The sequence below is a fragment of the Paenibacillus stellifer genome (assembly GCF_000758685.1).
Classification (GTDB): domain Bacteria; phylum Bacillota; class Bacilli; order Paenibacillales; family Paenibacillaceae; genus Paenibacillus_AQ; species Paenibacillus_AQ stellifer.
Genome location: NZ_CP009286.1, coordinates 92,501 through 204,409, shown reverse-complemented (window position 1 = coordinate 204,409; position 111,909 = coordinate 92,501). Strand labels below are relative to the sequence as shown.

The window sequence follows — 111,909 nt, the reverse complement described above, 5'->3', positions numbered from 1 at the left end:
GAGTATCGGCGTCGCAGTCATAATGGATCGATGAAATCGCCTGCGTGTTGCCCGAGGTTCCGCCTTTATGCCACAGTTCGCCGCGCGAACGGCTCCAGAACCACGTCTCTCCGCTCTCGAGCGAGAGCTTCAGCGACTCCCGGTTCATGTAGGCCATCATCAGCACTTCTTGCGTCTTGTCGTCCTGTACAATCGCCGGCAGCAGACCGGCTTCGTTCCAGTTTAATTGTTCGATAATCTGTGCTGCATCGTTTTGAATTTGGCTCATCGAATTTCCACACCCTTTTGTTTTAAGTCGGCCTTCAAATCGCCGATCGCAATTTCCTTATAGTGAAAAATCGTTGCGGCAAGTCCGGCATCCGCCTTCCCTTCGGTGAACACTTCATGGAAATGTTCTATCCGCCCCGCGCCGCCGGAAGCGATCACGGGAATATCGATCAGGCCGCTGACCGCAGAGGTCAGCTTGATGTCGAAGCCGTCCTTCGTACCGTCGGCATCCATGCTGGTAAGCAGAATTTCACCGGCTCCCAGCCGCTCGGCTTCCTTGACCCATTCCAGCGTCCGAATCCCGGCTGGCTTGCGTCCGCCGTGGGTATAGACCTCCCACTCGCCCCAGCTCTCATTGTACTTGGCATCAACCGCCACGACAACGCACTGGGAGCCGAAGCGCCGCGCGCCTTCCAGAATCAGCTGCGGATTGTTGACAGCCGCGGTGTTGATGCCGATCTTGTCGGCTCCCGCCCGCAGAATCCGCTTCATGTCCTCCGGCGACGAGATGCCGCCGCCTACCGTGAACGGGATGGAGATTTCCCCCGCCGTCCGGCGCACAACCTCGACCATCGTCGCCCGGCCTTCCACTGACGCGGAAATGTCGAGAAACACCAGCTCATCGGCGCCCTCCCGGTCATAAATGGCCGCAAGCTCCACCGGATCGCCGGCGTCGCGCAAGTTAACAAAATTCACGCCTTTTACTACCCGTCCGTCTTTGACATCCAGACAGGGAATGATGCGTTTAGCCAGCATGAATGCAACCTCCTATCCTAGGATCCTCTGTATCTGATCAGGGTTCACATGGAAGCTCCTGCCTTGCATAATGGTCTGATCAAAGCCAGTTCAGTCCGATGCCTCACAAAGCCCTTCTCCAAACGGCGCCGGCCCCGAAAAGCCCCTGGCCTGTTGTCGTCAGCCAGGGGCACCGGAATGCTTACTTCAAAGCCGCCAGCGCCTCGGGCAGCTTGATATTGCCGGTATACAGCGCCTTGCCGACGATCGCGCCGCCAATGCCGCTGTCACTGTGCGCACGCAGACGTACCAGATCATCCTGGCTGGTCACGCCGCCGGAGGCGATAACGGTCTTGCCGCTCGCCTGCGCCATCGCGAGGATGCCTTCGATGTTCGGCCCCTGCATCATGCCGTCACGGGAAATATCGGTATAGATAAACGTCTCGGCGCCCTTGGACGCCAGCTCCTTGGCCAGTTCGGTGGCAAGCACCTCGGAGGTATTCAGCCAGCCATGCGTGGCGACATAGCCATCGCGTGCGTCAATGCCGATGGCCACCTTGGAGCCGTACTTGGCCAGCACGCTCTCCGTAAAGGCCCGGTCGTTGATCGCGGCGGTGCCGATAATGACGCGGCCAACGCCGAGCGACAGCAACTGTTCCACATCCTCCAGCGTCCGCAGACCGCCGCCGACCTGAACAGGCACCTGAACGCCCTTCGCGATGGAGCCAATCAGCTCGACGTTGACGGGATGGCCAGCCTTGGCGCCGTCCAGATCGACAAGGTGGATGAACTCCCCGCCCTGCGACTCCCATGATTTGGCCATATCCAGCGGACTGTCGCCGTAGACCGTTTCCTGATTATAATCGCCCTGCAACAGCCGGACGCATTTGCCGTTCCGGATATCAATCGCCGGATATACGATAAAAGAAGACATTGTTGGCGCTCCCCGCTTTCTCCTTGCTAAATTCGTTAATACAACTCCTGGTCGATGCCCGGAACCGTCAAAGCTCCAGGAAATTCTGCAGCAGCTTCCTGCCGAGCTCTCCGCTCTTCTCCGGATGGAACTGCATCCCCATCACATTCCCCCGGCCGACAACCGCCGTCACCGGATGGCCGTACTCGGTCACCGCCAGCAGATCCTCCCTGCGCTCCACCAGCGCGTGGTAGGAGTGCACGAAGTAGACGTGGCCGGCTTCCAGTCCTTTCAGAAGCGGATGCTCCGGCTGAAGGAACTCCAGCCGGTTCCAGCCCATATGCGGCACCTTATAGCCTTCCCGGGCCTCAAACCGGACGACATTTCCCGGAAGCAGGTCCAGACCTTCATGCACGCCGTATTCCTCACCGCGTGTGAACAGCAGCTGCATGCCAAGGCAGATGCCGAGGAGCGGCTGGCGCCCTTCGGCCGCCACCTCCTTGACCACCTTATCCATGCCGCTCTGCCGCAGATGATCCATCGCGTCGCCAAAGGCGCCGACGCCTGGAAGAATCACCCGGTCTGCGGCCAGAATCTCCCCAGCCTTGCCTGTGATCAGCGGCGTATGGCCCAGACGCTCAATCGCTTTGCTGACGCTGTGCAGATTGCCGATCCCGTAATCGACGATAGCCACCACGCTCATGGATTACAGCACTCCCTTCGTCGAGGGGACGCCCTTCACCCGGGGATCGATCGTCGTCGCCTCGTCAAGCGCGCGTCCCAGCGCCTTGAACACAGCTTCGATCATGTGATGCGTATTGAAGCCGTAATGCACGATGACGTGCAGCGTCACACGTGCCTCCAGCGCGAATTTGCACAGAAATTCATGCACGAGCTCCGTCGAGAAGCTGCCCACCTGCTGTGACGGATACTGCGCCCGGTATTCGAAATGCGGCCGGTTGCTGATATCGATCACGACCTGTGCCAGCGCCTCATCCATCGGCACAAAGACGCTTGCGTAGCGCTTGATGCCCTTCTTGTCGCCGAGCGCCTCGCGCAGCGCCTGGCCGAGACAGATACCGATATCCTCCACCGTGTGGTGGTCGTCAATATCGATGTCGCCGCGCGCCTGAACGGACAGGTCGAACTGGCCGTGCTTGGTGAACAGATCCAGCATATGATTCAGAAAAGGAACATCGGTCTCCAGCTCCAATTGTCCGGTTCCGTCCACATTCAGGGATACTTTGATGTCCGTCTCGTTGGTCTTGCGGGCAAGGCCCGCCTGCCTTGTGAGCTGTCCGTTATTCTCCACGCCCTTCTCCACCTTTCCCTTCGTTCGTAAGCCGGATTTCCACGGCTCTCGCATGTGCTTCCAGCCCCTCGCGGCGGGCCAGCTCCATAATGGTGCCGCCGTCGCGCAGGAGCGCTTCCTTGCTGTAATAGATCAGACTCGATTTCTTGATGAAATCGTCGACGTCAACCGGCGAAGAGAACCGCGCCGTGCCATTCGTCGGTATGATGTGATTCGGTCCGGCAAAATAATCTCCCACCGGCTCCGAGCTGTACGGCCCAAGGAAAATTGCACCGGCGTTCTGGATCGCTCCGGCCAGCCCCATCGGGTCCTGGGCGACGATTTCCAGATGCTCCGGCGCCAGCCGGTTGACCACGGAAATCCCCTCTTCCAGATTCTCCACGACGATAATGGCGCCGTAGTTCTCAACGGAGGCGCGGGCGATGGCTTCGCGGGGTAGCGCTCGAAGCTGCTTCTCGACTTCGGCGGATACCGCGTCCGCCAGCGTCTGCGAAGGCGTCACGAGAATCGCCGACGCCATCTCGTCGTGCTCCGCCTGCGACAAGAGGTCCGCGGCGATGTAGGACGGCTCCGCGCTGTCATCCGCCAGCACGACGATCTCGCTCGGACCGGCGATGCTGTCGATATCGACGGCGCCGTACACCTCGCGCTTAGCCAGCGCGACGTAGATATTCCCCGGTCCGCAGATCTTGTCGACCGGGGCGATTGAGTCCGTACCGAAAGCCAGCGCGGCAACGGCCTGGGCCCCTCCGACCCGGTAAATCTCGTTCACGCCCGCTTCGGCGGCGGCCACCAGAATGTACGGGTCGATGCCTGCCTTGCCGCCCGTAGCCGGCGGCGTTACCATTACGATCTCCGGCACGCCGGCGATCTGTGCAGGGATAACGTTCATGAGGACGGAAGAGGGGTAGGATGCCTTCCCGCCGGGTACATAGACGCCGACCCGCTGCAGCGGCCGGATTACCTGGCCGAGAATCGTGCCGTCCGGCTGCAGATCCATCCAGGAATTCCGCTTCTGTCTGGCATGGAAGGCGCGGATATTGTCCGCTGCCGCCCGGATCGCCGAGACGAACGAGTCCTCCACTTCGGCATAGGCCCCCTGGAGCTCCTCTTGCGTGACCCGAATATTGTTCTCGCTAAGCCGGACGCCGTCAAATTTCTCCGTGTACCGGAACAGGGCGGCATCGCCCTCCTGTTTGATGGCGGCCACGATCTCTTTCACGGCCTTGTTCTGCTCCGGCGTTCCGTAGTCCACTTCCCGCTGCAGCTTGAAATCCCTGCTGGATTGCACCTTCACTGCTCTTCCTCCTTCTATAATCGGCGGCACGGCCACAATGGCCGTCCGCATGATCTATCCTAGGTTTGAACTATGATCTGCCGGTAACCGGCGAAGTCTTCAGCCTGTATGTACGTTCTGATAGGCTCAGTACGTTCGCCAGACGGCTGCTCTGCTCTCGCCTGTTCTGGCTGTCCTGCTCTCGGTCATTGCCTCCGCAAGCTCTACAGGCTCGGCTGGGCGATCACAGCCTGAAGCCGGTCGCACAGCTGCTGAATCTCCGTATTCTTCATCCGGTAGCTAACCCGGTTCGCCACAAGCCGGCTGGTGATTTCAAAAATGCTCAGCTGCTCCACAAGCCCGTTCTCCCGCAGCGTCTGCCCCGTCTCCACCATATCGACGATCCGCTCGGCCAGGCCGATCAGCGGAGCCAGCTCGATGGAGCCGTTCAGCTTGATCACCTCGACCTGCTGGCCCTGCTCCCGGAAATACCGGGAGGCGACGTTCGGATACTTCGTCGCAACCCGCTGATGAATGCCCGGCTCCCAGTTGGGGAGACCGATGATCGACATCCGGCAGCGCGCGATGCCGAGATCCAGCAGTTCATACACGTCGCGATCTTCCTCCAGCAGTACGTCCTTGCCGACAATGCCGATATCAGCCGCGCCGTATTCGACGTAAGTCGGCACATCCACCGGCTTCGCCAGAATAAACTCCATTCCCGCTTCCGGAAGCGGAATAACCAGCTTCCGCGAAGCCTCGCCTTCCGGCGGGATCGGCAGTCCCGCGGAGCGGAACAGCTCCGCCGCCTTGTTGTATATGCGGCCCTTCGGCATAGCCACCTTCAATATCTGCGCCATTTGCTCTTGTCCGCCTTTCTGCTTCAAGAATAAGATGCTATTTCAATCCGGATCACAGCCCGGTCCTTCTTCCTTCGCTTCAGCCGCGTCCGCCTGCGGACTCGGTGAACGTATAAATCTCTTTGTAGCGCCCAGCTCCAGTTCCGCCGCCCGGCTCCGCAGGAGCCAGATCCTCCAGGCTGCCTACGATCCGGGTAACGACGACATGTCCTTCTAGTCGCAGCTTGGCCGCTTCCTCAAGTCCCTTGCTGCGGTTAGCAGCGTCGTATTGGACAAGAATCGGAAGCTCGGGTCCCTTGTCTTCGGTGCGGACGCCATCCAGAATCCGGTTCGTCTTCAATGAGAAGCCGGTCGACGGAACGGAGCGGCCGAACTGTTGAAGCAGATTGTCGTAGCGTCCGCCGCTGCATACCGGGAAGCCAAGCTCCGCCGCGTAGCCTTCGAACGTCATACCCGTATAATAGCTGAAGTCGCCGACCATCGTCAGGTCGATCAGCACATGCCGGGATACGCCGTAAGCTTCCAGCACCTCCCAGACCTTGCATAGATGCGTGATGGAGGCGAGGGCCAGCGGATTGCTGCTGAGACTCAGCGCCTGACCGCAGATTTCTTTGCCGCCGCGCAGACGGAGCAGCCCGTCCATCTCCTCCTGCTGTGTTTCGTTCAGCTTAAGCTTCCCGAGCGCATCCCGGAAGGCGACATAATCGCGATCCAGCAAATGGCTCTTCAGCTCTTCCTGAACATCCGGCCGGTCCGGGGCTACCTCCTGGAACAGCCCGTTCAGGAAGCCGACATGCCCTATGGCAATCTTGAAGGTCTGAACGCCCGCAGCCTGCAGCGAGGCGATCGCCAGCGCCACAACCTCGGCATCCGCTTCCGGCGAGTCGTCGCCGACGAGCTCAACGCCCGTCTGGTAGAATTCGGCCTCGCGGCCCGCCTCCTCCTCAATCGCCCGGAACACATTCGCGTGATAGGACAGGCGAAGCGGCAGCGGCTCATCCTTCAGCAGCGAGGAGACGACGCGGGCCACGGGTGCGGTCATCTCGGAACGCAGCACAAGTGCCTGGCCCCGGTTGTTGAGCAGTTTGAACAGCTTCTGATCCGAAGTCGAGCTGGCGACTCCGACCGTATCGTAATATTCCAGCGTAGGGGTCATGATCTGCCGATATCCCCACTGATTCATACATTCGAGCACATCATTCTCGATCCTGCGCAGCTTCCTTACGGCATGCGGAAGATAATCCCGGAAGCCGGTCGGCTTCTCAAAGCCCTTCGGTTTGGACATAACGAATTTCACCTCGTCGGTTATTGGAAAATGAGCATCGGCTGTCTATACAGGCGTGTGGTGAACATCCGAATACTTCATTATGGTAAAGTGGTAGTAAAGTAAAGCGTCCTAGATATCGTACCATGCCGTGTTATTTTTAGTCAATTGCGAAGTGTGCTGAAGTTCATCTGTAAAATACTATTAAGTTCAGCATGGCGATGCTTTCATTATATCTCTTTTCCCGTGAACGTCCGAGTGTTCGGAAGCTCTTCATCAGCATTTGCCTAATTCCGCTGTCTGAAGCGTCTTACGAGGCGACCAGCCGTATCCAGTACAAGCAGGCCGGTGACGCCGTTCTCCCCCTTGCATGACAAAAGGTCTGTCCCTGGAAGGCGGAGCTTCCATAGACAGACCTTTTCTTTTTATCATATAACCCTGCGGCTTTACATCGCCTGCACATGCTGTGACTGCTTCACCTCGCGCTTCGGAGCCGTTCCGAACAGCACCCACGACAGCCCCAAATAGCGGAAAGCCAGTCCCACGATAATCCAGGATACTGCAAGCGCGGCCAGCCAGCCGCCGGCAATCGCCAGCGTATAAGCGGCATAACCGCCGTGGAATCCGATCTTACGGTAGAAGAACAGCACAGCCGGGTGAATCAGGTAAATGCCGAAGGAGCACGCTCCAGCGGAGAGCAGAAGCCGTGTTCCGAGCCGCTGCCCCGCCCCGTAGAGCAGGAAAGACAGCTGGAAGAGCACAAGACACGACAGCAGGGCGTGCGCATTGGCCGCTCCTTCGAACCAGAAGGTGTTGATGACTGTTTTATGCGTGTAATTGTTGTACCAGAGCTCCACATGCGCAATACCGGCGGCGATCCAGAGCACCCACAGCCCAATCCAGCCCGCCAGTCGGCTTGGTGTCGGCTTGGATTCCGTTATTTTCAGCCATGACTTAAGCTTCGGATAGAAGACCCCAATGGAAGCGCCCAGCAGAAAGTACGAGAAATACGTAATCGCCAGACTTCCCTTCGACACATGCCAGTAACCGTGGTTGACCATGTACTTGTTGAGTACAATGAACGCCCACTGCAGCGCAAGCCCGATCAGCGGGGCAACAGCGGCCAGACGGCGGCTTGCCTGCAGGCACCAGAGCAGCAGCGGAAACAGGATATAGAACTGGATAATAATAATCACGTAATATAAATGCGTATAAGCCGTTCCCGTGATCAAATACTTGCCCAACTTGGACGCCAGCTCTACAGGAGGCAGTCCCCACTGGCTGCCGGCCGTCACCTTCATCACAAAATACAGCACCGAGAACACCACATAAGGCACAATGATATAAGTCAGTCTTCGGCGGTAGAATGTACCCATCATCCTGCCGGTGAGCGGCCGGTCGATATAATTGTAGAAGAGCACGAACCCGCTTAAAAATACAAATGAAGGTACGGCAAACTGACTGAATTTATTGATAAATAAAAACGGATGAAACAGCGGCGTATTCAGCGTCTCCGCCAGCGTCCGCGAGGTTGCGTGGATCGCGAGCACCGCGAAGATCGAGATGGCCCGAAAAATATCCAGCTGCGGAATGCGTTCTTTTTGTCCCATATTCTCCTCCTGCAAATCTTCCGCTCGATGAATCATCAGTGCATCGTTGCGGTTCCCGGGCCGGCCCTCCGGCCGGCTGCGGTGTACCCTACAGTAACGGCGAACAGGGGAAGCTCATGATTATTCTCCCGCTTCCCGTCCTTCACTCTTGCCGAGATCCCTCAGCGGATTCCCTCCGACGAATGCTCCCGGCGGCACATCCCGGTGCACGACCGAGCCTGCAGCGACCACCGCCCCGTCTCCGATCGTTACACCCGGCAGAATCGTTGTATTGGCGCCGATCAGGACATTTTCCCCAATGACGACCTCGCCAAGCCGGTACTCCTTGATCAAATACTCGTGAGCCAGAATGGTGGCGTTATAGCCGATAACCGAATTCTCCCCGACCGTGATCAGCTCCGGAAAGAACACATCTACCATCGCCATGAGTCCAAAAGCCGTATGCTTCCCTACCTTCATCCCCAGCACACGGCGGTAAATCCAGTTCTTGACCGGAAGGATCGGGCAGTAGCGCGCAATCTGAATAAAAATAAAGTTCTTAACGCCCTTCCAGGGGCTTACCGTACGGTAAATATACCAGAGCGCATTATGCCCTTCCACGGGATAGCGGGTCACCTTCCTGCTCACAGGCTTGTTCCGCCCCCGGCGACAAGATCACAGAGATCGGTCATATCCTGCAGGATGAAATCCGGCTCATACTCGCGCAGCATCTCCTCGCCCTTAAGCGACCAGACCACGGCGGCTGTCAGGACACCCGCATTCTTTCCCGACTGGATATCGACAGGACTGTCGCCGACCATCAGCGTCTTCTCCGGGTTGACTTCCAGATTGCCGACCGCGGTCAGCACCGGCTCCGCATGCGGTTTAACCTTCTCTACATCGTTCAATGTGACAATCGTATCCATATATTTCAGCAGATCGAACATTTCCAGGGCCCGGATCGTATTCGGCCGGATCTTGGTCGTCACCACGCCAAGCTTGATTCCCCGGCTGCGCAGCACTTCCAGCGTTTCATTCACATTGGGAAAAGCCTTGATCAGCTCGTCATGATGTTCCGTTTGATAGTGGCGGTAAGACGCCTCGAGCGGAGACACATCCTCCAGATTTGTAAAAACGCGCAGCTGGGCCGGAAGGCTTGTGCCCATATAAGGAATCATCTGCTCTCTCGTGAGCGCAGGCAGCGCATGCTGCTCCAGCGTGTACATGAAAGAGCTGATAATCAGCTCATTGGTGTTGACAATCGTACCGTCTAAATCAAATAGAACACATTCAATCATGGATTAATGCTCCTTTTTCTCCTCCTCCGAAGGCGGATCAGTTAGTTCGGATGGCTGGGCGGAAGGGCCCGGCGTGGACGAGTCGGCCTGATCGGCAGTCTCGGTCAGGACAATTCCTTCGGTCTGCCGCTTGGTCGGAATGATCGGGTCCAAGTAATGAACTTTGCCTGCCGCCGTGTTCCGGCGGATCACGATCAGCACGATCGCTGCCAGAATGATCAGCAGTGCCAGCAGCTGGGAGGTGCGGATATTTCCGTAGTCCGGGTTCAAATATCCCTGCTCGAAGCCCAGGCCCTTCATCGGCGACCACAGCGCATTCAGGAAGGAGGCCAAGCCGTTGCTTCCCTTAAACGCAAGGCTGTCCGTACGAAGACCTTCAATGAAGAAACGTCCGATCGAATACCAGATGAAATAAGACAAAAAGATCTCGCCCGAGCGGACAAAACGCTGACGGCGAATGATCATGATCAGCACGATACCGGCGAGGCTCCACAGCGATTCATACAGAAAAGTCGGATGGTGATAAGCCAAATCCTTCTCTATATACATTTGATTCACGATGAAATCCGGCAGATTGAGCGTCTTCCGCAAGAAGGTCTCGCTCGCAGGTCCGCCGTAGGCTTCCTGGTTAACGAAGTTGCCCCAGCGGCCGATCATCTGGCCCGCCAAGAGACCTGGAGCGCAAATGTCAGCGACACGCCAGAATGGATAGCCTTTATACCGGAAGTAAATGATCGCACATATAATAGCTCCGATGAGCGCCCCGTAAATGGCGATGCCACCGTTCCATATTTTAAAGACATCCATAATGTTGTTCTTGTACTCATCCCAGGTGAAGGCCACGTAATAAATACGCGCTCCAATAATTGCGGAAGGAACGCCGAGCAGCAGCATATCCATGAAGAATTCCTGCGGAATACCGAACCGCTTGCCCTCCCGCACTGCAAGGTACAGCCCGGCCAAAGCGCCCAGCCCCAGAATCAGGCCGTACCAATGCACTTTAACCGCACCGAATGAGAACGCAATCGGATCCAGCGCCAGTGGAAACCACATCCCAAGCGACCTCCTATTCCATATCGTCCATATCTTCGGATATGGTTGCGGTAAGTTTGTTGGTGAACTGCAGCGCCGCGTTGAAACCCATCTGCTTCAGACGGTAGTTCATCGCAGCCACTTCGATAATTACAGCGAGGTTTCGTCCAGGACGTACTGGAATCGTCACCAGCGGCACATCGGTATCGATAATGCGGGTAGTCTCCTCATCGAGACCCAGCCGGTCATACTGCTTGTCCTGCTGCCAGGCTTCCAGGCGGACGACAAGCGTAATACGCTTATGATTGCGGATTGCGCCGGCCCCGAACAGCGTCATGACATTGATAATGCCGACGCCCCGGATCTCTAACAGGTGACGAATCAGCTCAGGGGCTGTACCATGCAGCTGATTATCAGAAGTTTGGCGGATTTCCACCGCGTCATCAGCGATCAGACGGTGTCCGCGTTTGACCAGCTCCAGCGCCGTCTCGCTCTTCCCGATTCCGCTGCTGCCTGTAATCAGCATCCCGACGCCGTATACATCGCAGAGTACACCGTGAATCGTCGCCGTCGGAGCGAGTCTTCCTTCCAGGAACCCGGTCAGCCGGCTGGAAAAAATAGTCGTAGCCATCGAACTCCGCAGCACCGGCAGACCCTTCTCGTTGCTGATGTCGATCAGTTCCTGAGGCACTTCCAGCCCGCGTGTAATTACAATACAAGGTGTCTGATCGTTGCAGATTCGGCGAATGCGGCTTGTCCGCTCCTCCACTGGAAGCATGGAGAAGAAGGCCAGTTCGGTTTTACCAAGCAATTGAACCCGGTCTTCAGGATAATATTCAAAATATCCGGCCATTTCGAGACCTGGACGGTTGAGGTCGTCGACCGTGATATGCCGTTTCAGGCCGTCCTTGCCCGAGATGACTTCCAGTTGAAAATGCTGTACCAATTCGGCTACTTTTACTTTCTTGGCCATGTATGTTCTTCCTTTCGTCGCTGAAGCTCTTATCTCCGCTAATCCCGCTGATTGGGATGGCAGCGGCTGTATATTCTTTCCTCCGGCACGGTAATTCTCCTGCTATCTTAAAGGATAACGGTGGACAATGCAATCATATGCTGCTTCCAAAGACCATGCTGGCATAGCCCTGCATCAGCAAAAAAGCCGCCCCAAAGGGCGGCTTCTCGAAGCTCGGAAGCTGGTGCTTATCCCAGCAGAATATTTTGCTCGCTTTGTTTGTCGAACAGGTGAACCTTGTTCATATCGATTGCCAGCTTCGGCTTGCTGCCATCGCGGGTTGTCGAACGTCCGTCTACGCGGGCGATGACGGAATCCTTGCCTACACCGTTCAGGTACAGCAGCATTTCGTGACCAAGATTTTCAGTTACTTCTACCAGTGCGCTGAAGATCGTGTTCGGAGAAGCTTCCAGGAATACCGGCTCTTCGTGAATGTCCTCAGGACGAACGCCCATTACAACTTCCTTGCCGATGTAGCCCTTGCCGCGGAGCAGTTGGGCTTTGCCGCCAGGAACTTCAACGTCCAGGTTCTCGGCGCGGAAATGAACAGCTCCGTTCACTTCATTCAGAGTACCGGTAATGAAGTTCATGGTCGGGGAACCGATGAATCCGGCTACGAACAGGTTCTCCGGATTGTTGTACAGTTCTTCCGGGGAAGCGGCCTGTTGAATGATGCCGTCCTGCATAACCACGATGCGGTCGCCCATCGTCATGGCTTCTGTCTGGTCATGTGTTACGTAGATGCAAGTCGTTTCAAGACGTTTAACCAGCTTGGTGATTTCGGCGCGCATTTGACCGCGCAGCTTGGCATCCAGGTTAGAAAGCGGTTCGTCCATCAGGAAGACTTGAGGATCACGGACAATTGCGCGGCCCAGGGCCACACGTTGACGCTGACCACCGGACAGTGCCTTCGGCTTACGTTCCAGCAGATGCTCGATATCGAGGATTTTGGCGGCTTCGCGCACTTTTCTGTCGATTTCGTCCTTCTTCACTTTACGCAGTTTCAAACCGAATGCCATGTTCTGGTATACGCTCATGTGAGGATACAGGGCGTAAGACTGGAATACCATCGCGATGTCGCGGTCCTTAGGAGCTACATCGTTAACCACGCGGTCGCCGATGAACAGCTTGCCTTCGGAGATTTCTTCAAGACCTGCGATCATACGCAGCGTCGTGGATTTACCGCAACCGGAAGGTCCGACCAGTACGAGAAACTCTTTATCTTTAATGTCAAGATTGACGTCAATAACGGTTGCTTTATCAGAACCCGGATATTTCTTGAATACATGTTCTAAACGAACGCCTGCCATTATAATTTCCCCCTCGAATAGGTAGTGGAGTTCGGAAACAATTCCTGTACTTATCTTAACCCAGTCCACCCTAACTGGCTATTTGTAACGTTCACAAAAAACCTATTTCCTTTTCGTTACTTTATACAATAACATAGTAAGCTTTACAATAGCCGCGTCTCCAAAGCTGCGCACATCGGCTCCGGTCTCATGCTTGATTTTGTCGAGCCGGTACAGAAGCGTATTGCGGTGTATATACAGCTTCTTGGCCGTTTCACTGACATTGCAGTCCATTTCAAAGAAAGTCTCCAGCGTAGTGAGCATTTCCTTGTCCGCCAGTATCGGCGTATAATCTCCGAATTGTGCGAGCAGCTGCCGTCTGCGCCCGTCGGGAATACTGTTCACTAGCCGTTCTAACTGAAGCTCCCAGGGCAGATGAATATACTCTCCCACCTGGAATACGCGTCCCAGGCTGATTGTTTCTCTTAGAAGCGCAATTATCCCCGGCAACCCCTTAACTGGTGCAATTGAGGAGGATACGCTTACATGAAATATACCGACCCATTCCGAGGCGATCAGCTCATGCAGCCCCATACAGGCTTGGGCCAGAAGTTCTTCATCATCAGTGGCCTCATCCTCATCCTTCTCCTCTGAACCCGTCAGCAGCTCCTTGCGAGCCAGGATCAGCCATTCCTTCTCCTGAAGGGGAACCAGTAGCGCTGTACTGTCAAAATAGCTCCGCACCAGCTTCAGCAGCGACCGAAAGGCAAGCTCGTTGCCATGCATGTTCTCGCTAACCAAGAGGAACGGGACCATGTCAGTGAACAGCCGACTCTTCAGACCGATATCATCCGGGATTTCCCCATCATGCTCATCCTGCTCCAGCTGCGCGTTCAGCCACGCACTAAGCTGCCGGGCCTCATTCTCTCCTTCTTCTTTGAATCCCGACGCTTTCATAGCCGCGCTATAGCTCTGAGCGGCGAATTCCGCCAATTGAAGATTCATATCGGAAAGTTCGGCCCGTTCGATACCGAGCGCCGTAATCCGTCCTTCACTTTCGAACAGCGGAATCCAGAAGCTTTCCTCATACCCGATTGACCGTTCAGCCGCATCCGAACCCGCACCAAAAAGGGAAGCTGATTTCTGCCTCCCGAATTGTTTGATCTCCGCCTTGTTGCCCGTCAACTGCTCGATCTTTTGCCGTAACGTCTCCGTGTCCATCGCCAATCTTCTCCACCACTTTGCTCTTTTCGACTATTTTATCATATTTCCGTCGCGGTTTCGCGCGCTCCTTCGTTCCGATGAAAATTCAGAAGGAGTAGCGTACCCGGATAAGTATGCTAAACTCATCGGATGATTATTCTTTTTTATACATATAAAAAAGAAGCCACCACTATGAAGTGATGACTTCTTACACAGGATGAGCCATGAAGGACTCGAACCTTCGACACCCTGATTAAAAGTCAGGTGCTCTACCAACTGAGCTAATGGCTCTTAAAACTGGTGGAGGCTGATGGATTCGAACCACCGAACTCGTCAGAGAACAGATTTACAGTCTGCTGCGTTTGGCCACTTCGCTAAGCCTCCAAGATGGTGGCTCGGGACGGAATCGAACCGCCGACACGAGGATTTTCAGTCCTCTGCTCTACCGACTGAGCTACCGAGCCATAAGTTGACATAAAAATGGCGGAACCGACGGGATTCGAACCCGCGATCTCCTGCGTGACAGGCAGGCATGTTAGGCCTCTACACCACGGTTCCGCGTTTTAAGACAATGGTGCCGGCGAGAGGACTTGAACCCCCAACCTACTGATTACAAGTCAGTTGCTCTACCAATTGAGCTACACCGGCAAGATGTCATATGTCATTATTCAATTAGTTACATGGTGGAGGCTGAGGGGATCGAACCCCCGACCCTCTGCTTGTAAGGCAGATGCTCTCCCAGCTGAGCTAAGCCTCCGTATGTATGGTAGCGGCGGAGGGGATCGAACCCCCGACCTCACGGGTATGAACCGTACGCTCTAGCCAGCTGAGCTACGCCGCCATACTAAAATATTGAGTTTAAAATGGCGGAGAGAGAGGGATTCGAACCCTCGCACCGCTTACGCAGTCTAACCCCTTAGCAGAGGGTCCCCTTATAGCCACTTGGGTATCTCTCCAAACAATCTTCGCGTTCTTAATGGACCGCCAAAGATGGGCATTCAAACTCATTCAGGCTTGATCACCTGAAAACTGGATCGAAACGAATCTTGCGTTCTTTTGGATAAGCCCTCGACCGATTAGTACTGGTCAGCTCCATGCATTGCTGCACTTCCACCCCCAGCCTATCAACCTCGTCGTCTTCAAGGGGTCTTACGTATTGGGAAATCTCATCTTGAGGGGGGCTTCACGCTTAGATGCTTTCAGCGCTTATCCCGTCCGTACATAGCTACCCAGCCGTGCTCCTGGCGGAACAACTGGTGCACCAGCGGTACGTCCATCCCGGTCCTCTCGTACTAAGGACAGCTCCTCTCAAATTTCCTGCGCCCACGACAGATAGGGACCGAACTGTCTCACGACGTTCTGAACCCAGCTCGCGTACCGCTTTAATGGGCGAACAGCCCAACCCTTGGGACCTACTTCAGCCCCAGGATGCGATGAGCCGACATCGAGGTGCCAAACCTCCCCGTCGATGTGGACTCTTGGGGGAGATAAGCCTGTTATCCCCAGGGTAGCTTTTATCCGTTGAGCGATGGCCCTTCCATGCGGTACCACCGGATCACTAAGCCCGACTTTCGTCCCTGCTCGACTTGTGGGTCTCGCAGTCAAGCTCCCTTCTGCCTTTGCACTCTTCGAATGATTTCCAACCATTCTGAGGGAACCTTGGGACGCCTCCGTTACGCTTTAGGAGGCGACCGCCCCAGTCAAACTGCCCGCCTGACACGGTCCCCGTACCGGATTACGGTACCAGGTTAGAACCTAGATACGATCAGGGTGGTATCCCAACGTCGCCTCCACCGAAGCTGGCGCTCCGGCTTCCTAGGCTCCCACCTATCCTGTACAGATCGTACCCAAGTTCAATATCAAGCTGCAGTAAAGCTCCATGGGGTCTTTCCGTCTTGTCGCGGGTAACCTGCATCTTCACAGGTATTAAAATTTCACCGGATCTCTCGTTGAGACAGCGCCCAAGTCGTTACGCCATTCGTGCGGGTCAGAATTTACCTGACAAGGAATTTCGCTACCTTAGGACCGTTATAGTTACGGCCGCCGTTTACTGGGGCTTCGGTTCACAGCTTCGGGTTACCCCTAACCGCTCCCCTTAACCTTCCAGCACCGGGCAGGCGTCAGCCCGTATACTTCGCCTTGCGGCTTCGCACAGACCTGTGTTTTTGCTAAACAGTCGCTTGGGCCTTTTCACTGCGGCCCCCTCGGGCTATTCACCCTACCGAGGCACCCCTTCTCCCGAAGTTACGGGGTCATTTTGCCGAGTTCCTTAACGAGAGTTCTTCCGCGCGCCTTAGAATTCTCTTCTCGCCTACCTGTGTCGGTTTGCGGTACGGGCACCTTCTCCTGGCTAGAGGCTTTTCTTGGCAGTGTGAGATCATGACCTTCGCTACTGTAAGTTTCGCTCCCCATCACAGCCCAGCCTTACGGTGTACGGATTTGCCTATACACCAGCCTCGCTGCTTAGACGGACATCCATCAGTCCGCGTCACTACCCTCCTGCGTCCCCCCATTGCTCATAACGGATTATGGTGGTACAGGAATATCAACCTGTTGTCCTTCGACTACGCCTTTCGGCCTCGCCTTAGGTCCCGACTGACCCTGAGCGGACGAGCCTTCCTCAGGAAACCTTGGGCTTTCGGCGGATCAGATTCTCACTGATCTTTTCGTTACTCATACCGGCATTCTCACTTGTGTACTGTCCACCAGTCCTCTCGGTCCAGCTTCAACCTATACACAACGCTCCCCTACCCCTGGATCGACTTCACTCCTGCCTCGAAGCCTTGTGTTTATCCCCTGGGAACCATTTGGCCTCAAGCCTTCATAACCGGCTCTTCGGCAAATATGTTCTCGCGATAAACACCGCCTCAAAGAAGCAGTGAAGTCGATCCAAGCCATAGCTTCGGTGGTGTGTTTAGCCCCGTTACATTTTCGGCGCAGAGTCACTCGACCAGTGAGCTATTACGCACTCTTTAAATGTTGGCTGCTTCTAAGCCAACATCCTGGTTGTCTGTGCAACTCCACATCCTTTCCCACTTAACACACACTTGGGGACCTTAGCTGATGGTCTGGGCTGTTTCCCTTTTGACAATGGATCTTAGCACTCACTGTCTGACTCCCGGTTAATCAGTCTATGGCATTCGGAGTTTGACTGAGCTTGGTAACCCTTGCGGGCCCCGCACCCAATCAGTGCTCTACCTCCACGACTGTCATTTCCGAGGCTAGCCCTAAAGCTATTTCGGGGAGAACCAGCTATCTCCGAGTTCGATTGGAATTTCTCCGCTACCCCCACCTCATCCCCGAACTTTTCAACGTTCGTGGGTTCGGGCCTCCAGTGCGTGTTACCGCACCTTCACCCTGGACAGGGGTAGATCACACGGTTTCGGGTCTACGTCCACGTACTCAAGTCGCCCTATTCAGACTCGCTTTCGCTGCGGCTCCGGCTCCTCGCCTTAACCTTGCACGTTAAACGTAACTCGCCGGTTCATTCTACAAAAGGCACGCCATCACCCCTAAAATGGGCTCTGACTTCTTGTAAGCACACGGTTTCAGGTACTGTTTCACTCCCCTTCCGGGGTGCTTTTCACCTTTCCCTCACGGTACTGTTTCACTATCGGTCGCCAGGGAGTATTTAGCCTTGGCAGATGGTCCTGCCGGATTCATACGGGGTTTCACGTGCCCCGCACTACTCGGGATCCGTCTCGGAGGGAACAGACTTTCAACTACAGGGCTTTTACCTTATCCGGCGGGCCTTTCCAGACCTCTTCGTCTACCCTGTTCCTTTGTAACTCCATGTGAGACGTCCCACAACCCCAGGGAGCAAGCTCCCTGGTTTAGGCTGTTCCGCGTTCGCTCGCCGCTACTGACGGAATCACTCTTGTTTTCTCTTCCTCAGGGTACTTAGATGTTTCAGTTCCCCTGGTCTGCCTCTTCATTGCCTATGTATTCAGCAATGAGTGACTGTGCATTACCACAGCCGGGTTTCCCCATTCGGACACCCCCGGATCAACGCTTGCTTACAGCTCCCCGAGGCCTTTTCGTTGTTCGCCACGTCCTTCTTCGGCTCCTGGCGCCTAGGCATCCTCCGTGTGCTCTTACTAGCTTAACCAACGCTCTGGCTTGACGAATCAAACCTTTGCTCTAAGCATCACTTACTTCAACTTGTTGACACAAGTTTCAGCTAAAAGATGTTCTAAAACGCAATTTTCGTTTCGGTATCCAGTTTTCAAGGATCAAGATTAAATCATTTGGTGGAGCCAAGGAGGATCGAACTCCTGACCTCCTGCTTGCAAGGCAGGCGCTCTCCCAGCTGAGCTATGGCCCCATAAATTCACCTCAAAAGTGAAGTTATGGCTTCGAGGTTTATTCCGTTTGCTGTTCGGACCCCGAAGACTACCTTTATGAAGTTGAAGTGGTGGGCCTTAGTGGACTCGAACCACCGACCTCACCCTTATCAGGGGTGCGCTCTAACCAGCTGAGCTAAAGGCCCTTGATGTTGCATATACTACCTTATAAATAAGGTGCGCTTGGCAGCGTCCTACTCTCCCAGGACCCTTCGGTCCAAGTACCATCGGCGCTGGAGGGCTTAACGGTCGTGTTCGGGATGGGTACGCGTGGAACCCCTCCGCCATCGCCACCAAACGCGTGAGAGCTTGAACTCTCAAAACTGACCAACGAGTGAGTAACAGGCCGAAACCTGATTTTTTGAATGTCATCTCTGCGGATGACGAGCATATGCTCTCGATGTACGCTTTCCTGCAGAAAGCTTGTACTCCATAGAAAGGAGGTGATCCAGCCGCACCTTCCGATACGGCTACCTTGTTACGACTTCACCCCAATCATCTACCCCACCTTCGGCGGCTGGCCCCCTTGCGGGTTACCCCACCGACTTCGGGTGTTGTAAACTCTCGTGGTGTGACGGGCGGTGTGTACAAGACCCGGGAACGTATTCACCGCGGCATGCTGATCCGCGATTACTAGCAATTCCGACTTCATGCAGGCGAGTTGCAGCCTGCAATCCGAACTGAGACCGGCTTTATAAGATTGGCTCCACCTCGCGGTTTCGCTTCCCGTTGTACCGGCCATTGTAGTACGTGTGTAGCCCAGGTCATAAGGGGCATGATGATTTGACGTCATCCCCACCTTCCTCCGGTTTGTCACCGGCAGTCACTCTAGAGTGCCCAGCCTGACCTGCTGGCAACTAAAGTCAAGGGTTGCGCTCGTTGCGGGACTTAACCCAACATCTCACGACACGAGCTGACGACAACCATGCACCACCTGTCTCCCCTGTCCCGAAGGCCTACGCTATCTCTAACGTATTCAGGGGGATGTCAAGACCTGGTAAGGTTCTTCGCGTTGCTTCGAATTAAACCACATACTCCACTGCTTGTGCGGGTCCCCGTCAATTCCTTTGAGTTTCAGTCTTGCGACCGTACTCCCCAGGCGGAGTGCTTACTGTGTTAACTTCGGCACCAAGGGTATCGAAACCCCTAACACCTAGCACTCATCGTTTACGGCGTGGACTACCAGGGTATCTAATCCTGTTTGCTCCCCACGCTTTCGCGCCTCAGCGTCAGTTACAGCCCAGAAAGTCGCCTTCGCCACTGGTGTTCCTCCACATCTCTACGCATTTCACCGCTACACGTGGAATTCCACTTTCCTCTTCTGCACTCAAGCCATCCAGTTTCCGATGCGACCACAGGTTGAGCCCATGGTTTAAACACCAGACTTAAATCGCCGCCTGCGCGCGCTTTACGCCCAATAATTCCGGACAACGCTTGCCCCCTACGTATTACCGCGGCTGCTGGCACGTAGTTAGCCGGGGCTTTCTTCTCAGGTACCGTCACTTCTCTAGCAGTTACTCTAGAGAACGTTCTTCCCTGGCAACAGAGCTTTACGATCCGAAAACCTTCATCACTCACGCGGCGTTGCTCCGTCAGGCTTTCGCCCATTGCGGAAGATTCCCTACTGCTGCCTCCCGTAGGAGTCTGGGCCGTGTCTCAGTCCCAGTGTGGCCGTTCACCCTCTCAGGTCGGCTACGCATCGTCGCCTTGGTGAGCCGTTACCCCACCAACTAGCTAATGCGCCGCAGGCCCATCCCTCAGTAACAGATTGCTCCGTCTTTCATCCTCTCCTCAGGCGAAGAAAGGAATTATCCGGTATTAGCTACCGTTTCCGGTAGTTATCCCAGTCTGAAGGGCAGGTTGCCTACGTGTTACTCACCCGTCCGCCGCTAAGTGGATCGGGAGCAAGCTCCCTCACCACTCCGCTCGACTTGCATGTATTAGGCACGCCGCCAGCGTTCGTCCTGAGCCAGGATCAAACTCTCCATTAATGAAAAGCTGATTTGCTCATTTTGAATCTGACGAGAATTAAATTCTCTTAATACTCACTCGTTGTTCAGTTTTCAAAGATCAAAGTCTCATTCGCTACTTTATCGTGTCTCATGCAGCGACCTTTATAATATATCACAGACTCTTTGTTACCGTCAAGAACTTTTTTTATTTCTTATTTTCATCATGCTTGTCGGCCGGTGTCGACTTTTATCTTCCCCGAAGAGCCGAATATTAATGTATCACATATTCATCTTCATCGTCAACTACCCAAATAAGGTAACTTTCAATCCCAACAGTACGGCAACCCCAGGCAAGCCTAATACGGACACTGTTCCAATCGTGGCAGGATTCAGCGGAATATACAGATCCCCCGCCAGACGGGTAAAATCAACCAAATATAAGCCGATCGCCGCCAGAACCAGGTGGGAGCCGAACAGGCCCAGCCACCTCCATCCCAGTCTTTTTTTCAACACAATCGCAATCAATAGAACCGCCGAAATCACCAGTACTGCCAAAGCCGCCGTTCTCAAGCGTCGTCCTCCTCCTTTTCCATTATCGATCCTGAAGCTGATTGCGTTTCAAACCGATCATTTTGGCATGCTTGAGGTGAATCTGATACTTGCGCTCTGCCGCTTCCAATATATATATCGCATAGTCAATCTGGTCCTGACCTATAGCTTCATCGAACATCAGATGGGCTCTCTCCCACTCCATATGCGCCTTCCTCACCTCAGCAAAAACGTCCCAGCCTTCGTCACTGGCCTTCTCTTGCCCGCCGACTTGGCGGCGCAGCGCACTCCACCAGCCCATCCCGCTTCCCCCTTCGTTCGGTGATTGCAGCAGAAACAGCCGTCTCTCCTACACTCTCATTCATATCAGGACAAGTACGAACTTAGAACCAGAAGGCGCAGGAAACTCCGCACTCTCGGGAAAAAGGGGCTGTGGACTCATATAGTCGCTCTAGCACAAAAAAAAGAGAAGCCCTGCCAGGCTTCCCTTCTCAGACATTTCTACTATTCGGTTAAAAAAGCTCGCGCCGGCCCTCCAGTGCTTTGGACAGCGTCACTTCATCCGCATACTCCAAATCGCCGCCAACAGGCAGACCATGAGCGATACGGGTTACTTTGAGTTCAAAAGGACGCACGAGTCTGGAGATGTACATCGCCGTGGCCTCCCCCTCGATATTGGGGTTCGTCGCCAAAATGAGCTCCTGTACCCTCTCGTCGCTGAGCCGGTTCAGCAATTCCTTCAGCCGAATATCATCCGGGCCTACGCCTTCCATAGGAGAGATAGCGCCCTGCAGTACATGATAATAGCCATTGAATTCCTTGGTTCGCTCCATGGCGACGAGATCCTTGGAATCCTGCACCACGCAAATGACTGAAGCATCGCGCTTCTTGTCCTGGCAGATCCGGCAGGGATCGGTATCCGTAATATTGCAGCAGACCGAGCAATAATGAAGATTGCGCTTCACGCTGACGAGCGCTTTGGCGAAATCAATCGTATCGTCTTCTTTCATGTTCAGCACATGGAAAGCCAGCCGGGCGGCCGTCTTCGGCCCGATACCCGGCAAGCGGGTAAAAGCGTCGATCAGCTTGGCAAGCGGTTCGGGATAATACAATAGGGTATCTCCTTTATGATGAGCTTAACACAGACCTTAGAAGAGGCCCGGAATCTTCATGCCTCCGGTGAATTTGCCCATATCGGCGTTAGCCAGCTCCTCGGCTTTGGTCAGAGCGTCGTTGACTGCCGTAAGAACCAAATCCTGCAGCATTTCCACATCATCCGGATCGACGGCTTCCGGCTTGATTGCAATCGCCAGCACTTTCTTGTGTCCGTTAACCTGAACGGTTACGACCCCGCCACCGGAGGTTCCTTCTATCGTCTTGCTGCCGAGCTCTTCCTGGGCTTTCAGCATCTGCTCCTGCATTTTCTTCACTTGTTTCATCATTTGATTCATATTATTCATACATATCTCTCCTTTGGGCAGCCATTTAGCCGCCGATATTGGGCCTTAATCTTTTATGACAACGAGGTCCTCGCCGAACAGCTGAATGGCTTCATCAATCCAAGGCTCCTCGGAAGCCTCTCCGTTCTCGTTCTCGTGCTCATGTTCCAGTCGCAGCTCTTCCTTATCCAGAGGCTGAACCGACTTCGTCTGAGCCTCATTCCAGTCCCGGAGCATGACGGTAACCAGCCGGTAAGGCTTGCCAAGGCGAAGTTCCAGCACTCGCTCAATCACCTGCTTATTGGCCGCTTTCTCCGTGGTCTCCCGGTGTATCGTATTCTTGAAGGCGACGAGGACGGCGTCCTCGGTGACGGAGACGGGTTCTCCATCGACGAACCAGGCATGCACCGTAACCTTCTCTTCCTTGACCCCCTGAAGCACCTGTCCCCACATCTTAAATACCTGGGCAAAGTCGCCGCTGTCCTTACCCGCCATGAACTTATCCATCTGCGGAGGCAGCTTCGACACGGAAGAGATGCGCGGCGCGGCAGCGGGCCGGCTGTTGGCCGGCTTGGAGGATGTCTCACGAGCGCCGGCAACTCCTCCGGCTTGAAGCGCCTGCTCCAGCTTCTTCTCAAGGGCGGCAATTTGCCGCTTCAACGCCTCCAGTTCGCTTCTGTCACCCCCGGAAGGGCGGGAAGGAGCTGAAGCTGCCGCGGCAGCGCTTCCGGGAGCGGAGGACATGGCGTCATCTTCAGAAGGACTGCATAGCTTCATGAGCGCCACCTCGAACAACGTCTGCGGATGTGTCGCATACTTCATCTCGCTCAGATAGCGGTTCAGCGTATCGACGATATCGAACAGCCGGGCCTGGGTGAAGGCTGATGCCACATCAAGGAACTCCGCAGGATTCAGCACTCTGTCCGTCAGACCGGAGGAGTTCGGCACCATTTTAATCATCAGAAGATCCCGGAAGTAATACAGAAGGTTCTCCAGACATTTATCGGCGCTCTTGCCCTCATGCATCAGCTGCTCGACCAGTTCAAGCAGTTGGCCCATATCCCCAGCCAGAATAGCTCTTGCGAGCTTGGCGAATTGCTCTGCCGGAATGCCCCCGGTCATACCGAGCACCTGCTGGTACGTAACCTGCCCGTCCGTGTAGGAGGAAATCTGGTCGAGAACACTCACCGCATCACGCATACCTCCATCTGACAAACGGGCGATATACTGCAGAGCCTCATCTTCTGCGGAGATTCCTTCCTGGTCACAGATGACCCTCAACCGGGCCGTCTGTTCGCCAAGCGAAATTCTGCGGAAATCAAAGCGCTGGCAGCGCGAAATAATGGTTGCCGGGAGCTTATGGGGCTCCGTTGTCGCCAATATGAACATGACATGCGCAGGCGGCTCCTCAAGCGTCTTGAGCAGAGCGTTGAAAGCCTCCGTAGTCAGCATATGCACTTCATCAATAATATACACTTTGCGCCGCACTTCGGTCGGCGCGTACTTCACTTTGTCCCGAAGGTCGCGAATTTCTTCCACACCCCGGTTGGACGCCGCATCAATCTCCTGCACATCCATCACAGCGCCCGAAGCAATGCGCAAGCACGAGGGGCACTCATTGCAGGGTTCCGGACTCGGACCCCGCTCGCAGTTCACCGCTTTGGCGAGCACCTTGGCCGCCGTAGTCTTGCCGGTGCCTCGCGGACCGCTGAACAAATAGGCATGAGAAACCCGCTGCTCGCGGATCGCATTCTGAAGCGTCTGGATAATGTGCTGCTGTCCCACCATATCCTGAAAAGACTGAGGCCGCCAGGCACGGTACAACGCAATGTGTTCCAATTCTGCATTACCCTCTTTCAGCGCCGCTTCCTGGGCGTTAATCGCTACTTGAATTATACTATATTCTCCGCACCATGACCAAAAACAAAAAGCATCCGTCGCATATGCGATAGATGCTTGTTATCGTATAGGTTAAACCGCGCACCTGTTATTGATGACCGCGATCCAAGCGGCACCCCTGTGCGGCTGCTCGGGCTAGGCCACCCTCCGGCACAAAAGCAAACTTGCTTATGGCTGCTTCCTTCCGGACCTGACCAGGTTCACAAGCGCTCATTGCGGAGGACCCAACCGTCAACACAGCGCATAGGGACCAAACCTCACATCGACGGCACCTCTAACAGGAATTCAACCTCGCTATAGCGGATTGCGAGTTACAGGGCACCGCTACCTCCCCGTCTAGCACGGCGAAGTTAAGTATATCCTACGCCGACTTAAAAAGTCAACCGGACAAGAAGATATAAGCAGCGGCTCCAGAATCGGCCAGCAGTCTGCTCCGTTTCACCACAATAAAACCCTCCAGGCCAAAGGGCCGGAGGGTTTATGACCGAGCGGTAAGCCCGGATTAGATACCGTATTTCTTCTTGAATCTGTCGACGCGGCCGCCGGCATCCAGGAATTTCTGTTTGCCTGTGAAGAACGGATGGCAAGCGGAGCAAATTTCGACGCGCAGGTCCTGTTTCACAGAGCCGGACTCGAAAGTGTTGCCGCAGGCGCAAGTAACGGTTACGACGTTATATTTCGGTTGAATAGCGTTTTGCATTTTGATTTCACCTCTTTTGCCCTGAGCCTCATGCGGACCCAGAGTTAATATAAGACACATGAGGTAGTTTATCACGAACCTTGGACTGAGGCAATACTTTTCCTTGACAAATCAGCCCCGCCGTTTACTTGACGACCGCCCGCTTCGGGCGCGCCTCTCCGGCAGGCGGCACATGGGTATAAGAGCCGATGACAACATCCGGCAGTTCCTCCCGAAAAATCTCCAGCATCGTCTTCATGCCGAGAATCTCGCCTCTTGCCGGCGGAATCAATTCCAGGTAGCTCTCCGGGTCAATGTTAAGATTCCGCATCTGAATCAGCTTCAGGCCGGTCCGCTTCACAAACTCGATCATAGCCTCAATCTCTTCCTCCCGATCGGTTACGCCGGGGAATACGAGATAGTTGATCGATGTATAGACACCTTGGGTCGATGCGTATTTGAGCGATTTTTCCACATTGGCAAGCGTGTAGGCCCGGGGCTTGTAATAAGCGTTATAGTGATCGTCAAGCGCACTGATCGTACTCACCCGCATCAAATCAAGGCCGGCGTCCACAATTCCGCGCATATGATCGCTGAGCCCCGCATTCGTATTGATGTTGATATAGCCCATATCGGTTACCGAACGCACCTCGCGGATGGCGTCGATAATAAGCTTGGCCTGAGTCGAAGGCTCACCCTCGCAGCCCTGGCCGAAGCTGATGATCGATTCCGGTGTCTTCAGATGCTCCAGCATGACCTGAACAATCTCATCGACCCGGGGGCGGAAATTCATCCGCGTCTGCGGAGAGACGAACCCGCTGTCATCCGGCTGCTCCGAAATACAACCGAAACAGCCTGCGTTGCAGGAATACGATACCGGAACGCCTCCTTCCCAGCGGTTCAGGAATGTATTGGACGAGGTGAGGCATTCATATCCCAGGGCGCAGTTCGTAAGGTGACCATACAGCCGATTCTCCGGATATTTGGCGGTCAGGCTCTCCACACCGCTGCGGACGGCGGCGCGGTCGCAGTTCATAGGGTTCCATTTATGGGGATCGTCGGTCGGATCGGCAGCCACATAGAACCCCCCGTCCTTCCACACAACCGCCGAATAGCCGAAGAGCGGCAGCTTGTAAGCCTTGTCTGTCTTGACATAGCCGGGCAGGCACAGGCGTGTAAAACCTTGGGGGAGCAGGGCGCCGACCGCATGGCAGTCTTCCGGAAGCGGCAGCATTTCACCGGTCTCCGGATTCATTCCGACGGCTCTCGTACAGGGCAGTAGAGACAATGTCGCCCCTTCGGGCAGCGGGATCAACTCTTCCTCCAGCAGTTCGACAAGCATATCTCCGCTTCGGGCCAGTCCATACAGCTCCGGATGATCATATACGTTTCCTTGCCCGTCGGCATATACTAAATGCATGGTAATCTCCTCTTAATATGATGAATAAGTACTCTCGGTTGTCATCAGGTCGTCGTTGTAACAGAAGCCGTCTTCGGGCGAACCGGACGCCGCGCGGAAGCTCCGCTGTTCGAGGTTCCTCCTGCACTGGCCGAGGCGCTCGCGCTGCCGGATTCCTTGTTGCCCGCCACATCGAAAGAAGCCAAGAATTCGGCATTGGTCTTGCTGTCTCTGAGCTTCTTGATAAAATTCTCCACAAAATCGAACGAATCGTTCATGCTCTTGCGGATCGACCAGATCGTATCCAGTTCTTCCTTGGTTAGCAGCACTTCCTCGCGCCGTGTACCGGAGCGGCGAATATCGATAGCCGGGAAAATGCGGCGTTCCGCCAGCTTGCGGTCCAGATGCAGCTCCATATTCCCCGTACCTTTGAATTCCTCATAAATTATATCATCCATTCTCGAGCCTGTATCAATAAGCGCTGTTGCCAGAATGGTCAGACTGCCGCCTTCCTCGACGTTCCGGGCGGAACCGAAGAAGCGCTTCGGACGGTGGAACGCAGCCGGATCGATACCGCCGCTAAGCGTTCTGCCTGACGGGGGAACGACCAAATTGTACGCCCGCGCCAAACGGGTGATGCTGTCGAGCAGGATTACCACATCCTTCTTGTGCTCAACGAGACGGAGCGCACGCTGAAGCACAAGCTCCGCCACCTTGATGTGGTTCTCGGGAAGCTCGTCGAATGTGGAAGCCACCACTTCGCCCTTCACGGAGCGCTGCATATCGGTAACTTCCTCTGGTCTTTCATCAATCAGCAGAACGAACAGCTCAATCTCGGGGTTGTTGTTGGAAATGCTGTTGGCAATCTCCTTCAGCAGGAGCGTTTTGCCCGCTTTGGGCGGAGCTACGATCAATCCGCGCTGGCCCAGGCCGACCGGCGCGAGCAGGTCCATGATGCGGGTGGACAAGTGGGTAGGTGAAGCCTCCAGCGAAAGCTTATCCTGCGGATAAAGCGGTGTCAGCGCCGGGAAATGCAGACGTTCGGCCGCGCTTGCGGGGTTCTCTCCGTTAACGGCGTTAACCTGAAGCAGCCCGAAGTAACGCTCATTCTCTTTGGGCGTCCGGCATTTGCCGGATACCAGGTCTCCTGTCCGGAGATCGAATTTGCGGATCTGTGAAGCTGAAATATAAATATCCTCCGCGCTTGGCAGATAATTGATCGGTCTAAGGAATCCATAGCCTTCCGGCAAAATTTCGAGCACGCCTTCCATAAACATCAAACCGCTTTGCTCGGCCTGCGCCCGCAGAATGGCAAAGATCAGCTCTCTCTTCTTCATTTGCCCATAATAAGGAATCTGGTACTTCTTGGCCAGCTTATACAGCTCGGTCAGCTTCATTTCTTCCAAATCGGAAATTTGAAGATCCATGTAATAACCACCTATTCAATTTAAATAAAATCGCAAAAAGAGATACTCAAATAAAAGATCGCTTAAAAATCTGGCATGTCAGAAAATAGGTGACAATTTGCAGAGGGTAGGTGTGCGGCATCCGCAAAAAGCGGCTAAGATGGCCGTCAGGACTCATGTGCTGAAGGCGCACGCCTGCATGTAGAAGCGAGGAATCGGTTGCATAATCGGTAAACCTGTAATGATAGTGCAAGAAGTGATTTCGCTTAACTGTTTCAAGTATGGAAAAAATCCTCATTAGGATAGCATTACCCAAAATGGGGAAAGATATGCAGCAGAGGTTAAATCTTTTTTTTGGGAAACGGGGAAAAGGAATGACACGGGCGGAGGCTGCCGTATGGCATATCCGCTCCGCATGCGTTCCAATTATGATGTACGAGGCCGAAGAGGCTATTCTTCCTCCCGCCATACCTCAGCACCCAGTCTGCGAAGGTTGGGTACCAGATTATCATACCCGCGATCGATGAACTCGACCCCGGTGACTTCCGTAATTCCGTCTTCCACGGTAAGTCCGGCAATCACGAGAGCCGCGCCGGCTCTGAGGTCGGCCGCCTTAACCTTGGCCGCATTCAATCTGCTGCCTTCGATAATGGCCGATCTTCCTTCAACGCGGATCTTCGCGCCCATGCGAAGCAGTTCCGGAACATGCTTGAACCGGTTGCTGTAGACAAAATCGCTCAGCACGCTCACGCCCTGCGCCTGGGTCAGCATCGTTGTCATCGGCGATTGCAGATCCGTGGCAAATCCCGGATAGACGAGCGCTTTGACATCGGCTGGCTCATAGACAGCCCTGCCAATGACGCGGATGCTCTCATCCAGTTCCTCCACTTCCACGCCCATTTCCAGCAACTTGGCTGTCAGCGCCTCCAGATGCTTCGGGATGACGTTGTCGATAACGACATCTCCCCGGGTAGCTGCGGCAGCGATCATGTACGTCCCCGCCTGGATACGGTCCGGAATAATGGAATGACGGCAGCCGTGCATTTCCGATACGCCTTCAATCCGGATGGTTTCGGTTCCGGCGCCCTTGATAACGGCGCCCATGGAGTTAAGCAGTGTGGCAACATCTATAATCTCAGGCTCTTTAGCCGCATTTTCGATAATTGTAGAGCCTTTGGCACGTGAAGCCGCCAGCATAATGTTAATCGTCGCGCCGACACTGGACACATCCAGATAGATTTTGGCGCCTTTCAGTTCCTTGGCATGCAGATGAATGGCTCCATGCTCGTTCGACACTGTCGCCCCGAGCGCCTCAAAGCCCTTGATATGCTGATCGATCGGTCTTGGCTCAAAATTGCAGCCGCCCGGCAGTCCGATGGTTGCCTCTTTGAACCGGCCGAGGAGCGCTCCCATCATGTAATAAGAGGCGCGCAGCTTCTTCACGGGTCCATTCGGCATAGGGATGGAGACAATGCGGGAGGGGTCGATCACCATCTGGCTTCCTGACCATCTCACCTCTGCTCCAAGATCCTGCAGAATTTCGGAATACACAGCCACATCGCTAAGGGAAGGCAAATTATCCAGAGTAACTTCAGACTCGGCCAAAATCGCCGCCGGAATGAGCGCGATTGCACTGTTCTTCGCACCGCTGACTGTAACCATGCCCTTCAGCGGTCGTCCGCCGCCAATCATTAACTTTTCCATCGATTAGTTGGTTCCCCCTAGATGTACTGCCGCTGCCCGGCAATACGAACCGCGGCTTGCTGCATGACTGTCCGCGCACATCGCAGAAATACCTTGCGATGCACCACAGCGTGCCGAATAACAAATAATAAAGTAAAGATCGCACGGAAGAAACGACACACCTGCACAATATCCGGTGTTCCGCCATTAAGCTGTATATAATAACGATCTTTCGAGGATAAACGCCTGGCGGCGACTAGTAGATGACGGGCGTTTACAGGGAATATAAGGCCAATAGTAAGCACATCGCTTATAAATCCTTATATTTATAAATGGAAAGACACCGACTATGCGGTGTGCTCTCCATTATGAAACTATTCAGTTCATTATAACCGAAACGGGCGGAAATGCCCAATGTCTGTTGTTCTTACGCTTTGTTGCTGGAGCCGAATTCGCGGATCTTGCCGATAACCGTTTCCTTGATGGCTTCACGGCCCGGTTGGATGAAGGTACGAGGATCGTAGGCGTCCGGTTTAGCCGCAAGCACTTCACGGACAACCTTCGCGAAAGCAAGCTGGTTCTCGGTGTTCACGTTGATCTTGGAAGTTCCCAGGGAGATGGACTTCTTGATATCATGCTCAGGAATGCCTGTACCGCCATGCAGAACGAGCGGAAGCTTAACTGCGTCGCGGATTTCTTCCATTTCCTTGAATCCGAGGTTCGGTTCGCCTTTGTAAGGGCCGTGTACGGAGCCAAGAGCAGGAGCCAGAGTATCGATGCCAGTCTTGGCGATCGCTACGCAGTCTTCCAGTTTGGCATACATGATGCCGCCGACAACGTCATCTTCCTGTCCGCCGACAGTACCAACTTCGGCTTCAACGGAAACGCCTTTGGAATGAGCGTATTCAACAACCTTCTTGGTCATTTCAACGTTCTCTTCGATCGGATGGTGGGATCCGTCGATCATAACAGAAGTGAAGCCTGCGTCGATAGCTTCCTTACATTTGTCGAAGCTCGAACCATGGTCGAGGTGGATAGCTACCGGAACGGTAATTTTCAGATCGTGGATCAGGCCTTCAACCATTTTAACAATCGTGTAGAAACCGCTCATATGACGTGCTGCGCCTTCGGATACGCCAAGAATTACAGGAGATTTCTCTGCTTCTGCTGCGCTCAGAATCGCTTGTGTCCATTCCAGGTTGTTGATGTTGAACTGACCTACCGCATATTTGCCTTCCAGAGCTTTGTTCAACATTTCTGTCATCGATACCAATGGCATAAATTCATCCTCCTAAAGATGGTTTCTCGCTTATTTGTAAGCCGACATCACATACAGGCATATTATAGCACAACCTGTCTCAAAACCTAAATAGGTTATGCAAAAAAATGTCCCGGCGGGACGAAATTTATCCACCCCTGTTTCCGTCCTCATCTCTTCCTTCCTTTATTACCCATTGCGGCGGGGTTTATCTACTCCATGTCAGCTTTCTCCTGCGCGGAAAAAGCCGTGTCCATAGCTCCTGTTCAGGCCATCCGAACATATACATCCCCCTGCTGAGGGTAGCACAAAAAGGACTCCGGCTCATTCGGAGCGGAATCCCAGACCTTAGCTGCATTGATCGATAGACCCGGTCCGCAGATGGAGATTAACGGCCACCCGCATTTCATCGATATCGAACGGCTTGGTGAAATGCATGAGCGCTCCCAGCTTGGTCGCCTCCTTGATCATATCCAGCTCGCCGTATGCCGTCATCATGATGACCTTGATCGCCGGATCGATCTCCTTAATATGCTTCAGAATCTCCAATCCGTCCATTCCCGGGATTTTCATGTCGAGAAGAACCAGGTCGGGGCGGTCGCTGTTGACGATATCCAATGCCGCTTTGCCGTTAGCCGCCTGAAAGGTTGTATAACCTTCGCTGTTGAACACCTCCATGAGCAGGATTCTTATCCCGTTCTGGTCATCGACGATTAACACTTTCTTCTTATCCATTTGTAAACCTCCCCCGAATATAGAGCCCTCTATGCCTGTTGCGCCCGCCTTTCCTCTCCACCAATCCATTCGTTGAACTATTATTCGTGCTTTGCTGTCAGATTCCTGCTAAATGGTAAAATTGCGTCTATTAATTCCGCAAAATAGCACGAAAGGGAGATTGCAGAAATTTGATATTCGTCTTTATCTATTGGCAGATTTGCGAAAAAAAAGGGCCCCCGTTAGTTAGAGGCCGCTGAAGAACTTACAGTTTTTCAATCTTGGTGAGAAGTGAATACGTAAAAAAGACATCCATTCCCAGTATATGGGGGAGGGTGTCTTCTTTTTAGGGGCGTATTGCTCCTTATCCTTACTCTGCTATCTTTAATATTCGTTTTAGGTTTACAGCAAATATGGCCATCGCACCTTGTAACTGCATGCCAAGCAGACCCGAGGATATCGCTACATCATACCCGTGTCCATGTTTAAGCTCACTGTTCTTCGCTTCAATTTTGTAACGTTCCTTCGCTTTTGTCTTAAAATACTCCGTTTCCTGGAACGCCATCTGCTCCGTGTGCTCTTCAGATTTAATCGTTACGGAGTAGGTCTTGCTCTTGGCTCCTTCTTTGTAGCAGCCTTCCCTAAGCGGGCAACGCTTGCATTGATCCACATCAAAATAATAGGTAGTCTGCTGGTTTTGGCCCTCGCCCTTCTTGCCTTGCCGAGCCTTCCGAATGGCCATGTGTCCAGCTGGACATACGTACATGCCTGCATCTTTGTTGAACAAAAATTCGTCTTCTTTCTTTCGCGCGCCCTGCGTAATGAGCGGATTTAGTTTGGAAACCAGTTCAATTTCATTTGTTTTCGTGTAAGCAATATTTCCTTTTTCTGAATAGGCTGTATCCCCAATCACCGTTTTGACCTGCATGCCAGCCGCTACGCTCTTTTCGATGAGCGTCTGCAATTGCTTGCCGTCATTCTGTTCGCCTGTTGTAATTACAGCCGCTGTAATGATCCGTTCTTCGGTCATCGCAAGATGAGTTTTGTATCCAAAAAACGCGGAATCTGCACTCTTATGTCCCACGCGCGCATCCGGATCTGCCGCCAAACGAAGCTGCTCAACATCATCCGCAACCGTTTCTTTTAGCAGGTTGAGCGGCTCCAGAATTTTGGGCACCTGTGCAATGCCGCTCTCGTTTTCGATGAAGTGGACGAGTTTTTGGCAGTATGTAAGTTCATCCTCGAGTTCGCTCGTCGTATTCTTTGCCGGCATCTTGGCCTTGGCCGATTCATCCATGGTATACACGGCTTTTCGTAATTTACGTGCACGGTCTTGCAAAATTTCTTGGGGCGTTTTTTGGTTGTAGCGTGCTTTCGTATGCGTTGCGTCGACGATGATGGAGTTGCTCTTCAGGATATTCTGCTCGATGGCAAGTTCTACGGTCTTACCAATGAGCATGTCCAAGAGATTCATGTCTTTCAACCGCAGTTTACGGAATTTCGTCAGAGAACTGGGGTCGATTACCGAGTCTTCTGGTGCCATGCCAAGAAAAAATTTGAACGAGAGGTCGTACTTTGAACGCTCAACAATATCTACGTCAGACAATTCAAAGATTGCCTTCAGAAGCAAGTATTTAAACATGCGAATAGGGTCAATGGCGTTGCGTCCATTGTCCAAGCAGTATTTCTTTTCGAGTTCCTCGTATATGAAAGTGAAGTCCACCAAATCGTTAATTTGACGAAGCATATTGTCCTTTGGTACAACGATGTCATACAATGCCGCGTAAGGACTCAGGATTAAAGTTTGTTGTTGCCGTATCATCCGCACTCACCCGCTTTTCGTTATGACTCCATTATACAGAAAAAGGTACAGCCTCTTCAATTTAATTGAAAGACTGTACCTTTTTCTATGAGATGGACTTTTTCAGTGGCCTCCGTTAGTTAAGGAGGCCCTTCTCTTCATCTTCATGCTGACTTCATCCGGCGGTCAATCCGGGAATGTTCCTTACAGCTGCTCCGCATGAACCAGCGAAGCTTTGACAAACTCGCGGAACAGCGGCTGCGGACGGTTCGGACGGGATGTGAACTCCGGATGGAACTGTACGGCCAGGAACCACGGATGTCCCGGAAGCTCCACGATTTCGACGAGACGTCCGTCCGGGGACGTTCCGGAAATCAGCAGGCCCGCTTTCTCGATCTGATCACGGTAGGAGTTGTTAAATTCATAGCGGTGACGGTGGCGCTCATAGACAAGCTCCTCTCCATAGCAGGACATAGCCAGGGAGCTCGGCTGCAGCTTGCAGGGATAGAGTCCCAGACGCATCGTTCCGCCGAGATCCTCGATATCCTTCTGCTCGGGCAGAAGGTCGATAACCGGATGCGGAGTGCCCGGATCGATCTCGGAGCTGTTGGCCCGGTCCAGTCCAAGAACGGAACGGCCATACTCGATAACCGATACCTGCATTCCCAAGCAAATGCCGAAGAACGGCACGCCCTTCTCGCGGGCATAGCGGATCGCGGAAATTTTGCCCTCGATCCCCCGGTCGCCGAAGCCGCCCGGCACTAGAATGCCGCCGACGCCGCGGAGCCTGTCTGCTACGTTCTCGTCGGTAATCTCCTCGGCGTTCACCCAGCGGATCGTCACTTCGGAATTCGCGTCAAAGCCGGCATGGGAGAGGGATTCCACTACGCTGAGGTAAGCGTCATGCAGCGCCACATACTTGCCGACGATCGCGATTTCGACGTTCCGTTCCAGCTTGTTGATGCGCTCCAGCAGACTTTCCCATTCCCGCATATCCGGCTTGGGCGTCGTCAGCTTCAGATGATTGACGACAATCTCGTCAAGTCCTTCATCCCGCAGATTCAGCGGAACTTCGTAGAGCGTCGAAGCGTCGCGGCATTCCACAACCGCGTTCGCATCAATGTCGCAGAAGAGCGCAATCTTGGCCTTCATGTCTGCGGACAGCTCGTACTCGGTCCGGCAGACGATCACGTTCGGCTGAATGCCGATGCTGCGCAGCTCTTTGACACTGTGCTGGGTCGGCTTCGTCTTCACTTCACCCGCTGCCTTGATATAAGGAATGAGGGTTACGTGAATGTACATCACATTTTCCCGGCCGATATCGCTCTTGATCTGACGGATGGCTTCCAGGAACGGAAGGCTCTCAATATCGCCGACGGTGCCGCCGATTTCCGTAATGACAACATCCGAACCCGTCTCGCGGCCGGCGCGGAATACCCGCTCCTTGATTTCATTCGTAATATGCGGAATAACCTGTACCGTACCGCCCAGGTATTCGCCGCGTCTCTCCTTGCTGATGACCGAGGAATAGACCTTGCCGGTCGTGACATTGCTGTTCTTGGACAGGTTAATGTCGATGAACCGCTCATAGTGGCCCAGGTCAAGGTCCGTCTCCGCTCCATCGTCCGTTACGAACACTTCGCCGTGCTGATAAGGGCTCATGGTTCCCGGGTCCACGTTGATGTACGGATCGAATTTTTGGATGGTCACTTTAAGACCTCTGTTCTTGAGCAGCCTGCCCAGCGAAGCGGCGGTGATTCCCTTGCCAAGGGAGGACACGACGCCACCCGTTACAAAAATGTACTTTGTCAATGCATTAACCCTCCTAAATAATATCCGTAAATTCAGGCGACGTTTGATGTTATCGTAACCCGTTTGCGCTATGGCAAAACGAAAAAATAAAAAGCCGCCTTCCTTCGCCCAGGGGAGCCTTAAACCGTATATTCCGGTATCAAAGCGCTATTTAAAAAACAAAAAAGTGACACCCGCAGAACCGGGGGCACTTTTTATTTTTGAAAATATAGAATTGACTTTCATCATAAGCCCAACAATTAGTTTACCCTGTCGGCTTTATCAATGTCAAGGAAGAATTATCACCCATTTCGGGCTTAATACTTATCCTCGTCGTCCTCGTCAGAATCCCCTTCTTCTTCCGGGTCATCTTCGGATTCTTCGTCGTCCTCGTCGATTTCTTCGTTGTCCATTTCCTCGTCGTCCAGCACCACGTCGTCGTCAACTTCCTCTTCGCTGTCATCGTCGGAGTACAGATCGTCGCGATCCTCGTCGATGGCATCGAAATCGTCGTCGTCGCCGGAGTAGTCTTCTTCTTCGGTAAAATCATCATCGTCGAGATCGTCATCCTCGTCATTGATGATGCGCGGACGCTTGGAATTGGCCACCGGATCATCGGAGCGTTCCAGCGGATACCAGCGCTTCAAGCCCCACAGATTCGTTCCGACGCAGGCAAAACGGCCGTCGATATTGATTTCGGTATATAACTGGGCAATCGTATCGTTGATTTCCTCTTCGCTCATGCCGCGCATCTTGGCTACCTCAGCCATCAGATCGCGGTAGTAGAACGGCGTATTGGCCGCTTTCAAAATCAGAAAAGCCAGGTCGACCATCGGCATTTCTTTGATTTTCTCGGGATCGAGCTTCAAATTAAGTGGTGTACTCAATTTAATGGGACACTTCCTCTCACGCTTATATCCATTAACAAACCTAAGTAAAACCTATTTGGGAACAAAATGCAAGTCCAATCCGGGCAGCTTGTCCAAGCGCCGGCCCGGTCTTTTTCCACACATGAAAAGGCGGAGGAAATCCTCCGCACCTGACTGTATCCGCGCCAAGGATAAGCTCCTTGCGGCTTGTGCTGCGCAGGAGGGCTGTAGCCTCCTTACGTTATTGTATGTTCCCGGCATTCGTTTGACACGACAGGCGGCCCATTTCGCCAAAAAAGGGCAAGTTCCCATGCGGCCCCCGCCCCGTTCACATACCATATGGAAGCAAGGCAACAAGAGGGGATGGCTGACTATGGACTATTACGCTTTTTGGCAGTCGGTGCATGAAGAAATCGCGGCCGGCCCCTACGGGGAACGGCGCATCCTCACCTTCCATAACTCCCGTCAGTATGCCGGCGCACTCGCACAGTTGAAGCAGCTGAAGGCGCGGCGTACAGGACTTCGCAAAGTTAAAGCCTCCCCGCTGATCCGGGCCTTCATCGTTCCGGCTGCCGGAGCCTTCAAGCTGATGCGCAAATACGCCAGCCTGATCGCCGTTGAGGAAGATTCGCGAATTCAGATCCACTCGTACTCCTCATCCTCCGTCGCGCAGACTCCCCCCTCCTCCATTCCCTGGGGCGTCCGGGCCATTCGGGCCCCGGAGGCCTGGTCCAGGTCCACCGGCGTTCATGTCAAAATCGGTCTGATTGACACGGGCGTCGATTTCCTCCATCCCGACCTAAAGGCCTCTCTGGCCTCGGGCATCAATCTGCTGCACCGCGGCATGCTGCCCATCGACGACAATGGCCATGGCACCCATATCGCCGGAACGCTCGCCGCCTCAGGCGGCCTGAAGGGCATGATGGGTGTCGCCCCAAGAGCCGTCATCGTACCTGTCAAAGCCTTCGATCACAGCGGAGCCGCGTATGTCTCGGACATCGTGCTTGGCATCGACTGGTGCGTGCAGAACCGGATCGATCTCATCAATATGAGCTTCGGCATGAAGACCCGGAGCAAGGCGCTGCACGAGGTGGTCGTCAAAGCCTACCGGGCCGGCATCCCGATCATCGCCTCCTCGGGCAATGACGGCAAGCGCGGCGGCGACTATCCGGCCCGTTATCCGGAGACGATCGCCGTAGGCGCGATCGACCGCAAGCGGCGCGTCGCGTCTTTCAGCAACCGGGGCGGCTATATTGATGTTCACGGCCCGGGCGAAAAAGTGAGCTCCTGCTGGCTGAAGGAGAGCTACAAGGAGATGAGCGGCACCTCCATGGCGACCTCCCATGTAACGGGAGCCGCCGCCCTGCTGCTCGCCCTGCGTCCCGGGATTACCCCCCGGGAGCTGAAGCTCGCCCTGCGCCGCAGCACGGTGCCGCTGCTGCTGCGGGGGGGCCAGAAGCGCGCCCGGCTCGGCGGGGGCGCGCTCGACGCCGTGCGCCTGCTCCGCATCGGCACACGCGCCAAAGCCGGCGCCCGCCGTGCGGAGCCGGGCGCCCCGGAATAGCCCGCCGCGCATGTTCGGCGGGCGCTTGACGCAAGAAAGCCGCTCCCGCGCTGAAGGATCAGATGCGGGAGCGGCTTTCTTGCATGGGCCGGGCGCCTTCCGGACAGGAAGGCCGGCCCGGCGGCGGGACGTTCGCGCCCTACATGCGGTCGGGCGCGCTCACGCCAACGAGGCGCAGCACGTTGGCGATGGTCTGGCGCACGGCGCCGAGCAGTGCGAGGCGCGCGAGCGTTTGGGCCGCGTCATCGGTGATGACGCGCTCCGCCTTGTAGTAGCTGTGGAAGAGCGAAGCCAGCTCGTACACATAGCGGATCAGGCGATGCGGCGCGTAGCCGTCGGCGGCAAGGGCGATCTCGGACGGCAGCTCGCCGATCTTGCGCAGCAGCGCGTACTCGTGCTCCGTCGACAGCTTCGAGAAATCGACGGCTGCCGGGTCCGGCAGCGCAACGCCTTGCTCTTCGGCCTGGCGGAAGACGCTGCAGACGCGTGCATGGGCATACTGCACGTAGAACACCGGGTTCTCGTTCGAGGTCGAAACCGCGAGATCCATGTCGAAGTCCAGATGCGAGTCCATGCTGCGCATGGTGAAGAAATAGCGAATCGCGTCGATGCCGACCTCGTCCATGAGATCCTCCATCGTGACCGCCTTGCCGGTCCGCTTGGACATCTTCACCTTCTCGCCGTCCTGGAACAGGCTGACCATCTGGGCGATCAGCACGACCAGCTTGTCCGGATCATTGCCGAGCGAGGCCATGGCGGCCTTCATCCGGGGGATGTAGCCGTGATGGTCGGCGCCCCAGATGTTGATCATTTTATTGTAACCCCGTCCGTACTTATCACTATGGTACGCGATGTCCGGCGTCAGGTATGTGTAGGTGCCGTCGTTCTTGATCAGCACGCGGTCTTTGTCATCCCCGTACTTGGTCGTCTGCAGCCAGGTCGCGCCGTCCTGCTCGTACACCTCTCCGCGGTCGCGAAGCTGGTCCAGCGCACGCAGCACCTGGCCGTTCTCATAGAGCGATGTCTCGCTGTACCAGATGTCGAAGGAGACGCGGAACCGGCCCAGGTCGCGCTTGATCTTGTCGAGCTCCTTCTCAAGACCATAGTTGCGGAGGAGCGCGGCGCGGTCGCCCGGCGCCATCGCAAGCAGCGAGTCGCCTTTCTCGGCTACAAGCTCTTTGGCGAAGCCTTTGATGTCCTCGCCATGGTAGCCGTCCTCCGGCATCTCGGCTTCCTGTCCGAGCTCTTGCAGATAACGGGCCTCGATCGATTTGCTCAGGTTGTTGACCTGATTGCCCGCATCATTAATATAGTATTCGCGCGTTACCTCGTAGCCCGCGAAATCCAGCACGTTGCACAGCGCATCGCCTACGGCAGCGCCGCGGGCATGTCCCAAATGCAGGCTTCCCGTCGGGTTGGCGCTGACGAACTCGACTTCGACCTTCTGCCCCTTGCCCGTCTCGATCCGGCCGTAATTGTCTCCCTGCTCATGGACAAGCGCGATTACCGGATAGAGGTACGATTTCGACAAGGTGAAGTTGATGAAGCCCGGTCCGGCGATTTCCGCCTTCTCGATCGACGCGCTCTGCGTATCCAGATGCTCGATAATGGCTTCGGCGATCTGCCGCGGATTCCGCTTCGCGATCTTCGTAAGCTGCATGGCGGCATTAGTCGCCAAATCGCCGTGCGACTTGTCTTTCGGCACTTCCAGCACAAATGCCGGAAGCTCCTCCCGCTGGACAAGACCTGCGGCTACCACCGCGTCGGCAATGGCCGCCTGCACTTTTTCATGAATCAGGGCAAGCGGATTTTGACTTTGTGTCATACTAAAGGTTCCTCCTGTATATGCAAACTAATGGCGAACTGTCCCGACGGCTCGTCGTAGACGAATAACTCATACTCCCAGGAAGCCGTCAGCGAACGTCCTTCACGCGCAATGCCAAGTGCGCTCGTCTCGGTGGAGAGATTAAACTGGATATAGGGAGAACGGTAAAATCCCGGAAGCCGGCTTCCATGCCGGAAGGACTGCTCGGACTGCACGCCGCCATGGCGGATAATCCGGATTTCGTCTTCCATGATTTTAACCGTTGTCCGAACCGCCTCTGCCTGTCCTTCCGGTCCCTCTCCGGGCTCTTCGAAACGGATGAACAGCTGCCGCCCCTTAATCACGGCTTCGCCGCTGACATTCAGCACATTGGCCTCTCCCTCGTGCCGACTGGCAAGCGTAACGGAAACGCCGTATTTATCCGGACGTTGATCAGACATTTCGGGCACCTCCACTTCATTGGCCTGCTTCGCCTTCACGATCAAGCACGGGCATCTTCCATTGTACTACTATATCCAGTTCGCCGGAGCAATTCAATCGCCAGATTCCATGAACATTGCAATATTGCCGCTTCAGGCGGCTCTTGCTACAGAGGCAGCAGGGCGACCGATTCCCACATCCGCAGGCCCGCCACCATATCCTCCCATGCCTTCGGCTTGTCCGGCAGTACCGAGTAGTAGCGGGTCAGGAAATCGGCCACGAGCGCCGCCGGGATATGGCTCATCTCATCATCGCCGGGCATGAAGCAAAGATCCAGACCGCTCACGGCTTCCCCGTCTCCCTGCCAGGATGGATGAACATACGGGAAATCGATGCGTTGGTAGCCAAGATGCGACAGCACCTCACGGCGGACAAAAGGGTCCATCGGCTTGATGCCGCCGAAGCTGTAATCCGCGCGATAAGGGTCGTAAATCTCGGCGAACATGCCGAGAAGCTGTGTGCCGTTCTCCGCCGCCAGCACATTCAGATCCTTCATCCGGTTCTGCGCGAGAAAGCGTCCGATTCCGAGTCCTTCCCGTCCGATGATCGTGAAATCGGTCATCGCCACGTTCCAATCGGGGTAATACCGGTATTCGGTCGCCCCTACGACCTCGCCTTCATGCACCGCCACGAACACCCGAATGCCCGGGTCTTCGAGCGGCTCCTTCCACAGATCGAAGGCCAGCACCTCCTCGGGCGGAAAAATCTCCGACATCAGCTTATGAAGTCCCGCGAACAGCGGGTCCGAAATGGCGTTGACTCTTGTAAAGTTCATCAGCACTGCCACCTCTCCCTTTAAGGATAGACTAATTATGGATGGATTTATCCGATGGAGCCGCATGGTTCCGGTCTCCGATTATTCCAGTTTCTTCATTTAAATTCTCTCATTAATATAACACGGAAAATAAGACGCCGCCCGGGCCCCACCCTTGGCCTTCAACCTGACTTCAGAACTTGCGCTTCGGAACTTGCGCTTCAGGCCTTAAAGGGATTCCGCCACTCCATCAGTGCGGCGTAATTCCGCGACTCTTCATCCTCAATGTAATTGTCGGCCACACCGAGCGGCGTTCGGCCGCACCGGAGAAGAAAGGTGATGACCGGGTCCTGCAGACGGCCGGCGACGACCTCCTCCAAATACCGCTCCGCCGACATCTCGGCGGCGTACCGGTGATAGCCCGGCATCCGGCCGGCTCCCAGCAGCCGGTCAAGCTGCAGCTGCACAACGACATGGTACAGGGAGGCGATCAGCTCCCGTCCGAGCCCCAGCTTCCGGTATTTCGGCCGGACACAGATGTCGGCGACATACAGCGAGTTCCCGTCCTGCTTATGATTCCGGATATAGCCGTCATCCGTCACCGCAGGCCAGGAGTGGGCCTTGCCCAAGGGCTGGTAATCCATCAGCAGAGAAGTGACGGAGCCAGCCAGCTCGCCGTTCACCTCGATACAGAGCGCACCCTCGGGAAAATGGGCGATATGGCTCGCAAGCTGTTCCTCGTTCCACCACAAATCGCTCGGATAAGGCGGAGGGAACGCTTCGGACTGGATCTCGATCAGCCCGGCAAAGTCAGCCTCCCCGTAATTGCGGATCAGGGCCGGAACCGGCGTGGCGCGGTCCATGGCATAAAAGGCCTTTCGGTACATCCGTATCTTCCTCCTAGTTCCAATCTGTATACAAATCGGTTCTGCGGTCGCGCCAGGTCGTAACCGAGCCTCGTTCCCGCACGCGGTACAGCAGCTCCAAATCCAGATCCGCCGTGACGATCATATCGTCGTTGATCTCGCCTTCGGCCAGCAGTCCCTTAGGGGGGAAAGGAATATCGTTAGGCGTAATAACGGCCGCCTGTCCGAAATTCGCCCGCATCAGATCGACCGTAGGCAGGGAACCAACCGTTCCCGTCAGCACCACATAGATCTGATTCTCGATCGCCCGGGCATGGCTCGTATACCGCACCCGGTGGAAGCCGTGGCGGTCGTCCGTGCAGGATGGGCAGAAGATGACATCCGCGCCTTTGGCTCTCGCCATCCTCACGATTTCCGGAAACTCGATGTCATAGCAGGTCAGCATGGCGATCGTACCTTTCTCCGTCTGAAAGACCTCAAGGCCTTCTCCCGCCCCCATATTCCAGCCTTCGACTTCGGCAGGTGTAATGTGCAGCTTGGCCTGCTCCTTGATTTGTCCGTCGGGATAAAAAAGATGCGCCACATTGTACAGCTTCCCGTTCCGTCTCAGCACATGGGTGCCCCCGATAATATGGACCCCGTATTTCCGGGCGAAGCCGGCGAACATCTCCCGGTATCTTTCGGTAAAGTCCGGCAGATCCTCAATCCCGAGTGCCCGGCCCTGTCCGTCTCCAATGGACATTAGCTGAGTAGTCAAAAACTCGGGGAACAAAATGAAATCGGCGGCGAATTCCTCCGCCGTCCGGATATAATGCTCGACCTGGGCGGCGAACTCTTCAAATGAAGCGATGGTATGCAAATGGTACTGCACTGCGGATACCCGAAAGCTCATTTATGCGATCCTCCTGGATTCTTCGCGGCGGCCGCACTCCGGTCCCGGAGGCGGTCTGCGGGCGCTTGTTGATTTATGTAGAATTTTAACATACGGGCAGGGGCAACGCGAAGCCCGCCAGTTCCAAAGAGAGACTCCAAAGGGGCTGAAATTGAACAATAGCCGTTCTCCGGAAACAGCCGACGCATTTTCCCAGCCCGGCTCGCATAATCAAAGTCAAAAACAGGCCAGCCAGCAATAACCGGCTAACCTGATCATACGAAAGCCGCCCTCCCCGGAGGGCTGGCGGCCTTGCTTGGTTCATGGCATTTCCCTATTGAGCGGCATCGCCCATTCGTAGTCAGCTATCCGCTTATTTGGCGGCAAATGTGAATTTCACCTTCCAGGTTGCCCCGCCATCCTGCGTCATGTACAGCGAAGAGCCTTCCGGACCTCTGGCGGCAAGCCAGCCGTTCTTCGCTCCGGTGAACGAAATCTTGCCGTCATAGCCCGGGATTCCCGGCAGATTGCTCCATGTCTTGCCGGCGTCATAGGATCGTCCGACGCCTACCTTTTCGCCAGCCGGCGAGTAGCCCAGCAGGAAAGCACCTCCGCCCGCCAGCTGCATATTGCCTGGCTTGCCCGAGACCGGCCCCTTCGGAAGTCCGCTCTTGCCGCTGCCCGGGGCCGGGCCGCCGCCCGCCGTAGACTGGGCGATGACGCGGCGCCAGCTCGCACCGCTATCCCCGCTGGCATAGAGGGAATAGGCGGTCTGGGACATGCCGAAGCCTCCATACAGAACGGTCCATACCTGGCTGCCGCTCGCATACACCTCGGCGTAACCCGGATCCTCAAAGGATGACTTCAGCTCCGTCTTCCAGCTCTTGCCCCCGTCCGTCGTCTTCATGATGCGGTATCCGTCCCCTGCAGCCACCGTCACCGCCCAGCCTGTGCTGCGGCTGGCGAAGTAGGCGCCGCGGGTATTGGCCGGCGTCGTCAGCTTGCTCCACGTCTTGCCGCCATCGCTTGTATAGTAGACGAAGGCCCAGTCGTAAGCGAAGCCGTGAAGACGGTCGCTAAAATCAACGCGGCTGAAGGTCACGGGATGGTCCGACAACCTTTTCCAGTGGGAGCCGCCGTCCGTCGTCGCGATCAGATAACGGCCTGTCTCCCCCTGCTCAAGCGATGCCAGCGCCCAGCCGTATACATTATCGGGAAATTCAATATCGCTGAAGGACCACTGTCCTTCATAAATCGTCTGGAAGGTCAACCCCGCATCGGAAGTGCCGATCAGGAACCCGTTCCCGGCCGCCCGGCCCGTAGTGGCGCTGAGGAACTCAATATCATTGAAGGCAAGCGGTCCGGAGCCCGTCTTCAGCTCTTTCTCCTGCAGGCTCTTCAGCAGACCGTGGTCGCCCGCTCCTCCGGAAGAAGCCGGGGCCGCTTCCACCGCCGAAGCTCCAAAGCCCCACCCGGGGAACGCCAGCAGGATGGCCAGCGCGGCGGCCAGCAGCATGTTCATTTTGCGTACGTTCATCTTGTTCATCCAATTCGCCTCCCGTTATTCATTACCCTGTCCCTTTCCAGGTATATCGCATTCCCGTCCGGAGCATCCACCGCCAAATATCACAAAAAAGGGTCAAAATCTTCACTTTCGACTGCAGAACACTGACATTCCACCCCGGAATCTCCCCGCTCCTGAATGAATATCCCGGCATTCCCTTCCCCATAATGGTAAAAAGAACCCGACTACACACCCATCATTTCACAATAAAGGAGCCTGGTCGCCATGCCGCATCAGTCCCAAGGCCCGTCATCACACCGCAAAAGCCGGCTGCGCCGGTTGTTCCGGCTAATTCTTGGCGCCGCCGTTTTCCTGCTTCTGCTCTCCGGCGCGCTGCTTGGATATCTGTATCAGAAAGACTTGCCGAAAGTGCCGGAGGATACCCGTTCCCGGCTGCTGGACGCCAGGGGAAATGTGCTTGCCGTCTTCTCTCCCGACAACCGGAGCCATCACCCCGTGGGCCTGAAGGAGATTTCCCCCCTGCTTATCCAGGCCACGCTCTCTGTCGAGGACCGCAAATTTTACGAGCACACCGGCTTCAACTTCAAGAGCATGGGCCGCGCGGTTATTGTCAATCTGGAGAACGGCAGCCGCTCCCAGGGCGCAAGCACGCTGACCCAGCAGCTGGCGCGCAATCTGTACCTGTCGCATGAGAAGACCTGGACCCGCAAGGCCAAGGAAGCGATGTACACGCTCCAGCTTGAAATGAAGTACAGCAAGGACGACATTCTCCGCATGTACCTGAATGAGATCTATTACGGCCACGGCGCCTACGGGATTGATGCGGCTTCCGAGATGTATTTCGGCAAACCGGCAGCTTCGCTCGATCTGGCAGAAAGCGCGCTTCTGGCGGGAATCCCCAAGGGACCCACCTATTATTCGCCATACACCCACCCGGATAATGCCAGGAAGCGGCAGCACCTCGTCCTGGCCGCCATGGTGGACCTTGGGGAGATCACACAGGCCGAGGCCGACCGCGCCGAAGCGGAGCCGTGGAACCTGAAGCCGCGGGGACAACAGGCTGCTTCCCTGACCGCCCCCTATTTCCGCGACTATGTCGGCGCAGAAGCTGCCAAGCTGCTCGGCATGACCCCGGATGAGCTGGAGATGGAAGGCCTTAATGTCTATACCACGCTGGACCCGGATATGCAGGCGGCGGCCGAGCAGGCGGTTGCTCATGGGATGGATGGAGCCGGAGACCTGGAGACGGGCCTTGTGTCGATCGACCCCAGAACCGGATTTATCAAAGCGATGGTCGGCGGCGTCAATTACCGGACCAATCAGTTCAACCATGCTCTGGCCACGACGCGCCAGCCCGGCTCGTCCTTCAAGCCGATCATGTATCTGACCGCGCTGTCGGAGAAGGCGATGACCGGCCTCACCGTGTTCAACAGCCAGCCGACCCTGTTCCATTACGACAATAACCGCAAGACATACCAGCCCCGAAATTTCGGGGATAAATACCTTGGCGAAATCAATATGCGCCAGGCGATCGCAGCCTCCGACAATATTTACGCGGTCAATACGATCATGAAGGTGGGCACAGAGAAAGTTATCGAAATGGCTCGAAAAATGGGCATCGACAGCCCGCTGGCCGATGTCCCATCGCTGGCGCTTGGCGCCTCGCCCGTCAGCCCGCTGGAAATGGCCGGAGCCTTCGCGGTGATTGGGAACGGCGGCGTTAAGATGCCGGCAACCTCGATCCTCAAAATTACGGATGCGCAGGGAAATTTGCGGTATGAAGCCCCGCAGGCTCAGGGTGAGAGCATCGTGTCGCCGGCCGCAGCTTATGTGCTGACCCGGCTGATGGAGGGCGTGTTCGAGACGGGCGGGACGGGCAACCGCGTCGCGGCGCTTATCAAGCGGCCCGTGGCCGGCAAGACCGGCACAACGGACACGGATGCGTGGATGGTCGGCTTCACGCCGGAGCTGGCGACCGCAGTGTGGGTCGGGTACGACAAAGGGCGTGACATTACAACGACGGAGGCCCGAAGGGCCGCTCCGATTTTTGCCCAGTACACAGAGACGGCGCTGGAGAATGTGCCGCCGAAGATTTTTCCGATTCCGGAAGGTGTGGTCAGCGTCTATATCGATCCGCAAAGCGGCAAGCTGGCAACCGCCTCATGCCCGGACAAAGTGCTGGAGACCTTCATCGCCGGAACAGAACCGACCGAAGTCTGCGACCGGCACGGAAAAGGACAACCGGCAGAAGAGGCAGGCAAGAACGCAGCAGGTGCGAAGGAAGACGCAGAGGAGAGCCACTCTTGGTGGGGCGACCTGAAGCGCTGGTGGCTGAATTAACAAGGCCCGGCGCTTGCCGGGGGCCGCGGGCCGGATGCCTGATCCGGTCTGACGATGTGTCTTAATAGTGATTCAGTGCGTCAACAGACGCTTGTGGACGCTCGAAGGTTGGTGGCAGAGCCTGACGGGCGCCAGTGGCCCCTAGGGTGGGTGCTTGCCAACTTCTTGGAGGAACAGTTACCATAGAGCCATTGTCAGGAGCGATTTTAAATGCCCGGCAGAGGCGGGCCTGCGCCCGTCAGCTTCAAGGAGGTGCCCCTGCATCTATGGATTTGGACCTGCATTTCATGCCCGGCAGCCCGCTGCCGGCCTCTTTCTTTGCCCTGCCCGCGCTTCAGGCGGCCCCTCTGCTGCTTGGACAGCATCTGGTCCGGCGCACTGAAGACGGCGATATTCGCTGCGTGATCGTGGAGACGGAGAGCTACGGAGGAGCCGAGGACAAAGGCAGCCATGCCTACGGCCGAAGACGGACCGAACGGACGGAGCCGATGTTCAGCCCCGGCGGAACGGCCTATGTATACCTCATATACGGCATGCATAACTGCTTCAATGTAGTGACAGCGGAGGCGGATAACCCCCACGCCGTCCTGATTCGCGCCGTAGAGCCGCTGACTCCAAGGGACGCGTCGCTGATGGCTGCCAACCGGGGAACGCTCATCCGGAAGCCCTCCGATCTGTCAGGAGGGCCAGGCAAGCTGGCGAAGGCGCTCCGGATCGACCGGACCCTGAACGGGCTTCGCATTGACCGCCCGGACGGCCCGCTCTGGCTGGAATGCGGCGGCGACCCCCGCAGGCTGGATGCCGTCCGGGCTCCGCGCATCAACATCGCCTATGCCGAAGAGTACGCCAAGCTGCCCTGGCGCTTCTATCTCAGGGATAATCCTTATGTCTCCATCCATGATCCTGACGCTGAAGCATTCCTTTGGATGTAATGCAGAGAGCCGCTGCGTTTCGGCTGCTTCCTGGCGGGTAAAAACATAAATAGAGCCAAGGACAAACATCTGGCGGCGTCTTTATAGCGCCGCATGTTTTTATATTTCGAAGAAGCCCCTCCTTTAGGCTTTGTGCCGGAGGGGCTTTTGAGCAGGCGTCACCTTACGGCTGATTAATCTGCAACTTTTTTACAGTTATCATCGTCTTATATCATGACCTTATAGATATTCCGGAACGATCCGGAACACGGAAAGAGGTATACCTGCTTATGATCCGAAACCGAGTCTTTCGCATGACCTCCGCGCTGGCTGCAGTCTCCAGTCTGGTGCTGCTGCTGTATGTCCCGGCACCTGCGGGAGCCGCGTCCGCACCGTCCTCCGCATCCAACGCTCCCGCTGCGCAGAGCGCGGCCATCGCAAATGAAATTACGCTGGAGCATTCCGGATTTCGCGAGAACGGAACACTATATATTTCATTACGGGACCTCTCCTCCTATTTGGATCTGCAGCTTTTGTGGAATCCAGACAAAGAGAGTCTGGAGGTTACCGGACTGTACCAGGCGGTCAGCCTCAAGTCCGGACAGGCCGAAGCCTATACCGCCTCCGGCGGCGTGATCACGCTGGGCGGCGAGACCCTGGTCCGGGGCGGTGTGACTTATGTATCCGACAAACTCTTCTCCAAGGCGTTTGGAATTCCGGTGTCCTGGAGAGGAGGAAGCACATTCTCCATTCCCTATGCTTCCAGGTATGTCCTGACCCGGGCAGACCGGCAGCTGTTCTGGCTGAACCGGGAATACGCTGTTCTATACAGCGGCCGGAGCGGCATGGTTCCCCGTTACGCAGGAGCCGTTCAGGCCCACGATCTCGACTGGGTCAGCATGTCCGCGCGAAGAATCAATGATGGAAGCTATGCCGTGGACATCCATAATGTCAGCGGAGAGCCCCACTTAAGCAATACCCGCTGGCGCCTGCTCATCACGGAAGGCTCCGTCATCCGCCAGGCCGTCACCCATTACTGGAACCCCCGCATGTACGGCCTCAAGGAGGATGTCTTTGCCTTTCAGGGCAACCTGGTGATGATGGGCGGGACCACCTTAAGACTTGTCAATCCGGACGGCCATATTTATAAAACATACAATCTGGCGGACATAACCGGCATCGATGATGCCTATGCAGTGGAGGCTGTGGATACAGACTTTTTACTTGTACGGACGTTCCAAAAAGGAACCTTAATCCTGATTGACCGCAGGACTGGCCACAGCGTTACGCTGTACCGTGAACTCTTAAGCGCGGAGGATCAGGCGTGGCTGGAGGCTTACCCGGATACCGAGATCGACTATCCCGGCGACGGGCTCAGCTATGCCGGACGGGAGGGGGATGCGCTTTCATTTGAATGGACATCGTTTGTGAAAGAGCAGAAAGTCCATTTTACCTATAATTTACCCCCCTTCATCTTTTGATTACCCCCCTTATCTTCATAACCAATTACTGCTATAATCATTAAAAACAACCAAATCTGAAGAAGCAAAAGAGGGACATGGGATGAAGGATACAGGCATGATCCGAAGTTTGGACAACCTTGGACGCATTGTAGTTCCCGTAGAAATCCGCATGACACGCAATATCGAAATCGGGGATCCTATCGAGTTTTTTATTTTGGACGATCACATCATCGTATTGCGGAAATACACCTCGACCGAATGCACCTTCTGCAGAAGTCTGGACAACGTTACCTATTTCAAGGATCAATTCATTTGCAGCCGCTGCCTTGGCGAACTGACGAATCCGGGTTCTGAATCGTATTCACCGGCCGGCCAGCCGGATGAGGGAGAGTCCGCGTCCGCTGAGACCGATGCCCTTGGCGGAAGCAGAAAACGGACCAAATCGGATGAGCTCCGTGAACGGCTGGAGCAGATGATGCTGGAGCATCCCGAAGCCAACCAGAAAGAGCTGGCCGAATTGCTCGGCATCAGCCAGGCCAGAGTCAGCCAGCTGAAGCGCAAGCTGGGAAGCGGCCGCTAGTCCGGCTGTAACCACGACAGGCAGCCGCATTACATAGGACGGGCGCGCCGCACAGGCTTCCTGTCTCAGTGCACCTCCCTTCAAAAAAAGGCACCGCGTTCCTTGACCTTCAAGGAATCCGCGGTGCCTTTGTGTCTACAGGGAGCGCATCTTCAGCCCTCCAGAGCCTGCTTCAGCTCTTCGGGCGAGTCATTCCACCAGTCTTCGTTGTGGGACATGAGCAGCGATTTCAGCGCAGCTTTCTCCCTTGATTCGAGCCCTGCGACGTCAATCCGCCGCTTCAGTGCCCGGTCCAGCCTGTTCACATGGTCAGCCAGAATCTTCCATCCCCGCTTCGCTTCGCTGTCAATCCACATTTCGCAGGCGGTAAGCCCTGCGTAATGCTGGCCCTCCGGCGTCCGTTCCACTGCGACCCAGACTACCCAGACCTGTCTTCCCCCGGGCACTTCCTCCCGGTTCGGGGTGAACTTGATGCCGCGCTCTACCTTGCTCTTGGCATGCATCGCGCCGATATCGATTACGGCTTCGCCGTCGTCAATAATGACGGGAGACACGTTGTTCAGATCGATCGAGCCAGCTCCAAATCCTTTATGCTTGCTCTTCGCGTTCACAATATTTAAAGCAATCTGCTTCTTGCCTTCCGGCTGCTTGTCTTCCATGCTCATACCGCGCTCCCTCCCTTTCCTTATGCTTCGGGCAAACCCAGTTTAATTTTAGCTAATATTACGGCCGATGCCAACATATACATCCCGTAGAAGCTTGTCACGGGAGGAATTACTCTATGAAGCGACGATTCCGCACCACCTTATTTATCGCCGTTCCGGCCGCTCTCTGCCTTCTGATCGGGACGGGCCTGTGGGCGCTGCCATCATCCCAGACAGGACTAGAGAGCGCGGCACGGCCCGTCTTCGCGCCCGAAACGGCCAAGTCCCCCTCCGGCTCCCGCCAGGAGACGGCTGTCAAATCCGCTCTGCCCGAGGCGCAGCCTCCCGCATCCGCTCCGGCTCTAAGCCGCCGGATTACCGAGTATCACATCGGGGCGGAGCTGTCGGACGATGCAAGCACCGTGACCGCAACCGAGACGGTAACTTGGACGCATCCCGGCAAGAATCCGGTCAGCGACCTGTACTTCCACCTCTACCCGAACGCCTTCAGTTCGGAGGACACAACCTTCATGACCGAATCGGGAGGCAAGCTGCGCGGCGACACTATGCCCGAGAACGGCTTCGGCTCCATGACGCTTACCGACGTCCGGACGGAGACCGGGGTCTCGCTGCTCCACCGGATGCAGTATGTCCGGCCCGATGACGGCAATGAAGACGACCGCACGCTCGTCAAGATCCATCTTCCCCAGCCGGTGAACGGCGGAGAGAGCGTGACGCTGAAGCTTCAGTTCCAGGTCGCCCTGCCGCAAATTTTTGCCCGCATGGGCCAATCCGGCCGCTTCGTCATGGCCGGGCAGTGGTTCCCCAAGATCAGCGTGTATGAGCCTGCCGGTACGCGCGGAGTCAAGGAAGAGGGCTGGAATCTGCACCAGTATCACGGCAATTCCGAATTTTACAGCGATTTCGGTATTTACAGTGTGGCCATTTCCGTTCCCGCCGATTATACCGTCGCCGCTACGGGCTTCGCGGTCAAGAATCCCAAGACGTCGGGCGGGCGCAAAGTGTACCAGTTCTATGCCGACGACGTCCATGATTTCGCCTGGGCCGCTTCTCCGGACTTTGTCTGCGCCGAGGAGGCCTTCTCTTCGCCCGAAGTTCCGGGGGTCAAAATCAAGCTGTACCTCGACCCGCTGCATCAAGACCTTAAGGAGCGCTATTTCCAGGCAGCGGAGGCCGCGCTCAGCGCCTTCAGCAAATGGTACGGCCCCTATCCCTACACGACGCTGTCCATCGTCGTTCCTCCCCTTTCGGGCAACGGCGCCGGCGGGATGGAATATCCGACACTCATCACCGCGTTCGGGGCTGAGAGCAGCAATCCCGATACGTCGCTGGAGCGGACCGTCATTCATGAGATCGGCCATCAGTATTTCTACGGCATGGTGGCCAGCAACGAATTTGAGGAGGCCTGGCTCGATGAGAGCTTCACCTCCTACGCCGAGGATCGCCTGATGGAGCAGGAATACGGCGTGTCTCCCAACCTTCCGCTGCAGGCCAGCCTCGTGACGTCGCCCAAGCCGCTGACGCTGGATGCCTGGAAATACGGCGGGTCGGACGCCTATACCCAGAATGTCTATATCCGGGGCAAGCTGGTGCTTAAGGATATCGAACACCAGGTCGGCTCGAAGACGATGGATACGATCATGTCCACCTATGCGCGCACCTACCGTTTCCGCCACCCGTCCACCGCCGATTTTCAGAAAATCGTGGAGATAGTAACCCGCGCATCCTGGCAGGATTATTTTGACCGGTATGTCTACGGACAGGGAGCTCCCGACTTCGCAGTAGAGAACATTAAGAAATCGCGAGACAAATCCGGGAACAGCGAGTCCATAGTCACCGTCGCCAACAAAGGGAGCTTCTATCCCGGAGTCAGCGTCCGGTTCACCTTCCAGGACGGGCATGCGGTAATCAAAACCTGGGACGGCCAGGGAGACCGCACTTCGTTCAAGATCGTCTCGGCGTCTCCCCTGCTCTCGGCGGAGATCGATCCCGACCATAACGTTGTGCTTGAGACGAAGCATATGAACAATTTCCGTAAAGCGTCCCTTCCGGCCGCAGCCGTCTCGCGCTGGACGGTTAGTTTGACGAACATAATCGAAGCAGTGCTCGGAATTTATGGATGGTGAGGTGAAGTCATGAGAAACTGGATCGCCCGCGGCTGGAAAAGCGTAAAAGAACAGCTCTATATCCTGATTCTGCTATTTATCTATCGGCTGCTCTGGGGATACTGCCTGTACCGTTTCATAAGATCAGCAGTCGTCCCTGCTCTGCTGCGCTACCCTTCGGAGAATGCTGGAGGCAGCGCGTCCGGCCGGCTGCTGTACTCGGTTGAGGCCCAGCTTGGCCTGCTCCATGACCCGGCCGTGATGCGCTGGCTGTGGACCCTGCTGATTCTGGCGGCCGTCCGCCTGCTTCTTACACCCTTCATTCGTGCTGGACTGCTGTATGAGCTGCATCAGGAGAGCCGCGGAGAACGGGGTCTGTTCTTTTTTTCCGGGATGAAGAAGTATGGCTTGCCGATCCTGCTCTTCAGCGCAATCGAGTGGGTGCTCACCCTTCTCCCCCTATACTGGCTGCTCCCGAAGGGCTTGCAGTTGCTGCACACTTCACCCTCCGGACCTTCACTCCTGCTCACGGTCCTCCCCGTCCTCCTGGCCTGGCTGCTGTATGTGTGGCTCATCCGGCTGCTGCTGCTGTACATGCAGTTCGGATACACCGGAGAGACCGGCATCCTGCCATCTCTGCTCACCGCCCTTCGCCGGTTCCCTTCCGCCGCGGGCATCGGATTCCTGATGGGTGGCGGAAGCCTGCTCGTCCTTGTAATCAGCGCCGCCACAGGCCTGCTGCTTCCGGGCTTCCCTGCTCTGCTTCTCAGACAGCTTGCTCCCCTGCCCTCGCTCGTATTCGGCCTCTGGGGACTTGCCTCTCAATATCATACTTGGCGGGGAGAACGAATAAGATCCTGAGCCCCCCTGGAAAACCCTTTCATTTATGCTATTTTTCAAGAAAAAGAGTTCAGAATCCTTGACGGGAATCTGAACTCTTCTTTTATTTCCCCTTCTCCAAACTCTTCCTCGGACGAAAAGGATTTGCCAAACGAGAAAACCTCTGCTACAATGAGGCTTGTGTTGAGGGTAACAAGTTTGTAATCTTTTAAAAAGATAAGCTATTTTGACGACTGTAGTCTAATTATGTCGAATTCATATTGAGGTGCACAACAAGCCAAATCCCTGGGCACCGGGGAGCGGGGGAACCATTTCTTTGGGTGAATTGATCTCGTAACAGAGGGATCATAGGGAACCTTCAAACCGAATCCTTAAGCTAACCACGCAGGCATTTGGAAGGGGAATTTCAGTTGAAATCGTTCAAGAAGAAAATCGCAGCCGCTGCGTTGGGTGTTGTGATGGCTTTCACATTGGGTACCGGAAGCGCTTTCGCAGACTCCAAGATGGACACTGTTATCTCTAAAACAATCGGAATCTCTTATAAAACCGGCGGCACGACAACAGCCGGCTTCGACTGCTCGGGATATACCCGCTATGTCTTCACGAAACTAGGTCTTTCACTTCCTCGCACTTCTCAAGCGCAATACAAAGTAGGATCCTCCGTATCCCGCAGCGAGCTGCGCTCCGGCGATCTTGTCTTCTTCAATACGACGGGAAGAGGCGTCTCCCACGTTGGTATTTATGTCGGCAACGGCAAATTCGCCAATTCTTCCTCCTCGCACGGCGTCACGATCAGCTCACTGAGCCAGTCGTACTGGGCCAGCCGCTATGTAGGCGCCAAGCGCGTTATGAGCAAAACCGCTTATCAATCGGTCGCATACGATTAATGATCTGCAATCATTACCCACCCGGATCTGATTTCTCCGATCAATTCCGGGTTTTTTCCTATTTAAGGTAAATATACACCAGATCATTCGCCCTGAAACAGTCCCCGCGAGAAATGAAAAACAAATTTTTTTGTCGGTCCTCAAAGATGCTCAATCCCAGAGAATTCGCGGGTTTTGGACAAATTCATAGGTAAGCGCCTAAATGAAAGCGTTATAAAAATGATTACAGCTATGTACAAAATGATTGCCAAGCGGCTAAAGGTTTGTTACAATTATCGCAATGAAATCTTAGTAACATTTTTGTAATGAATATTAACGTTTTCGCGATCTTTTTGTTACGAATGAATCGCTATACATCGAAATCACAATTACAGTAGGTGCCGAGTTCCCTGAAGCAGGGAAGCGGGGGAACCATCTTTGGGTGAATTGACCTCCTATTTAAAGAGTGGTCATAGGGGACCTTCTACCGAACCCTTAAGCTAACCTCGCAGGCATTGGAAGGAGTCCAATCGTTTGAAGAAGAAGTTGGTGGCAGCATTCCTCAGTTTCTCCATCGTTCTAGCAATCGGAGCAGGCAGCGCACTCGCCGATTCCAAAATGGATAAGGTGATTGGCAGCGCGATCGGAACCAAATATGTATCCGGCGGTACAACGACGAGCGGATTTGATTGCTCCGGGTTCACCATGTATGTGTTCAATCAAATCGGAATTGATCTGCCGCATCAGTCCGGCTCCCAGTATCAGATGGGCGAAGCCGTATCCCGCAGCGAACTGCGAGCGGGGGATCTCGTGTTCTTCAACACTAGCGGAAAAGGCGTATCCCATGTCGGCATTTATGTCGGCGACGGCAAATTCGCCCATGCTTCCACTTCCAGAGGCGTTATCATTACCTCTTTGAGTGACAGCTACTATGTGAACCGCTACGTCGGCGCCAAGCGCGTTATGAGCAACACCAAGTACCAGGCTGCGGCTGCCGATGCGCAAGATGACGATAACGTTCAATAATGTACTATTAATGTAGATTTGCCCCTGCCGGTCGCTGACCGCAGGGTTTTTTATTTGATACGCGACATTTTGACCGTCTTATTTACCATTTACCCCTTTCAAAATTTGTCAAACGCCGTTTATGAAGGAAATGACAAATTTCGGCGATTTATTTGAGAAATTGGGTACGGACACCGAGGAAAGTTTTTGCGTCGGTCCGGCCCTTTTTGTATATAATTTAAATAAAGGTCAGAAGCACAGGGTCTTGACTCTTGGATAAGGAGGCCGCTGAACTTATGATTAGCTCACCTGTAATTTTTCACGCCGTCCCTATGACAGCCGCGCATGCCAAAGATATCTGCACCTGGCATTACAAGGCGCCTTACAATATTTACGGCTGGCTATCCTGGGAGCAGATGGAGGCGCTCGGCATCGAATTCGGGGATCCGCGCATCCGCCGGGAGCAGTATGTTTCGATTATGAATCAGAATGACGAGCTTTGCGGCTTTGCCCAGCTATTCCCTTTAGACGGTGAGGTCCGCACAGTAAGGCTGGGGCTCGGCATGCATCCCGATTTATGCGGCCAGGGCACCGGGCATCTGTTCGTCAGTGCAATCATCGAGGAAGCCCGCAAGCGGTATCCCCGGCGGGAAATCGACCTGGAGGTCCTCACCTGGAACCAGAGAGCGATCCGCGCTTACCGGAAGGCCGGCTTCACCATTACCGATGCTTACGAGCGCCGTACGCCAAATGGAGTTAAGCCGTTTTATTGCATGGTTTACGATAAATCGCGGGCCTGACTATAGAAGCGGATACGCAGTCGAACCAGAGGAAATTGCGGGCGTGCCATGTGACCTGCCGTTGCCGTTGTCCGGGAAGCAATAAACGGAGTATCAGCGACAAACGCCTGCAGCGGTCTTTTAGACGCCAGGAGATACACGAGAAACAGAAATACGCCTTCCATCCTGCAGCCTCGCGGCTTCAGCGAAAGAAGGCGTATTTGTTAATGCTGTATCTATTGCGCGATTCTTGAGCTTCCGGGTAATGGGCTTACCGTGTCTTCTCTTACCGTGTTTTCTCGAACGCCTCATTAAATTCATGGGCTTCCCGAACGTCGAGCGCGGTAATTCCGCCTTCTTCACCCGTTGACAGACGCAGAGTAACCGTTTTATAGTCGATGGTAATATGCGGATGATGGGCGAACGCTTCCGAAATGGCGGCTACTTCATCCACGAAGGCAATCCCCTTCATAAAATCGCTGAACACATATTTGCGCACCATGGCTCCGTCATCCAGCTTCCAGCCATCCAGTTTGCCTATCTGCTCCTGCAGTTCTCCCTCGGTTAACAGCACTTTAGATTTCCTCCCTTGACAGCCGCCGGCTTCCCGCAGCCTTCCTTAAAACAAACATCCCTCAGTCTTCAATCCAAGGGATGCGCCAGGCTAAGGCTTATTTTCGGTTTAATGTATTCTGGGCTCCCGGCATTTATACCTTGGACACCCCCAATTTTACCATGAGGGCACATTCGGGGCAAATGAGCGGAGTCCTCAGATCAGCGCGACAGACTCCAAATCCTCTTCCCCTACCAGAATATTGATCCGATGCCCTTCCTTATCATAAATCACGACACCGCTGCCCACCTGTATGACAGGCTCGTTGCCCAAAGCAAAGAACAGATCCTCCGCGAGCGCCTCCCATACTTCCAGCTTCGATTCACGCGGCAGCTTCTGCCACTCCTCCGGGTCCATTTCAAAGAACAGATAGCTGTCTGGTATACATTCAACCGCTTTCGTTAAATCGTTCAATATATCGCCGTAATCTCTTCCATGCTTCACACCCACTGCTATCACTCCGCTTCTAAAGACTATGAATACCCTTTCCTTACCCATTATAGCCTAAACGCCTTCACAAAAAAGGCCGTGCTGTCGATAAATAAATTATGGCTTCATTGTTCTTCGCCGATCGGCCCGCCGCCATTCATGGATGAAAGCTGCGGAGTTCAATATTTAAATCTCATGGACGAGGTGTATGCATGCAAATCTCATCAATTATCGGTCTGATTCTTGGTCTTGTAGCTGTTATCTTGGGGATGTTCCTCAAAGGGGCGCCGCTCATCGCGCTTAAGAACTACGCCGCCTTTACCATCATTCTTGTGGGTACGACTGCCTCCATATTTATGGCATTCCCGATGTCTGAAATCAAGAAGGTACCGAAGCTGTTCAAGATCATCTTCGCCGGCGGGAAGAGAATGATCAGTAAGCAAGAGGTCATTTCCATGTTCATGGAATGGGCGTCTATCACCCGCCGCGAAGGCCTGCTGGCGCTTGAATCCAAAGTGGAAGAGATTCAGGATGATTTTCTCCGCAGCGGCATGCGGATGATTATCGACGGCAATGACCAGGAGTTCGTTCAGGATGTCCTGATGGAGGATATTCATGCAACCGAGGAGCGCCATAAAGTCGGAGCCCTGATATTCTCCCAAGCCGGCATGTACGCCCCGACACTCGGGGTACTCGGCGCCGTTATCGGTCTGATCGCCGCCCTTGCGGATATGAGCGCCATGGAGAAGCTCGCTCACGCAATCGGCGCGGCATTTATCGCCACACTGCTCGGTATCTTTACCGGTTATGTCTTATGGCATCCGATGTCGAACAAGCTCAAGCGTCTGTCGAAGCAGGAAATGGAGATCCGCATGATGATGCTGGAGGGACTGCTCTCCATCCAATCCGGCGTCTCCACTATCGCCATTAACCAGAAGCTGTCCGTCTTCCTTACGCCCGCAGAGCGCGCCAAGCTGAATCAGAAGGAAGGTGGGGCGAATGAGCAAAAAGACTAAGCACGAGGATCATGAAGAGCATGCCGACGAATCCTGGCTGCTTCCTTATTCCGACCTTATGACCCTGCTTGTCGCCCTGTTTCTCGTTCTGTACGCCATGAGCGCAACGGACGCCAAGAAGTTTGAAGAGATGGCCCAGGCCTTCAGCAGCGCTCTGAACGGCGGGACAGGGGTGCTGGACTACCAATCGATGGCGCCTACCAATAGCAATCTCGATGAAGGCAAGGCAAAGAAGAACGACAACGTGGTGGACACCAATCGCAATGAGAACGAGATTGCCAAGCTCCGCCAGAAAGAGCAGGAAGATCTCGAGAAACTTAAGAAGCAGTTCGACCAGTACATCAAGGCGAATAATTTGACGGATCTGCTCGAAACGAAGCTCAATCAGTCGCAGCTTCTTATCACGATAAGCGACAACGCGCTGTTCCCTTCCGGACAGGCTAACGTCAAGCCGGAGTCGCGGCAGCTGGCCAAATCGATCTCATACATCCTTCAGTCGTTCCCGGATTATAGTGTCGTCGTGTCAGGCTATACCGACAATATTCCGATCTCGAACAACCAGTATTCCTCCAACTGGGACCTCAGCGCCAATCGGGCCCTGCAGTTCATGAGAATTCTGCTGATCAATCCGTACTTGAATCCGGAGAAATTCAGCGTCATCGGATACGGGGAATACCATCCGGTAGCCGATAACTCCACGGCGGACGGACGCGCGAAGAATCGCCGGGTTGAGGTGTCGATCCTTCGGAAATACCAGGATACCACGAAGACGACGTCAGTATCCGCGAAATAACTCTTATCCCTTTTAACGTAGATCCCCTCCACCCATACAGTGCGAGCGTTCACAGCAAGCTGAACGAGAACTGTAAGCCGGAGGGGATTTGTCTGTTAAAGGCACTACTCCTCCTCTAAATAATCTATAAAGTGCCTGTAATAGCCCTTGGAGTCTTTCGTCACATACCTGCCGTCGTTTCCTGAATCCTCAGCGCAGTCACTGCCAAAAGAAATGCCCTGCTCCGTCTTTTTTATATTGGATACCGGACATTCCCGCACACATTTCATACACAACGTGCAGGAGGAGGAAGCCGACAGACCTTTTGCGAAAATTTTGGTGGCAATCCCCTCTCCCCAATACACTGACCTTAATACCACTCTCAGTAACAGGTTCATCTTAAGCTCCCGGGGCATCCTTCCCCTGATTTCGTTCCCGATGTTCCTCCGTCTTCCTCCTGGCAGCCTCGTACAGCTGTTTGTTCAACCGATCATCATATTTCATGAAGAGATTGCAGGGCATGGCGAGAAGCGAATTATGAAAGGGGCTGTAGCCCTTCAGACTCCTCAGCAGGACATGGGAGGCTCCGTAATTGATGTAGTGAGGGGAAGATGCCGTCTTAAAGACAAAGACCGGAGTCCCTGAGGAGGAGGCAGCTGTCTGACGAACCGTTCTACCAGGCTGGACGCTCCAAAGCCCATAACAGGATGCCCGATCCCGATTAAACCGTATCCAGTTAAACCGTATCCAGCATAATCCGGCGTTCGATGCCCCTTGATAATGTCTTCAATCCTGAACAAGTCTGCTCTGCCGCCCTCCCTGGTTAATGCTTCGGACAGCAGCCTGGCGACAACCTCGGTATTTCCCGTTCCTGAAAAATAAAAAATAGCCGTTCGTGACTCCTGCATATGAGCAGCCTCCCAACTGGACGGATGTCTGGAGATCCTGACCCAACCCTTGTAGTAAGGCCTGCTTCCCGTATACTATGAGTTTTCATACAAGGATAAACGCCTTACGGCGTCATTAGACGCCATGCGTTTACCGAGAAATAGAAGGCTATGATAAGCGCGCAGTTTATACATTCGTCTATTTAAAAATCCTCTTCCGGCTCCTGTCTGGAGCGAAAGAGGATCGTATGGTCACTGAAGCTGATAATCGAGCATGTCCCCAAGCTCTTTCTTCTCAGCAGGCGTCAGATCACGCCAGGTACCCGCCTTCAGGTTCCCCAGCCGGATATTCATGATCCGGATCCGCTGCAGCCGCCGCACCTCATAGCCGAAGGCACTGCACATTCTGCGGATTTGCCTGTTCTTGCCCTCGGTCAAAATAATCCGGAATACCCGTTCCGTTATGCGGGTTACCTGACAAGGCAGCGTCCTCTCCCCGAGGATCTTGACCCCGCTGGACATACCCTCAATAAAGGAAGGCGTAATCGGACGGTCGACGGTTACGACATATTCCTTCTCATGCCGCCCCTCGGCGCGAAGAATCTTATTGACGATATCGCCGTCATTGGTTAGAAGAATCAGTCCTTCGGAATCCTTATCCAGCCGGCCGATGGGGAAGATCCGTTCATGATGGCCGACAAAATCGACGATATTCCCCTTCACATGGCTCTCGGTCGTTGAAGTAATGCCGACCGGCTTGTTGAGCGCGATGTAGACTGTCCTGGATTCGGTACGGAGCGTCTTTCCGTCAATCCGAACATCATCCCCGGACTCGGCCTGACTGCCCAGAACAGCCTTCTGACCGTTGATCGTTACTCTTCCGTCCTCCACCAGCTTGTCCGCTTCGCGGCGGGAGCAGTAGCCCGTCTCACTAATAAACTTGTTAATTCTCATGCTGCGCTCTCACTCTCTTTCTTGTCCTTGCTGCGGGCTTCCCTAATCTATATCACCCTCACGCTCTCCGGCTTCCGGCAGTGTGATCGTCACCCAGGTTCCATAACCGACCCGGCTGTCGATTTCCAGCTGGCCCTTATGGGCCTGAATGATGCGCTGGCTGATCATAAGGCCGAGCCCCGTCCCTGTCTCCTTATTCGTAAAGAACGGCTGGCCCAGCTTCGGCAGAACCTCCTCGGGGATGCCCTCGCCTTCGTCCGTGATTATGATAACGATGGAGTTATCCACATGCTTCTGTTCCAGTGTCAGCGTTCCTCCTGAAGACATGGACTCGATTCCGTTTTTGATAATATTAATGAACACCTGCTTCAATTGGTTCTCTTCACAGTGTACCATGGCAGGGCCATATTCAAACCGGTTCTCGACCTGGATGTCATGCAGATGCGCCTGGCTGTCCAGCAGCGATACGACATCGCATAAAATTTGGCGCACATCCTTTCGCTGAAACCGGACCGCCTGCGGCTTGGCCAGGATCAGGAACTCGCTGACAATCAGATTGATCCGGTCCAGCTCAGAGAGCATCAAATCCACGTGCAGGGGAATGAGCAGGCTCTTCTCCTTCTGAAGCTGCAGAAATCCCCTAAGCGTCGTCAGCGGGTTGCGGATTTCATGGGCGACGCCTGCAGCCAGTTGTCCGACTGTCGTAAGCTTCTCGGACTGCCGCAGAAGCTCCTCCATCCGGTTGCGCTCTGTCATATCACGGGTTACATGGACAAAAGACATCGGATGGCCGTTCTCGTCGCGAATGACGGAAGTGCTTACGCTGACCTCCACCACCGTTCCATCCCGCTTCAGACGCAGCGTCTCTGTTGGCGGAAGCTGCTCGCCGCGAATTAACCGCTCAAGCCTGTCGTTCTCCTCCTCCTGAACGGAGTCCGGAATCAGGAGAAGCGACTCCCCGGACGCCTCGCTCTTCTTCCAGCCATACAGCTCCTCAAATGCCCGGTTCACGCTGACTATATGGTCGTCCATATCGGTGGTATGAATCGCATCCGAGGTTCCGTTAATGACGGACTCCAGATGTTCCTTCACTTCACGGTTCTCCTCCAGCGTTCTTCGGAGACGGCTTGTATGCAGCTCCAGATTGCGCGTCATGGAATTGATGCGCAGCGCCAGCTGGCCCAGCTCATCGCGGCTGCCTACAAGAAGTGGAGGATCAAATTTGCCTTGGGATACATCCTGCACCTTGGCAAGGATCGCCTGGATCGGCAGGATAATAAATCCCGCCAGCACATAGCTTCCCACCAGAAAGAAGGCAAGCAGAATGGACGAGATGCGGACGCTGTTCCAGATCTGCTCTTTCAGCACCGATGAAATGACGGAATAGCTGCTGACCACACTGATGACGTAGACGCCGGAGTCAGGCAGAGTCACAGGAATGAAGCTCTTCAGCACCCGGGCCCCGTTAGCCTTCGTCTCCAGCATAACAGGCGATTTGCTGCTCAATGCTTCCTGCACCGCCTGCTTGTCCTCCTCAACGTTCCCGTAGCGGTAAGTTCCGTATTTGATCGGCCGGTTGCGCAGCTTCGTATTCACGCTGTCAGTGCCGTCAGAAGCCATTGTAGGCGAGCCGAAGGTGACCGGGTTGATCCCTGTAATCTCCAGAATATCGGGGTTGACCTTCATCGTCTGCTGAACGATTTCTTCGGGGCTCATGATGCGGACATAATCGCTGATTGCCGTACTGCGGATATAGGGATCAATAATGTAGTTATGGTTCTCGTCATGGTAGTATCCCCACTTCTCGATAAACTCCGGATTGGATGAGGAGTACTCAAAAGGGCCGGACCAGAAATTCTCCATCCGCTGCCCCTTCGCGACCGATACATCCCGTCCTTCGAATAAATCGATAAAAGCAGTATACCAGTAACCCCAGCCCTTGGTCGGGAGCCCTAGCTCCTTGGAGTCGGAGGACTTCTGAACCACTACATCGTCTTTGGTTCTGACCAGCAGCGAGATGTTGGACACGCCTGCCTTCGCTGCCAGCGCCTTAAGCTCCGAGTTGCTTACATTGTCTATATCGGGATCCAGCTGGCTTGCAATATAGACAGCGGCCATCCGCAAATTCTGGGCAAGTAGTTGTTCCGCGTAATTGGAGCTGTAATTGCTCTGTTCCACGGAGACGGCTATTTGCATGGCCGTTGTCCTCATGTTACGTTCCACTTCGTTCCGCAGATTTTCTCGTGTGCTGTATGTATTCAGCGTTAAATTAAGCGCCAAGATCAGAAGCACCGAGCCGAATATTATGGCGGAAAGCTTCGTTTTAATGGACAAGCTCTCTGTTCACCTCTTAACGGGCTGGTAAATCTTATAATATCATTCCATAAATATCATAACTGTTGCCCTTGCTTTTGAAAAGCGGTTGTGCCCTGCTTTTCGAGCTCTCTCGATTGAAAAATACCGCTTCTTTCTCTACAATTAGGAAAGAAACCATCCACAGGTTATGCACATATAAACAAATCAACATCCTCCATGTGCATAAAAATGTGGATAATACTCCGGTTTTCCACAGAGTTATTCACAGCTTGTTAAGAACGAATACTCGTTCGTGGAATAATCGGCCGATTCGCGGAGAGGAAGGGAATTTTTGGAGAACACCGACATAGCATTGGATCTGCAACTAGAACATGAACAGTGGATGCGCGAGGCAATCGCCGAGGCCCGCAAGGCGGAAGCGCTTGGCGAAGTTCCAATCGGCGCGGTCATCGTCCAAGGCGGAGCGATTATCGGCAGAGGCTATAATCTTCGCGAGACGACGCTTGATTCAACCGCCCATGCCGAGATGGTCGCCATCCGGGAAGCCAGCAAGGCGCTGAATTCCTGGCGTCTGCTGGACTGCACACTGTACGTCACCCTGGAGCCCTGCCCCATGTGTGCCGGAGCAATGGTACAATCCCGCGTTCCGCGCACCGTATACGGAACGCCCGACCCCAAGGCTGGCTGTGCAGGAACATTGATGAATCTGCTGGAAGAACCCCGCTTTAATCACCGTACGGAGATCATTTCCGGCATTCTTCAAGAAGAATGCGCCGAGCTTCTTACCTCTTTCTTCCGCCGGCTGCGGCAGAAGCGCCAGTCTAAATCCAATATAGAGGAGTAAGTCCATCATGACCTTTACACTCAGCAGCCATTCAGCCGAAATTTACTTGAGACTCTTTACGCTTGCCGATGCTGGCAGCCTGCTTGACCTGCGTCTGCGCAACCGCGATATTCACAGCCGTTATGAACCCAGGCGGGAAGAATCTTTCTTCACGCTAGACAGCCAGGAGCAGCTGATCACTCAGCGGATAGAGGACGCCGAACAGGACCGTGCCTATATGTTCGGCATATACGCTTCCGGAGAAGACCTTCTGATTGGGCAGATCACGATCAGCAATATCGTGCGCGGCGTTGGCCAATTTGCCGATATTGGCTACTTCATTGACCATGAATGCCAGGGTAAAGGCTTCATGACCGCAGCCGTTGGGCTTGTGGCGGCCTATGCCTTTAAATCGCTTGGCCTCCACCGCCTTCAGGCCGCGATTCTTCTGCACAACGACGCGTCCCGGCGCGTGCTGGAGAAGAGCGGCTTCCAGGCGGAAGGAATCGCCCGCCAGTTCATCAAAATCGATGGCCGGTGGCAGGATCACCGGACTTACGCACTGCTGTCCCACGAAGCCGGACTATAACCTGCCTGCCCTCTAATGCAGAACGCCTTCATCTCCACGAATGGAGATGAAGGCGTTCGCTGTGTATTGCTGAAATCGGATTAGTTCGACTCCAGCGCGGAGGTATTAAATTGCTGTTCAAGCTGGTCCTGCGTAATGACTTCGCTGTCCTTCGGAATGCCGATTTTGAATTCGGCCTTCTCGTTAATCTTGCTGTATTGGTTGCTTCCCGTAAGCGACAAGCCAACCTTGGTGCCATCATCCGGATTGTTCACATTAATGTCCAGGTCCAGGGACTGGTACACCGGGAATTCTTCCTTGTTGATGGCGGTGTTCAGCTGGAATTTGTTCACGGTCAGGTATTTGTCCAGATCGTTCAATGTCTTCTCGAATTCAGCCTTGGCTTCGCCGTCCTGTACATCCGCCTTGGCATCGTCGAGCACCGACTGTTCGATCTGAAGCATGGACTTGTACTCATCCTTGGAGATAATGTCCAGAATCTTAGGCATCACCTTGTTGCCAAAGATGCTCAGCGCTTCCTTCACATTATCGTTCGTCACCTGGAACTGAACCACCTGCTTCGCGTCAACCCCTTCAGGCACGCCAGCATCCTTAGGCTCAACGCTCTTGAAGTACTTGGCTTCATCATACTCGTTCAATACAGCGCTCATCAGTTCATTGCTAAGCTTCTGCATCTTCTGCGTATCCATCATGGCAGGATTGAACTCGGCTCCCTCATGCTCGGCCAATTCCTTCAAATCGAACACCACAAATTTGCCGACAACACTTTCAGGAATAGGCAGGAACGGTATGCTTGGCACTTTGACGTAGAGCTTCTCTTCCGTCATAACCATCGGAACCGTGAAGCTCATCGACATATCGCCCTTCAAATTAAGAACCAGCGTCATTTCCGTCTGCATCGGCTTTGCCTGATACACGGCGTCAACCGAGATGTCCGCGTTCTTCAGCATGCTCATCACTTGTGTTGTCATATCCGCGGATTCCGAGCTCGCCTCATCGATGGTCAGGTTGTTGACCACCAGCTTGCTCTGCATTTCATAAGAAGTCATTTCTGCCGCTTTGGTCGCCGCTCCCTGCAGCGCTTCCTTCGGCTCTTGCTTGCTGCCGCATCCCGGCAAAATAACAGCTGCCGCGAGCAGCATCGACGCCCCAGCGAGGCCCCATTTCCTAAACATTCTCTTTCTCCTCTCCCAATTAAAGAAATAATTACCCCCCTTTCAATGATAAACGATTTACACGAATTGATAAACCGTTTCCTGTAAATTGTTAACCTTCCGTATTGTGGTGGCTCACATGATTGGCCTGCTTCACTTTTTTGGAGCCGGACAGAGGCTCGGGACCCTTGGAATGACGCTTGTTCAGATTGTCGCCAGACGGCTGGGTGCCGGGAACTTGTATCGTTTTAGGTTTGCTCATTGGTCATCCTCCTTTCATTAGAGATCAAGGCTGGGTAACGGGCTTCAATGCCTGGGCGCATTCGTGAATCTGGCGCGTATATTTCTGTGCTAGCTGCTGAACTGCGGCTGAATGCTCGTCCGTACTCCGTCCGGCCTTCTCCACATCAAGAAAAGTAACGGCAACCTCACGGCTGTCCACATACGTGCAGCGAAAATCGAGTTCATAATCCTGATGACCCGCAGCGTTAAAGTGGATCAGCAGGCTTTTGCGGTCGCTCTCATCTGCCTGTACCGTATAACTCTCCCCCTCGTCCATAAAAGACGGCAGCCTCTCCTTCCAGGCGGAGACAAGCCGCCCTTGGTCCAGCTGTAATGGTTGCTCCATGACTGAATCAGCCTCCTTTTTCTTATTGCATAAGCGAACTTGAGATTTAGGGCTTTGTGCCCCGGCAACAGCCGTGAGTCAGCGTTATCACATCTCCGCATCCCTTTCTTAAGTTCACTTCATACATTGTGGAAAAAGAGAGCTTTTTATTCCGCGTTTCCTTCCAGCATTGCTGAGGACACTATCTGCTCCCGGTTTTCATTGCTCTAACTATGCAAAAAACCGCTCCCCGAAGGAAGCGGCTATAACTGATTGAGCTTGCTTTCGGGCTCTTCGCCGTTTTCTACACGTTTTATATTGTTGATAAAGAAATCATATCTTTTTTTATGAAATTTTCGACCATCAGGCATTCCTGCCGTATGAGGAGTAAGGATCACGTTACGCAGATTCCGGAGCTCGCTGTCAATCGGAAGCGGTTCAGATTCAAACACATCCAGGCATGCGCCTGAAATATCCCCGTTTTTTACTGCATCAATCAAATCTTTTTCGTTGACGATCCCGCCGCGGGCCGTATTGATAAAAAGAGCGGTATTCTTCATTTTCTTGAATGTCGCTTTGTTGATCAGTTGTTTGGTTTGCTGATTTAAGGATACATGTACGCTGACTATGTCCGATGTGCTTACAAGAGTATCGAAATCCGTCATTTTCACAAGGCCGCCAGATTGTACAAGAGGATTTCTTGCATAAGCCAGTACATTCATATCAAAAACCTTGCAAAACGCAGCTACTTTTTTTCCGATAGCGCCCAGACCGATAATCCCGATCGTTTTGCCTTTTAATTCACTCCCTGTATAGTCCAATTGATTTTCATCCATCCCGTTTTTCATGAAAGTATCCAAAAATGGTATGTTTTTATAATAAGACAATATCAGTGCCATTACGTGCTCGGCCACTGCCTGTGCATTCACTCCCGCAGCATTGGCCACCCAGATGCCAAGCTGTGTACAGGCAGGGACATCTACATTATCGAATCCTGCACCCGTCTGTACCAATTTTAATTGTTTTGCGACAGAAAGCAGGCTGTGATCCACTTTAATATGTTCAGGGATGATTACCTGGCAATCTTCAATATGATGCAGCATTTCTTTTCCGGGCGGGACAATGACAACATTCCAGTCTTGAGGAAAACACCTTACGATATTTGATTTCGAGGTCTCGCTAAAATAGCCGACTATGACAATCTTCATCGCTAAACCACCTTTCATTACCTATTCCCTTCTTGGAAATTTTAAACCTAAAGAATAATGCTGTAAAACTCAAATATCTTGTAAACTATATTAATCATTTCTATATTTCGAGGAGCCATTCCTGTAATGAATTAATCTGAGGTTTGAATGAAAAAAGCGCCTTCTGTATACTGGGAAACGTTCCGACCAAAGAACAATTTCAGCATAGGAGGCACTCTATCATGAAGTATAAACAATCGAAGAAACAGAATCAACGAATCACCCGAATTTCCGAAAATACCCTCGTGGTCGGCGCAGATATCGCCAAAGATACCCATGTGGCTCGCGCCATAGACTTTCGAGGGATCGAACTGGGTAAGGATTGTGTGTTCTCTAATACCCGTGCCGGACTCGAGCAACTGGTTCAGTGGATGAAGGAGCTTCAGCAGGAGCATGCCAAGAGTGACGTCCTCTTCGGTATTGAGCCCACCGGACACTACTGGTTTACGCTGGCGGAATATTTAGGGCGGCAGGGCATTCCTTTGGTCATTGTGAATCCGCATCACGTACACAAAAGCAAAGAACTGGAAGACAATTCACCCACGAAAAATGACTATAAAGATGCCAAGGTCATTGCCGATTTGGTGCGAAACGGGAAGTACAGCGAGCCCAAACTGCCAACGAGCGTTTACGCCGACCTGCGGATTCTCATGAATCTTCGGGAGAAGATCATGGTGAACTTCGGGCAGGTGCAAAGACGGGTGCAGAACTGGCTGGACCGCTTTTTTCCGGAGTACACGCAGGTCTTCAAAGACTGGGAAGGCAAGGCATCACGCATTACGCTTAGCGAGTTTCCAACGCCAGGAGAAATCGTAGAGATGGGCACAGAGGCCATTGTCCAGCGGTGGAAAAAAGACGTAAAACGAGCCGTAGGGGCGAAACGAGCGCTGCACCTCATGGAAACGGCGAGGCGTTCCATCGGGCTTACGGAAGGACTTCCCGGAGCGAAAGTGGAGATCAAGACGCTTCTGGAGCAGTATGAGATGTTCGCCAGACAACTCGAAGAGATTCTGGCCGAGGTGGAACGTCTCCTTGCTCAAATTCCGGGAACGAAAGAGATGCTTACCGTTCCGGGCGTAGCCGTAGTTACGTTGGCAGGGTTTCTCGCCGAAGTCGGGGATCTGAGCGGTTACGAGCATGGACAGCAGATTATTCGGCTCGCCGGACTAAACCTCAAGGAGAACAGTTCGGGAAAGAAAAAGGGCAAATCCAGTATTACTAAACGTGGACGCGCACGCCTAAGGGCGCTGCTGTTCCGGGCGGTGATGCCCATGGTGGCAAAGAACGCCGAGTTTAAGGCACTGCACCAGTATTTCACCAAGCGAAGTCAAAATCCGCTCAAGAAAAAGCAATCCCTTGTAGCCTTGTGTGGGAAGCTCATTCGCGTGCTTCATACGCTCGGAACCAAGCAGGTTCCGTACAACGCAAACGACGTGTTAGGGCCGGTGCGTCAGGCTCAGTTACAGATGGCAGCTTAAGCCAAACCGAATTCATGTTTACCGCCGGACCGGAATGAGCCAAGACAACGGAAGCACGGAGCAGCCGTAGGAATTATTCCATAAGGGCAACGACCCTGTAAAGGAGCAAGAAACGGCGTCCACCTTTTGAGAGGCAGAACGAAGGAATGTAAGGGCTAAGACCCAGCGTGACATGGGAGGGTAAGCCGTCAAAAGAAGGTGTGGATATCCAAGGTGCGATCAGAGGAATTATCTAAGGGTTGGAAATAATCCCCCGACCTCTATTCCCGCCACCGGCTCCTCCAGAAAATAATGTCATCCTTACATGACTTCTCCATCTCTCGATCTGTCAATGAGTGAAAATCCGAGAAAGAGTGAGTAAACAAGAGATTTTATTAATTTATAGTGGGAGGTATTCAATGTATTTTCCCGGGATTGAAGCATTTTTAGCTATCGTACGAACCGAGAGCATAAGCAAAGCGGCCGAATTGCTGCACCTGTCACAAGCTACAGTAAGCTATCGGTTAAAGACATTGGAAAAGGAAATGGGCAGCCTTTTGGTTGAGCGAAGAAAGGGGGCACCCAAAATTAGTCTGACCCCGAAAGGTGAAAACTTTTTTAGCATTGCGGAAAGATGGGAAGCTCTTTGGAGGGAAACACAAATCTTGCAGGCTAGCGGGTCGCAGTTAAGTCTGGCAATAAGCGCTGCCGAAAGTATAAGTCACTTTGTTTTACCGCCGGTATATCGAATCTTAATCAGCATACCCCGCCCATCCGGCTGCAAATTCGTACGCAGCATACGCAGGAAGCTTTTGATAGCATTGAGCGGCGCGAAATGGATGTGGCGTTTGTGGTGAGGGAAATCGTGTCGCCCAGCGTCACTGTCAAACCGTTTTTCACTGAAGAAATGGTGCTGTTGCGCCTGGCAGTGCCGGGGCGGCAGACCGGAGATCCGGTTGAAATGGAAGAATTGGCGGCGCAAGACGAAGTCTTTATCAATTGGAACAGAGAGTTTCAATTCAGACATGATCAGTGGTGGGACCCTCTTTGCCCGTCCCGTGTTCATCTGGACACAGCGGGACTTATCACTACTTTTTTGAAGGATGCCAGACAATGGGCGATCGTTCCCGCTTCGATCGGCGAACATATGATGCAGATGGGAGATTTTGTTCTTCAGAAACTATCGGTATCGGTGCCTCCGAGAATTGGCTATAAGGTAACTCATAAGTTTCCGAACCAAGCTTTACACGAGCCCCTTCGTATTCTTGATAACTATCTGCAAAATATATTCGGAATGCAATATTCCGATCCAACGGTCACGAACGCTAAAAAACGCACCACACCGCTATCCAACGGTAAAGTGCGTTTCAGTCAAACTCGCTACAAATCCTTATGCAGCAAGGAAAATGCAAAACTGGCGGAGAGGATGGGATTCGAACCCATGTGGGCTTGCACCCTAACGGTTTTCAAGACCGCCCCGTTATGACCGCTTCGGTACCTCTCCATGATCTGCGGCAAACGCCACATACAATAGAGATTATACCATGGAAACGGTTATGTAAGCAACCTCAACCTTCTTGCTACTCGCTTTTAGGACGAATAACCTTGACGTTGCCCATATAAGGCTGCAGGCGCTCCGGGATGAGCACGCTGCCGTCCTCCTGCTGGTAATTCTCGAGAATGGCTGCAACTGTCCGTCCGACGGCCAGCGCTGATCCGTTAAGCGTATGCACGAATTCCGGCTTGGCCTTCGGCTCCTTGCGGAAACGGATGTTGGCGCGCCGCGCCTGGAAGTCTTCCGTATTGGAGCAGGACGAAATCTCGCGGTACATGCCTGATTCAGGCAGCCATACCTCCAGATCATAGGTCTTGGCCGCAGTGAAGCCCATATCGCCCGTGCACAGCGCAAGTACCCGGTATGGCAGCTCCAGCAGCTGCAGAACATGCTCGGCATCGGCAGTCATCTTCTCAAGCTCTTCATAGGAAGTATCCGGCGAGGTCAGCTTGACCAACTCCACCTTGTTAAACTGATGCTGGCGGATCAGTCCGCGGGTATCGCGGCCGGCAGAGCCTGCTTCAGAACGGAAACAGGAGCTGTAAGCGACGAAATACTTGGGCAGATCGGATACGTTCAGAATCTCCTCACGGTAATAGTTCGTTACCGGAACCTCAGCTGTTGGAATCAGATAATAATCCGTATCGCGCAGCTTGAACAGATCCTCTTCGAACTTCGGCAGCTGTCCTGTTCCGTACAGGCTGTCTTTATTGACGATATAAGGGGGCAGCATTTCTTCATAATGGTGCTCGCCGCTATGAAGGTCCATCATGAAGTTAATCAGTGCTCTCTCCAAACGGGCTCCGAGACCTTTGTAGAAGACAAAGCGTGATCCCGTTACCTTGGCAGCCGCTTCAAAATCCAGGATATCCAGATTCTGCGCCAGCTCCCAATGCGATTTAGGCGTGAACCCGAACTCGCGCGGCTGCGACCAGCGGCGAATCTCCACGTTGTCTTCTTCGGTCTTACCTACTGGAACCGACTCATGGGGAATATTCGGAATGCTCAGCATCAGTTCGGAAATCTGATTCTCCAGCTCGCGAACTTCGTCGTCCAACTCCTTAATCCGGTCCGAGACGCTGCGCATTTCAGCGATCAGTTCTTCTGCCGGCTCTCCGGTCTTCTTCAGCTTGGCTACCTCACCGGATACGGTGTTGCGGCGGTTCTTAAGGCTCTCCGTCTCCTGAAGCAGCTCGCGGCGGCGAAGATCTAGCGCGGTGAAGCCGGAGATCAAATCCAGTGATTTTCCGCGGTTGTCCAGGGCCTGCTCCACCTTGGCATAATCGGTACGCAATATTTTAACATCTAACACGACATTTTCCCTCCTGAAACAGCCGTAACTCTTTCAAAACGCCGGTAAGGGCCTTTGAAAGAGTCAGGATGTGTGGTATACAGTTTTATGCCCCGACGTTCCGGGCCGCTTGCACCATGTCCGTAAAATACTGATGCAGCCGGTAATCATCGGTTAACTCTGGGTGAAAGGAAGATACGAGCAAATTGCCCTGGCGCGCCGTCACAATCTCTCCGTTATACTCGGACAGCACCTCAACGCCGCGTCCTACCTTCTCGATGAGAGGGGCACGGATGAACACCGCGCGGATCGGTTCGTCGATGCCTTTGACGTCCAGGTCGCACTCGAAGCTCTCCCGCTGGCGTCCAAAAGCGTTACGCGCCACGGTGATATCCATCAGCTCCAGATGGGGAGGCTCCCCGCCTGCAATTTCCTTGGCCATCACAATCAAGCCGGCACATGTGCCAAAAATCGGCCTGCCATCAGCCGCGAACTCTCGGATCGCCTCGATAAAGTCATACTTCCGCATCAGCTTGCCGATGGTAGTGCTCTCGCCGCCCGGGATAATCAGACCGTCGATTTCCTTCAATTCCTCTACCCGCTTGATGGGCACGCCCTCCGCACCGGCCTTGCCGACGCTTACGATATGTTCCGTTACGGCGCCTTGAAGCGCCAGCACTCCTATCTTCATTCCCCAAACCTTCTCTCTATATTACCAGCCGCGTTCCGACATCCGTTCGGCAGCGGTCAATGTTGCGATGTCGATGCCTTTCATCGGTGTTCCCAGGTTCTTGGAAACCTCGGCAATCAGCTTATAGTCCGTGTAATGCGTCGTTGCTTCAACGATTGCACGAGCGAACTTCTCGGGGCTGTCCGATTTGAAAATACCCGAGCCTACGAACACGCCGTCGGCGCCCAGATGCATCATCAGCGCGGCATCAGCAGGAGTCGCAACGCCGCCGGCAGCAAAGTTAACAACAGGCAGCTTGCCCAGCTCATGGACTTCAACCAGAAGGTCGTAAGCTACGCCCAGATTTTTCGCTTCGGCATACAGCTCGTCCTTCGACATATTTTGAACCTTGCGGATTTGGCTGTTGATATAGCGCATGTGACGAACAGCTTCCACGATATTGCCGGTTCCCGGTTCGCCTTTCGTACGGATCATCGAAGCACCTTCGCTAATCCGGCGCAGCGCTTCACCCAGATCCTTCGCTCCGCAGACGAATGGCACCGTGAACTCGCGCTTGTCGATGTGGAACACCTCGTCGGCAGGAGTCAGCACTTCGCTCTCGTCCAGGTAGTCAACCCCGAGCGATTCCAGCACCTTGGCTTCTACATAGTGGCCGATACGCGCTTTGGCCATTACAGGAATGCTGACGACCTTAAGGACCTCTTCTACGATCGTAGGGTCCGCCATACGTGCTACACCGCCGGCTGCCCGGATATCAGAAGGTACGCGCTCCAGGGCCATAACAGCCACGGCGCCTGCAGCTTCGGCGATTTTCGCCTGTTCCGCATTCATGACGTCCATGATGACGCCGCCTTTTTGCATTTCAGCCATACCTCTTTTAACTCTAGAAGTTCCTGTTTCCATTTCTTCAATCCTCCCGATATTCAATCATAATCTAACTTTTTATTTTACCGCATGGCGGATAAATATACAACTGATTTACTAGGGATTACACGGAAAATCTCGGTAAATTAAAACAAATTTTTCACTCCAGAGAACAAATCACTGAAGAAACTTCCGATCGCCCGGAACAGCAGCTTGAACCATCCCGCCTTCGGCGCTTCTTCCGAAGTGATCAGGTTTACGGTCTTCTCCTGCGTCTCCATGCCGTTCACCTTGTACGTATAGGTTACCGAACCGACTTTGGTTCCCTGCTTGATCGGCGCCACCAGCGTCGAAGCGTCATTGATCTTAGTTACTGCCGCAACCTGCGGGGTTGTCGTGCCTTTTGGTACGATGAACGTTACGCCTGCGTCGGTAACGACCGGCACGTCGCTCTTCTTGCCTTTGGTGATGGCGACCGTCTCATTGCCGGCAACCGTCGATTTGGCCGCTACAACCTGCTTGATCTCAAAATTGTTGAATCCAAAGTCCAGGACTTTCTTCGTCTCGGTGAAGCGGTGAGCCTCCGAGTTCGCCCCCATGACCACGCTGATCAGACGCATGCCATTGCGGACCGCAGTCCCGGTGAAGCAGTTCCCGGCGTCGGACGTATGGCCGGTCTTCAGGCCGTCAAGCCCCGGGTAGGCGTACTGCTTGAAGTTGGCGATGTCCTTGTTCGCTTCCAGCATCCAGTTATAGTTGATCATCGGGGCGCTGTCGCGTTCGCGGAATTTGTAGGACTGAATCGTCGTATACTTGGAAAAATCGGGGTGATCCAGCACGATATGCTGAGCCAGAATCGCCGCGTCCATCGCCGACATTACCGTCTCTTTGTCCGTATCCGGCCGGAACTTCTTCGGCATATCGTCACGGCTGAGGCCGGTCGAATTAATGAAATAAGCTGTCTTCATGCCCATCTTCTGAGCCGTTTCATTCATCAGCTTGACGAACTCCTGCTCGGAGCCCGAGAGCGTCTCTGCCAGAGCAACGGTAGCATCATTCGCCGAACCGACAGCCATTGCTATGTACAGCTCTTCAATCGTATGTTGATCGCCCTGTGCCAAAAAAATACGCGATCCGATCTGCTTAGCCGCATTCTCGCTTACCGTTACTTTCTGATCCCAGGACAGCTTGCCGTTCTTGACAGCATCGGCGATCAGATACTCCGTCATCATCTTGGTCATGCTGGCGGGAGGAAGCGGCTGATCCGCATTCATGGACAGCAGCACCTGGCCCGTTGTCGGCTCTATGAGCACCGCCGATTTGAGATTCAAGCCGAGGCTATCCACCGACGGGATTGTCACAGCTGAAGTCTTCGCCGGGGCTGTCGCTGCCGTACCAGCTGCAGCTGACGGCGCCGGGGAAGATGCGCTCGCGGCCGTAGCAGGGAGCGGGGATGACATAAGCATATTAAAAATCAGACCTGCTGCCGCAGTCTGAACGACCATTTTCTTCACATTGGCTTTACGCTTGGACTTCAATTGATTTAAACTCTCCTTCTGTCCTCATCTCAATTGCTTGTTCTATTCTAACACAGGGGTACACCCAAAAAAAGACGGACAGGGCGAAATTCGTCCTGTCCGTCCGGATTTTAAGCGGATCTAATATTATAGGGAATAGTTGGGAGCTTCTTTCGTGATTTGCACGTCGTGAGGATGGCTTTCGCGAAGCCCTGCTCCTGTAATACGGATGAACGAAGTATTGTCGCGCAGCTCATCCAGCGTCTTCGTACCGCAGTATCCCATGCCTGAACGCAGACCGCCAATCAGCTGGTGAACGGTATCCGACAAGGAGCCTTTGAACGCGACGCGTCCTTCAATGCCTTCAGGAACGAGCTTCTTGTCGTCATCCTGGAAGTAACGGTCCTTGCTGCCCTGCTTCATGGCGCTCATGCTGCCCATGCCGCGGTATACTTTAAACTTCCGGCCCTGGTACAGCTCGGATTCGCCCGGGCTCTCTTCCGTGCCTGCGAAGAGACTTCCCAGCATAACCGCGTGCGCACCGGCTGCGAGCGCTTTGGTGATTTCTCCGGAGTACTTGATGCCCCCGTCTGCAATAACCGGAACGCCGTACTGACGAGCAACGGTAGCACAATCATAAATTGCCGTAATTTGCGGAACGCCGATACCGGCGATAACGCGGGTTGTACAGATCGAGCCAGGTCCAATACCAACCTTAACGATGGAGGCACCGGCTTCAATCAGCTCGCGTGTGGCTTCGCCTGTAGCTACATTTCCCGCCACAATCGTCAGATCCGGATAGATCTGGCGAATCTGGCGAACCGCATCAATAATATTGATATGGTGTCCGTGAGCCGAGTCCATGACAATCAGATCCACTCCCGCCTTAACGAGCGCTTCCGCGCGTTCCAGCGAGTCCTTGGAGATACCAATCGCAGCGCCTACAAGCAGGCGGCCTTGGGCATCTTTGGCACCGTTCGGGAATTGGATGGCTTTCTCGATATCTTTAATTGTAATAAGCCCTTTGAGCACATAATTCTCATCTACAAGGGGCAGCTTCTCGATCTTATGATGCTGGAGCACAACCTCGGCCTCAGCCAGCGTGGTTCCGACAGGAGCGGTTACGAGGTTTTCTTTCGTCATCACATCGCTGATCGGAATATTGAAGTCATGAATGAAGCGAAGATCGCGGTTCGTAATGATCCCCACCAGCTTGTTGTCGTCATTTACGATCGGCACGCCGGAAATCCGGTATTTGCCCATTACGCTTTCAGCATCGGAAACCAGATGTTCCGGTGTAAGCGAGAAAGGATTAGTGATAACGCCACTCTCGGAGCGCTTCACCCGGTCTACCTCTTCCGCCTGCTTCTCAATCGGCATATTCTTGTGGATAATGCCGATGCCGCCTTCGCGTGCAATGGCAATCGCCATAGCTGCTTCGGTAACAGTATCCATGCCGGCGCTCATCAGCGGAATATTCAGCTTCACATTGCTGCTGAGCACAGTGGAAATATCCACTTCCTTCGGCAGCACCTCCGATTTACGCGGAACCAGCAGTACATCGTCAAAAGTCAGTCCCTCTTTACCAAACTTATCTTCCCACACTTGGGTCATTCCTCCCTTATTCTTGTGTTCTAACGGCCCGCAAACTTTATAAATAAAGAACATACCTGCCGGAATCGTCCGTCCATGAAAGACAGAGCCTCCGGTTAAAAAGTATTCAGGTTCTTATCTTCAAAGTAGGTTGGAGCGGCATGTCCAAAAATATATTATTGCCATCTTTTTTTGATTGTATCAGATTATATCATCAACATAACATCATAGGCAATAACGAGAAGAAACGCTGATACATCAAGATTTATATGGTGTCTCATTGAATCACAGCGTATCAACAGCATAATAGCATTTTCCGTTCATCTGTGGGTTAACTGTGGGGTGGATTGTCTTCTGTAAATTCAATGGAAGAAAGGGGCGCTTTATATATAGAAGAAATAATTACAGCCAGACCTATTGTTATGTGCGCCGGATTGTTCTCGTACTCAATTAAAAGACTTTCCGGAATATCAACCAAGCGAGATATGTACTTCAAATCAAAACCTTGTTCTAGCCTAATTTCTTTAATCGTCTGCTTTCTGGCGTGTTTCGGACTGGAATCAATTTCCATGATGAATACCACCTTTTAAGGGTAATTTTTGTAATCACATTATAGCATAGTCTCAAAATTATGAGAACATATGTTTCTAATTGGTACTCGTTGGCTTATGTGTTATAATCCGCTCGAACCTATCCTTAACTCATGAAGGGACTTCGTTCGAATGGTCAAGCTCTCCCGTGGGAGATGCCGACTGAAGTACCTATTAACGAAGAGCAAGCTCACTCAGGCGGAATTGGCGCGTAGGACTGGTTACTCACGGCAACAAGTTTCTAACTGGGCGAATAACCGGGAGATGATGTCATTTGACGCTGCTGCAACGGTAGCGAACGCACTTAACTGCCACATGGAGGACTTGTACGAGTTGATGTTGCTTCCCTGAGCCGGTCGGCTCTTCCCGGGCGAGTGTATAGTATAGGCTATACATATTTCGCTATTAATCCTTTGTTTTAAGCGTTTTTCAGGACTATATGTTCGTTTATTCGTATTGTAGTACTTACTCATTGTGAATGTTGTCACTTAATGTCGAATCTAATTCGGTAATTGTATACAGAATTAACCATGCGAATCCATATTTTGAGTGGAGGGAGGTGTTGGATATGGAAATTAACGAGCACATGAAAGAGACTGCAGACATCATGTCAGGCTATATTACGGGTCGCCTGGTCGTCGATCTTGATGATAGATCGGTCGGCCTGCAGAAGCACGACGGCAGCCTCATCCCCTTGTCATCAGCTTGCATCATTGAGGTGCGCAACGGCAGCCTGTACGAGCCTTTGACGATCACACAAGCACTGACGGCCGTCACAGTCGAGGGATGGCCAGGTTATGCTGGTCTGTATGCAAGAGTTAAAGCAATATGAAATAGTGTCTAGTAAATATTACCTATGTCTGATACACTATATTTCGAAAATTATTTCGTATAATAGGGGGATTTGGGAAATTATGAAGAAGAAACCGATTTTTAAGAGATGGTGGTTTTGGGCGCTGGTCGTAATCGTAGTAATTGCTATTGCCGGAGGAAATAGCGGTGGGGGCGAGTCAACCGCCAGCGAGCCGACAACTAAGCCCGCAGCCTCAAGTAAAGCCGCTCCGGCAGCTGCTCAGGAAGCAAAGGCCAAGGCGACCGCGGCACCAACCAAAGCACCGGCGGCGGAGAAGAGCGTCCCTAGGGAATATACGGCAGCATTAGCTAAAGCGGAAATGTATGCGGAGACTATGTATATGTCGAAGAAGGGTCTATACGAGCAATTGACCTCGGAATATGGGGAGAATTTCCCCAAAGAAGCCGCTCAGTATGCTATTGATAATGTTGTAGTTGATTGGAAAGAAAATGCTCTAAAAAAGGCACAGACCTACGCAGAGTCTATGAGCATGTCAAATTCAGCCATCTACGATCAATTGACCTCGGAGTATGGGGAGAAATTCACTAAGGCTGAGGCGCAATACGCGGTCGATCATTTGAAATAATCTAAAATGACAGAGCCCCTGTCAGCCATTCACGGCCAGCAGGGGCTTGTTCTTACTCCTTCGTTTTTCCCGAAGACTTGTTAAACGCCAGCTCGAACAGCCCCGTCGCTGACAACCCCGCCAGTGCCCCCGCCCACAGCCGCAGCGTCAATCCCAGGTCCGTAAACGGAGCAGCTGCCCAGCCGATCACCAAGCCGATCACAACGCCGATTAACGGCACCAGGTTCTTGCGGACGTTGACGGTTGTCTTAATAAACTGCACTCCAGCCAACACAAATACGGCCAACACAGAAGCGAAGGCCAGAACGTCCGTTAAGTTTTGATTGTCCATCAATTACGCCTCCTTTCCAGCTGCAAGCAAGCCGATCCGTTGAAGCACGGTCAGCACCCGGTAGAAGTCCTGGCTGCCTCCCTCTGGCATGTTAATCAGCCCGGCTGCCATTGCAGCATCAACAGCCGATTGCGCCCAAGGCGGCACATGCTCCAGGCTGCCGCGATCCTCCAGCTTGGTCACCCGGTCCGCAACATTGGCGATGACCTTTCCCTGCTCCAATTGATTTTGCTTCAGTGTGTCCTTGCTGTTCGTCAGCACGGCAATGGCCTGCTCGGCTGCTGTCAGCCGCTTGTTCAGATCATCAATCATTGTTCGTTCCTCCTTCAAAATTGTCTTGATCTTTTCCACCGCTGCGGCGACTTTGGCCGCGCTCGGTCGGCTGCCTGCGCGATACTGAGCAGTTGTCAGGCCAAAGGTCATTTCGAAGTGCGGCATGTCCTTGAAGGACAGCCAGTCCCCGCCCCAGTCAAAGCCAAGGCGCCGGATCTGATCGACCACCTCGGACCAATCCGGCAGGCTGTCCTTGTCGTCGTCGCGGAGCGTGTCCCAGCTGACCGTTCGACCATCCGGAAGGAGCAAGGCAAAATCGGCCGCGAATCCGAAATTATGATTGCTGTATCCACCTCGGGCATTGGTGACAATGGCTCCCGGCTTCGTTCGGCCCTGCGCATAAAGCGCGTCCTGCTCGGCATATGTCCGCATCCCCTGCGTGATGATCGGCATGACACCCCGGTTATAGGCCAGTTCGATCAGCGCCGCGCAGCCGGTCCGCAGCGGTTCCTGAAGCGTCGCGATCTTGGTCGCAGACTTGGATAAGAGCTGTTCTAGTGTTAATGACACTCTGGATACCTCCTACGCTGATTTGTCATCCCCGCCGCTGGCATTGTCCGGATGCTCCGGCTTGGCCGGGTTATTGCGGGCCTTGTCCTGGTTGAGCTGCAGGAGGTAATCCCGCAGTTTGTCCGGCAGCGGTACGCCCAGGACACCGAAGTTTTCGACGACGCTTAATGCCTCGCGTCCCGCATAAAAAAAGATTGCCGCCGCCCGGAACACTGGTGCGCCCGGCTGCAGCCAGTCATCCACCAGCGCGGACAGCCCGACAACAAAAAGGACGACTGCCTTTCGGACGCCGCCCCAGAACATAATATCCGATGATACCGTATGGGTCTTGAACGCCCCTGCTACGCCGCTGGCATAGTCGGCAACCATGAGCAAGACCAGCAGCTCCAAGGGCTTATCCCAGCCGCCCAGCCAGCCCACTGCCACAGCCAGCACACCAGCCATAGATGTAACGCCGCCCAAGGCGACCTCCCGGCTACCGGACCCCACGGCTGCCGTTATGATTGTTGTTGCAAGCTGTCTAATGTGATTGATCAAACACTGTTCCCCCTCTCTCCACAAAAGAAGCCCCCGGGGATCCCGAGGGCATAAAAAATACGCCTATGCGGCGCCGGTAATCTCTGCAGCTTGTTCAGCCGTTATTTTCTTGGCGGTGACAAAGACTTGCACTTGTGCCGGCGAATAATACCCGGCGTCGTAATACCGTTTAATCGTCGCGTACCAGTCCACTAAACCACACCTCCTTCCGCGAGCATCAGAAGCAGAGCGGCGTTGTCAGCGTCAGCCTGATCCTGCCGGGCCTGCACCTGTGCCAGCTCTAGCAGTAGGCCAGCGTTGTCCATACGCAGCTGCTCAATCTCGCTCGGCGGGTCAGGCGGCTTATTGGCTTCCGCCTCCTGGTATGCTTGCCATGCTTCTTCTAATTCGGCCTCGGTAGGCTGCGGTGCCTCCAGGTTCCACATGGCGATATACGGTCCCTTGTCTACCAGGTCGTAATCCTCGCCCTCAGTCAGCAGGTTATAGTCGATGCCGTACCGAAAATGAACGCCTTCGACGGGAGCTTCTTCCGCCTCGGGAGGCTTGATTTCATAACGGACGCGGCCCTTTTCTTCCGCGCCCGGGCGAAGTACAGGCGTTGGTCCGTCGTCTACGATTTTAAAATCCGAATCGCCTTGAGCGTCAGAAAACAAATACTTTATTGCAAAAAATAAATCCAATGTTATTCCCTCCTTCAACCCGAGCGCTCTACATTAAAGAACGAATATACGCCGTCAGGATTGGTTAATGTACCAGCTCGGGCACTAAGAGCGTAAGGCGCGAGCTGACCGCCGGCACTAAGACCAACAGTAGTCGTAAAGCAAATGCCAGAATAACCTGCGCCATTTACGCGCTGTGGCGGCGCTGCAAGGAATGGTCCTCCAGAAGCGCCTCCTACACCAACTTTTATCTCATCGCCATCCTGAAAGTTTGTGAAGGACACGGACACGGTGACAACGTACTGTCCGGCTCGTTGTGCGGTAAACACGCCGGTTGATGGGTTGTATTCACCAAGATTGTCCGCCCCCTCTGTGCCGCAAACAATCTTCGTCCACACACTCGCAGACAAGGTCTGTTGGGTGGCATGAGAAGCGTGGCAAAACGACCTTTGACTTGCCGTATTATCTCCCCATGGATTGAGGACGCCGTCGCCGAGAGAAATAAACCCACCTGTTTGAGTAATGCTTAAGTATGACGTGGCACTCAGGGTTCCAGCTTGTCCTCCGATTTTTGCTCCTTCTGTCGCTAGATAACCAATACCGCTGCCGCTACCTCCAATTCCAGTCACAAACACATTCGCCCCACTACGGGCCCATATTGAAGTTGTTTTGTTTGAGTAGGTTCCGCCACTTATAACAGCAGTCCCTCCGTATACAACAACCCCGTAATAACTCCCTGCGTTAGCTGTCGCATAGCAATTTTGCAACCATACCCACACATTGCTTGTCAATTCGATCGCATTGGCCATCGTTGTGGTAGCGATAAACCCAGTTATCGTGACTTGTATTGCATTTCCTTGCGTCAAGATGCGGGGAACGCTAACTACGCCGGAAGCAGTTATTTCAAGAGTTCCGCTGCCATTGTACCCCTTTGCTAATAAGTCCTCTGAATAGGCACCTGCAGCAACGTTGATTATCACGGCATGGTTTATTGTCTGAGGCAGCATGCTAATTGCCTTCCCGATTGTCTTAAACGCCCCCACCGACGTGTTGGCCAGCCCGTTGTTGCTGTCGCTGCCATCTGTCCGGACGTAGTAGGTAATGTCTGCTGTCGTCGCCTGTACGGCGCTGATAGGGAGCTGCCCGGCCGGGAGCTTGGTAGTACCGTCCAGTGTGGCGACACCAGATGCAGCGCCTTTTTGGGATGTGGGGATGGCGTTTGATGCAGCTGTGGCTCCGGCGTTCCAAGCGGTCCGCTCTGCGGCTGTAACGTGGGCAGTTGTATCGGCTTTGTGAGCGGAAAACACAGTACGAATCTCCACCAGCGCCGCGTGTGCCCTACTAAATAACCAGTTAAGCCATCCAGCAGGAGGATGGTCGTTAACCTGCCAGCCGTCGCTCTTTTTTGACTCTGGAGGCTCAATTCCGTCAGCTGTCCAATCCGGCAATTGTTCGTTAAAATCCGGCATATAATCCCTCCTATATAGGCAGCGGGTAATCGTCGCCCGGCAAGTATACTTCGCCCAGCGTCCCGCCCGTTGTCATGTCGATATCCGCCAGGCCAAGAGCGCTTGTCTCGAGCGCGTCATACTGTGAGGACAAGGTAAACGTGCCGGCCAGCTCGATAAGCGCCACACGCACGCCGGCAGCAACCGTCTTTTGTACGATCCTGGCGAACTGAAACGGCGACATGCCGACCTCATTCAGCCGCTGTGTCGGCACTCGGATAAGGTTAATCGCGGCAGGCTCCGGGTCTTCCGGATCGTCGAATTTTTCCTGTATCCGGATATCGCTGTAGTCACAATCCAACGCCAAGGCAAGCACCTTGATGATCGTATTGACATCCGTCTTGGACAGGTTCCGGGCGATCTTACTCTTGAGCAGCACCCGGTAAACCTCATCTGTCGCCGCTCCGCGCGGCTGTACGATGTTGGTTCCTATCCGGTCCAATGTCGTGCCTTTAGCGGCGTCTATATCACGCCAATCGCGCACCGTCTCCAACGCGTCTCCAATCGCAGCCAGCTGCTCGTGCAGATTGCCGATCAGTTTGCCCAGATCACTATTCGGGTCCTTGTTGTAGGTATCCGGCAGCCGTTTAAGCATGTCCTTAACACTAAACATGGCTCGTCACCCCAACGTTGGCCGCGACGGCTTGCGCCACCTCGTAAGGCTCGATATCGACATTTGCCGACCCGAGGATGCCCGCAACCTTACCGACGGTCAATGTTACGTCCTCTACGCCAGCTACGCTGTAGACAGCGCTTATCAGCTTGGTATAGATCACGTCCGCTCCCATGTTAAGGCCGTTATAGTACGCTCCGGCGGCGTCAGACCCGCCTACATACCGGATCAACGCTGATTGTACCTGAGCGTCGCCGTCTGCCGGGTACTCATCGCCCTTGGTGACATCAACGGTGATGCGGATAGCAACCTCTGCCGCCCGTGAAAACTTGACGGTATGAGGTTCGCCAGCTAGGTCATCGACTGTTATCGTTATATCTCCATGCGCTTCAACGCCGGCCGATTTGGTTGCAAATATAGTGTCCGCTATGGTCTGATCATCGCCGCCAAGGACATATGCCTCAAACGACTTTCCTGGCCGTCCTGTGCTGTCCGTAGTCAGGCTAGTGTTTTCTATTACCGTCGCAGCCCGGACGCCGGTCAGCCGCAACAGGGCGCTGCGCAGGGCATCCACGGACGCCGCCCCGCCGCCAGCGGTGGAAAGCTCAAACCGGCTGCGAAACTCGGCATCCGTCTCCTTTTCCCGGCCGCCCGTCACCGGCGCGGCGTTGGTTACGGCTGTAACGTCCGGGTTAGGGTTAACGATGACCGTTATAGCCCCGGCTGCGACGTTGCTACCAGCCCCAGATTCCAGCGCTTCAATGGCGACCGTTCCGGAGCCTCCAGCCAACACAACGTCAGCTACCGTCTGGTAGGTCAATCCGGATTCGGTCGCCACTCGGAAACCTGCTGAGACGGTGTATCCAGCAGTTCCGGTAAGCGTGACAGCGCCGGTAGCCCATTGTGCCAGGACTCGGCTGATGCCAACCTGCGGGCCAAGCCGATCGAGATTGTTACCTGTTGCTGTTCCGATATACCCGCTGTTGTACACATCCTCGGCCGTGCTCCAGATGATGGACAAGAACCAAGCGAAGTCACGAAGGATTATTCCGAGTGGAGATTCCTTCGAAGTATTTGTATCGTCACCGTAATCTTGCTTTGCTTTGTCCTCCATTTCAGCGAATAGGTCATCGTACCTCATTCGCTTAAAACCCGTGCTATCCAACAATCTTTTCCACCCCCTCCACCGTGATGATGTCGCCGTTTATGGCCGTGGCCGTAATTGTTGCAGTAACCGTTCGGGCAGCTCGGTCAAATACCACATCTACGTTATCAACGGTTTGGATACGTGGTTCCCGGAGCATCCCTTCGGTCAGTTCGTCCCTGACATCCTCCTCAGTCACGTCTTTGCCGAGAATCCGGCTGAAGTCGATACCGAAATCCAGATCCAGAAACCACTCGCCTTTATTTGTTCCAAGGATCATCCGGCAGCACTGCGCAATCTCCTCTGGACCGGAGACCATCCGCAGCTCCCCGCCGGAAAATACCAGGTCGCCGGTATCGTCTACCTTTAAAGACAGCATGGCATCACTCCTATGACGACGGAATCATTCCGGCTGTGCCGCCTGGCGGTGTCCGGCGCCGCAACCTGTCCAGAAAGCGTATTTTGTATCTCTGCGTCACAGCAGACGACCAGCACCGTATCCCCGACATGCAGGGCCGGTCGCAGGACTGTTTCCGCGCCGCCAAACAACACCCGCAGGCCAGTTACTGGGACTTCCAAGATCGGCGCCGGCGCCTCGTCTCCTGTCTGGACAAGCGGCTGCACATCGGCCACCAGCGCCGCCGGATCAAAGGTCAGCACCTTGCAGGTCATGGCGACATCGAGGTTATCCGCCTGCTGCCCGCTGTGTGAGGCTAAGAGTTTGCCGAGTGCTGCTGCCGCGCTTGATTTGCTCACATAATCGCCTCCACTTCCGTCGAAAAGTCTCCTGTATTGCTAAACTTGTGCGTTCCGCTCCTCACATGCAGCTGGCCGGACCATTCACGGCAGGTCAGCTTAAGGACTGATGCCGTCGTGATCCGCCGCTGAAGCTGTACGGAGCAGTTATATCCCTTGTGTCCGTCCTCCTCAAAATATTCCGGGGAGCCGATCAGCCCGGTATCCGGGTTGAGCTCAAATACGGAGTCGGCGCCGATTCGGAGCGGGCGCACGTACAATTTGCCTTGATTGATATAAACCGATGTCCCGCAGTCCTTGGCAACGTCCGAAATGATGTCCGTCACCTTGCCTTTGGCGCTGTACCCACTTTTGTACCGGTAGTCCTTGGCGAGCTGCATCTGCGCAATGGGCAGCCCGATAAGTCCGGCCAGCTGTTTAATGATGGCACTGGCATAGCTGCCTTTGGCAAAAGCAATCTCCTTTTTTATCTCGCGTGTGGACAAATCCTCGCTGTCCAGGACATTAATCGTCGTGATCTTGTCTACGCCCTCCCACTTGGTGCGCACCGCCGAAATACGGCCGTGGAGGATGGTACCGACATCTCCGGTGTATCCGGCGTTGACCATCAACACGGCATTTTTGACAATGCGATTGATTGTTGTCTGAGAGAGGTTCCAAATCCGGATTTCAGATTCGTTCGGCAAGGAGTCGGAGTCAAAGGGCACGGTGCCCTCCATGGTGTAATTCGCCAGGGAAAACGACATATTGGTCGTCATGACTTCGACCATCCGGCCGAAATTCTTAAGAGCCATCGTCTTCGTCCTCCTCGTCCACGATATACAAAAACACGCTGGTGCCCAGCGTGTTCCACGTGACCTCTGTACTTTGTTCAGATTCATCCCATGGGACGATCGGAAGTTTTGGGAAGCGAGAGTCCCATACATCCGCAAAAAGAGACTGGCCATAGATGAGCTTTTCACCCGTCACCAGTGTATTGCCATCGGCGTCCTCCAGGTCGACGGTGAAGAAGTCATACTCAGCATTGTAGTGGATCTCCATCGTGAACAGCTCGTCCGCGATGGAGATATCAAACCGGTACGGCAGGCCGTCTTTGTCGATCTCAATATAATCCATGGCTCACCTCACATCAGGTTACCTGTGCCCCACTTGTTGCCGGGCTTGATCGGTGCGCGGGTAGGCTTGTTTATGACGCTACTGGCACTGGTCGCTTTCTTGTTCTTCGTGTTGGAGCTGGATGTCTTTTTCTTTCCGCCTTTGCCCTTGCCTTTGCTCTTAGACTTATTCTTTGGCTGCTGTGTCCCTTTGTTGGCGACGGCAGCAGCCTGTGCCTTAACCGGGGCCGGCAACGTCGCAACATAGGACGATGTAGCGATACGTACCTCGCGCAGATCCATCGAAAAGGTCATACCATTGGCCACCGTGTAATCATGGCTTGTGCTAAATGCCGTAATGACCCCGGTAAATCTATTACGCCCAATGTATTTGACGATTTTACCTTTGTCCTTGGCTGCAATAATGTACGCACGAGTCTTGTCCGCATCCGGACCTACGATCAAACCGGAGAGAGACATGGTCCAGGCTCCGGTTTGGACGTGATCGACAAGGCTGACCCCTTTTTCGACCGGCTGCTCCGTGACGGTTACCGGATAATCCGGCGCCTCCGTCTCTACTGTGATGTACTTGCCGTCAATCTTTGCCATTACGCACCATCCAATCCGGCGCTACGCAGGGCAGACATGATGATTTCCAGCACCTCATTGTGTATGGTCGTTTTCAGGCTGCTGACAGTGCCGCTATCTGCGTTGCCCTCAACGGTGATATTGATTGATGGGCTCACTGTCACCCTACCGGTGCTGCCGGAGGCCGAACGTGCTGGCGCCGATTCCGGAGTGTACACCTTGTTTTCGTTTGCCGTAAGGACGCGTTCACCTTTATGAAGCTCCGCAACATATCCATCCCACGGAACACTCGCAAGACCGTTCTTGTGGCTACCATCAATCGTCGGGATTAATGGGATGTTGACTCCTGCGATCTCGGAGCCGGTGAACGGATTTTTTATGGATACCGAATTCAGGGATGAGATCATCCCATTGAATTTTCCAATAATCCAATTTATTCCACTAAGGAATGTTGATTTTACGGCCTCCCAAGCTCCGGATAACTTGGATTTTATCCCCTCACCAACTCCGGAAACTGCAGAAACAATAGAATCCCATGCTGACGACATTGTACTTTTTATGCCTTCCATCGCTGACGAGATAGCCGTCTTCAAGCCGTTCCAGGCAGCTGTTACCTTATTCCAAATAGCGACAGCGACACCGGATACCGTGCTTTTGATGCTGCCCCAAACAGATCCGAGCCACGATCCGATAGCCGTAAATACGCTGATTGTTACCGCCTTGATCTGGTCCCAGTACTTATAGACAAGCGCCGCGATCAGAAATATAGGACCACCGATCACACCCAGGATAACAAGGCCCCAGTTTTTCAGGAAATTGGTGACGGCGTTGAAAGCCATCATGAAATACTTGGGCACTGTCACCTTGAAGAAATTAAGCACCGCCATGGTCGCGGTCTTGATTCCGGACCACATTCCGTCTACAAATTTCCGGAATGTTTCTGATTTTTTATAAGCCACAAACAAGGCGACGCCCAGGGCAACTAAAGCTGTAATAATCAGCCCTATGACATTCGCCTTTGTTGCGAGGTTGAAAAGTTTTTGGGCGAGCGTCGCGCGTTGTGTCCACATGGTGTGAATCTTTGTTGCAATCGTCCACGCCTTAACCGCTATCGTCGTAGCAAGTGTGTAAGCTTTGAAGGTAAGTATCCCTGCTGCAAGACCGGCTACCACCGGCAAAAAGCCATCCCACTGGACAAAACTCTTTGCTGTGTCGGCAATCCCCTGTGCGATGTTCACAATTTCAGGCCACAGCGCCTGAAGGCCGGAAACGAGCTTATCCGCAATCAGACTTACCACAGGCTGAATCTGATCCCACAAGGCCTGAATTTTCGGAGCTACATCCTGCCACCAGGCCCCGACTGATGCCGCCATATCTTTGACCTTCGGCGTTACCCGCTGGACAAAATTCAGGATGTTGGTACCTGCATTAATGGCAAAACGGACGACTCCGGCAATCCCATTGGATAACACGCTTGTGATTTTGCTGAGTCCACCTGCTCCCATCCACTGGTTTACCTTTTCAAGCGGGCCCTTGAGCAAATTCATTGCTTCTGTTCCTGATTTTTTCAGTGCATTTCCGATATTGGACTGCAGCATGTCCCACTGCGCTGCGCCGGACTGATTGACCTCGTTGACATACTCTGAGGTATATCCATATTGATTCAGCACCTTATCCAGTGCCTTGATATTAGCCAGTGCGCCACCATTGGCATCAAATCCTGATGCCCGAAGATCATTCTTGCCAATATTGAAACGTTCGGCAATAGAGGCGATGTCACCGCTGGCCAACTCTTTCATGGAAAACGCCGCGCCCTCCATCCCCTCAAGCGGATTGGCCGATGCCAAGCGTTCGGTTACACCAAGCATGTAATTCAGTTCTTTGACGTTTTTGGTGATCGGTAAAAAGGCTTTGCCAGCATTCAGAAAATCATCTTCCGAAAAGACTGATTTCAGGCCCATGTTGTTGATCATGTCGAAGACTTCCTGCCCTTTTTCAGCAGATCCTACCAAAGCCGAAATCTGCATTTGGGTCTGTTCAAGCTGCATAGCACCGCCAATAGTTTTTTTGAACAGGCTTGCAGCCGAGCTCACACCACCGATAGCAAGAGCGAGTCCACCAAAACTTTTAACCGCCCTACCAATCGACCGCCCCATGCCTTCGACGCGCTGGGTAAGTCTGTCTACGCCGCTTTGTGCGTCGCGAATGCCGCGATTATTAAACTTAAAGCCAACGCTGTACATCAAAGAGTCAATAATTCCGCCTGCCATATTCCCTCCTTTCCGGACAGCAAAAAAACGACGCCCGGGATGGGCGCCGCTATTTGTCCTTATTTAGTTTTCGCTGCTGCTCGATATGGATATCCAGAGCTGCGTTGGCCTCGGCAACATCGTCATCATCCATCTCCAGCAGGTCGCGGTAAGTGATCCCCATATCAGACAACAGGAGGCGCCAATAATTCCATCTCTCCCGGGCCCGTAGCTTCGCTTCAGCCTTCGTCAACATCATCTGCGTCGTCAAGCAGGTCTTCATTTTCTGTCACAAACGCAAACGCGCGAGTAACAATGTCATCCAATTCTTTATATGATTCAAACGAGTCGATAGTCAGCTTCGGTTCAACAACAACGTGTGTCAGCATCTCAATCGCCAGCTTTTCACCGGATGGAACTCCGAATTTATTCTTGATCCGGTCCGTGATTTTGCTTACATTACGTACTCCGGGATGCTGCAGGAGATATTCCTTGCCGGATTTAGTCTTTACCTTCTTCTGAGTATTAGTTGCCACGTTTCATTCTCCTCTCGATTTTCCGTTTTTTAAGCGATGTCCAGGTCAAGGCACTGGAATTCGTAGCTGCGGTCGCCCGCTTCAGCGCCGTATTCCCGATCTGCCGGCTTTTTGATAATGGCCTCGGTCGCCGTACCGATCTCTTTAGGTTCGCCATTGTTAGTGACGATCACCGGGACCTTTTGTCCGGTTCGGGCCAACTTATCCAGAAACGGGACTTGTGGGCTTGTCGCCTGCAGCGTGATGGTGATCGTCCCTAATGGATTATTGACCTTGTTGACAATGACATCACCCTGCGCGCCCACCTTGACGGAGATATTGTCCTCATCCTTGGCAACGGTCACCAAGTCCTCGCTAAATCCAGTGAGATAAACGCCGTCGACTGTTACCGTAATGTCATTAGCATCATACGTTCTTGCTTCAGCCACTTATTAGCCCTCCTTACTCGAATGTAATAGTGCCGGTAATGGACGCACTGTGAATCGCACCGGCCAGCACAAAGCTGAATTTACCATCCGGATACCGCCGTGCTGCCTTGTCCGCAGCATCGACCTCGGAAGCGCGCGGGAATGTCGTCGTAAACTGCGGCTGCCCGTCGTCGTCCGTGGCGATCATTCCGTTTTTAAACGCGCGTTGCAGCACTGTTCGCACTTGGCCCTCGATCATGGCAATGCCGGTATTGTCATATGGCACCTTTTGCCGTTGATCCTGTACGGAGCCGAATAACGTCTGAACAGCATTTTGGATGCTAAACACGACGTAATCCTGGCTATGCACCAGGTCAATATAAGAGCCGGACACTGTCTTGCCCTCACTGGTGACGTTACGCCCCGCCTTGGTTACGTAAGTATTGGCTCCGGCCGCATGGATGGCAGCCAGCTCCGAAGCCGTCAGGTCCAACGGGTCAATGCCGATCAGCGTCCAGTCCTTCCAGGTCACGCTTCCGACCGGCAGGCTGCCGACAGCACCCACCCAAGCAGCATCCGGATAATTGGCGATGTCCTCATGATAGATGACCGCTGTTCGCTCGTATCCCTCGGCCTTAATCGTCGCAAGGTCAGCCAGTGTAGCCGATCGGGCAATGTACTGACGAGACTTGTCCGCCTCGATGATGTCCGCCACGTCCGTAATGTCCGCCACGGCTGCGCTCGTCTGGATCAGGAAATGCCAGTCCTTAAGCAGCATGGCCGCCATAAATCCTTCTACCGTATCCGCCGGTGCACCCGTCTTGCGCTGGGCGATGGCGATCTCTGCAGGCGGATTCTTCTGCGCGAAAACGGCCTTCGCGGCCTTGTACTCCTCGGTGCCGGTTGCATAGTCAGTTGCTACGCCCGCCAAGTCCGAATAAGACTTATACTCTTTACCTGCCGCTGATGTCCCGATGATAAGCGGTTTGCCGAATCCAAGAATCGGCGTCGGTGTTGCAACCGATATTGTAACGGTAACGTCACTCAATCCTGCCAAAATAATCACTCCTTTGTAATTGGTGCTGTTTCAATCCAATTCAGGGTAGATTCGACCACATCCGTTGCCCGGAGGTCGACTTCAAAGCCCTGCCGGCGTTCCCATTCCTCGCCAATATTGATATCCCGGTTCTCGACGGATCCGACACGGACAACGACGACATCCAACGTGTCTCGCAACTGCTCTGCGCCAGCCACTTTGAACCAGTCCTGCGCCTTCATGGCGTTTTCGACGCTATCATCTACCGAATCGGCGTAGGATAGGACAGAAACGGTGAACGTCACAGCCTTGCTGCGAATGCTTTTATCGCCCTCCTGGGTGATGATCGGCCGGGCGTCGTCCGTGTCCCCAAATTCGCTGAAAGAATAGGTCAGGAATGATCCTTTCGGAATATCACCGTTATCATTCAGGGGGATGGCCGGGACGCCGGCTGCCGCTTTAAGCCCGCGGGCGATGGTCAATCGGATCTGTTTAAACGGGAGCATTGGCGACCACCTTCCGGAGCAGGTATTGATTGACGTCGCTATAACTCCGCTCCGTCGTCTCGTCCACCTTGTACTGCACGCCGGCCACATCGACCAGATCGCCGGTAGAGTGCTGGGCCGTCGTGTACAGCATGCGGTCCGTCTCCGTGTACATACCGCCTTCCGCCGCCCGAAGGCGGGCGCTGATCGGCTGAACGCTTCCCCGGTACGTCACCCGCTCCGGGGTGGCTGGTATCCAATCGCCATCATCATTACGGCTTCCGCCAGCCATCCGGACGATATCATAAGGCTGCTCGTATTTGCGGAGAACGCCAGCAAAGCCAAAACGCCGCATCGTTATTCACTCCTTGGTACAACATCAAATGTCAGGCTATCACGCAGGTCCTCATCCCGCTGAAGCAGTTTGTTCGGTCCGCGCTTGACCTGGGCATACCGGGCCGAGAGCGGAGGCTGACGGATGCGGTCAAAGTTCTTAACCATCCGGTCTAATCCGGTCTCGCCGATTTCCTGCATCAGCTCGTCCACTTGCTTGCGACCGCGGGCGATCTCTCCGACGCTGCCGCGGACCAGCTTGCCGATCGGTGTTTGCCCTTTCTTCTTACCCGAGCCAATAAAGGAGCGGGCAGGAATGTTCATCTTCACCGACCCGTATTCATGGACACCGGCGATCATCGCCAGTTCGGCGTCGCCTTGCATGCCGATACGGACCTTCTTATGGGTAAGCGGCCGTAGCCTGGCGACCAGCTCAGAAAGAATATCTTCGCCAGTGACCTGAACACCGGCACGCCGGGCACGTGATCTCGCCATGAACTATCACCTCACAATCGGATAAGTGCAGCGACCGCAGACGGAAGCTCTCCAGCAGTCGCCGTCTCATACGTAACGGATATATCGCCAACCCGCTCCGATGCCACGCCTGGCGTCTGCTGCAGAAGGGTTTGGGCATAGAGGATGCAGGCCAGCTCGTAATTCCGGGGCAGTGTGGGGGCTGGGGCGCCGTCTGCGTCGCTCGGCAGGATATACCCAGCCAAATACTCAACCTCGATATTGCGCTCGCCAGACGGCCAAAACGAAGCCTTAAACAGCATGCCGTTATCCGGCTCGATCACATAATCCGTCTCCGCCAGGTCCTTGCCGCAAACCTTGACCCCTGCCACGGAATGCACGGGAAAGTTTCGGAGCCGCAGGAGCCGGGTGCCGGAACCGTTCAGGCACTGCTTATGCGTCTGCTGCGCAAATTTGCGGCCGCAAACCCGCTCAATGGCGATACTGGCCGCTTCGAGCGCGGATTCCAATACAAAATCCGGGGTAGATTCGTCCACCCCGGACATCATGGAACGCGCCCGATTAAGACTCGTCAGCATCGCCCTCACCGGCCTTCTTTGCCGCGTCAATATCTGCCTTGGTCGCCTCGTCGCCGATGACTTCCGCTTCCAGCAGCTTCGGCAGGCGCTTCTCGTCGGCTTCGTACAGGCTGCCGGCCTTGACTTCCTCGCCGGTCACCGCGTCGGTGAAATCAGCGATAACGTGATAGGTCTTCTTCGCCACGATGATTCATCTCCTCTCAAATGGTATAAGAGCCCCGAAGGGCTCAGATTATACAGACGGAGCACCCAGCACGACATACGGGCTCGCCGTTGTCACGCCGTCTTCCAGCTTCAGCGGAGTCGCTACCCACGGCTTGCCGTCCACGTTCCAAAAGCACTTGATGACCGTCTTGTTGTTGACGAATTCGACATGCTCGGAGGCCTGGATAAACGGACCGGAGCCGTCCTTGATCAGGTAGTAGGACAGATCCAGCAGCGACACATCACCGACTTGGCCGAGCGGGCCAGTCTTGCCCGTGAAGCGGATCGGAATGCCCATCAGTGTGGCCGGGATACCTTTCGACGCATCGCCGTTGATGAAGATATAATTGCCGTTCGGGTCCTGCAGCGTCATGATCTGCGGCAGGGCGCTTTGCGCCACAACCCAGATGGCATTCTCCAGCGAATTCGGCAGGAAGCGCGCACGCATGGCGACCAGGTCAAGGTAGCTGATCTTGCTTGCGGTAGCCCGGTTGATGAGGACGCGGCCCGCGGCCGGAATAACACCGGTAGGCTTGCCTGTTCCATCGCCCTTCAGGAACGCCGTGTCTTCCGCCGCTACCATCGCTTGAGAAAGCAGGTTACGGATGAACGCAGAAGCAGCGCTCCAGTTACGCAGCAGCTTGTCCGTCACGATAACGTGCGCGGCTACTTCGTACGGCTCCAGCGTGATTTCGCCGAGCTCTGCGGAGGTCTTCGGCTTGGCGCCGCCTTCTGCGATCCAGGAGACTGTCGCCCCGCCGTATGCGCCGTTCGCGCCTTGGACAAAGGACGGGATGGTGATCTTGGCATCCGGCGGTGTTCCCGGAGGGATGACCTGCGCACGCGGGCGGACAACGGACTGTTCAGCCATCAGCTGCAGGATCTCTTCACGGAATTGTTCCGGGACTGCGAATCCGCCTTCTGTGCCGCTCCCCATGGAGAAATCATTGCGGATAGCACGCAGCCGGCCTTTGTTGTCGCCGAACCGCACCGCATCCACGAATTCGCCGAAGGACGAGAAGCCGTAATTCTCTTTCTTGTCCGACGGAGCCGGGCCGGGTACAGGGTTGCGGTAAGGACGCTCACTGCTGTTATCCAGATCGCGCATGCGCGCTTCGTGGTTTTCCAGGCGCTCATCACGCTTCTGGGCAACCTTGATCTTGTTGTCCAGCTCCGCAATCTCCGCTTCCAGGCCGTCGAATTCCGTTTCCTCTTCGTTCGTGAGGTCCCGGGCTTCGGTCTTCGCCTTGTTCAGCATTTCGCCTTGACGGTCAATCTTGGCCGCACGGGCCTGCAGCAGTTGTTGAAGATTCATTTATACATACTTCCTTTCGTTGTGGGCTTTGATTTTCTCATACAAAGAAAGCGGTGCCTTAGGCGTCCGCTCTGCTTCAGGGGGTGGAACTGGTTTTCTGGCTGCTAGCAATTCGTTCCGGACCTTGTCGATGACCGGCCGCGGCAGCAGTCCCCGTCCGCCGGCTGCCGCCGCAAAGGACAGCGTTCGCTCCTCATCAAACAGGATGCCGTCCACGAATTTCTGTTCAAGGGCCTGCTGCGCAGTCAGCCAGGTCTCTTTATTCATCATCCGCAGCAGTTCGTCCGTCGAGACTCCGCTTTTTAAGGCATAGGCGTTGGCGATGGAGGTGTTCCAGTTCTTCAGCACTTCGGATTCGTGCTGCATGGTCCGGTAATCCCCCGCCGCCATGGACGAAACGTTGTGAATCATGATCTGCGCTGTCGGCGCAATGAGCAGGTTCTTAATGCCCATCGCAGCTACCGAAGCGGCGCTTGCAGCAATCCCGACAATTTTTCCGGTGGTGCTTCCCTTGTACTCCTTGAGCATCGAATAGATTTCGGAACCGGCAAACACGTCACCGCCCGGAGAATTGATGTAAATCTCAAGTTCCTCGCCGTTCGCCGCGGCAATTTCCTCGGCTACCTTGTTCGGAGAAGTCGCCTCCATTTCAAACCATTCGTAAATCCAAAGGTCATCATTGGCGACGATTACCCCTTTGATTTGAACTTGTGACATCTGTATTCTCACCCCCTTCCCCGGCTGGATCATTCAGGCTGTCGGCGTCCTCGATCGGGATCATGTTGCCGTTCACGAGATAGGCTTCGCCGCTGCCGTCTTCAATCGGGTTCATTTCCTCCATCTCGCGCCATTCGTCGGCGTTGATAATGCCGTTTTGGCGCTGGATGTTGAGTCCTTCCTGCCGGCTCTTGTAGTCGCCGCGCAGCAGGCCGGAAACGTTAAACTTGACGTAGTACCCCTGAGCCCGCTCTTCCGGCGTGAACAGCTTCAGGTTGCAGGCCTGTTCGATCCGGGTCAGGTACGGCATCAGGGTGTGCATCACGAATTCAATACTCTGATGCTCGATATTGTTGTTCGTGCTGCGCTCCAGATTGGCAATCATGTGCGGAGGCACCCGGAACAATCCGCAGATTTCATCTCGGTTCATTTTGCGCGTTTCGATAAACTGAGCATCGACGAAGGTCAGAGGGAAACGGCTGAATTTCCCGCCGTCCTCTAAGATGATCGGCTTCCAGGAGTTCGCCAGACCCGGACCTGTCTCGTTAATCCAGGCTCTCAAGCGTTCGTATGCCTCCGGAGACATGGCATTCGGAAACTCGATGGCGCTGCCGATGTTCATTCCCTGGCCGTAAAAGCGGGATGTAAACTCTGACGCGGCCATGCCCAGGCCGACCGCCTCCGCTGCCATCCGGATCGGGGAGTACCCGACGATGCCGTCAAAGCCGAATCCCGGAATGTGCAGGATACGCTCGGCCGGCAGCTTCTCGATCTTCCCGCGGTCGTTCAACTCGTACTCCAGCAGGTTCGTCTGCAGGTTGCGGACTGGCCGGCAGTTATACCAGGCGACCGGATAAATCTCCGCGACCTGGCCACGCCGGTTGAGCGAGATCACCGAATAACAATTCCCGCTGCTGGCGAGCTGCCCAACCTGGCTTTCTCGCCAGGCCTGCGAGGTCATTTCGTTGTTCGGCGCATCGTGCAGCAGGGCGAAGGTAGGGTGATCTTCCGCCCGGTCCTTTCCCTTGCCGCCCGCTCGCCGCCGGTAGACATGCAGCGGCAGCGCGCCGACCCCCTCCGCCAGTACCCGGATGCAGGAAAAGACGGTGATGAACCGCATGGCCGACTCCTCCGTTACACTCACTCCAGACAGGGTGTGCCCCCGTGAGCGAAAGAACATCGAACGGTCGAAGTCTTCCAGCGAGTAAGCCCGCTTACCGCTGACGACCCGCGATATAATCCCCATCACTCATCCCTCCTTTTCGGCAATCCGACCCAAATGAGCAGGCCGCCGCCAATAATCAATGCTGCCGGCGGATGAATCATCCATAGGCCCGTTACCAGCGCCCCGAAGCCGGCCACCAGCAGCAATTCCCGAAGGGTTTCCTCCGCCTTTCCATCCTTCAAAGTTGTCTCACTCCCCACGTTTCATAAGCTGATCGTTTGGCCTTGGCCGCCATAGACAGGGTCAGCTTGTGGCTGTCGATTACCGCATCGACCGGGTCAATCCGTTTGGTCTTCGCCTTCGGGTCCTTGTCAATCTTGATCTCACCGAAGCTGTTGCTGACCGTCTTGGCGTTCGCCATGGACCAGGTCAGCAGCTTATTGCGCCGGTCATAGATCACATTGCCCGCCTCGACTTCCAGCCGGAAATCGACCGTCGCATCATTCAGGCTGCGCGCCGATTGGACGATTTCCACCAATGGCACGCCGAATTCTTCCAGGTCAGACAAAAAGGCATCCGCATTATGAGGGTCATAAGCGATGCCTTTGAGCTTCAAATTATGTTTTTTGATCAGGTTCCGGTAATAGGTCAGGATGTATTTATAGTCCGTCTTGACGCCGCCCATCGTCTCTGTAGGGGTCAGCAGGCCCTCTCGAATCCACATGTCATAAGGCGCATTGTCTGATTTGACGTGTTCAGCCACCCGCGCCGCCGGAATCCAGCTATGTGAGTCAATGTAATACTTGCGCTGTCCGTCTATGTCCAGCGGAAATTCGAGGTTCCCGGAGGTCAAGTCGCCGCCAGATGAAAGGTCGAGGCCCAGATAGCATTCCCGGCCCGCCATATCCTCCAGCGTTGTATCCGAAGCGCAGGCTTTCCAGTGCTCCATGTTCATGTACTGCGTATCCGCAAACTGCACCCAGATATTCAGGGACTTGGTCATAAAGTTCCGAAGTTCTTCGCCCTGCATCTGCTGGGCCTTGAGCGCATCCGCCCGCAGGCTGTCCAGCGTCTGATCGGTCCAGAGCGGGTTCGCCTTCGGCCAGTTCGCCTCATCCCAGATATCGTCATCCTTGTCCAGCTCGCAGATGAATACGAACTGTGTTTCGTCCTCGTGGGCTCCGCTGAGGATCAGCTTGCAGTATTCGTAAAGCTCATAGCACGGCGAATTAATGTCAAAGCCGGCCGTCGTAATGACCGAGGTCAAACACTGCCGCAGCTTCTTCTGGCCGTCGGACAGCAGCTTGTACATCTGATTGTCCTTGTGCTTGTGATACTCATCGACCGACGCAAAATAGGGACGGAAACCGTCGATGCTGTTTGTATCCCGCCCGAGCGCCCGAATCTCGCCGTGCGTCAGGTTGCAAAGGATTTTGCTGGCGTAATCCTTGACCGTGAATAAGCCGGCCTCGTACTTTGATCCGGCAAGTTCTGGGTCCGCATTGATAAACTTGACGCATTCTTTCAGGACGATGCGGGCCTGCAGCTCTTTGGTTGCCGTACAGTACACCTGCGGGTAGTTGTACCCATCGAAGTTACCGTAATACAGCGACGGCACCGCGTTCCCGAGGGATTTCCCGTTTTGCCGCCCCACCTGCACATAGGAGGTGCGGAATCTGCGGTAACCGTCCATGGTCAGCCAGCCGTTCCAACTCCCGAAAATGAAGTCCTGAAAGCCCCACAGCCGGAGTGGTTCGGGCTCCTCTCCTTCGGCCAGTGTCAGTGATTCGGCAAATTCGATGATCTCATGGGCGCGGTCCGGATCGAAGACATAAGGGAAGTTCTTCGTCCCCTGCCGGGCAAGGTCTCTAAGATGTCGCTCGCAGGCCTGGCGCTGCGTCTTGCCGGCCACAATTCGGCCGGAAACCACTTCCTGCGCATATGCCGTTACCCTGTCCAGTTCGGCCACCGTGTTGTAAGGATAGATTTGCGGGTTAGCCACCTCGGCCCCCTCCGAATCTTCCGAAACGGCTCGGCGCCTCTTCCTTCTTCTGCGGCTTCGGCACATTCTTGACCTTGGCGAGCGGATTGAGGAATAAGCGGTCCTGCATTTTGAGCAGCATGTCCATTTTCTTATTGATGGCCGTCTCGATCCGCAGCAGGCCGTCGACTGCAATCATGCTGCGGAGCTGACGCTTCACCCGGGTATCGAATTCGTCGCTGTCCTCGATATATTCATCCAGCTGTTCGCTGTCATAGGCCACCTTGTCGATGGTTTGATATGACTTTTGCAGCCGTTCGTACTCGGCATAGGTCTTGCAATACATCGCCAACAAGCCAACGTCCGAACTCGTCAGCAGGTTGATATCCTGCGCAGCCGCGGCTTTATATTCCTTCAAGCACTGTTTCCAATGCGTGAAGGCGATCACGTCATTCTTTACGAAGGCCGGCGGTTTCAGCTTGTCGAGTTCAGTTTTTCCCAGCTTCACCTCGGCTTCTTGCCGCTGCTGCAACTGCTCTTTTGTCAGTCGGTTCGGATTGCCCTGGGCGATGTGCAGGGATACCGGTTTTGCGTTCCTGCCCATCCGGGCTCACCTCCAAATACACTAAAAATTTCAAAAAACGAGTTTTTGCGCGAATAAAGGGGGCGGCGGTCTTCAATGGAGGCCCTCGGAAGGATTTAACCCCCCCTCCCCCTCAGCGGATTTCCGAACCCGCCGTCCTGCTGCACGGTCTTTCGGCTGTGGCATGGCGTGCACAGCGCCTGCCAGTTACCGCGGTCCCAGAACAGCGCTGGGTCTCCCTTGTGCGGGATGATATGGTCCACTACGTTGGCTACGGCGACCTTACCTCTACGCTCGCAGTCGGCGCACAGCGGATGCTGCTGCAGGAAGTGAACACGCGCCCGCTGCCAGTCTCGATTGTATCCCCGCTGCGCGGCCGTTCCTCTGTCCTTGTCGTAGCTTCGTTCCTCGCCTTGGTGCGCTGGGCAGTATCCCTCTCCATCCGTTAGGTTGGAGCATCCCGCCTTCCTGCAGAACTTTTTAAGGGGCATCTGCATCCACCTGCCTGCCATCCAAGAAGATCATATCTCCCTTGAATGGTTCTCTCTTTCCTAAGCCCATGAACGGCCCTAGGCGCTGCATCAGGTCCCATATCTGGAACGAGGTGTAGCCTTCCTTATCCACTCTCAGGGCGATCGCTTGGTGCCATGTCCCATAGTTCGGATGTGTGCCATCCGCCGTGGCCCCTGTCACCCATTTAATGCCAGATGGTGTCGTGTGCTTGACCCGGTATGTCGTACCCACATCAGATGTCGCAATCGTTCCGGCCGTTCCCTGCGCATACGGATTACCTCTTGTTGCCGCAATCAATACACGTTCTGGTGAAGGGCCGGGATTGTTGCCTCCGCCCTGTGGTCCTAGCACTCGATCCAGAATAGCGGTGAATCGGCTACTGATCCTGAACTGCCCATATTGAGGAATCCGTCCGGGTATGTACTTTTCCATCAGTCTTTTGAAAAACTCAATTTGGAATATCAATGCAGCCACCGTCCTTTCCTTCAAGATAAAAAGAGCCGCCATATTGGCGACCCTCTGAAAATCCCAAGCGTTTGGGAATATGAGTATGATATGTACCGGCTCTTACTGAGGCGGCCGGCTTGCCTCCGCGATCCACTCTTTAACCGCTGCGGTCACGGCAACAAGGGGAAGAGATGAACCCTTATGCAAGAGTGGAGTGTAATAAGAGAGTTTCCGTTAATAGGTATCTCCTATATATAGGTGGCAAGCGTAAGACAAAAAATCACATGCACAGCAGGAACAGGTTATTCGCCTTGTTGTATTCGATCTTCAAGTCTGCCCTGTTCAGCATAACTTGGACCGAACCTTTCTTGACTCCCATCTCATAAGCTATGCTCTGCATCGACATTCCGAAAGCGTGATACAGCACGTAGCATTGACGCTCTCTTTCACTCAGATTACGCAGGGCATCTTCGATCATCCATTCCTGTTCTCTCGTTAATGGCCTTCCGATCTCCGCAACCTCGAATTCAAATTCGTATGAAGTCAGATGGTCCATCCATTGAGGGTCCCAAACCTTCGTCCGTTGGTGTATGCTGCGGCGTTCCATCGGCCGGCGCCATCCCGGCGGATATCCGGTGTCCATCCATTCGATAGAGTAATCCAGGTCGCTGACGCTCGCCGTAAGCGCGTTTCGTTCCGCTTTGATCGGGCTCATTCGTTCTCGAATCATGGCGCGTTCCTGCTTGTCCTTCGTCCCTTTTAATTCTTCCTTCATTGGTTCGAGCTGCTTATCCAATAAGGCGATTGCTTTATTAAGCTGTTTCTTGGTCTCCCTGTAACTAGCAATCAGAGCCATATCCTTCATTCGCACCAGCCCTTTTACAAATTTATCGCATCTTCGTATTCCCAAAAGGAAGATTTGATCATTAAGTTGTATATAGGTTCACCTTCGTGTTCTAAAGCGTGGCACAAGTCGCAAAGTAATTCTAAATTTGAAGGGTCGTTAGTTCCTCCGTCTTCGACGTGGATTTTGTGATGGATGTGCAGATTTTTCTTATTGCCACAACGGCAGCAGCGTCTCTTGTCACGTTTATAGACAAGCTCTCTTATTGGAACGCTGACATTCTTGCGTTTTCGCTTTGATTTTTTCCGTTTCGCATCTTCGAGCATTTCAGGGGATGAACGGATTACCTTGCCTCTATGTGGCTGTTCATAAAAATGGATTCTTCCGCAACAGACCTTATCCCAAAAAGGATTTAACACTCTTCCGCATTTGTAACAATTTATAGAGATCACCTCGCATGGATTTATGTCACACTATCGATATATAAAGCCGTGATTTGAGGAACTTAATATGGATGTTTGTTATTCCTTGCTCACGTCCGACTCCGTCAGGGAGCAAGCCCCGCTTACCAACCTTGCAAATATCTCGATCCTCATAAATGTCGGCGGCTGCCGGCCGGTGCATTTGACCGTTACGCCTCCACTCTTATACTTAAGCACCTGGGCGATTCCGCCGCGCTTGTACTCAAATTCCCGTTCGCCATCCTCCAGAGCTGCCCAGAGATCGCCGTAGATCAATGCTATATGTCTCCTTTCTGTTTTTTGGGTCTAGCCATGTAGTGGTTACCATGACGCTTGATATCGCTCTTTGGACCGTACTTGGCCCAATCCTCTTCTGTCATCTGCCGGGTTGTTACCTCTCCGTGGACTTTTGTCAGGATCGGCTTCGGGAAGCTGGAGCGGATCGGCTCTTTGTGTTTGAGTTTGCGGCTGGAGTTGTTCATTGCTTGTATCCTCCCCTGGATAATATTCGGCCCCCGCTACGCTGGGTAGTGCGGTCGTCTCGGAGGCCGTTCGGCCCATGATTAACGCACCAGCAGCGCCATGTCGTACCCGGATTCAATGAATTGCACGGTTAGCTTTCGATTCACGTCATTACCTAACCGATCATAGATTTCATACATTTCATCCTTGGTGAATCTTGTCCCTAACACTTGATTAAAACTTTCCAGAACCCGCGGCGCCCAGTATTTGTTCAGTCCCTTTGCAATCGGCCGGGAAACCCATGCAAACATTTTGCATTTGAAGTCAAGTTCTGTACTGACACCTTCCAACCGGAAGTACACGTTATTTCTTGGTTCGAGGATTATCTCGTTGCTGTTATTGATAAAGGACTTCGGAAATGCGTGAAGCGATTTATTTATGATGTTGCTCAGACCAGCAGCATCTGATAATTGATAATTTACTGTGCTCATATCTCTTACCCCCACTTATAAGTTAAGTACTGCTAATAGAGCAGCTTTACATATGGCTTGAGGAGCTGTTCCGACGAACACAGCGCCTTCCATCCGATGTACGTCCCAATAAAAGGTAACGTCTATTTTTTCGTCTTCTGAAGCAATAATAAATTCCCAATTTTTTGACTTCATATGTTCTACTACTTCCCATGCTGCGGATATGTCTGAAGAGTACAGCGGAACGTCGCGGTGGATCGTCTTTTCGTAGTCTGACAGGAAATACCTCGGCAGGTGCGGCAGTTGTCCTTCGACCATATCCAGGCCCATTACCAGCTCAGCGACTTTAGCTTCCAGCAGCCGCCCCGGTTCCATCGCCAGTATCTCTTCCCTTGTGAGTGTCATTGGTTATCTCCTTCCTCAACCAGTTGCAGTGTTGGCTCTCCTGGTTCTATTTCTCCCTCGATTTTGAATTGCACCTTACCAGATGGACTGATGACGAAACCATCACAACCAGGTGCATCACAGCGTACTCCGTTCTTGTGGGCTGACCATTTACCGATGTCGTATTCCTTTCCACATGTGAAGCATTTCGCTATCAATTTCACTCTGTGTATCCCTCCTGTTATATAGGAGCAAGATCACCTGATCCGGCCCTCGCTGTCGCTAGGTTTATTCGGTCGTTCCGGTGGCCTTCGGCCGTTCAATCTCTTCTAGGCACGAGTCGCAGACAGTCTTTCCGTCAATGTAATTTCTGCCCGTGAGTCCGCCTCCGCACTGATCGCAATCAAAATACCATCCATCCTCTATATATGCACTCCTCGGCACTACACCGGATTCAGAATATTGATCGAATTCAGGTTTGCGTGCAGCCGAAATATCAGTCCAAGGAACTCCATCGCTATACGCTTCGCTTTTGTATTTGGCCTGTGAATGAGATTCGGCAAAAACAATTTCATGGTATGCCTCTTCTCCAGAGTTCTCCTTATCTCGAACGTGATATGCTTTCATGTTCTCAGTCACTCCTTCGTTATTTGCGCGTCAGCGCCATCGTATCGACCGAATACGCTCAGGCAGAGCCGGAGGCCGTATCAGTCTTTAATGTCATCCACGCTGCCATAGCCCGCTCTCTGGGGGTGGCGGTGAGCATGTCGGCAGCCTCAAGGTCTGTATAAAGTGCAGATAATTCTCCGCGCACGACTTCAAATAGTCTCGTCACGTATAGTTCTGCATCCTTGGCAATAGCTGCTGCCTGTACCTCCAGAGAGGCGGCAGGGTTATTGCAGTAATCTGGAGCCTTGGACCATGCTATGTCCGCTGTGCCGTAATAGTATGTCGCTGGACTCCCGCCTTTGTCTTCGACCACGTAATAGTTACCAGCTGTCTTGTGCAGACTGTACCCCATCAACTCCGCCAGCGCCCGGTTAATCTCCTGGTCTGTTGGTATCTGTGTCATCTGATTGCCTCCCGTTGCCGATCAATCAGCTCGTTGTATTCTTCAATCCAATCGGTTGGAATATTGTGATTAGCCGAAGCACACCGTCTGATTGCTGCCGATATTTCTTTAATCCGCTCGTATTCCCATACGAAACGTGGTCGAAGGCCAATCGGTGGTTTTGGTATCTGTGTCATGACTGAGCCTCCCTTCTAAGCTCCGCAAGGGAATGAAATGTTTGCCGTTTGATGTCCTCCAGCAGTTCAAATATCTGATGCGGCGTCATTCCCTTTTCAGCCATATTTGCCATCGCCGCTACGATTAATTGATGATCCAGATTATTAAGATCAAGCTTTGGTTTGTCCGTCTGTGTCATGACTCATCCTCCTTCTCAGGAACTTCCTTGCCGCAATCTTTACAAATCGCTATGCCAATCTCACAACCATCCGATAAGACCAAAATGTCTCCTGTTCTGCGAATGTTTTTGTGGGTGCATGAATTGCTATCTCCCTCACCAAGGGCATCCCGGGCACGAGCGCCGCAATCCACATCAACTTCGGAAAACATCGTGCCGGTTACATGCTCGATCGTAGGCATATAATGATTCCGTTCCTTGTAAAACACCAGTGCATCGGTCAGCCGGGCTATGGTCTGCTGTGCCTCAACCAGAGCATCCAGAGAGTCACGCAACCATTCTGGCCACTGTCCGGCACTTACTTTCCAATCTGTGTGTTTCTTAACCGCTTCGTCCCATTCGTCCATTTCTCGTTTGATCTCCGCGATCCGCTCCGGCGTTAAGGTAACTTTTCCTTCGGTCACTGGCTTATCCCCCATTTTCTTGACTAACTCCGACAACCCCGGCAGTGATCCATGAGCGATATATCCGTTGCTCATTCTGCTTTCTCCGCCTCTCCTAATAGTTCTGGGTTTTCGTAGATGTTGCCGATTGCTTCGGTCTGCGACCATTCAATATCTTCTCCTCCGAATCGTTCATGGTCTGCGAAGTAGTCTTGAAAGTAGAAGCAGGCATTTGATTTTGACCATATTACCTTGTAGTAATAGATTTCGTCGTGTGATGCACGGTCACGCAGTATGTCGCCCTCATAAATCTCCCGTCCGTTACGGTCTTTCAGGCCGGTGTATTGCATGACTTCCACATCACGTTCGCCGCAATCAGAAAGCGAACCGGCGTAATAGTCGTCCAGGCTGTCGTACCACTGGATCACCATTTCGGCGCCTGGGAATGTCAGATTTACCTTATCGAGCATTCGGCGTTCCTTTTTCAGCCACGCCCGGAATTTAATCTCTCTGCTCATGACTGTACCTCTCCCCTCACCATTCCGACTCCGTGACTTTCGTATAACCTTTGAAACGTGCTTATTGAGCATGTTGCTGGACCAGTTGGCTTCTGATAGGTGACTGTTCTTTCATCCACGGACAAGACTTTCCGCTCAACTATAGGGTCATAAGCGTGTCCACGGAATTGATATATTGCTCCAACAATTAACTTAGGTCGTAATAATTCTTTGATATGTTGATCTATCTTATTTTGCGTCGAAACTTTGAACCTGCTCATGTGTATCCTCCCTTTGGGCCTATGCCCGATCTATGATTGATTCGGCCTCCGCTGTCGCTAGGTGATTCGGTCGATTCGGAGGCCTGACGGCCAATGATCAGCTTTCGACTGTGACGCTGCTACTCTCCCAAGACACTGGCATAAAGATGGTTTCACCTCGCATTTTATCCTTGCAGAACACATGAATTCCTTTGCCTAAATCTCCGAGAAAACCGTATACTTTCCAATCACAAGTCTTCTTTTTAACCTTTTTTCCACTGTCGCATTGATATGGATCTGTTGATATTCCTCCACAAGCTGGGCATCTGAATTTCTTCTCTCCTATCGCCTGCAGCATATCTCCGACCGATTCAAAAACCCTTACCTTTCCAGGTTGGATTGACGGTTGATTGCATTCCTGATAATAATTAATGGCGCTGTAGTCCCTTTTCTTTTCCCACGCTCTCAGAATTTCTTCTTGAGGTGTGTTCAGCGCTTCAGAGTATTCAATCAATTTCGCTCTTAAATATTTTTCAAGTCTTTCTGCTCTACGTTCTCCTTCTTCTCCAGACCACGAATCGCGTGCAAGACCTTTTAATTTTTCGATTGTCTGCTCCATTTCGCTCATTGTTATCGCTCCCTTTTTTCGGGCCAAGCCCGATATATTGTAAATGGGTGAGGGTGTCTATCCCTCCAAGTATTGAAGAAGCACCAACCCACGCCGTTTGCTCTGTCCGATTCTCCGGAACCCCGCTGCCTTGAAGCAGCAGCCGGGGTTTCTGCTACGCACCTTATCCGCGTCAACATAGGTGATAATTCCGTCCGGTGGAGGCGGTCCCCACTCGGCCAGCGTGGCCGCGACAGCTGCGCGGATCATATTCGAACTGAGATACATGCTCGGTGCCTCGTTCCGGAAATGAGTGCATTCCCATGCGTCCAGTCCATCGTCGCGGATACCGCGCCATGTCACCCAAAAGGCATTTCCGAGCGGAGTCCGTAAAACCAGGTTGTCGCCGGGCCGTGTAAACTGCAATGCTCCAACCGTCTGACGACTGTAATGCCGGTCCGCCAACTGCCGACAGGAGTCATCAGCTTTTTGTACCCGCATCCAAGGACCATATTGCGGTATGTCGAGCATGATCTGATTCATGGGTGTCTATCCCTCCTTGTCCCTTAAAACAACTGTTGCTGCCTTATTTACACGGATTACCCAGGCTACTTGCCCCGGTTTATATCGCTTCTCTGTCATCTTCGGATTCAGGTTCGTCTACTTCCGTCACCGTGACTTCCCGGAATCTGAGCTTGATATACTCAATCATCACCAGATACTCTTCGCCGTACCGACTGCCGTCGTGCCGATTGCGTACCGCCGTTTCAAACTCTTCGACCGTTCCTCGGAAGCAGCCGCGCGTCACTTCGATCTCTCCTGTCTTGATCGTGTATGCTGTCAGAGTACCGCCCTCAGAGCCGACCGACGATGCCCAGAAGATATGCTTCCGACTCTCGACCCGAGCGTCGCCGGAGACCTGAGCGTCGCCGGAGACCCAAGCGTTGTCGGAGACCTGAGCGTCGCCGTAGACCCGAGCGTTGCCGTAGACCCGAGCGTTGCCGTAGACCCCAGCGTCGCCGTAGACCCGAGCGTCGCCGTAGACCTGAGCGTTGCCGTAGACCCGAGCGTCGCCGGAGACCCAAGCGTCGCCGGAGACCCAAGCGTTGTCGGAGACCTGAGCGTCGCCGTAGACCTGAGCGTTGCCGTAGACCCGAGCGTTGCCGTAGACCTGAGCGTCGCCGTAGACCCGAGCGTTGCCGTAGACCTGAGCGTTGCCGTAGACCCAAGCGTTGTCGGAGACCTGAGCGTCGCCGTAGACCCGAGCGTTGCCGTAGACCTGAGCGTTGCCGTAGACCCGAGCGTCGCCGGAGACCCAAGCGTCGCCGTCTTGATCCAGGTTCTTCTCGGATGCGATCCAGCCACCCAGCTCGCCTTCTTCGATATCCTGTTCCGGGATATCACGTACAGCTTTGATCTGATAGAGTGTAATGCCCATCCATTCCTTAGTGGTTTCGGTGAGTACATATTTTTTCATAGTTATTCATCCTCTCTTATTGGTTACGCCAGTTCCTTCGCCTGCACGATCGCCCGGTTTCCCTCCCATGTGACCGGCATACGTTGGTAGTTTAATCACCTTGCAGGTACCTCCTTGATCTTGTGCTGTACCCGGACCCAAGCGGGGCGGCAGCGTCGCAGGATCTCCTCCTCGGCCTCCTGTCGTTCCCATGGGCGGGCAAATTCGTCCTGAAGGACGGTATATAACTCCTCACGAGTGGCTGCTTTCCAGTTCATTTGCCACCAACTCCCGTTGTTATGTGTATAAAATTGTTGATAAGTCAGTCCTCGAACCTATCCACCGGACGGTAATGTCCGCCGGCGGCGTATCCGTTCAGCGCGTCCCGCATCATACCAGCGAACACATCCAAGGTCTTACGGTCGAAAGACTCTATGAGCCGTAATTCTTTCGCTCTCAGCGGTCGCCCGGCGGCGGTAGACACTAAGTCGGCTACAGGCTCAATCTCCCGTCTCCGGGCATCCTGCTCGCGCTCAGCCTCTGCCTGAATGGATGCCTTGCGGTTGTACTCTTCCCAATCTTGGTCATCGAACCAAAAGTGGTCTCCGTACAGGTCCCGGAAGATGCTGATCCACTCCTGCAGCAGTTCTTCATCCGTCTGGATCATGTCGTGACAGATTCCACAAAGACGCAGGCCGTTCGTCTTGACCCCTCTTCCTTTTCGGCCTCTTGGGTAAACGTGGTGAGTCGTGGTGTCCGGCCGTGATCTACAGCACCGGCAGAGTCCGCCTGCTTCGGCAATCAGCTCCGCGACGACCTTCTGCGGGAATACCGCTCGGTCCGCGCTGCTCTTGCCTGGCTGATGGTCCGGGAAGAGATTCCGTTTCCACTCCGGCAGCTGCTTCCGTTCCTTCCGGCCCCGGCCGATCCCATTGGTCTTCTTCGGCTTCTCCTGCCGTTCTGGTTTCCAAAAGGTCTGATGCTCCATTCTGATCACCTCCAGGTATTCTGAGTTGTTCGGCTTCCCAGCTGCATGCCGGGCACCGGTGTATGTCCGGTTGTATCTCGATCATGTCAGCTGCGCACCGGAGACATACCAGCGTCATTTCCGGGGTCCGGCGTCCCTGGCTATCAGCTCGACCGGCAGGGCGTTCGACCAATCCAGTTCATCGTGTCGCCGTGAAAAATGAGGTGTATAGCGATACGGCGTTTTGATCTTCGCACTGTAGAGATAGCCTGCAGGTTCTTCGCCTTGCTTTACTGGTGCCCCGAGTGCGGCGCAGCGCGCCGGGTTAAGCAAGATTTCTCCAACTGGCTTATTAGGCTTCCAGTCACCGCCACGCGCCCATGCTCCGTTGATTTGGCGTTCCCACGGAATGCAAACAGGGAGACCGGTCTGCTGGACCTGCTGATGGTTAAGAGGCTGTGTGGTATCCTGCAAGTCGGTCCAACTCCTTTCGGATGCTGCCCCAGAATGGGGTCATATATCGAATTCGGATGTACCGGCGCCGTTCATGCTCTGCGATTTTCCCGGCATAATATTCCTTTTGCTCTTGCTTGATGATTCCCCGACAATGAGCACATACAGGTACGGTCGCCCATGTTGCTGTAGCCTCAAGCCGGCAAGAAGGTACTGAGCATTTCATTCACTGTCTCCCTCCGTTCGCGCGCTTTATCGCATCTTCGCGACGTTTCGAAGTGCCTTGATTCTCGTAAATGTCCGTGCTCCCAAGGATTCGGTCGTAGATCCGTCCGTCAGTATCCAGAGGCGCGCCGTTCTTGTCTTTCTCAAACCAGTTAGCCAGCCGGCCCAGGTCCAGGTTTGTCGTGAAGTTCGTCGGCTTGCCCTGCCGTCCGTTGATGATCGGGAACAAAATGTCGTTGAACTCATATTCCGTCAGGTAGCCGCTGCCCAACTCGTCCAGTGTGAGGAGATCCGCTGCAATGGCGCCGGAGATAATGTCCGTGAGGCTTGTCTTGGAGTCCTTCCGGTTCGTGTCCTTCGCCAGGTTGAACAACTGCGGAACATCCAAGAAGAGGCATACCCATCCGCGTCGGTTCAGTTCGTGATTGATGGATGCGGCCAAATGGCTTTTTCCATTTCCTGCCTTCCCATACATCAGGAGTCCGGTTGTTCGACCTTCGAAGCTACGAACGAAATCCGCCGATGCCTTGCAAACCGCTTCCGTTCCAGGGCGCTGGATAAAGTTGTGGAATGTCGCCTTCTGGAGAGCTTCGTTCATGATTGACTTAGCATAGATCCGCTCCATCTTGGCCCGGCGCAGCTTCCGCTCCTGCTCCTTCTCTCTGGCCTCGTTCTCGGCGACGACGCAGGCGCAGGCTTTCTTCAGGCCCCACTTCCCATTCGGCGGAAAGTATGTCCGGCCGATTGTCTGCCGGCAACCGAGGCAGCAATATGTCCCATCATGCTCGTCATCGGCGAACAAAGATGTCGTCATCCGAACCGGCTTCAGCACGTCCTCGACCTTCACTGCCGCCTCCATTTCGCGAAGCATGGCCGTAATAGGCGCCGATGTAATCGTCCGGTTCGGGCGGCGGTGGACCGAATTTATCGTATTCTCCAGTAGCCGCTTGTCCTCTTCCGGAAGGTTCAAGTCCTTCAGGTCCACTTTCATCGCCTCCTAGGTAATCTTTATAGGTTCCGGCATTGAGGTAGGTTGTCGGCATCTTGGCAAACTCGGAATGCAAGCCGATAGTTTCGAAGTCTTGAGAATAAAGGATTGTGCATTGGATGAGTGCTTCTCTCTCGGCTTGCTTGACTTTCTTTTTCCAAGTTGCGAAGGCCTTTGCCTTGTCCTTCCGGCGTCTTGTCGGGAAGACTTTCCAGAATCGTTCAAAGTCAGGATGATAAGAATCAACGTGTGGTTCTGCCGGAGGCGAATCACACAATGGTTTTATATCTTCTTTTGTTCTTAAGTTCTTAACATTCTTTACATTCTTGTTTGTGTTCACTTGTTGTTCAGTTGTTGTTCGTTTGTTGTTCAGTTGTTGTTCGTCTTGTTGTTCACACTCTTGGTATTCAGGCCATGAAATCACCGATATCAAGCGGTTTTTATTGCCGTTTTGTTGTTCAATCTGCCGTTCATTTTCGAACGATTTCAGTATTCGTTGCACCTTACTTTCTGAGATATTAAATTTATCCGAAATGACCTTTCTGCCGGTGATTAACTGCCCGGGTTGTAGAGAAATTCTCTGGCCCATGAACACCGCTGGAACCTCTTTATGCGTCGCATTGAGCAGCAAATACATCCACACAGCAAGGTGGTCACCATCCTTACAAACGATTGGATTTTCCATTACTTTTCGGTGGAGTTTGATCCAGCCGTCCATTTCACCACCCGCTTACACTATTTGTTGGCGTACATATGCTGACTAGCGCAACTGAAATTACAGCAAAGAGACTTTCCGACTTTAACCGCCGGATGCCCGTGAAGGATCGGTTTCCGACACTCCTTGTTTGCACAGAGGGACACTACAGTGACATCCTCTTTCTCTGGTAAATTCGTCTTCATGATTGCAAAACACCTCGATTCGATGTATGATGACCGTAATAATGTTTATAAAGCTACTGACAGTCTGCCGGGGTAGGATCCGGTAGGCTGTTTTTCGTTTATCCGGGATGCTGTCGCCCGGTATTGAAGGATGTACATATTGCGGACGCGCATGGATGGTGCTGTCTCGATCAACTGAAGCAGATTTCCGCAAATACGGATACGTTGTTTTCTCGACATCATGGTTTCATCGCTCCTTTGAATTTGTTGATAAAATAGATTTGACCTTTGCCTGTTACTTTGGTCGTTCGTGTTGTCCGTGTGCTTCCGTCCGGATTATTGATTGTCCGGGTCTTAATCTCGAACAAAGCGAGATCCATCGATCGCTGGGTCGGCATGTTCCAATACTCACCGCGGACTCCCAGGTAACCCTCACTCCGAAGAATCTTGAACAGCCGATTCTGACCTATATCTATCCCGTTTTGCTTCAGGAGTTTTGCGAGCTCACCGATCAGGATCGTATTTTCGGAAACCTCCACCGACTCGGCGTAAATGACTTTCGGTCGGTCCTTCTCGATCTTCGCCTCAAGTGCTCGCCGCGCGGCTCGTTCCTCTTTTAGCCGGGTTGCTGCCTCAATCAGTAGATCTGGGTTGTCCAGCAGCTCATCAGCCGCGTACATCCCTGTTGTTCGGATCGCCGGCAAAACCTCGTGCGTAATCCACCGTTTAAAACTTTTCGCCTCCGGCTTCCTACTGCCGAGAATAAGAGAGTAAAGGCCGGGCTCGTTTACGGTGAGTACTTCTTGAGATCCCCCAGGGGTTTGTATTAAACGCAACCCCTTTTCATCATCATCAAGGCGTCTGGTTTGACTCTGGTCGATGTCGATAGCCTGGCAGACATCCTTTGCCACCCACCACGGGCGGCCGTCATGAATAACTACTCTTACTTCGCTTCCGGTAAAATTAAAGACTTGCAGTTGATTCATTGCGTCGCTCCTTTCAAAGGTATTACTGGCTTGGAAACCCCTTTACAACAATGTGATATACCTTACCTCCATGTCGTCTACATACCGTCGCATTTCTGGGTTGTCCATCCAACGGTGCCGGAATAGGTCAACCAACTGCTGCATTAGCTCCGGATCGGCTCCGGCATCTAAACATGCGTGTAAGGCGGTTCGAATGCTGTACTGCTCATGGGCTTGGTCAAATTCCAATGGCATTTGCCTCCTCATCCGTTTTTGAAATGAGGTTGTTCTGATACTCATCAAGCCATTCGCGCTTGATTTTCCAATATCCGCCATCCTTATATGCCTTAAGCTGTTTGGCGTATATTCTTCTTTTTAACGTAATCTCACTCAGACCCAAGTGATATGCCGCTTGCTTGAGGGTTAAAATGTGCGGAATATGTTCCATTTTGATTCCCTCCTCTCCGAATAAAACTTAAGCGTTGAAGACTATTAAAGTTAAACTTAAGTTTTACTCGAAAAATTTTATTTGTTTAACTTCGCATCCAAAAAAACTCGCCAAGGCCACAGCATTCGCAATAGAAATACTCAGGGGATTTTTCTCCATCCGGTCATATGTCGATGGATGGACGCCTATGCCCTTGGCAACCGCACTTTTGGGGAGATCCCTCAAAAACCTCCATTCCCTTAATGATTTGGTCTCTGCGGTCTTTTCTGTAGCAATCATTTTGTCGATCACCTCCTTTGACCTAAACCTATGATAATTAAGTTTAACTTTGATGTCAACGCAAAATCAAAAATTCCAAAGTATAATTTAGATTTTTTCTGGTAAAACAAGATATATAGTGTTATTATTTATCTAAAGAATTAGATTGGGAGTGTGTTTAGTGAAGACAATATATTTCTCAAATAATTTAAAACGTTTTAGGGAATTAAAGGGGTTGACCAAGGAAGAATTAGGAAAGAGAGTCGGGGTATCTGGAGCAATGGTTGGGTACTGGGAGAGCGGTAAAAATGAGCCGCGGATGGGGAAAGTGCAGTTGATAGCGGATGTATTGGAAACCGACATCGACCAACTGTTATTCGCAGAACCTCCAAAACAAATTGAGTTAACGATCGATTCACTGACCGATGGATTGAGCGAAAATAGAAAGAGAGCCATCAAGGCGGTTATGTCTCTTTCTGAAGAGGATCTAGAATTGTTCATTCAACTGATGGAGCGCAACACAGAAAAATAATACATAGTTCAAACTGCGACAAGGAGGAGAACAATATGGATAACATTGTTAAGAAATCCAAGAAAAAAAAGAAGCTTCCTCCAGGCGTCCGCGAACGTGATGGTCGCTACACATACAGATACAACACATACGT

125 protein-coding genes, 11 tRNA genes, 3 rRNA genes, 1 other RNA gene, 1 pseudogene and 2 riboswitches (2 of these 143 only partly in view) are annotated in these 111,909 nt (G+C 53.7%); of the genes and pseudogenes, 22 read left to right on the top strand and 119 right to left on the bottom strand.

Annotated features, from left to right (window positions below):
- The 43 genes from hisIE to rpoE form a co-directional block, all read right to left on the bottom strand.
- Positions 1-268, bottom strand: the 5' end (the start) of a protein-coding gene (gene hisIE, locus PSTEL_RS01130) for a bifunctional phosphoribosyl-AMP cyclohydrolase/phosphoribosyl-ATP diphosphatase HisIE (protein WP_038692982.1). Its footprint begins 440 nt before the window's first position; 268 of the gene's 708 nt are visible here — the first part of the coding sequence; its start codon is at positions 266-268; its stop codon lies beyond the left edge, outside the window.
- Positions 265-1,023: an imidazole glycerol phosphate synthase subunit HisF gene (gene hisF / locus PSTEL_RS01125; RefSeq protein ID WP_038692981.1), complete on the bottom strand. Its 759-nt coding sequence runs from the start codon at positions 1,021-1,023 to the stop codon at positions 265-267. Before hisF ends, hisIE begins: the two co-directional genes overlap by 4 nt.
- A gap of 181 nt (positions 1,024-1,204) precedes the next feature.
- Complete coding sequence (gene hisA, locus PSTEL_RS01120) at positions 1,205-1,936, bottom strand: 1-(5-phosphoribosyl)-5-[(5-phosphoribosylamino)methylideneamino]imidazole-4-carboxamide isomerase (RefSeq protein WP_038692980.1); 732 nt, start codon at positions 1,934-1,936, stop codon at positions 1,205-1,207.
- A 67-nt stretch (positions 1,937-2,003) separates the two neighbouring features.
- Positions 2,004-2,618, bottom strand: coding sequence for an imidazole glycerol phosphate synthase subunit HisH (hisH, locus tag PSTEL_RS01115; RefSeq protein WP_038692979.1), 615 nt, complete (start codon positions 2,616-2,618; stop codon positions 2,004-2,006).
- 3 nt (positions 2,619-2,621) lie between these two features.
- On the bottom strand, positions 2,622-3,281 hold the full coding sequence (gene hisB / locus PSTEL_RS01110) for an imidazoleglycerol-phosphate dehydratase HisB (RefSeq protein ID WP_052098101.1): 660 nt from the start codon (positions 3,279-3,281) through the stop codon (positions 2,622-2,624).
- On the bottom strand, positions 3,217-4,524 hold the full coding sequence (hisD, locus tag PSTEL_RS01105; protein WP_038692977.1) for a histidinol dehydrogenase: 1,308 nt from the start codon (positions 4,522-4,524) through the stop codon (positions 3,217-3,219). Before hisD ends, hisB begins: the two co-directional genes overlap by 65 nt.
- 203 nt (positions 4,525-4,727) lie before the next feature.
- Positions 4,728-5,363: an ATP phosphoribosyltransferase gene (gene hisG / locus PSTEL_RS01100; RefSeq protein WP_038692976.1), complete on the bottom strand. Its 636-nt coding sequence runs from the start codon at positions 5,361-5,363 to the stop codon at positions 4,728-4,730.
- A gap of 79 nt (positions 5,364-5,442) precedes the next feature.
- Positions 5,443-6,648 (bottom strand): ATP phosphoribosyltransferase regulatory subunit, encoded by a 1,206-nt coding sequence (locus tag PSTEL_RS01095; protein ID WP_052098100.1) that lies wholly within the window; start codon positions 6,646-6,648, stop codon positions 5,443-5,445.
- A 425-nt stretch (positions 6,649-7,073) separates the two neighbouring features.
- Positions 7,074-8,273: an acyltransferase gene (locus tag PSTEL_RS01090; protein ID WP_052098099.1), complete on the bottom strand. Its 1,200-nt coding sequence runs from the start codon at positions 8,271-8,273 to the stop codon at positions 7,074-7,076.
- 84 nt (positions 8,274-8,357) lie between these two features.
- Positions 8,358-8,864, bottom strand: a complete 507-nt coding sequence (locus tag PSTEL_RS01085; RefSeq protein WP_038692975.1) for an acyltransferase — start codon at positions 8,862-8,864, stop codon at positions 8,358-8,360.
- Positions 8,861-9,514 carry a pyrophosphatase PpaX gene (gene ppaX, locus PSTEL_RS01080; RefSeq protein ID WP_038692974.1) on the bottom strand — a complete coding sequence of 218 codons (654 nt, stop codon included), beginning with the start codon at positions 9,512-9,514 and terminating at the stop codon, positions 8,861-8,863. Before ppaX ends, PSTEL_RS01085 begins: the two co-directional genes overlap by 4 nt.
- A 3-nt stretch (positions 9,515-9,517) precedes the next feature.
- Complete coding sequence (lgt, locus tag PSTEL_RS01075) at positions 9,518-10,567, bottom strand: prolipoprotein diacylglyceryl transferase (protein WP_038692973.1); 1,050 nt, start codon at positions 10,565-10,567, stop codon at positions 9,518-9,520.
- Between the two features lie 13 nt (positions 10,568-10,580).
- Positions 10,581-11,519 (bottom strand): HPr(Ser) kinase/phosphatase, encoded by a 939-nt coding sequence (hprK, locus tag PSTEL_RS01070; protein ID WP_038692972.1) that lies wholly within the window; start codon positions 11,517-11,519, stop codon positions 10,581-10,583.
- A gap of 227 nt (positions 11,520-11,746) precedes the next feature.
- Positions 11,747-12,868, bottom strand: coding sequence for an ABC transporter ATP-binding protein (locus PSTEL_RS01065; protein WP_038692971.1), 1,122 nt, complete (start codon positions 12,866-12,868; stop codon positions 11,747-11,749).
- A 102-nt stretch (positions 12,869-12,970) separates the two neighbouring features.
- Positions 12,971-14,068: a PucR family transcriptional regulator gene (locus tag PSTEL_RS01060; protein WP_038692970.1), complete on the bottom strand. Its 1,098-nt coding sequence runs from the start codon at positions 14,066-14,068 to the stop codon at positions 12,971-12,973.
- A gap of 200 nt (positions 14,069-14,268) precedes the next feature.
- Positions 14,269-14,341: transfer RNA gene (locus PSTEL_RS01055), tRNA-Lys, on the bottom strand.
- A 7-nt stretch (positions 14,342-14,348) separates the two neighbouring features.
- Positions 14,349-14,434: transfer RNA gene (locus PSTEL_RS01050), tRNA-Tyr, on the bottom strand.
- A gap of 4 nt (positions 14,435-14,438) precedes the next feature.
- Positions 14,439-14,514: transfer RNA gene (locus PSTEL_RS01045), tRNA-Phe, on the bottom strand.
- A gap of 17 nt (positions 14,515-14,531) precedes the next feature.
- Positions 14,532-14,608, bottom strand: a tRNA-Asp gene (locus PSTEL_RS01040).
- A 14-nt stretch (positions 14,609-14,622) separates the two neighbouring features.
- Positions 14,623-14,698, bottom strand: a tRNA-Thr gene (locus PSTEL_RS01035).
- A gap of 33 nt (positions 14,699-14,731) precedes the next feature.
- Positions 14,732-14,807, bottom strand: a tRNA-Val gene (locus PSTEL_RS01030).
- A 7-nt stretch (positions 14,808-14,814) separates the two neighbouring features.
- Positions 14,815-14,891 (bottom strand) — tRNA-Met (locus PSTEL_RS01025).
- Between the two features lie 23 nt (positions 14,892-14,914).
- Positions 14,915-15,006: transfer RNA gene (locus PSTEL_RS01020), tRNA-Ser, on the bottom strand.
- A gap of 100 nt (positions 15,007-15,106) precedes the next feature.
- Positions 15,107-18,158: ribosomal RNA gene (locus PSTEL_RS01015) — 23S ribosomal RNA — on the bottom strand.
- 140 nt (positions 18,159-18,298) lie between these two features.
- Positions 18,299-18,374: transfer RNA gene (locus PSTEL_RS01010), tRNA-Ala, on the bottom strand.
- Between the two features lie 88 nt (positions 18,375-18,462).
- Positions 18,463-18,539 (bottom strand) — tRNA-Ile (locus PSTEL_RS01005).
- 35 nt (positions 18,540-18,574) lie between these two features.
- Positions 18,575-18,691: ribosomal RNA gene (gene rrf / locus PSTEL_RS01000) — 5S ribosomal RNA — on the bottom strand.
- Between the two features lie 138 nt (positions 18,692-18,829).
- Positions 18,830-20,384: ribosomal RNA gene (locus tag PSTEL_RS00995) — 16S ribosomal RNA — on the bottom strand.
- The 16S, 23S and 5S rRNA genes sit together here with 10 tRNA genes alongside, the layout of an rRNA operon.
- A gap of 264 nt (positions 20,385-20,648) precedes the next feature.
- On the bottom strand, positions 20,649-20,915 hold the full coding sequence (locus PSTEL_RS00990) for a pro-sigmaK processing inhibitor BofA family protein (RefSeq protein ID WP_038692969.1): 267 nt from the start codon (positions 20,913-20,915) through the stop codon (positions 20,649-20,651).
- 22 nt (positions 20,916-20,937) lie between these two features.
- The gene (locus PSTEL_RS00985; RefSeq protein WP_038692968.1) at positions 20,938-21,195 is read right to left on the bottom strand and encodes a hypothetical protein; all 258 of its coding nucleotides are present in this window, start codon (positions 21,193-21,195) and stop codon (positions 20,938-20,940) included.
- A 211-nt stretch (positions 21,196-21,406) separates the two neighbouring features.
- Positions 21,407-22,006 carry a recombination mediator RecR gene (gene recR, locus PSTEL_RS00980; RefSeq protein ID WP_038692967.1) on the bottom strand — a complete coding sequence of 200 codons (600 nt, stop codon included), beginning with the start codon at positions 22,004-22,006 and terminating at the stop codon, positions 21,407-21,409.
- Positions 22,007-22,042: 36 nt separating this feature from the next.
- The gene (locus tag PSTEL_RS00975; protein WP_038692966.1) at positions 22,043-22,354 is read right to left on the bottom strand and encodes a YbaB/EbfC family nucleoid-associated protein; all 312 of its coding nucleotides are present in this window, start codon (positions 22,352-22,354) and stop codon (positions 22,043-22,045) included.
- A gap of 45 nt (positions 22,355-22,399) precedes the next feature.
- Entirely contained in the window at positions 22,400-24,172 is a 1,773-nt protein-coding gene (dnaX, locus tag PSTEL_RS00970; protein WP_038692965.1) for a DNA polymerase III subunit gamma/tau, read from the bottom strand.
- Positions 24,173-24,309: 137 nt separating this feature from the next.
- An RNA gene (gene ffs, locus PSTEL_RS26605) (signal recognition particle sRNA large type) lies at positions 24,310-24,577 on the bottom strand.
- A gap of 157 nt (positions 24,578-24,734) precedes the next feature.
- Complete coding sequence (rpmE, locus tag PSTEL_RS00965) at positions 24,735-24,932, bottom strand: 50S ribosomal protein L31 (protein WP_038692964.1); 198 nt, start codon at positions 24,930-24,932, stop codon at positions 24,735-24,737.
- A 124-nt stretch (positions 24,933-25,056) separates the two neighbouring features.
- Complete coding sequence (locus PSTEL_RS00960; RefSeq protein ID WP_038692963.1) at positions 25,057-26,331, bottom strand: radical SAM family protein; 1,275 nt, start codon at positions 26,329-26,331, stop codon at positions 25,057-25,059.
- A 44-nt stretch (positions 26,332-26,375) separates the two neighbouring features.
- Positions 26,376-27,737, bottom strand: coding sequence for a transcription termination factor Rho (gene rho, locus PSTEL_RS00955; protein ID WP_038692962.1), 1,362 nt, complete (start codon positions 27,735-27,737; stop codon positions 26,376-26,378).
- Positions 27,738-28,166: 429 nt separating this feature from the next.
- Entirely contained in the window at positions 28,167-29,420 is a 1,254-nt protein-coding gene (locus PSTEL_RS00950; RefSeq protein ID WP_038692961.1) for a UDP-N-acetylglucosamine 1-carboxyvinyltransferase, read from the bottom strand.
- A gap of 406 nt (positions 29,421-29,826) precedes the next feature.
- Entirely contained in the window at positions 29,827-30,678 is an 852-nt protein-coding gene (fba, locus tag PSTEL_RS00945) for a class II fructose-1,6-bisphosphate aldolase (protein ID WP_038692960.1), read from the bottom strand.
- 327 nt (positions 30,679-31,005) lie between these two features.
- Positions 31,006-31,392, bottom strand: a complete 387-nt coding sequence (locus tag PSTEL_RS00940; RefSeq protein ID WP_038692959.1) for a response regulator — start codon at positions 31,390-31,392, stop codon at positions 31,006-31,008.
- 349 nt (positions 31,393-31,741) lie between these two features.
- Complete coding sequence (locus tag PSTEL_RS00935; protein WP_038692958.1) at positions 31,742-33,193, bottom strand: IS1182 family transposase; 1,452 nt, start codon at positions 33,191-33,193, stop codon at positions 31,742-31,744.
- Between the two features lie 183 nt (positions 33,194-33,376).
- Positions 33,377-34,984: a CTP synthase gene (locus PSTEL_RS00930; protein WP_038692957.1), complete on the bottom strand. Its 1,608-nt coding sequence runs from the start codon at positions 34,982-34,984 to the stop codon at positions 33,377-33,379.
- Positions 34,985-35,280: 296 nt separating this feature from the next.
- The gene (rpoE, locus tag PSTEL_RS00925; protein WP_038692956.1) at positions 35,281-35,850 is read right to left on the bottom strand and encodes a DNA-directed RNA polymerase subunit delta; all 570 of its coding nucleotides are present in this window, start codon (positions 35,848-35,850) and stop codon (positions 35,281-35,283) included.
- Positions 35,851-36,205: 355 nt separating this feature from the next.
- On the opposite strand from rpoE, the gene PSTEL_RS00920 reads away from it, so the two are divergent.
- Entirely contained in the window at positions 36,206-37,396 is a 1,191-nt protein-coding gene (locus tag PSTEL_RS00920; protein WP_038692955.1) for a S8 family peptidase, read from the top strand.
- Between the two features lie 139 nt (positions 37,397-37,535).
- On the opposite strand, the gene argS is transcribed toward PSTEL_RS00920, so the two are convergent.
- From argS to PSTEL_RS00890, 6 genes are all read right to left on the bottom strand, one after another.
- Positions 37,536-39,221, bottom strand: a complete 1,686-nt coding sequence (gene argS / locus PSTEL_RS00915; RefSeq protein WP_038692954.1) for an arginine--tRNA ligase — start codon at positions 39,219-39,221, stop codon at positions 37,536-37,538.
- Entirely contained in the window at positions 39,218-39,661 is a 444-nt protein-coding gene (locus PSTEL_RS00910) for a YwiB family protein (RefSeq protein WP_038699896.1), read from the bottom strand. Before PSTEL_RS00910 ends, argS begins: the two co-directional genes overlap by 4 nt.
- A 146-nt stretch (positions 39,662-39,807) precedes the next feature.
- Positions 39,808-40,476 carry a hypothetical protein gene (locus tag PSTEL_RS00905; RefSeq protein ID WP_038699894.1) on the bottom strand — a complete coding sequence of 223 codons (669 nt, stop codon included), beginning with the start codon at positions 40,474-40,476 and terminating at the stop codon, positions 39,808-39,810.
- A gap of 200 nt (positions 40,477-40,676) precedes the next feature.
- On the bottom strand, positions 40,677-41,342 hold the full coding sequence (locus tag PSTEL_RS00900; RefSeq protein ID WP_038692953.1) for a GNAT family N-acetyltransferase: 666 nt from the start codon (positions 41,340-41,342) through the stop codon (positions 40,677-40,679).
- Between the two features lie 13 nt (positions 41,343-41,355).
- The gene (locus tag PSTEL_RS00895) at positions 41,356-42,213 is read right to left on the bottom strand and encodes a carbon-nitrogen hydrolase family protein (protein WP_038692952.1); all 858 of its coding nucleotides are present in this window, start codon (positions 42,211-42,213) and stop codon (positions 41,356-41,358) included.
- A 352-nt stretch (positions 42,214-42,565) separates the two neighbouring features.
- The gene (locus PSTEL_RS00890; RefSeq protein ID WP_038692951.1) at positions 42,566-43,738 is read right to left on the bottom strand and encodes a YCF48-related protein; all 1,173 of its coding nucleotides are present in this window, start codon (positions 43,736-43,738) and stop codon (positions 42,566-42,568) included.
- A gap of 243 nt (positions 43,739-43,981) precedes the next feature.
- Between PSTEL_RS00890 and PSTEL_RS00885 the strand changes: the two genes are divergently transcribed.
- The 4 genes from PSTEL_RS00885 to PSTEL_RS00870 all read left to right on the top strand — a co-directional run bounded on the left by PSTEL_RS00885 (position 43,982) and on the right by PSTEL_RS00870 (position 49,011).
- Complete coding sequence (locus PSTEL_RS00885) at positions 43,982-46,057, top strand: transglycosylase domain-containing protein (protein WP_038692950.1); 2,076 nt, start codon at positions 43,982-43,984, stop codon at positions 46,055-46,057.
- Between the two features lie 266 nt (positions 46,058-46,323).
- Positions 46,324-46,989, top strand: a complete 666-nt coding sequence (locus tag PSTEL_RS00880; protein WP_052098098.1) for a DNA-3-methyladenine glycosylase — start codon at positions 46,324-46,326, stop codon at positions 46,987-46,989.
- A gap of 269 nt (positions 46,990-47,258) precedes the next feature.
- Positions 47,259-48,449, top strand: coding sequence for a stalk domain-containing protein (locus PSTEL_RS00875; protein WP_038692949.1), 1,191 nt, complete (start codon positions 47,259-47,261; stop codon positions 48,447-48,449).
- An 82-nt stretch (positions 48,450-48,531) separates the two neighbouring features.
- A complete protein-coding gene (locus PSTEL_RS00870; protein ID WP_038692948.1) occupies positions 48,532-49,011 on the top strand; it encodes an AbrB/MazE/SpoVT family DNA-binding domain-containing protein in 480 nt (159 codons plus the stop codon).
- A 152-nt stretch (positions 49,012-49,163) separates the two neighbouring features.
- Here the strand turns inward: PSTEL_RS00870 and PSTEL_RS00865 are convergent, their stop codons facing one another.
- Entirely contained in the window at positions 49,164-49,670 is a 507-nt protein-coding gene (locus PSTEL_RS00865; RefSeq protein WP_038699890.1) for a YwhD family protein, read from the bottom strand.
- Between the two features lie 122 nt (positions 49,671-49,792).
- Here PSTEL_RS00865 and PSTEL_RS00860 point away from each other — a divergent pair, with 122 nt between their 5' ends.
- The 5 genes from PSTEL_RS00860 (at position 49,793) to PSTEL_RS00840 (ending at position 55,292) form a co-directional block, all read left to right on the top strand.
- On the top strand, positions 49,793-51,802 hold the full coding sequence (locus tag PSTEL_RS00860) for a M1 family metallopeptidase (protein ID WP_038692947.1): 2,010 nt from the start codon (positions 49,793-49,795) through the stop codon (positions 51,800-51,802).
- Between the two features lie 9 nt (positions 51,803-51,811).
- On the top strand, positions 51,812-52,642 hold the full coding sequence (locus PSTEL_RS00855) for a hypothetical protein (protein WP_038692946.1): 831 nt from the start codon (positions 51,812-51,814) through the stop codon (positions 52,640-52,642).
- Positions 52,643-52,886: 244 nt separating this feature from the next.
- Positions 52,887-53,027: riboswitch (cyclic di-AMP (ydaO/yuaA leader) on the top strand.
- A 52-nt stretch (positions 53,028-53,079) separates the two neighbouring features.
- Positions 53,080-53,508, top strand: a complete 429-nt coding sequence (locus PSTEL_RS00850) for a C40 family peptidase (protein ID WP_052099078.1) — start codon at positions 53,080-53,082, stop codon at positions 53,506-53,508.
- 368 nt (positions 53,509-53,876) lie between these two features.
- Positions 53,877-54,017: riboswitch (cyclic di-AMP (ydaO/yuaA leader) on the top strand.
- A gap of 4 nt (positions 54,018-54,021) precedes the next feature.
- Positions 54,022-54,513, top strand: coding sequence for a C40 family peptidase (locus PSTEL_RS00845; protein WP_038692944.1), 492 nt, complete (start codon positions 54,022-54,024; stop codon positions 54,511-54,513).
- A 275-nt stretch (positions 54,514-54,788) separates the two neighbouring features.
- Entirely contained in the window at positions 54,789-55,292 is a 504-nt protein-coding gene (locus PSTEL_RS00840; protein WP_038692943.1) for a GNAT family N-acetyltransferase, read from the top strand.
- 265 nt (positions 55,293-55,557) lie between these two features.
- Here the strand turns inward: PSTEL_RS00840 and PSTEL_RS00835 are convergent, their stop codons facing one another.
- Both PSTEL_RS00835 and PSTEL_RS00830 read right to left on the bottom strand, forming a co-directional pair.
- Positions 55,558-55,845: a 4a-hydroxytetrahydrobiopterin dehydratase gene (locus PSTEL_RS00835; protein WP_038692942.1), complete on the bottom strand. Its 288-nt coding sequence runs from the start codon at positions 55,843-55,845 to the stop codon at positions 55,558-55,560.
- Positions 55,846-56,040: 195 nt separating this feature from the next.
- Positions 56,041-56,334 carry a hypothetical protein gene (locus PSTEL_RS00830; protein WP_038692941.1) on the bottom strand — a complete coding sequence of 98 codons (294 nt, stop codon included), beginning with the start codon at positions 56,332-56,334 and terminating at the stop codon, positions 56,041-56,043.
- Positions 56,335-56,525: 191 nt separating this feature from the next.
- Here PSTEL_RS00830 and motA point away from each other — a divergent pair, with 191 nt between their 5' ends.
- Together motA and motB are read left to right on the top strand one after the other, a co-directional pair.
- A complete protein-coding gene (gene motA, locus PSTEL_RS00825) occupies positions 56,526-57,329 on the top strand; it encodes a flagellar motor stator protein MotA (protein ID WP_038692940.1) in 804 nt (267 codons plus the stop codon).
- The gene (motB, locus tag PSTEL_RS00820) at positions 57,313-58,122 is read left to right on the top strand and encodes a flagellar motor protein MotB (RefSeq protein WP_038692939.1); all 810 of its coding nucleotides are present in this window, start codon (positions 57,313-57,315) and stop codon (positions 58,120-58,122) included. The genes motA and motB overlap by 17 nt, the downstream gene beginning before the upstream one ends.
- Before the next feature lie 545 nt (positions 58,123-58,667).
- Here the strand turns inward: motB and PSTEL_RS27300 are convergent.
- The 3 genes from PSTEL_RS27300 to PSTEL_RS00805 all read right to left on the bottom strand — a co-directional run bounded on the left by PSTEL_RS27300 (position 58,668) and on the right by PSTEL_RS00805 (position 62,276).
- The gene (locus PSTEL_RS27300) at positions 58,668-59,009 is read right to left on the bottom strand and encodes a flavodoxin family protein (RefSeq protein ID WP_156995733.1); all 342 of its coding nucleotides are present in this window, start codon (positions 59,007-59,009) and stop codon (positions 58,668-58,670) included.
- 231 nt (positions 59,010-59,240) lie between these two features.
- A complete protein-coding gene (gene rluF, locus PSTEL_RS00810) occupies positions 59,241-59,942 on the bottom strand; it encodes a 23S rRNA pseudouridine(2604) synthase RluF (protein ID WP_038692937.1) in 702 nt (233 codons plus the stop codon).
- A 42-nt stretch (positions 59,943-59,984) separates the two neighbouring features.
- A complete protein-coding gene (locus PSTEL_RS00805; protein ID WP_038692936.1) occupies positions 59,985-62,276 on the bottom strand; it encodes an ATP-binding protein in 2,292 nt (763 codons plus the stop codon).
- Positions 62,277-62,589: 313 nt separating this feature from the next.
- On the opposite strand from PSTEL_RS00805, the gene tadA reads away from it, so the two are divergent.
- Together tadA and PSTEL_RS00795 are read left to right on the top strand one after the other, a co-directional pair.
- Positions 62,590-63,102, top strand: coding sequence for a tRNA adenosine(34) deaminase TadA (gene tadA, locus PSTEL_RS00800; protein WP_038692935.1), 513 nt, complete (start codon positions 62,590-62,592; stop codon positions 63,100-63,102).
- A 7-nt stretch (positions 63,103-63,109) separates the two neighbouring features.
- Complete coding sequence (locus PSTEL_RS00795) at positions 63,110-63,670, top strand: GNAT family N-acetyltransferase (RefSeq protein ID WP_038692934.1); 561 nt, start codon at positions 63,110-63,112, stop codon at positions 63,668-63,670.
- Between the two features lie 80 nt (positions 63,671-63,750).
- Here the strand turns inward: PSTEL_RS00795 and PSTEL_RS00790 are convergent, their stop codons facing one another.
- From PSTEL_RS00790 to PSTEL_RS00775, 4 genes are all read right to left on the bottom strand, one after another.
- Complete coding sequence (locus tag PSTEL_RS00790) at positions 63,751-64,845, bottom strand: hypothetical protein (RefSeq protein ID WP_038692933.1); 1,095 nt, start codon at positions 64,843-64,845, stop codon at positions 63,751-63,753.
- A gap of 91 nt (positions 64,846-64,936) precedes the next feature.
- On the bottom strand, positions 64,937-65,086 hold the full coding sequence (locus PSTEL_RS00785; RefSeq protein ID WP_038692932.1) for a small acid-soluble spore protein P: 150 nt from the start codon (positions 65,084-65,086) through the stop codon (positions 64,937-64,939).
- Positions 65,087-65,110: 24 nt separating this feature from the next.
- Entirely contained in the window at positions 65,111-65,452 is a 342-nt protein-coding gene (locus PSTEL_RS00780; protein ID WP_038692931.1) for a hypothetical protein, read from the bottom strand.
- 242 nt (positions 65,453-65,694) lie between these two features.
- Positions 65,695-66,657 carry an NAD(P)-dependent oxidoreductase gene (locus tag PSTEL_RS00775; RefSeq protein WP_245625045.1) on the bottom strand — a complete coding sequence of 321 codons (963 nt, stop codon included), beginning with the start codon at positions 66,655-66,657 and terminating at the stop codon, positions 65,695-65,697.
- Positions 66,658-66,860: 203 nt separating this feature from the next.
- Here PSTEL_RS00775 and PSTEL_RS00770 point away from each other — a divergent pair, with 203 nt between their 5' ends.
- The 3 genes and pseudogenes from PSTEL_RS00770 to PSTEL_RS28785 form a co-directional block, all read left to right on the top strand.
- The gene (locus PSTEL_RS00770) at positions 66,861-68,156 is read left to right on the top strand and encodes an IS110 family RNA-guided transposase (protein WP_038692930.1); all 1,296 of its coding nucleotides are present in this window, start codon (positions 66,861-66,863) and stop codon (positions 68,154-68,156) included.
- 398 nt (positions 68,157-68,554) lie between these two features.
- On the top strand, positions 68,555-68,992 hold the full coding sequence (locus PSTEL_RS28250; RefSeq protein ID WP_245625044.1) for a LysR family transcriptional regulator: 438 nt from the start codon (positions 68,555-68,557) through the stop codon (positions 68,990-68,992).
- Positions 68,878-69,273 (top strand): annotated as a pseudogene (locus PSTEL_RS28785) (LysR family transcriptional regulator substrate-binding protein); the annotation flags it as partial. The gene PSTEL_RS28250 and the pseudogene PSTEL_RS28785, both read left to right, overlap by 115 nt.
- A 277-nt stretch (positions 69,274-69,550) precedes the next feature.
- Here PSTEL_RS28785 and PSTEL_RS00760 read toward each other — a convergent pair.
- The 7 genes from PSTEL_RS00760 to PSTEL_RS00730 form a co-directional block, all read right to left on the bottom strand.
- A tRNA-Ser gene (locus tag PSTEL_RS00760) sits at positions 69,551-69,639 on the bottom strand.
- Positions 69,640-69,715: 76 nt separating this feature from the next.
- Positions 69,716-71,002: a serine--tRNA ligase gene (serS, locus tag PSTEL_RS00755; protein ID WP_038692929.1), complete on the bottom strand. Its 1,287-nt coding sequence runs from the start codon at positions 71,000-71,002 to the stop codon at positions 69,716-69,718.
- A gap of 85 nt (positions 71,003-71,087) precedes the next feature.
- Positions 71,088-71,672, bottom strand: coding sequence for a pyridoxal 5'-phosphate synthase glutaminase subunit PdxT (gene pdxT / locus PSTEL_RS00750; RefSeq protein ID WP_038692928.1), 585 nt, complete (start codon positions 71,670-71,672; stop codon positions 71,088-71,090).
- A 21-nt stretch (positions 71,673-71,693) separates the two neighbouring features.
- Entirely contained in the window at positions 71,694-72,575 is an 882-nt protein-coding gene (gene pdxS, locus PSTEL_RS00745; protein WP_038692927.1) for a pyridoxal 5'-phosphate synthase lyase subunit PdxS, read from the bottom strand.
- Between the two features lie 107 nt (positions 72,576-72,682).
- Positions 72,683-74,041, bottom strand: coding sequence for a D-alanyl-D-alanine carboxypeptidase family protein (locus tag PSTEL_RS00740; RefSeq protein ID WP_052099073.1), 1,359 nt, complete (start codon positions 74,039-74,041; stop codon positions 72,683-72,685).
- A 159-nt stretch (positions 74,042-74,200) separates the two neighbouring features.
- Positions 74,201-75,658 carry an IMP dehydrogenase gene (gene guaB / locus PSTEL_RS00735; RefSeq protein ID WP_038692925.1) on the bottom strand — a complete coding sequence of 486 codons (1,458 nt, stop codon included), beginning with the start codon at positions 75,656-75,658 and terminating at the stop codon, positions 74,201-74,203.
- 319 nt (positions 75,659-75,977) lie between these two features.
- Positions 75,978-76,217, bottom strand: a complete 240-nt coding sequence (locus PSTEL_RS00730; protein ID WP_038692924.1) for a helix-turn-helix domain-containing protein — start codon at positions 76,215-76,217, stop codon at positions 75,978-75,980.
- A 151-nt stretch (positions 76,218-76,368) separates the two neighbouring features.
- On the opposite strand from PSTEL_RS00730, the gene PSTEL_RS00725 reads away from it, so the two are divergent.
- From PSTEL_RS00725 to PSTEL_RS00715, 3 genes are all read left to right on the top strand, one after another.
- Positions 76,369-76,587, top strand: coding sequence for a helix-turn-helix domain-containing protein (locus PSTEL_RS00725; RefSeq protein WP_038692923.1), 219 nt, complete (start codon positions 76,369-76,371; stop codon positions 76,585-76,587).
- Between the two features lie 217 nt (positions 76,588-76,804).
- Positions 76,805-77,068 (top strand): hypothetical protein, encoded by a 264-nt coding sequence (locus PSTEL_RS00720; protein ID WP_052098097.1) that lies wholly within the window; start codon positions 76,805-76,807, stop codon positions 77,066-77,068.
- A gap of 82 nt (positions 77,069-77,150) precedes the next feature.
- Positions 77,151-77,675: an Ltp family lipoprotein gene (locus tag PSTEL_RS00715; protein WP_038692922.1), complete on the top strand. Its 525-nt coding sequence runs from the start codon at positions 77,151-77,153 to the stop codon at positions 77,673-77,675.
- A gap of 52 nt (positions 77,676-77,727) precedes the next feature.
- Here PSTEL_RS00715 and PSTEL_RS00710 read toward each other — a convergent pair whose 3' ends face one another.
- The 53 genes from PSTEL_RS00710 to PSTEL_RS00445 all read right to left on the bottom strand — a co-directional run bounded on the left by PSTEL_RS00710 (position 77,728) and on the right by PSTEL_RS00445 (position 111,265).
- Positions 77,728-78,006: a holin gene (locus PSTEL_RS00710; RefSeq protein WP_038692921.1), complete on the bottom strand. Its 279-nt coding sequence runs from the start codon at positions 78,004-78,006 to the stop codon at positions 77,728-77,730.
- A 3-nt stretch (positions 78,007-78,009) separates the two neighbouring features.
- Positions 78,010-78,849: a M15 family metallopeptidase gene (locus PSTEL_RS00705; protein ID WP_038692920.1), complete on the bottom strand. Its 840-nt coding sequence runs from the start codon at positions 78,847-78,849 to the stop codon at positions 78,010-78,012.
- Positions 78,850-78,861: 12 nt separating this feature from the next.
- Positions 78,862-79,386 (bottom strand): phage holin family protein, encoded by a 525-nt coding sequence (locus PSTEL_RS00700; RefSeq protein ID WP_245625043.1) that lies wholly within the window; start codon positions 79,384-79,386, stop codon positions 78,862-78,864.
- 63 nt (positions 79,387-79,449) lie between these two features.
- Positions 79,450-79,578 (bottom strand): XkdX family protein, encoded by a 129-nt coding sequence (locus PSTEL_RS26600; protein WP_084064547.1) that lies wholly within the window; start codon positions 79,576-79,578, stop codon positions 79,450-79,452.
- Positions 79,578-80,066 carry an XkdW family protein gene (locus PSTEL_RS00695; protein WP_038692919.1) on the bottom strand — a complete coding sequence of 163 codons (489 nt, stop codon included), beginning with the start codon at positions 80,064-80,066 and terminating at the stop codon, positions 79,578-79,580. Before PSTEL_RS00695 ends, PSTEL_RS26600 begins: the two co-directional genes overlap by 1 nt.
- 14 nt (positions 80,067-80,080) lie before the next feature.
- Positions 80,081-81,514 (bottom strand): hypothetical protein, encoded by a 1,434-nt coding sequence (locus tag PSTEL_RS00690; protein WP_038692918.1) that lies wholly within the window; start codon positions 81,512-81,514, stop codon positions 80,081-80,083.
- Between the two features lie 10 nt (positions 81,515-81,524).
- Complete coding sequence (locus PSTEL_RS00685; RefSeq protein WP_038692917.1) at positions 81,525-82,166, bottom strand: hypothetical protein; 642 nt, start codon at positions 82,164-82,166, stop codon at positions 81,525-81,527.
- On the bottom strand, positions 82,159-83,280 hold the full coding sequence (locus PSTEL_RS00680; RefSeq protein WP_245625042.1) for a baseplate J/gp47 family protein: 1,122 nt from the start codon (positions 83,278-83,280) through the stop codon (positions 82,159-82,161). The genes PSTEL_RS00685 and PSTEL_RS00680 overlap by 8 nt, the downstream gene beginning before the upstream one ends.
- Before the next feature lie 43 nt (positions 83,281-83,323).
- Positions 83,324-83,689: a DUF2634 domain-containing protein gene (locus PSTEL_RS00675; protein ID WP_038692915.1), complete on the bottom strand. Its 366-nt coding sequence runs from the start codon at positions 83,687-83,689 to the stop codon at positions 83,324-83,326.
- Positions 83,677-84,066 carry a Gp138 family membrane-puncturing spike protein gene (locus tag PSTEL_RS00670; RefSeq protein ID WP_052098096.1) on the bottom strand — a complete coding sequence of 130 codons (390 nt, stop codon included), beginning with the start codon at positions 84,064-84,066 and terminating at the stop codon, positions 83,677-83,679. Before PSTEL_RS00670 ends, PSTEL_RS00675 begins: the two co-directional genes overlap by 13 nt.
- Positions 84,063-84,860: a phage protein gene (locus PSTEL_RS00665; RefSeq protein ID WP_038692914.1), complete on the bottom strand. Its 798-nt coding sequence runs from the start codon at positions 84,858-84,860 to the stop codon at positions 84,063-84,065. Before PSTEL_RS00665 ends, PSTEL_RS00670 begins: the two co-directional genes overlap by 4 nt.
- Entirely contained in the window at positions 84,850-85,182 is a 333-nt protein-coding gene (locus PSTEL_RS00660) for a phage baseplate plug family protein (protein ID WP_038692913.1), read from the bottom strand. The genes PSTEL_RS00665 and PSTEL_RS00660 overlap by 11 nt, the downstream gene beginning before the upstream one ends.
- A gap of 8 nt (positions 85,183-85,190) precedes the next feature.
- The gene (locus PSTEL_RS00655; protein ID WP_179944913.1) at positions 85,191-85,769 is read right to left on the bottom strand and encodes a phage baseplate protein; all 579 of its coding nucleotides are present in this window, start codon (positions 85,767-85,769) and stop codon (positions 85,191-85,193) included.
- Entirely contained in the window at positions 85,769-88,018 is a 2,250-nt protein-coding gene (locus PSTEL_RS00650; RefSeq protein WP_038692912.1) for a phage tail protein, read from the bottom strand. Before PSTEL_RS00650 ends, PSTEL_RS00655 begins: the two co-directional genes overlap by 1 nt.
- Before the next feature lie 218 nt (positions 88,019-88,236).
- A complete protein-coding gene (locus PSTEL_RS00645) occupies positions 88,237-88,533 on the bottom strand; it encodes a hypothetical protein (RefSeq protein WP_038692911.1) in 297 nt (98 codons plus the stop codon).
- Between the two features lie 29 nt (positions 88,534-88,562).
- The gene (locus tag PSTEL_RS00640; protein ID WP_038692910.1) at positions 88,563-88,961 is read right to left on the bottom strand and encodes a phage structural protein; all 399 of its coding nucleotides are present in this window, start codon (positions 88,959-88,961) and stop codon (positions 88,563-88,565) included.
- Between the two features lie 13 nt (positions 88,962-88,974).
- Positions 88,975-89,997, bottom strand: a complete 1,023-nt coding sequence (locus PSTEL_RS00635) for a DUF3383 family protein (RefSeq protein WP_038692909.1) — start codon at positions 89,995-89,997, stop codon at positions 88,975-88,977.
- Positions 89,998-90,002: 5 nt separating this feature from the next.
- On the bottom strand, positions 90,003-90,482 hold the full coding sequence (locus PSTEL_RS00630) for a phage neck terminator protein (RefSeq protein WP_038692908.1): 480 nt from the start codon (positions 90,480-90,482) through the stop codon (positions 90,003-90,005).
- On the bottom strand, positions 90,469-90,816 hold the full coding sequence (locus tag PSTEL_RS00625; RefSeq protein WP_038692907.1) for a hypothetical protein: 348 nt from the start codon (positions 90,814-90,816) through the stop codon (positions 90,469-90,471). Before PSTEL_RS00625 ends, PSTEL_RS00630 begins: the two co-directional genes overlap by 14 nt.
- A gap of 2 nt (positions 90,817-90,818) precedes the next feature.
- Entirely contained in the window at positions 90,819-91,289 is a 471-nt protein-coding gene (locus PSTEL_RS00620) for a hypothetical protein (protein ID WP_038692906.1), read from the bottom strand.
- A gap of 11 nt (positions 91,290-91,300) precedes the next feature.
- Entirely contained in the window at positions 91,301-91,813 is a 513-nt protein-coding gene (locus tag PSTEL_RS00615) for a hypothetical protein (protein WP_245625158.1), read from the bottom strand.
- Between the two features lie 16 nt (positions 91,814-91,829).
- Complete coding sequence (locus tag PSTEL_RS00610; protein WP_038692904.1) at positions 91,830-92,030, bottom strand: hypothetical protein; 201 nt, start codon at positions 92,028-92,030, stop codon at positions 91,830-91,832.
- Positions 92,031-92,078: 48 nt separating this feature from the next.
- Positions 92,079-93,365, bottom strand: a complete 1,287-nt coding sequence (locus PSTEL_RS00605) for a phage major capsid protein (protein WP_038692903.1) — start codon at positions 93,363-93,365, stop codon at positions 92,079-92,081.
- The gene (locus PSTEL_RS00600) at positions 93,366-94,082 is read right to left on the bottom strand and encodes a head maturation protease, ClpP-related (protein WP_038692902.1); all 717 of its coding nucleotides are present in this window, start codon (positions 94,080-94,082) and stop codon (positions 93,366-93,368) included. It abuts the gene before it with no gap.
- Positions 94,042-95,328, bottom strand: a complete 1,287-nt coding sequence (locus PSTEL_RS00595) for a phage portal protein (RefSeq protein ID WP_052098095.1) — start codon at positions 95,326-95,328, stop codon at positions 94,042-94,044. The genes PSTEL_RS00600 and PSTEL_RS00595 overlap by 41 nt, the downstream gene beginning before the upstream one ends.
- Entirely contained in the window at positions 95,328-95,489 is a 162-nt protein-coding gene (locus PSTEL_RS27825; RefSeq protein WP_169744518.1) for a hypothetical protein, read from the bottom strand. Before PSTEL_RS27825 ends, PSTEL_RS00595 begins: the two co-directional genes overlap by 1 nt.
- Positions 95,486-97,207, bottom strand: coding sequence for a terminase large subunit (locus tag PSTEL_RS00590; RefSeq protein WP_169744632.1), 1,722 nt, complete (start codon positions 97,205-97,207; stop codon positions 95,486-95,488). The genes PSTEL_RS27825 and PSTEL_RS00590 overlap by 4 nt, the downstream gene beginning before the upstream one ends.
- A 34-nt stretch (positions 97,208-97,241) precedes the next feature.
- Positions 97,242-97,832 carry a P27 family phage terminase small subunit gene (locus PSTEL_RS00585; RefSeq protein ID WP_038692901.1) on the bottom strand — a complete coding sequence of 197 codons (591 nt, stop codon included), beginning with the start codon at positions 97,830-97,832 and terminating at the stop codon, positions 97,242-97,244.
- Between the two features lie 95 nt (positions 97,833-97,927).
- Positions 97,928-98,302, bottom strand: a complete 375-nt coding sequence (locus PSTEL_RS00580; RefSeq protein WP_052098093.1) for a DUF8602 domain-containing protein — start codon at positions 98,300-98,302, stop codon at positions 97,928-97,930.
- Positions 98,292-98,675 carry a CBM20 domain-containing protein gene (locus tag PSTEL_RS00575; RefSeq protein WP_169744517.1) on the bottom strand — a complete coding sequence of 128 codons (384 nt, stop codon included), beginning with the start codon at positions 98,673-98,675 and terminating at the stop codon, positions 98,292-98,294. The genes PSTEL_RS00580 and PSTEL_RS00575 overlap by 11 nt, the downstream gene beginning before the upstream one ends.
- 376 nt (positions 98,676-99,051) lie before the next feature.
- A complete protein-coding gene (locus PSTEL_RS00570) occupies positions 99,052-99,681 on the bottom strand; it encodes a sigma factor-like helix-turn-helix DNA-binding protein (RefSeq protein ID WP_169744516.1) in 630 nt (209 codons plus the stop codon).
- Positions 99,651-99,941, bottom strand: a complete 291-nt coding sequence (locus tag PSTEL_RS28865) for an HNH endonuclease (protein ID WP_084064545.1) — start codon at positions 99,939-99,941, stop codon at positions 99,651-99,653. The genes PSTEL_RS00570 and PSTEL_RS28865 overlap by 31 nt, the downstream gene beginning before the upstream one ends.
- Before the next feature lie 195 nt (positions 99,942-100,136).
- A complete protein-coding gene (locus PSTEL_RS00560) occupies positions 100,137-100,352 on the bottom strand; it encodes a hypothetical protein (protein WP_038692897.1) in 216 nt (71 codons plus the stop codon).
- A 2-nt stretch (positions 100,353-100,354) separates the two neighbouring features.
- Entirely contained in the window at positions 100,355-100,558 is a 204-nt protein-coding gene (locus PSTEL_RS00555; protein WP_038692896.1) for a hypothetical protein, read from the bottom strand.
- Between the two features lie 81 nt (positions 100,559-100,639).
- Complete coding sequence (locus PSTEL_RS00550) at positions 100,640-101,029, bottom strand: hypothetical protein (RefSeq protein WP_052098092.1); 390 nt, start codon at positions 101,027-101,029, stop codon at positions 100,640-100,642.
- A gap of 15 nt (positions 101,030-101,044) precedes the next feature.
- Complete coding sequence (locus PSTEL_RS00545) at positions 101,045-101,413, bottom strand: BC1872 family protein (RefSeq protein ID WP_038692895.1); 369 nt, start codon at positions 101,411-101,413, stop codon at positions 101,045-101,047.
- Positions 101,410-101,616, bottom strand: coding sequence for a hypothetical protein (locus tag PSTEL_RS00540; protein WP_038692894.1), 207 nt, complete (start codon positions 101,614-101,616; stop codon positions 101,410-101,412). Before PSTEL_RS00540 ends, PSTEL_RS00545 begins: the two co-directional genes overlap by 4 nt.
- A 64-nt stretch (positions 101,617-101,680) precedes the next feature.
- Positions 101,681-102,019 carry a hypothetical protein gene (locus tag PSTEL_RS00535; RefSeq protein WP_052098091.1) on the bottom strand — a complete coding sequence of 113 codons (339 nt, stop codon included), beginning with the start codon at positions 102,017-102,019 and terminating at the stop codon, positions 101,681-101,683.
- Positions 102,020-102,077: 58 nt separating this feature from the next.
- Positions 102,078-102,464: a hypothetical protein gene (locus PSTEL_RS00530; protein WP_038692893.1), complete on the bottom strand. Its 387-nt coding sequence runs from the start codon at positions 102,462-102,464 to the stop codon at positions 102,078-102,080.
- Positions 102,461-102,640 (bottom strand): hypothetical protein, encoded by a 180-nt coding sequence (locus tag PSTEL_RS00525; RefSeq protein WP_038692892.1) that lies wholly within the window; start codon positions 102,638-102,640, stop codon positions 102,461-102,463. The genes PSTEL_RS00530 and PSTEL_RS00525 overlap by 4 nt, the downstream gene beginning before the upstream one ends.
- Positions 102,637-102,819 (bottom strand): hypothetical protein, encoded by a 183-nt coding sequence (locus PSTEL_RS00520; protein ID WP_038692891.1) that lies wholly within the window; start codon positions 102,817-102,819, stop codon positions 102,637-102,639. The genes PSTEL_RS00525 and PSTEL_RS00520 overlap by 4 nt, the downstream gene beginning before the upstream one ends.
- Positions 102,816-103,337: a Rho GTPase-activating protein gene (locus tag PSTEL_RS00515; protein ID WP_038692890.1), complete on the bottom strand. Its 522-nt coding sequence runs from the start codon at positions 103,335-103,337 to the stop codon at positions 102,816-102,818. Before PSTEL_RS00515 ends, PSTEL_RS00520 begins: the two co-directional genes overlap by 4 nt.
- Positions 103,334-103,759, bottom strand: coding sequence for a YopX family protein (locus PSTEL_RS25915; protein WP_052098090.1), 426 nt, complete (start codon positions 103,757-103,759; stop codon positions 103,334-103,336). The genes PSTEL_RS00515 and PSTEL_RS25915 overlap by 4 nt, the downstream gene beginning before the upstream one ends.
- A 357-nt stretch (positions 103,760-104,116) precedes the next feature.
- Positions 104,117-104,626, bottom strand: coding sequence for a hypothetical protein (locus PSTEL_RS00495; RefSeq protein ID WP_038692888.1), 510 nt, complete (start codon positions 104,624-104,626; stop codon positions 104,117-104,119).
- Positions 104,627-104,683: 57 nt separating this feature from the next.
- Positions 104,684-105,148 (bottom strand): hypothetical protein, encoded by a 465-nt coding sequence (locus PSTEL_RS00490; protein ID WP_052098089.1) that lies wholly within the window; start codon positions 105,146-105,148, stop codon positions 104,684-104,686.
- Between the two features lie 79 nt (positions 105,149-105,227).
- Positions 105,228-106,082 (bottom strand): hypothetical protein, encoded by an 855-nt coding sequence (locus tag PSTEL_RS00485; protein ID WP_038692887.1) that lies wholly within the window; start codon positions 106,080-106,082, stop codon positions 105,228-105,230.
- 301 nt (positions 106,083-106,383) lie between these two features.
- Entirely contained in the window at positions 106,384-107,049 is a 666-nt protein-coding gene (locus tag PSTEL_RS00480) for an HNH endonuclease (RefSeq protein WP_052098088.1), read from the bottom strand.
- A 114-nt stretch (positions 107,050-107,163) separates the two neighbouring features.
- Entirely contained in the window at positions 107,164-107,502 is a 339-nt protein-coding gene (locus PSTEL_RS00475; protein ID WP_038692886.1) for a hypothetical protein, read from the bottom strand.
- 205 nt (positions 107,503-107,707) lie between these two features.
- Positions 107,708-108,520: an ATP-binding protein gene (locus PSTEL_RS28240; protein WP_281176775.1), complete on the bottom strand. Its 813-nt coding sequence runs from the start codon at positions 108,518-108,520 to the stop codon at positions 107,708-107,710.
- On the bottom strand, positions 108,495-109,412 hold the full coding sequence (locus tag PSTEL_RS28235) for an LvrA C-terminal domain-related protein (protein WP_245625041.1): 918 nt from the start codon (positions 109,410-109,412) through the stop codon (positions 108,495-108,497). Before PSTEL_RS28235 ends, PSTEL_RS28240 begins: the two co-directional genes overlap by 26 nt.
- A 400-nt stretch (positions 109,413-109,812) precedes the next feature.
- The gene (locus PSTEL_RS00460; RefSeq protein WP_038692884.1) at positions 109,813-110,559 is read right to left on the bottom strand and encodes a phage antirepressor KilAC domain-containing protein; all 747 of its coding nucleotides are present in this window, start codon (positions 110,557-110,559) and stop codon (positions 109,813-109,815) included.
- A gap of 217 nt (positions 110,560-110,776) precedes the next feature.
- Positions 110,777-110,986, bottom strand: coding sequence for a helix-turn-helix domain-containing protein (locus PSTEL_RS00450; protein WP_038692882.1), 210 nt, complete (start codon positions 110,984-110,986; stop codon positions 110,777-110,779).
- A gap of 63 nt (positions 110,987-111,049) precedes the next feature.
- Complete coding sequence (locus PSTEL_RS00445) at positions 111,050-111,265, bottom strand: helix-turn-helix domain-containing protein (protein WP_038692881.1); 216 nt, start codon at positions 111,263-111,265, stop codon at positions 111,050-111,052.
- Positions 111,266-111,425: 160 nt separating this feature from the next.
- Here PSTEL_RS00445 and PSTEL_RS00440 point away from each other — a divergent pair, with 160 nt between their 5' ends.
- Positions 111,426-111,776 (top strand): helix-turn-helix transcriptional regulator, encoded by a 351-nt coding sequence (locus PSTEL_RS00440; RefSeq protein WP_038692880.1) that lies wholly within the window; start codon positions 111,426-111,428, stop codon positions 111,774-111,776.
- A gap of 35 nt (positions 111,777-111,811) precedes the next feature.
- On the top strand, positions 111,812-111,909 hold the start of the coding sequence (locus PSTEL_RS00435) for a tyrosine-type recombinase/integrase (RefSeq protein ID WP_038692879.1). 1,159 nt of this gene lie beyond the right edge of the window; only the first 98 of its 1,257 coding nucleotides appear in the window; it begins with the start codon at positions 111,812-111,814; its stop codon lies beyond the right edge, outside the window.

What these genes read in the sequence shown, in the direction of transcription:
- PSTEL_RS00655 (WP_179944913.1), bottom strand. Translation starts at nt 85,769, where the DNA reads ATGGCAAAGATTGACGGCAAGTACATCACAGTAGAGACGGAGGCGCCG.
- PSTEL_RS00795 (WP_038692934.1), top strand. Translation starts at nt 63,110, where the DNA reads ATGACCTTTACACTCAGCAGCCATTCAGCCGAAATTTACTTGAGACTC.
- hisG (WP_038692976.1), bottom strand. Translation starts at nt 5,363, where the DNA reads ATGGCGCAGATATTGAAGGTGGCTATGCCGAAGGGCCGCATATACAAC.
- PSTEL_RS00480 (WP_052098088.1), bottom strand. Translation starts at nt 107,049, where the DNA reads ATGGAGCATCAGACCTTTTGGAAACCAGAACGGCAGGAGAAGCCGAAG.
- PSTEL_RS00675 (WP_038692915.1), bottom strand. Translation starts at nt 83,689, where the DNA reads ATGCTGTCTTTAAAGGTAGACGATACCGGCGACCTGGTATTTTCCGGC.
- PSTEL_RS00680 (WP_245625042.1), bottom strand. Translation starts at nt 83,280, where the DNA reads ATGGAGGACAAAGCAAAGCAAGATTACGGTGACGATACAAATACTTCG.
- PSTEL_RS00910 (WP_038699896.1), bottom strand. Translation starts at nt 39,661, where the DNA reads ATGTCTGATCAACGTCCGGATAAATACGGCGTTTCCGTTACGCTTGCC.
- PSTEL_RS00840 (WP_038692943.1), top strand. Translation starts at nt 54,789, where the DNA reads ATGATTAGCTCACCTGTAATTTTTCACGCCGTCCCTATGACAGCCGCG.
- PSTEL_RS00710 (WP_038692921.1), bottom strand. Translation starts at nt 78,006, where the DNA reads ATGGACAATCAAAACTTAACGGACGTTCTGGCCTTCGCTTCTGTGTTG.
- PSTEL_RS00580 (WP_052098093.1), bottom strand. Translation starts at nt 98,302, where the DNA reads ATGCCCCTTAAAAAGTTCTGCAGGAAGGCGGGATGCTCCAACCTAACG.
- PSTEL_RS00740 (WP_052099073.1), bottom strand. Translation starts at nt 74,041, where the DNA reads ATGGTCGTTCAGACTGCGGCAGCAGGTCTGATTTTTAATATGCTTATG.
- fba (WP_038692960.1), bottom strand. Translation starts at nt 30,678, where the DNA reads ATGCCATTGGTATCGATGACAGAAATGTTGAACAAAGCTCTGGAAGGC.
- PSTEL_RS00785 (WP_038692932.1), bottom strand. Translation starts at nt 65,086, where the DNA reads ATGAGCAAACCTAAAACGATACAAGTTCCCGGCACCCAGCCGTCTGGC.
- PSTEL_RS28250 (WP_245625044.1), top strand. Translation starts at nt 68,555, where the DNA reads ATGTATTTTCCCGGGATTGAAGCATTTTTAGCTATCGTACGAACCGAG.
- PSTEL_RS00870 (WP_038692948.1), top strand. Translation starts at nt 48,532, where the DNA reads ATGAAGGATACAGGCATGATCCGAAGTTTGGACAACCTTGGACGCATT.
- PSTEL_RS00940 (WP_038692959.1), bottom strand. Translation starts at nt 31,392, where the DNA reads ATGGATAAGAAGAAAGTGTTAATCGTCGATGACCAGAACGGGATAAGA.
- PSTEL_RS01060 (WP_038692970.1), bottom strand. Translation starts at nt 14,068, where the DNA reads ATGGACACGGAGACGTTACGGCAAAAGATCGAGCAGTTGACGGGCAAC.
- PSTEL_RS27300 (WP_156995733.1), bottom strand. Translation starts at nt 59,009, where the DNA reads ATGCAGGAGTCACGAACGGCTATTTTTTATTTTTCAGGAACGGGAAAT.
- PSTEL_RS00715 (WP_038692922.1), top strand. Translation starts at nt 77,151, where the DNA reads ATGAAGAAGAAACCGATTTTTAAGAGATGGTGGTTTTGGGCGCTGGTC.
- PSTEL_RS00905 (WP_038699894.1), bottom strand. Translation starts at nt 40,476, where the DNA reads ATGAACTTTACAAGAGTCAACGCCATTTCGGACCCGCTGTTCGCGGGA.
- PSTEL_RS00515 (WP_038692890.1), bottom strand. Translation starts at nt 103,337, where the DNA reads ATGAGCAACGGATATATCGCTCATGGATCACTGCCGGGGTTGTCGGAG.
- hisH (WP_038692979.1), bottom strand. Translation starts at nt 2,618, where the DNA reads ATGAGCGTGGTGGCTATCGTCGATTACGGGATCGGCAATCTGCACAGC.
- argS (WP_038692954.1), bottom strand. Translation starts at nt 39,221, where the DNA reads ATGACACAAAGTCAAAATCCGCTTGCCCTGATTCATGAAAAAGTGCAG.
- PSTEL_RS00585 (WP_038692901.1), bottom strand. Translation starts at nt 97,832, where the DNA reads ATGGGCAGGAACGCAAAACCGGTATCCCTGCACATCGCCCAGGGCAAT.
- PSTEL_RS00595 (WP_052098095.1), bottom strand. Translation starts at nt 95,328, where the DNA reads ATGGGGATTATATCGCGGGTCGTCAGCGGTAAGCGGGCTTACTCGCTG.
- PSTEL_RS01090 (WP_052098099.1), bottom strand. Translation starts at nt 8,273, where the DNA reads ATGATTCATCGAGCGGAAGATTTGCAGGAGGAGAATATGGGACAAAAA.
- PSTEL_RS00725 (WP_038692923.1), top strand. Translation starts at nt 76,369, where the DNA reads ATGGTCAAGCTCTCCCGTGGGAGATGCCGACTGAAGTACCTATTAACG.
- PSTEL_RS00885 (WP_038692950.1), top strand. Translation starts at nt 43,982, where the DNA reads ATGCCGCATCAGTCCCAAGGCCCGTCATCACACCGCAAAAGCCGGCTG.
- rpmE (WP_038692964.1), bottom strand. Translation starts at nt 24,932, where the DNA reads ATGCAAAACGCTATTCAACCGAAATATAACGTCGTAACCGTTACTTGC.
- PSTEL_RS00495 (WP_038692888.1), bottom strand. Translation starts at nt 104,626, where the DNA reads ATGAGCGAAATGGAGCAGACAATCGAAAAATTAAAAGGTCTTGCACGC.
- PSTEL_RS00605 (WP_038692903.1), bottom strand. Translation starts at nt 93,365, where the DNA reads ATGAATCTTCAACAACTGCTGCAGGCCCGTGCGGCCAAGATTGACCGT.
- PSTEL_RS00660 (WP_038692913.1), bottom strand. Translation starts at nt 85,182, where the DNA reads ATGGATTATATTGAGATCGACAAAGACGGCCTGCCGTACCGGTTTGAT.
- PSTEL_RS00855 (WP_038692946.1), top strand. Translation starts at nt 51,812, where the DNA reads ATGAGAAACTGGATCGCCCGCGGCTGGAAAAGCGTAAAAGAACAGCTC.
- PSTEL_RS25915 (WP_052098090.1), bottom strand. Translation starts at nt 103,759, where the DNA reads ATGAGCAGAGAGATTAAATTCCGGGCGTGGCTGAAAAAGGAACGCCGA.
- PSTEL_RS00545 (WP_038692895.1), bottom strand. Translation starts at nt 101,413, where the DNA reads ATGACACTCACAAGGGAAGAGATACTGGCGATGGAACCGGGGCGGCTG.
- PSTEL_RS28240 (WP_281176775.1), bottom strand. Translation starts at nt 108,520, where the DNA reads ATGACGACATCTTTGTTCGCCGATGACGAGCATGATGGGACATATTGC.
- PSTEL_RS00520 (WP_038692891.1), bottom strand. Translation starts at nt 102,819, where the DNA reads ATGACACAGACGGACAAACCAAAGCTTGATCTTAATAATCTGGATCAT.
- PSTEL_RS00490 (WP_052098089.1), bottom strand. Translation starts at nt 105,148, where the DNA reads ATGAATCAGATCATGCTCGACATACCGCAATATGGTCCTTGGATGCGG.
- PSTEL_RS00690 (WP_038692918.1), bottom strand. Translation starts at nt 81,514, where the DNA reads ATGCCGGATTTTAACGAACAATTGCCGGATTGGACAGCTGACGGAATT.
- PSTEL_RS28865 (WP_084064545.1), bottom strand. Translation starts at nt 99,941, where the DNA reads ATGCTCGAAGATGCGAAACGGAAAAAATCAAAGCGAAAACGCAAGAAT.
- PSTEL_RS00960 (WP_038692963.1), bottom strand. Translation starts at nt 26,331, where the DNA reads ATGCATTTAGTATATGCCGACGGGCAAGGAAACGTATATGATCATCCG.
- motB (WP_038692939.1), top strand. Translation starts at nt 57,313, where the DNA reads ATGAGCAAAAAGACTAAGCACGAGGATCATGAAGAGCATGCCGACGAA.
- PSTEL_RS00985 (WP_038692968.1), bottom strand. Translation starts at nt 21,195, where the DNA reads ATGGGCTGGTGGAGTGCGCTGCGCCGCCAAGTCGGCGGGCAAGAGAAG.
- PSTEL_RS00600 (WP_038692902.1), bottom strand. Translation starts at nt 94,082, where the DNA reads ATGTCACAAGTTCAAATCAAAGGGGTAATCGTCGCCAATGATGACCTT.
- PSTEL_RS00920 (WP_038692955.1), top strand. Translation starts at nt 36,206, where the DNA reads ATGGACTATTACGCTTTTTGGCAGTCGGTGCATGAAGAAATCGCGGCC.
- PSTEL_RS00620 (WP_038692906.1), bottom strand. Translation starts at nt 91,289, where the DNA reads ATGGCGAGATCACGTGCCCGGCGTGCCGGTGTTCAGGTCACTGGCGAA.
- PSTEL_RS00875 (WP_038692949.1), top strand. Translation starts at nt 47,259, where the DNA reads ATGATCCGAAACCGAGTCTTTCGCATGACCTCCGCGCTGGCTGCAGTC.
- PSTEL_RS00780 (WP_038692931.1), bottom strand. Translation starts at nt 65,452, where the DNA reads ATGGAGCAACCATTACAGCTGGACCAAGGGCGGCTTGTCTCCGCCTGG.
- PSTEL_RS00685 (WP_038692917.1), bottom strand. Translation starts at nt 82,166, where the DNA reads ATGTTTAGTGTTAAGGACATGCTTAAACGGCTGCCGGATACCTACAAC.
- rho (WP_038692962.1), bottom strand. Translation starts at nt 27,737, where the DNA reads ATGGATCTTCAAATTTCCGATTTGGAAGAAATGAAGCTGACCGAGCTG.
- PSTEL_RS00850 (WP_052099078.1), top strand. Translation starts at nt 53,080, where the DNA reads ATGGCTTTCACATTGGGTACCGGAAGCGCTTTCGCAGACTCCAAGATG.
- PSTEL_RS00890 (WP_038692951.1), bottom strand. Translation starts at nt 43,738, where the DNA reads ATGAACAAGATGAACGTACGCAAAATGAACATGCTGCTGGCCGCCGCG.
- hisB (WP_052098101.1), bottom strand. Translation starts at nt 3,281, where the DNA reads ATGCGAGAGCCGTGGAAATCCGGCTTACGAACGAAGGGAAAGGTGGAG.
- hprK (WP_038692972.1), bottom strand. Translation starts at nt 11,519, where the DNA reads ATGGCCAAGAAAGTAAAAGTAGCCGAATTGGTACAGCATTTTCAACTG.
- ppaX (WP_038692974.1), bottom strand. Translation starts at nt 9,514, where the DNA reads ATGATTGAATGTGTTCTATTTGATTTAGACGGTACGATTGTCAACACC.
- PSTEL_RS00880 (WP_052098098.1), top strand. Translation starts at nt 46,324, where the DNA reads ATGGATTTGGACCTGCATTTCATGCCCGGCAGCCCGCTGCCGGCCTCT.
- PSTEL_RS00535 (WP_052098091.1), bottom strand. Translation starts at nt 102,019, where the DNA reads ATGAAAGCATATCACGTTCGAGATAAGGAGAACTCTGGAGAAGAGGCA.
- motA (WP_038692940.1), top strand. Translation starts at nt 56,526, where the DNA reads ATGCAAATCTCATCAATTATCGGTCTGATTCTTGGTCTTGTAGCTGTT.
- PSTEL_RS00450 (WP_038692882.1), bottom strand. Translation starts at nt 110,986, where the DNA reads ATGGAACATATTCCGCACATTTTAACCCTCAAGCAAGCGGCATATCAC.
- PSTEL_RS00860 (WP_038692947.1), top strand. Translation starts at nt 49,793, where the DNA reads ATGAAGCGACGATTCCGCACCACCTTATTTATCGCCGTTCCGGCCGCT.
- pdxT (WP_038692928.1), bottom strand. Translation starts at nt 71,672, where the DNA reads ATGAAGATAGGAGTGCTGGCGCTTCAAGGCGCCGTAACGGAACATATC.
- PSTEL_RS00900 (WP_038692953.1), bottom strand. Translation starts at nt 41,342, where the DNA reads ATGTACCGAAAGGCCTTTTATGCCATGGACCGCGCCACGCCGGTTCCG.
- PSTEL_RS00485 (WP_038692887.1), bottom strand. Translation starts at nt 106,082, where the DNA reads ATGAAAAAATATGTACTCACCGAAACCACTAAGGAATGGATGGGCATT.
- PSTEL_RS00790 (WP_038692933.1), bottom strand. Translation starts at nt 64,845, where the DNA reads ATGTTTAGGAAATGGGGCCTCGCTGGGGCGTCGATGCTGCTCGCGGCA.
- lgt (WP_038692973.1), bottom strand. Translation starts at nt 10,567, where the DNA reads ATGTGGTTTCCACTGGCGCTGGATCCGATTGCGTTCTCATTCGGTGCG.
- PSTEL_RS00615 (WP_245625158.1), bottom strand. Translation starts at nt 91,813, where the DNA reads ATGTCCGGGGTGGACGAATCTACCCCGGATTTTGTATTGGAATCCGCG.
- PSTEL_RS00935 (WP_038692958.1), bottom strand. Translation starts at nt 33,193, where the DNA reads ATGATACGGCAACAACAAACTTTAATCCTGAGTCCTTACGCGGCATTG.
- pdxS (WP_038692927.1), bottom strand. Translation starts at nt 72,575, where the DNA reads ATGGAAACAGGAACTTCTAGAGTTAAAAGAGGTATGGCTGAAATGCAA.
- PSTEL_RS00650 (WP_038692912.1), bottom strand. Translation starts at nt 88,018, where the DNA reads ATGGCAGGCGGAATTATTGACTCTTTGATGTACAGCGTTGGCTTTAAG.
- PSTEL_RS00460 (WP_038692884.1), bottom strand. Translation starts at nt 110,559, where the DNA reads ATGAATCAACTGCAAGTCTTTAATTTTACCGGAAGCGAAGTAAGAGTA.
- PSTEL_RS00770 (WP_038692930.1), top strand. Translation starts at nt 66,861, where the DNA reads ATGAAGTATAAACAATCGAAGAAACAGAATCAACGAATCACCCGAATT.
- PSTEL_RS00530 (WP_038692893.1), bottom strand. Translation starts at nt 102,464, where the DNA reads ATGACACAGATACCAACAGACCAGGAGATTAACCGGGCGCTGGCGGAG.
- hisF (WP_038692981.1), bottom strand. Translation starts at nt 1,023, where the DNA reads ATGCTGGCTAAACGCATCATTCCCTGTCTGGATGTCAAAGACGGACGG.
- hisA (WP_038692980.1), bottom strand. Translation starts at nt 1,936, where the DNA reads ATGTCTTCTTTTATCGTATATCCGGCGATTGATATCCGGAACGGCAAA.
- PSTEL_RS01065 (WP_038692971.1), bottom strand. Translation starts at nt 12,868, where the DNA reads ATGGCAGGCGTTCGTTTAGAACATGTATTCAAGAAATATCCGGGTTCT.
- PSTEL_RS00730 (WP_038692924.1), bottom strand. Translation starts at nt 76,217, where the DNA reads ATGGAAATTGATTCCAGTCCGAAACACGCCAGAAAGCAGACGATTAAA.
- PSTEL_RS00895 (WP_038692952.1), bottom strand. Translation starts at nt 42,213, where the DNA reads ATGAGCTTTCGGGTATCCGCAGTGCAGTACCATTTGCATACCATCGCT.
- PSTEL_RS00625 (WP_038692907.1), bottom strand. Translation starts at nt 90,816, where the DNA reads ATGCGGCGTTTTGGCTTTGCTGGCGTTCTCCGCAAATACGAGCAGCCT.
- PSTEL_RS01095 (WP_052098100.1), bottom strand. Translation starts at nt 6,648, where the DNA reads ATGTCCAAACCGAAGGGCTTTGAGAAGCCGACCGGCTTCCGGGATTAT.
- PSTEL_RS00550 (WP_052098092.1), bottom strand. Translation starts at nt 101,029, where the DNA reads ATGAGCACAGTAAATTATCAATTATCAGATGCTGCTGGTCTGAGCAAC.
- PSTEL_RS00975 (WP_038692966.1), bottom strand. Translation starts at nt 22,354, where the DNA reads ATGAATAATATGAATCAAATGATGAAACAAGTGAAGAAAATGCAGGAG.
- PSTEL_RS00865 (WP_038699890.1), bottom strand. Translation starts at nt 49,670, where the DNA reads ATGGAAGACAAGCAGCCGGAAGGCAAGAAGCAGATTGCTTTAAATATT.
- PSTEL_RS00630 (WP_038692908.1), bottom strand. Translation starts at nt 90,482, where the DNA reads ATGCTCCCGTTTAAACAGATCCGATTGACCATCGCCCGCGGGCTTAAA.
- PSTEL_RS00950 (WP_038692961.1), bottom strand. Translation starts at nt 29,420, where the DNA reads ATGGAAAAGTTAATGATTGGCGGCGGACGACCGCTGAAGGGCATGGTT.
- PSTEL_RS00720 (WP_052098097.1), top strand. Translation starts at nt 76,805, where the DNA reads ATGGAAATTAACGAGCACATGAAAGAGACTGCAGACATCATGTCAGGC.
- PSTEL_RS00525 (WP_038692892.1), bottom strand. Translation starts at nt 102,640, where the DNA reads ATGACACAGATACCAAAACCACCGATTGGCCTTCGACCACGTTTCGTA.
- PSTEL_RS00555 (WP_038692896.1), bottom strand. Translation starts at nt 100,558, where the DNA reads ATGAACAACTCCAGCCGCAAACTCAAACACAAAGAGCCGATCCGCTCC.
- PSTEL_RS00775 (WP_245625045.1), bottom strand. Translation starts at nt 66,657, where the DNA reads ATGAAAGGTGGTTTAGCGATGAAGATTGTCATAGTCGGCTATTTTAGC.
- PSTEL_RS00665 (WP_038692914.1), bottom strand. Translation starts at nt 84,860, where the DNA reads ATGGCTCTTAAGAATTTCGGCCGGATGGTCGAAGTCATGACGACCAAT.
- rluF (WP_038692937.1), bottom strand. Translation starts at nt 59,942, where the DNA reads ATGAGAATTAACAAGTTTATTAGTGAGACGGGCTACTGCTCCCGCCGC.
- PSTEL_RS28235 (WP_245625041.1), bottom strand. Translation starts at nt 109,412, where the DNA reads ATGGACGGCTGGATCAAACTCCACCGAAAAGTAATGGAAAATCCAATC.
- PSTEL_RS00445 (WP_038692881.1), bottom strand. Translation starts at nt 111,265, where the DNA reads ATGATTGCTACAGAAAAGACCGCAGAGACCAAATCATTAAGGGAATGG.